Annotated in this window: 108 protein-coding genes, 2 tRNA genes and 2 pseudogenes (2 of these 112 running past the window's edge); 55 read left to right on the top strand and 57 right to left on the bottom strand. The window is 66.9% G+C overall.

Going from position 1 to position 111,215, the window contains the following annotated elements; translation table 11 throughout:
- From ACED67_RS07540 to ACED67_RS07530, 3 genes are all read right to left on the bottom strand, one after another.
- A protein-coding gene (locus ACED67_RS07540; protein ID WP_395540957.1) for a pirin family protein crosses the window boundary here: on the bottom strand, positions 1–159 show its 5' end (the start). The gene continues 753 nt to the left of window position 1, outside the view; 159 of the gene's 912 nt are visible here — the first part of the coding sequence; it begins with the start codon at positions 157–159; the stop codon falls past the left edge of the window.
- Between the two features lie 209 nt (positions 160–368).
- Entirely contained in the window at positions 369–1,025 is a 657-nt protein-coding gene (locus ACED67_RS07535) for a GntR family transcriptional regulator (protein ID WP_395540956.1), read from the bottom strand.
- 31 nt (positions 1,026–1,056) lie between these two features.
- On the bottom strand, positions 1,057–1,749 hold the full coding sequence (locus tag ACED67_RS07530) for a M48 family metallopeptidase (RefSeq protein ID WP_395540955.1): 693 nt from the start codon (positions 1,747–1,749) through the stop codon (positions 1,057–1,059).
- Positions 1,750–1,913: 164 nt separating this feature from the next.
- Here ACED67_RS07530 and ACED67_RS07525 point away from each other — a divergent pair, with 164 nt between their 5' ends.
- Both ACED67_RS07525 and ACED67_RS07520 read left to right on the top strand, forming a co-directional pair.
- A complete protein-coding gene (locus ACED67_RS07525) occupies positions 1,914–2,249 on the top strand; it encodes a TIGR02300 family protein (RefSeq protein WP_395540954.1) in 336 nt (111 codons plus the stop codon).
- A 103-nt stretch (positions 2,250–2,352) separates the two neighbouring features.
- Positions 2,353–2,428: transfer RNA gene (locus ACED67_RS07520), tRNA-Ala, on the top strand.
- Between the two features lie 204 nt (positions 2,429–2,632).
- On the opposite strand, the gene ACED67_RS07515 is transcribed toward ACED67_RS07520, so the two are convergent.
- The 8 genes and pseudogenes from ACED67_RS07515 to ACED67_RS07480 form a co-directional block, all read right to left on the bottom strand.
- On the bottom strand, positions 2,633–3,667 hold the full coding sequence (locus tag ACED67_RS07515; protein WP_395540953.1) for an aldose epimerase family protein: 1,035 nt from the start codon (positions 3,665–3,667) through the stop codon (positions 2,633–2,635).
- Positions 3,668–3,732: 65 nt separating this feature from the next.
- The gene (locus tag ACED67_RS07510; protein WP_395540952.1) at positions 3,733–4,779 is read right to left on the bottom strand and encodes an AbrB family transcriptional regulator; all 1,047 of its coding nucleotides are present in this window, start codon (positions 4,777–4,779) and stop codon (positions 3,733–3,735) included.
- On the bottom strand, positions 4,769–5,071 hold the full coding sequence (locus ACED67_RS07505) for a DUF4387 family protein (RefSeq protein ID WP_395540951.1): 303 nt from the start codon (positions 5,069–5,071) through the stop codon (positions 4,769–4,771). The genes ACED67_RS07510 and ACED67_RS07505 overlap by 11 nt, the downstream gene beginning before the upstream one ends.
- Positions 5,058–6,425: an acyclic terpene utilization AtuA family protein gene (locus tag ACED67_RS07500; RefSeq protein WP_395540950.1), complete on the bottom strand. Its 1,368-nt coding sequence runs from the start codon at positions 6,423–6,425 to the stop codon at positions 5,058–5,060. The genes ACED67_RS07505 and ACED67_RS07500 overlap by 14 nt, the downstream gene beginning before the upstream one ends.
- Positions 6,426–6,453: 28 nt before the next feature.
- Positions 6,454–7,979: pseudogene (locus tag ACED67_RS07495) on the bottom strand (tripartite tricarboxylate transporter permease).
- A gap of 16 nt (positions 7,980–7,995) precedes the next feature.
- On the bottom strand, positions 7,996–8,439 hold the full coding sequence (locus ACED67_RS07490; RefSeq protein ID WP_395540949.1) for a tripartite tricarboxylate transporter TctB family protein: 444 nt from the start codon (positions 8,437–8,439) through the stop codon (positions 7,996–7,998).
- A complete protein-coding gene (locus tag ACED67_RS07485) occupies positions 8,436–8,735 on the bottom strand; it encodes a hypothetical protein (RefSeq protein ID WP_395540948.1) in 300 nt (99 codons plus the stop codon). The genes ACED67_RS07490 and ACED67_RS07485 overlap by 4 nt, the downstream gene beginning before the upstream one ends.
- On the bottom strand, positions 8,704–9,093 hold the full coding sequence (locus tag ACED67_RS07480) for a hypothetical protein (protein ID WP_395540947.1): 390 nt from the start codon (positions 9,091–9,093) through the stop codon (positions 8,704–8,706). The genes ACED67_RS07485 and ACED67_RS07480 overlap by 32 nt, the downstream gene beginning before the upstream one ends.
- Here ACED67_RS07480 and ACED67_RS07475 point away from each other — a divergent pair.
- From ACED67_RS07475 to ACED67_RS07465, 3 genes are read left to right on the top strand one after another with little or no spacing between them, the layout of a single operon-like run.
- Positions 9,068–9,784, top strand: a complete 717-nt coding sequence (locus ACED67_RS07475; RefSeq protein ID WP_395541150.1) for a sensor histidine kinase — start codon at positions 9,068–9,070, stop codon at positions 9,782–9,784. The genes ACED67_RS07480 and ACED67_RS07475 overlap by 26 nt on opposite strands.
- Positions 9,754–10,380, top strand: coding sequence for an ABC transporter substrate-binding protein (locus ACED67_RS07470; RefSeq protein ID WP_395540946.1), 627 nt, complete (start codon positions 9,754–9,756; stop codon positions 10,378–10,380). The genes ACED67_RS07475 and ACED67_RS07470 overlap by 31 nt, the downstream gene beginning before the upstream one ends.
- Before the next feature lie 15 nt (positions 10,381–10,395).
- A complete protein-coding gene (locus tag ACED67_RS07465) occupies positions 10,396–10,779 on the top strand; it encodes a hypothetical protein (protein WP_395540945.1) in 384 nt (127 codons plus the stop codon).
- 44 nt (positions 10,780–10,823) lie between these two features.
- Here ACED67_RS07465 and ACED67_RS07460 read toward each other — a convergent pair whose 3' ends face one another.
- The 7 genes from ACED67_RS07460 to chvE form a co-directional block, all read right to left on the bottom strand.
- Positions 10,824–12,335, bottom strand: coding sequence for an aldehyde dehydrogenase (NADP(+)) (locus tag ACED67_RS07460; protein WP_395540944.1), 1,512 nt, complete (start codon positions 12,333–12,335; stop codon positions 10,824–10,826).
- A 74-nt stretch (positions 12,336–12,409) separates the two neighbouring features.
- Positions 12,410–13,342, bottom strand: a complete 933-nt coding sequence (locus tag ACED67_RS07455) for a Gfo/Idh/MocA family protein (RefSeq protein ID WP_395540943.1) — start codon at positions 13,340–13,342, stop codon at positions 12,410–12,412.
- On the bottom strand, positions 13,342–15,084 hold the full coding sequence (araD, locus tag ACED67_RS07450) for an L-arabinonate dehydratase (protein ID WP_395540942.1): 1,743 nt from the start codon (positions 15,082–15,084) through the stop codon (positions 13,342–13,344). The genes ACED67_RS07455 and araD overlap by 1 nt, the downstream gene beginning before the upstream one ends.
- A 7-nt stretch (positions 15,085–15,091) precedes the next feature.
- Positions 15,092–16,084, bottom strand: a complete 993-nt coding sequence (gene araD1, locus ACED67_RS07445; RefSeq protein WP_395540941.1) for an AraD1 family protein — start codon at positions 16,082–16,084, stop codon at positions 15,092–15,094.
- Positions 16,084–17,265: a multiple monosaccharide ABC transporter permease gene (mmsB, locus tag ACED67_RS07440; RefSeq protein WP_395540940.1), complete on the bottom strand. Its 1,182-nt coding sequence runs from the start codon at positions 17,263–17,265 to the stop codon at positions 16,084–16,086. Before mmsB ends, araD1 begins: the two co-directional genes overlap by 1 nt.
- Positions 17,265–18,794 (bottom strand): multiple monosaccharide ABC transporter ATP-binding protein, encoded by a 1,530-nt coding sequence (gene mmsA, locus ACED67_RS07435; RefSeq protein WP_395540939.1) that lies wholly within the window; start codon positions 18,792–18,794, stop codon positions 17,265–17,267. The genes mmsB and mmsA overlap by 1 nt, the downstream gene beginning before the upstream one ends.
- Before the next feature lie 121 nt (positions 18,795–18,915).
- Positions 18,916–19,992, bottom strand: a complete 1,077-nt coding sequence (gene chvE, locus ACED67_RS07430) for a multiple monosaccharide ABC transporter substrate-binding protein (protein ID WP_395540938.1) — start codon at positions 19,990–19,992, stop codon at positions 18,916–18,918.
- A gap of 127 nt (positions 19,993–20,119) precedes the next feature.
- Here chvE and ACED67_RS07425 point away from each other — a divergent pair, with 127 nt between their 5' ends.
- Positions 20,120–21,094, top strand: a complete 975-nt coding sequence (locus tag ACED67_RS07425) for a LysR family transcriptional regulator (protein ID WP_395540937.1) — start codon at positions 20,120–20,122, stop codon at positions 21,092–21,094.
- Here the strand turns inward: ACED67_RS07425 and hutC are convergent.
- From hutC to hutI, 4 genes are read right to left on the bottom strand one after another with little or no spacing between them, the layout of a single operon-like run.
- A complete protein-coding gene (gene hutC, locus ACED67_RS07420) occupies positions 21,064–21,777 on the bottom strand; it encodes a histidine utilization transcriptional repressor HutC (protein WP_395540936.1) in 714 nt (237 codons plus the stop codon). The two genes, ACED67_RS07425 and hutC, sit on opposite strands and share 31 nt — an antisense overlap.
- A gap of 2 nt (positions 21,778–21,779) precedes the next feature.
- Positions 21,780–23,468, bottom strand: a complete 1,689-nt coding sequence (gene hutU, locus ACED67_RS07415) for a urocanate hydratase (RefSeq protein WP_395540935.1) — start codon at positions 23,466–23,468, stop codon at positions 21,780–21,782.
- 20 nt (positions 23,469–23,488) lie between these two features.
- On the bottom strand, positions 23,489–25,018 hold the full coding sequence (gene hutH / locus ACED67_RS07410; RefSeq protein WP_395540934.1) for a histidine ammonia-lyase: 1,530 nt from the start codon (positions 25,016–25,018) through the stop codon (positions 23,489–23,491).
- The gene (gene hutI / locus ACED67_RS07405) at positions 25,018–26,193 is read right to left on the bottom strand and encodes an imidazolonepropionase (protein ID WP_395540933.1); all 1,176 of its coding nucleotides are present in this window, start codon (positions 26,191–26,193) and stop codon (positions 25,018–25,020) included. The genes hutH and hutI overlap by 1 nt, the downstream gene beginning before the upstream one ends.
- A 68-nt stretch (positions 26,194–26,261) precedes the next feature.
- Here hutI and ACED67_RS07400 point away from each other — a divergent pair, with 68 nt between their 5' ends.
- The 3 genes from ACED67_RS07400 (at position 26,262) to ACED67_RS07390 (ending at position 29,350) form a co-directional block, all read left to right on the top strand.
- Positions 26,262–27,602: a formimidoylglutamate deiminase gene (locus tag ACED67_RS07400; RefSeq protein WP_395540932.1), complete on the top strand. Its 1,341-nt coding sequence runs from the start codon at positions 26,262–26,264 to the stop codon at positions 27,600–27,602.
- Between the two features lie 224 nt (positions 27,603–27,826).
- On the top strand, positions 27,827–28,399 hold the full coding sequence (locus tag ACED67_RS07395) for a DUF2087 domain-containing protein (protein WP_395540931.1): 573 nt from the start codon (positions 27,827–27,829) through the stop codon (positions 28,397–28,399).
- 54 nt (positions 28,400–28,453) lie between these two features.
- On the top strand, positions 28,454–29,350 hold the full coding sequence (locus tag ACED67_RS07390; RefSeq protein ID WP_395540930.1) for a DMT family transporter: 897 nt from the start codon (positions 28,454–28,456) through the stop codon (positions 29,348–29,350).
- A gap of 55 nt (positions 29,351–29,405) precedes the next feature.
- Here ACED67_RS07390 and hisG read toward each other — a convergent pair whose 3' ends face one another.
- The 3 genes from hisG to hisS are packed head-to-tail and all read right to left on the bottom strand — an operon-like array spanning position 29,406 to position 32,682.
- Entirely contained in the window at positions 29,406–30,116 is a 711-nt protein-coding gene (gene hisG, locus ACED67_RS07385; protein WP_395540929.1) for an ATP phosphoribosyltransferase, read from the bottom strand.
- Complete coding sequence (locus tag ACED67_RS07380; RefSeq protein ID WP_395540928.1) at positions 30,113–31,216, bottom strand: ATP phosphoribosyltransferase regulatory subunit; 1,104 nt, start codon at positions 31,214–31,216, stop codon at positions 30,113–30,115. The genes hisG and ACED67_RS07380 overlap by 4 nt, the downstream gene beginning before the upstream one ends.
- Entirely contained in the window at positions 31,213–32,682 is a 1,470-nt protein-coding gene (gene hisS / locus ACED67_RS07375) for a histidine--tRNA ligase (RefSeq protein ID WP_395540927.1), read from the bottom strand. The genes ACED67_RS07380 and hisS overlap by 4 nt, the downstream gene beginning before the upstream one ends.
- An 85-nt stretch (positions 32,683–32,767) precedes the next feature.
- On the opposite strand from hisS, the gene ACED67_RS07370 reads away from it, so the two are divergent.
- Positions 32,768–32,968, top strand: coding sequence for a SlyX family protein (locus ACED67_RS07370; protein ID WP_395540926.1), 201 nt, complete (start codon positions 32,768–32,770; stop codon positions 32,966–32,968).
- 42 nt (positions 32,969–33,010) lie between these two features.
- On the opposite strand, the gene ACED67_RS07365 is transcribed toward ACED67_RS07370, so the two are convergent.
- Both ACED67_RS07365 and ACED67_RS07360 read right to left on the bottom strand, forming a co-directional pair.
- Entirely contained in the window at positions 33,011–34,159 is a 1,149-nt protein-coding gene (locus ACED67_RS07365; protein ID WP_395541149.1) for an ROK family transcriptional regulator, read from the bottom strand.
- A 170-nt stretch (positions 34,160–34,329) separates the two neighbouring features.
- Entirely contained in the window at positions 34,330–34,779 is a 450-nt protein-coding gene (locus ACED67_RS07360) for an RbsD/FucU family protein (RefSeq protein ID WP_395540925.1), read from the bottom strand.
- Between the two features lie 226 nt (positions 34,780–35,005).
- On the opposite strand from ACED67_RS07360, the gene ACED67_RS07355 reads away from it, so the two are divergent.
- The 12 genes from ACED67_RS07355 (at position 35,006) to ACED67_RS07300 (ending at position 48,333) form a co-directional block, all read left to right on the top strand.
- Positions 35,006–36,022, top strand: coding sequence for a sugar ABC transporter substrate-binding protein (locus ACED67_RS07355; RefSeq protein ID WP_395540924.1), 1,017 nt, complete (start codon positions 35,006–35,008; stop codon positions 36,020–36,022).
- Between the two features lie 187 nt (positions 36,023–36,209).
- Positions 36,210–37,418 carry an ABC transporter permease gene (locus tag ACED67_RS07350; protein WP_395540923.1) on the top strand — a complete coding sequence of 403 codons (1,209 nt, stop codon included), beginning with the start codon at positions 36,210–36,212 and terminating at the stop codon, positions 37,416–37,418.
- Positions 37,415–38,194: an ATP-binding cassette domain-containing protein gene (locus ACED67_RS07345; protein WP_395540922.1), complete on the top strand. Its 780-nt coding sequence runs from the start codon at positions 37,415–37,417 to the stop codon at positions 38,192–38,194. Before ACED67_RS07350 ends, ACED67_RS07345 begins: the two co-directional genes overlap by 4 nt.
- 25 nt (positions 38,195–38,219) lie before the next feature.
- Positions 38,220–38,831: a nucleoside triphosphate hydrolase gene (locus ACED67_RS07340; protein WP_395540921.1), complete on the top strand. Its 612-nt coding sequence runs from the start codon at positions 38,220–38,222 to the stop codon at positions 38,829–38,831.
- A gap of 124 nt (positions 38,832–38,955) precedes the next feature.
- Positions 38,956–41,766, top strand: coding sequence for a monovalent cation/H+ antiporter subunit A (locus tag ACED67_RS07335; RefSeq protein WP_395540920.1), 2,811 nt, complete (start codon positions 38,956–38,958; stop codon positions 41,764–41,766).
- A gap of 16 nt (positions 41,767–41,782) precedes the next feature.
- Positions 41,783–42,175: a Na+/H+ antiporter subunit C gene (locus ACED67_RS07330; protein WP_395540919.1), complete on the top strand. Its 393-nt coding sequence runs from the start codon at positions 41,783–41,785 to the stop codon at positions 42,173–42,175.
- Between the two features lie 11 nt (positions 42,176–42,186).
- Positions 42,187–43,686: a monovalent cation/H+ antiporter subunit D gene (locus tag ACED67_RS07325; RefSeq protein ID WP_395541148.1), complete on the top strand. Its 1,500-nt coding sequence runs from the start codon at positions 42,187–42,189 to the stop codon at positions 43,684–43,686.
- A 2-nt stretch (positions 43,687–43,688) separates the two neighbouring features.
- On the top strand, positions 43,689–44,180 hold the full coding sequence (locus ACED67_RS07320) for a Na+/H+ antiporter subunit E (RefSeq protein ID WP_395540918.1): 492 nt from the start codon (positions 43,689–43,691) through the stop codon (positions 44,178–44,180).
- Positions 44,177–44,449, top strand: a complete 273-nt coding sequence (locus ACED67_RS07315; protein ID WP_395540917.1) for a K+/H+ antiporter subunit F — start codon at positions 44,177–44,179, stop codon at positions 44,447–44,449. The genes ACED67_RS07320 and ACED67_RS07315 overlap by 4 nt, the downstream gene beginning before the upstream one ends.
- Positions 44,446–44,844 (top strand): Na+/H+ antiporter subunit G, encoded by a 399-nt coding sequence (locus ACED67_RS07310; protein WP_395540916.1) that lies wholly within the window; start codon positions 44,446–44,448, stop codon positions 44,842–44,844. Before ACED67_RS07315 ends, ACED67_RS07310 begins: the two co-directional genes overlap by 4 nt.
- A 106-nt stretch (positions 44,845–44,950) precedes the next feature.
- Positions 44,951–45,937 carry a deoxyribose-phosphate aldolase gene (deoC, locus tag ACED67_RS07305; RefSeq protein ID WP_395541147.1) on the top strand — a complete coding sequence of 329 codons (987 nt, stop codon included), beginning with the start codon at positions 44,951–44,953 and terminating at the stop codon, positions 45,935–45,937.
- A gap of 65 nt (positions 45,938–46,002) precedes the next feature.
- Positions 46,003–48,333, top strand: coding sequence for an aldehyde dehydrogenase family protein (locus ACED67_RS07300; protein WP_395540915.1), 2,331 nt, complete (start codon positions 46,003–46,005; stop codon positions 48,331–48,333).
- 80 nt (positions 48,334–48,413) lie between these two features.
- Here the strand turns inward: ACED67_RS07300 and ACED67_RS07295 are convergent, their stop codons facing one another.
- Positions 48,414–50,615 carry a selenide, water dikinase SelD gene (locus tag ACED67_RS07295; RefSeq protein WP_395540914.1) on the bottom strand — a complete coding sequence of 734 codons (2,202 nt, stop codon included), beginning with the start codon at positions 50,613–50,615 and terminating at the stop codon, positions 48,414–48,416.
- A gap of 84 nt (positions 50,616–50,699) precedes the next feature.
- On the opposite strand from ACED67_RS07295, the gene ACED67_RS07290 reads away from it, so the two are divergent.
- The 4 genes from ACED67_RS07290 (at position 50,700) to ACED67_RS07275 (ending at position 54,711) form a co-directional block, all read left to right on the top strand.
- Positions 50,700–51,977 carry an RNA polymerase factor sigma-54 gene (locus ACED67_RS07290; RefSeq protein WP_395540913.1) on the top strand — a complete coding sequence of 426 codons (1,278 nt, stop codon included), beginning with the start codon at positions 50,700–50,702 and terminating at the stop codon, positions 51,975–51,977.
- Positions 51,974–52,444 carry a GNAT family N-acetyltransferase gene (locus tag ACED67_RS07285; protein ID WP_395540912.1) on the top strand — a complete coding sequence of 157 codons (471 nt, stop codon included), beginning with the start codon at positions 51,974–51,976 and terminating at the stop codon, positions 52,442–52,444. The genes ACED67_RS07290 and ACED67_RS07285 overlap by 4 nt, the downstream gene beginning before the upstream one ends.
- A 115-nt stretch (positions 52,445–52,559) precedes the next feature.
- Positions 52,560–54,599, top strand: coding sequence for a hydantoinase/oxoprolinase N-terminal domain-containing protein (locus ACED67_RS07280; RefSeq protein ID WP_395540911.1), 2,040 nt, complete (start codon positions 52,560–52,562; stop codon positions 54,597–54,599).
- A 35-nt stretch (positions 54,600–54,634) separates the two neighbouring features.
- Positions 54,635–54,711, top strand: a tRNA-Met gene (locus tag ACED67_RS07275).
- Here ACED67_RS07275 and ACED67_RS07270 read toward each other — a convergent pair.
- Positions 54,668–55,342 (bottom strand): hypothetical protein, encoded by a 675-nt coding sequence (locus tag ACED67_RS07270; RefSeq protein WP_395541146.1) that lies wholly within the window; start codon positions 55,340–55,342, stop codon positions 54,668–54,670. The two genes, ACED67_RS07275 and ACED67_RS07270, sit on opposite strands and share 44 nt — an antisense overlap.
- A 17-nt stretch (positions 55,343–55,359) precedes the next feature.
- On the opposite strand from ACED67_RS07270, the pseudogene ACED67_RS07265 reads away from it, so the two are divergent.
- From ACED67_RS07265 to ACED67_RS07235, 7 genes and pseudogenes are all read left to right on the top strand, one after another.
- Positions 55,360–55,821: pseudogene (locus tag ACED67_RS07265) on the top strand (TRAP transporter large permease subunit); the annotation flags it as partial.
- Positions 55,822–55,898: 77 nt separating this feature from the next.
- Positions 55,899–56,270, top strand: a complete 372-nt coding sequence (locus ACED67_RS07260; RefSeq protein ID WP_395540910.1) for a DUF1850 domain-containing protein — start codon at positions 55,899–55,901, stop codon at positions 56,268–56,270.
- Positions 56,271–56,349: 79 nt separating this feature from the next.
- The gene (locus ACED67_RS07255; RefSeq protein ID WP_395540909.1) at positions 56,350–56,646 is read left to right on the top strand and encodes a hypothetical protein; all 297 of its coding nucleotides are present in this window, start codon (positions 56,350–56,352) and stop codon (positions 56,644–56,646) included.
- The gene (locus tag ACED67_RS07250; protein WP_395540908.1) at positions 56,610–57,359 is read left to right on the top strand and encodes a cache domain-containing protein; all 750 of its coding nucleotides are present in this window, start codon (positions 56,610–56,612) and stop codon (positions 57,357–57,359) included. Before ACED67_RS07255 ends, ACED67_RS07250 begins: the two co-directional genes overlap by 37 nt.
- A 51-nt stretch (positions 57,360–57,410) precedes the next feature.
- On the top strand, positions 57,411–57,716 hold the full coding sequence (locus ACED67_RS07245) for a sensor histidine kinase (protein ID WP_395540907.1): 306 nt from the start codon (positions 57,411–57,413) through the stop codon (positions 57,714–57,716).
- A complete protein-coding gene (locus tag ACED67_RS07240) occupies positions 57,713–58,021 on the top strand; it encodes a response regulator (RefSeq protein WP_395540906.1) in 309 nt (102 codons plus the stop codon). Before ACED67_RS07245 ends, ACED67_RS07240 begins: the two co-directional genes overlap by 4 nt.
- 18 nt (positions 58,022–58,039) lie before the next feature.
- Positions 58,040–59,023, top strand: a complete 984-nt coding sequence (locus ACED67_RS07235) for a sigma 54-interacting transcriptional regulator (RefSeq protein ID WP_395540905.1) — start codon at positions 58,040–58,042, stop codon at positions 59,021–59,023.
- A 532-nt stretch (positions 59,024–59,555) separates the two neighbouring features.
- Here the strand turns inward: ACED67_RS07235 and ACED67_RS07230 are convergent.
- Entirely contained in the window at positions 59,556–60,719 is a 1,164-nt protein-coding gene (locus ACED67_RS07230; RefSeq protein ID WP_395540904.1) for a 2-methylaconitate cis-trans isomerase PrpF family protein, read from the bottom strand.
- 83 nt (positions 60,720–60,802) lie between these two features.
- On the opposite strand from ACED67_RS07230, the gene ACED67_RS07225 reads away from it, so the two are divergent.
- The 6 genes from ACED67_RS07225 to ACED67_RS07200 all read left to right on the top strand — a co-directional run bounded on the left by ACED67_RS07225 (position 60,803) and on the right by ACED67_RS07200 (position 68,127).
- A complete protein-coding gene (locus ACED67_RS07225) occupies positions 60,803–61,486 on the top strand; it encodes a GntR family transcriptional regulator (protein ID WP_395540903.1) in 684 nt (227 codons plus the stop codon).
- Positions 61,483–62,352, top strand: coding sequence for an isocitrate lyase/PEP mutase family protein (locus ACED67_RS07220; RefSeq protein ID WP_395540902.1), 870 nt, complete (start codon positions 61,483–61,485; stop codon positions 62,350–62,352). Before ACED67_RS07225 ends, ACED67_RS07220 begins: the two co-directional genes overlap by 4 nt.
- Positions 62,345–65,065, top strand: coding sequence for an aconitate hydratase AcnA (gene acnA, locus ACED67_RS07215; protein WP_395541145.1), 2,721 nt, complete (start codon positions 62,345–62,347; stop codon positions 65,063–65,065). The genes ACED67_RS07220 and acnA overlap by 8 nt, the downstream gene beginning before the upstream one ends.
- 28 nt (positions 65,066–65,093) lie before the next feature.
- A complete protein-coding gene (locus ACED67_RS07210) occupies positions 65,094–66,059 on the top strand; it encodes a tripartite tricarboxylate transporter substrate binding protein (RefSeq protein ID WP_395540901.1) in 966 nt (321 codons plus the stop codon).
- A gap of 91 nt (positions 66,060–66,150) precedes the next feature.
- Entirely contained in the window at positions 66,151–66,618 is a 468-nt protein-coding gene (locus tag ACED67_RS07205) for a tripartite tricarboxylate transporter TctB family protein (RefSeq protein ID WP_395540900.1), read from the top strand.
- 15 nt (positions 66,619–66,633) lie between these two features.
- Complete coding sequence (locus ACED67_RS07200) at positions 66,634–68,127, top strand: tripartite tricarboxylate transporter permease (RefSeq protein WP_395540899.1); 1,494 nt, start codon at positions 66,634–66,636, stop codon at positions 68,125–68,127.
- A 173-nt stretch (positions 68,128–68,300) separates the two neighbouring features.
- Here ACED67_RS07200 and ACED67_RS07195 read toward each other — a convergent pair whose 3' ends face one another.
- The 7 genes from ACED67_RS07195 to ACED67_RS07165 are packed head-to-tail and all read right to left on the bottom strand — an operon-like array spanning position 68,301 to position 74,778.
- A complete protein-coding gene (locus ACED67_RS07195) occupies positions 68,301–69,206 on the bottom strand; it encodes a cupin domain-containing protein (RefSeq protein ID WP_395540898.1) in 906 nt (301 codons plus the stop codon).
- 15 nt (positions 69,207–69,221) lie between these two features.
- Positions 69,222–69,974 carry an HpcH/HpaI aldolase family protein gene (locus ACED67_RS07190; RefSeq protein WP_395540897.1) on the bottom strand — a complete coding sequence of 251 codons (753 nt, stop codon included), beginning with the start codon at positions 69,972–69,974 and terminating at the stop codon, positions 69,222–69,224.
- The gene (locus ACED67_RS07185; RefSeq protein ID WP_395540896.1) at positions 69,971–70,870 is read right to left on the bottom strand and encodes a DUF6282 family protein; all 900 of its coding nucleotides are present in this window, start codon (positions 70,868–70,870) and stop codon (positions 69,971–69,973) included. Before ACED67_RS07185 ends, ACED67_RS07190 begins: the two co-directional genes overlap by 4 nt.
- A 19-nt stretch (positions 70,871–70,889) precedes the next feature.
- Complete coding sequence (locus ACED67_RS07180; RefSeq protein ID WP_395540895.1) at positions 70,890–71,951, bottom strand: tRNA-dihydrouridine synthase; 1,062 nt, start codon at positions 71,949–71,951, stop codon at positions 70,890–70,892.
- Positions 71,951–73,231: a TRAP transporter large permease gene (locus tag ACED67_RS07175; protein ID WP_395540894.1), complete on the bottom strand. Its 1,281-nt coding sequence runs from the start codon at positions 73,229–73,231 to the stop codon at positions 71,951–71,953. The genes ACED67_RS07180 and ACED67_RS07175 overlap by 1 nt, the downstream gene beginning before the upstream one ends.
- Positions 73,228–73,728 carry a TRAP transporter small permease gene (locus tag ACED67_RS07170; RefSeq protein WP_395540893.1) on the bottom strand — a complete coding sequence of 167 codons (501 nt, stop codon included), beginning with the start codon at positions 73,726–73,728 and terminating at the stop codon, positions 73,228–73,230. Before ACED67_RS07170 ends, ACED67_RS07175 begins: the two co-directional genes overlap by 4 nt.
- Before the next feature lie 60 nt (positions 73,729–73,788).
- On the bottom strand, positions 73,789–74,778 hold the full coding sequence (locus tag ACED67_RS07165) for a TRAP transporter substrate-binding protein (RefSeq protein ID WP_395540892.1): 990 nt from the start codon (positions 74,776–74,778) through the stop codon (positions 73,789–73,791).
- A gap of 61 nt (positions 74,779–74,839) precedes the next feature.
- Here ACED67_RS07165 and ACED67_RS07160 point away from each other — a divergent pair, with 61 nt between their 5' ends.
- The 4 genes from ACED67_RS07160 (at position 74,840) to ACED67_RS07145 (ending at position 77,704) form a co-directional block, all read left to right on the top strand.
- A complete protein-coding gene (locus ACED67_RS07160; RefSeq protein WP_395540891.1) occupies positions 74,840–75,634 on the top strand; it encodes an IclR family transcriptional regulator in 795 nt (264 codons plus the stop codon).
- A 255-nt stretch (positions 75,635–75,889) separates the two neighbouring features.
- Positions 75,890–76,723: an amidohydrolase family protein gene (locus ACED67_RS07155; RefSeq protein WP_395540890.1), complete on the top strand. Its 834-nt coding sequence runs from the start codon at positions 75,890–75,892 to the stop codon at positions 76,721–76,723.
- 121 nt (positions 76,724–76,844) lie between these two features.
- Entirely contained in the window at positions 76,845–77,081 is a 237-nt protein-coding gene (locus ACED67_RS07150) for a hypothetical protein (RefSeq protein WP_395540889.1), read from the top strand.
- 65 nt (positions 77,082–77,146) lie between these two features.
- Positions 77,147–77,704: a DUF4202 domain-containing protein gene (locus tag ACED67_RS07145; RefSeq protein ID WP_395540888.1), complete on the top strand. Its 558-nt coding sequence runs from the start codon at positions 77,147–77,149 to the stop codon at positions 77,702–77,704.
- Positions 77,705–77,714: 10 nt separating this feature from the next.
- Here the strand turns inward: ACED67_RS07145 and ACED67_RS07140 are convergent, their stop codons facing one another.
- Positions 77,715–78,119 carry a hypothetical protein gene (locus tag ACED67_RS07140; protein WP_395540887.1) on the bottom strand — a complete coding sequence of 135 codons (405 nt, stop codon included), beginning with the start codon at positions 78,117–78,119 and terminating at the stop codon, positions 77,715–77,717.
- Positions 78,120–78,253: 134 nt separating this feature from the next.
- Positions 78,254–79,063: an HTH-type transcriptional regulator BhcR gene (gene bhcR / locus ACED67_RS07135; RefSeq protein ID WP_395540886.1), complete on the bottom strand. Its 810-nt coding sequence runs from the start codon at positions 79,061–79,063 to the stop codon at positions 78,254–78,256.
- 447 nt (positions 79,064–79,510) lie between these two features.
- On the opposite strand from bhcR, the gene ACED67_RS07130 reads away from it, so the two are divergent.
- A complete protein-coding gene (locus ACED67_RS07130; protein WP_395540885.1) occupies positions 79,511–80,488 on the top strand; it encodes a type I glyceraldehyde-3-phosphate dehydrogenase in 978 nt (325 codons plus the stop codon).
- On the opposite strand, the gene mnmH is transcribed toward ACED67_RS07130, so the two are convergent.
- Positions 80,485–81,546, bottom strand: a complete 1,062-nt coding sequence (mnmH, locus tag ACED67_RS07125; RefSeq protein ID WP_395540884.1) for a tRNA 2-selenouridine(34) synthase MnmH — start codon at positions 81,544–81,546, stop codon at positions 80,485–80,487. The genes ACED67_RS07130 and mnmH overlap by 4 nt on opposite strands.
- 107 nt (positions 81,547–81,653) lie before the next feature.
- The gene (gene argE / locus ACED67_RS07120; protein ID WP_395540883.1) at positions 81,654–82,814 is read right to left on the bottom strand and encodes an acetylornithine deacetylase; all 1,161 of its coding nucleotides are present in this window, start codon (positions 82,812–82,814) and stop codon (positions 81,654–81,656) included.
- A gap of 122 nt (positions 82,815–82,936) precedes the next feature.
- On the opposite strand from argE, the gene ACED67_RS07115 reads away from it, so the two are divergent.
- Positions 82,937–83,596: a hypothetical protein gene (locus tag ACED67_RS07115; protein WP_395540882.1), complete on the top strand. Its 660-nt coding sequence runs from the start codon at positions 82,937–82,939 to the stop codon at positions 83,594–83,596.
- A gap of 128 nt (positions 83,597–83,724) precedes the next feature.
- A complete protein-coding gene (locus ACED67_RS07110; protein ID WP_395540881.1) occupies positions 83,725–84,537 on the top strand; it encodes a hypothetical protein in 813 nt (270 codons plus the stop codon).
- Between the two features lie 123 nt (positions 84,538–84,660).
- Here ACED67_RS07110 and ACED67_RS07105 read toward each other — a convergent pair whose 3' ends face one another.
- A complete protein-coding gene (locus ACED67_RS07105) occupies positions 84,661–85,353 on the bottom strand; it encodes an aspartate/glutamate racemase family protein (protein WP_395540880.1) in 693 nt (230 codons plus the stop codon).
- 118 nt (positions 85,354–85,471) lie between these two features.
- Between ACED67_RS07105 and ACED67_RS07100 the strand changes: the two genes are divergently transcribed.
- Positions 85,472–86,110 carry a glutathione S-transferase family protein gene (locus ACED67_RS07100; RefSeq protein WP_395540879.1) on the top strand — a complete coding sequence of 213 codons (639 nt, stop codon included), beginning with the start codon at positions 85,472–85,474 and terminating at the stop codon, positions 86,108–86,110.
- A 67-nt stretch (positions 86,111–86,177) separates the two neighbouring features.
- Here the strand turns inward: ACED67_RS07100 and ACED67_RS07095 are convergent, their stop codons facing one another.
- The 5 genes from ACED67_RS07095 to ACED67_RS07075 form a co-directional block, all read right to left on the bottom strand.
- Entirely contained in the window at positions 86,178–87,233 is a 1,056-nt protein-coding gene (locus ACED67_RS07095) for a serine protease (protein ID WP_395540878.1), read from the bottom strand.
- Positions 87,234–87,252: 19 nt separating this feature from the next.
- Positions 87,253–89,280, bottom strand: a complete 2,028-nt coding sequence (locus ACED67_RS07090; RefSeq protein WP_395540877.1) for a caspase family protein — start codon at positions 89,278–89,280, stop codon at positions 87,253–87,255.
- A 134-nt stretch (positions 89,281–89,414) separates the two neighbouring features.
- Positions 89,415–90,779: a HAMP domain-containing sensor histidine kinase gene (locus tag ACED67_RS07085; RefSeq protein WP_395540876.1), complete on the bottom strand. Its 1,365-nt coding sequence runs from the start codon at positions 90,777–90,779 to the stop codon at positions 89,415–89,417.
- Positions 90,776–91,474, bottom strand: a complete 699-nt coding sequence (locus ACED67_RS07080; protein ID WP_395540875.1) for a response regulator transcription factor — start codon at positions 91,472–91,474, stop codon at positions 90,776–90,778. Before ACED67_RS07080 ends, ACED67_RS07085 begins: the two co-directional genes overlap by 4 nt.
- A gap of 26 nt (positions 91,475–91,500) precedes the next feature.
- Positions 91,501–92,880 carry a S1C family serine protease gene (locus tag ACED67_RS07075; RefSeq protein ID WP_395540874.1) on the bottom strand — a complete coding sequence of 460 codons (1,380 nt, stop codon included), beginning with the start codon at positions 92,878–92,880 and terminating at the stop codon, positions 91,501–91,503.
- Between the two features lie 183 nt (positions 92,881–93,063).
- Between ACED67_RS07075 and ACED67_RS07070 the strand changes: the two genes are divergently transcribed.
- Positions 93,064–93,654: a hypothetical protein gene (locus ACED67_RS07070; protein ID WP_395540873.1), complete on the top strand. Its 591-nt coding sequence runs from the start codon at positions 93,064–93,066 to the stop codon at positions 93,652–93,654.
- Positions 93,655–93,661: 7 nt separating this feature from the next.
- Positions 93,662–95,794, top strand: coding sequence for a caspase family protein (locus ACED67_RS07065; protein ID WP_395540872.1), 2,133 nt, complete (start codon positions 93,662–93,664; stop codon positions 95,792–95,794).
- Positions 95,795–95,992: 198 nt separating this feature from the next.
- Here ACED67_RS07065 and iolG read toward each other — a convergent pair whose 3' ends face one another.
- The 7 genes from iolG to ACED67_RS07030 all read right to left on the bottom strand — a co-directional run bounded on the left by iolG (position 95,993) and on the right by ACED67_RS07030 (position 102,683).
- Positions 95,993–96,997 carry an inositol 2-dehydrogenase gene (gene iolG, locus ACED67_RS07060; protein ID WP_395540871.1) on the bottom strand — a complete coding sequence of 335 codons (1,005 nt, stop codon included), beginning with the start codon at positions 96,995–96,997 and terminating at the stop codon, positions 95,993–95,995.
- A gap of 8 nt (positions 96,998–97,005) precedes the next feature.
- Entirely contained in the window at positions 97,006–97,800 is a 795-nt protein-coding gene (locus ACED67_RS07055) for an SDR family oxidoreductase (protein ID WP_395540870.1), read from the bottom strand.
- On the bottom strand, positions 97,784–98,551 hold the full coding sequence (locus ACED67_RS07050) for an ATP-binding cassette domain-containing protein (protein ID WP_395540869.1): 768 nt from the start codon (positions 98,549–98,551) through the stop codon (positions 97,784–97,786). Before ACED67_RS07050 ends, ACED67_RS07055 begins: the two co-directional genes overlap by 17 nt.
- A 6-nt stretch (positions 98,552–98,557) precedes the next feature.
- Complete coding sequence (locus ACED67_RS07045) at positions 98,558–99,667, bottom strand: ABC transporter permease (RefSeq protein ID WP_395540868.1); 1,110 nt, start codon at positions 99,665–99,667, stop codon at positions 98,558–98,560.
- Between the two features lie 74 nt (positions 99,668–99,741).
- On the bottom strand, positions 99,742–100,680 hold the full coding sequence (locus ACED67_RS07040) for a sugar ABC transporter substrate-binding protein (protein ID WP_395540867.1): 939 nt from the start codon (positions 100,678–100,680) through the stop codon (positions 99,742–99,744).
- 77 nt (positions 100,681–100,757) lie between these two features.
- Positions 100,758–101,540 (bottom strand): TIM barrel protein, encoded by a 783-nt coding sequence (locus tag ACED67_RS07035; RefSeq protein ID WP_395540866.1) that lies wholly within the window; start codon positions 101,538–101,540, stop codon positions 100,758–100,760.
- Between the two features lie 126 nt (positions 101,541–101,666).
- A complete protein-coding gene (locus ACED67_RS07030; RefSeq protein ID WP_395540865.1) occupies positions 101,667–102,683 on the bottom strand; it encodes a LacI family DNA-binding transcriptional regulator in 1,017 nt (338 codons plus the stop codon).
- A 150-nt stretch (positions 102,684–102,833) separates the two neighbouring features.
- Here ACED67_RS07030 and ACED67_RS07025 point away from each other — a divergent pair, with 150 nt between their 5' ends.
- The 3 genes from ACED67_RS07025 to ACED67_RS07015 are packed head-to-tail and all read left to right on the top strand — an operon-like array spanning position 102,834 to position 105,056.
- Positions 102,834–103,940: a fatty acid desaturase family protein gene (locus tag ACED67_RS07025; protein ID WP_395540864.1), complete on the top strand. Its 1,107-nt coding sequence runs from the start codon at positions 102,834–102,836 to the stop codon at positions 103,938–103,940.
- A 7-nt stretch (positions 103,941–103,947) separates the two neighbouring features.
- On the top strand, positions 103,948–104,259 hold the full coding sequence (locus ACED67_RS07020; protein ID WP_395540863.1) for a MocE family 2Fe-2S type ferredoxin: 312 nt from the start codon (positions 103,948–103,950) through the stop codon (positions 104,257–104,259).
- Positions 104,259–105,056 carry a 3-methyl-2-oxobutanoate hydroxymethyltransferase gene (locus ACED67_RS07015; protein WP_395540862.1) on the top strand — a complete coding sequence of 266 codons (798 nt, stop codon included), beginning with the start codon at positions 104,259–104,261 and terminating at the stop codon, positions 105,054–105,056. Before ACED67_RS07020 ends, ACED67_RS07015 begins: the two co-directional genes overlap by 1 nt.
- Before the next feature lie 11 nt (positions 105,057–105,067).
- Here the strand turns inward: ACED67_RS07015 and ACED67_RS07010 are convergent, their stop codons facing one another.
- Both ACED67_RS07010 and ACED67_RS07005 read right to left on the bottom strand, forming a co-directional pair.
- A complete protein-coding gene (locus tag ACED67_RS07010; protein WP_395540861.1) occupies positions 105,068–106,291 on the bottom strand; it encodes an MFS transporter in 1,224 nt (407 codons plus the stop codon).
- Positions 106,284–107,696 (bottom strand): FAD-binding oxidoreductase, encoded by a 1,413-nt coding sequence (locus ACED67_RS07005; RefSeq protein ID WP_395540860.1) that lies wholly within the window; start codon positions 107,694–107,696, stop codon positions 106,284–106,286. Before ACED67_RS07005 ends, ACED67_RS07010 begins: the two co-directional genes overlap by 8 nt.
- A 162-nt stretch (positions 107,697–107,858) precedes the next feature.
- On the opposite strand from ACED67_RS07005, the gene ACED67_RS07000 reads away from it, so the two are divergent.
- Complete coding sequence (locus ACED67_RS07000) at positions 107,859–108,509, top strand: YceI family protein (protein WP_395540859.1); 651 nt, start codon at positions 107,859–107,861, stop codon at positions 108,507–108,509.
- 3 nt (positions 108,510–108,512) lie between these two features.
- Here ACED67_RS07000 and ACED67_RS06995 read toward each other — a convergent pair whose 3' ends face one another.
- On the bottom strand, positions 108,513–109,226 hold the full coding sequence (locus ACED67_RS06995; protein WP_395540858.1) for an arylesterase: 714 nt from the start codon (positions 109,224–109,226) through the stop codon (positions 108,513–108,515).
- Between ACED67_RS06995 and ACED67_RS06990 the strand changes: the two genes are divergently transcribed.
- Together ACED67_RS06990 and ACED67_RS06985 are read left to right on the top strand one after the other, a co-directional pair.
- Positions 109,225–109,953, top strand: coding sequence for an ABC transporter ATP-binding protein (locus ACED67_RS06990; protein ID WP_395540857.1), 729 nt, complete (start codon positions 109,225–109,227; stop codon positions 109,951–109,953). The two genes, ACED67_RS06995 and ACED67_RS06990, sit on opposite strands and share 2 nt — an antisense overlap.
- Positions 109,950–111,215: the 5' portion of an ABC transporter permease gene (locus ACED67_RS06985; RefSeq protein WP_395540856.1), read on the top strand. It continues 1,248 nt past the right edge of the window; 1,266 of the gene's 2,514 nt are visible here — the first part of the coding sequence; it begins with the start codon at positions 109,950–109,952; the stop codon falls past the right edge of the window. The genes ACED67_RS06990 and ACED67_RS06985 overlap by 4 nt, the downstream gene beginning before the upstream one ends.

Genomic DNA, 111,215 nt, shown 5'->3' with positions numbered 1-111,215 from the left:
CTGATAATCCGAGGGCCGATCACCCCGGAAATCGTCGAACAGCAGGAAAGGGTCAGCCTCGGTCGGATCGGCAAAGCCGAAGGCGCGGTGCAGCCGGACGCCGGCGCCCTCCATCGTGGGCTGGGCGCGGCGGGTTTCAAGAACGGGACGGATCGACATGTCTTTCCTCCTCTGGCCTCGCCTTGCGCGAGGGTCTGGTTTCGCTTGGCCCCAAGATGGGGCGGCCGGCAGATTCGTCCAAGTCCCAGCCGCACAGGTCGATTGTGCGAATTTGCAATAGTTGCGAAAGGGTAAATTCGGAATCGTAACCCGTTGAATCACTTGCGGGCCACGATTGTCCCACCGTGGGACAATCGGCCTGACAGGCCTCAGCTCGCCAGATGCCGCAGCCCCTGCGTCACATCGGTCCGCACCGCCAGCCGCAGCCCCGGCTCGTCCCCGGCCCGCAGCGCCGCCAGGATATGGCGGTGGTGCTGGGGTGGCTCGTTCCGCCGCAACCGCGCGTAAAGCGCCCGCATCGTCGGCCCAAGTTGCAACCACACCGTCTCGCACATGGCCAGCATCGCCGGAGTCTGGGCGCGCAGGTAGAGGGTGCGGTGGAACTCCAGATTGGTGCGCAGATAGGCCACGGCGTCCTGCCGCGCCACGGCCTCGGCATTCAGCGCGTTGATCGCGGCTAGCCGCTCGATCAGCGCGAAATGGGCACGCGGCAGGGCACGGGCCGCCATTTCCGGCTCCAGCATGGCGCGGATCGCCGCCAGCTCCTCAATCCGCTCTGGCGACAGTTCCGGCGTCGAGATCCGGCCCGAGGATGACAGCGTCAGCGCCCCTTCAGCCACCAGCCGCCGCACCGCCTCGCGCGCAGGCGTCATCGACACGCCGAATTGCTTGCCCAGGCCGCGCAGCGTCAGCGCCTGTCCGGGCGCCAACTCGCCATGCATCACCTGCTGGCGCAGGCTGCGATACAGTCGCTCATGCGCGGCGGCATTGGGGTCTGACAGGCGGGGGCGGGGCGCGTCGCTCATGGCCGCAGGGAACACGGGGCGCGCGGCCCGGTCAATCGCCAAAGCGCCAGCGGTGCAGCGCCTGACCCTCGGACCGCAACCAGGCGCGCTCGCGCTTCCAGCCAGGACAGATCCGCGTCACGATGGCCCAATAGGCGGCGGAATGGTTCATCTCGACCAGATGGGCCACCTCATGCGCCGCGACATAGGACAGCACCGAGGGCGGCGCGAGAATCAGCCGCCAGGAATACATCAGCGCCCCGTCCGGCGCGCAGGAACCCCAGCGCGATCGCGTATCGCGCAGCGTCAGGCGGCTGTAGCTGCGGCCGACCAGCCCGGCGAAATGCGCCGAATCGCGCGCCAGCCGGTCACGCGCCAGAACCTTGAGCCAGGCCGCCACCCGCGCACCCGCCTGGGCGGGATCGCCCGGCACCAGCAGACGCTCGTCCTCGACCCGCACGCTGCGGCCCGTCGCGCTTTCCAGCCGCAACAGCCGCCCCTCGACCGGCAGAAGCGTGCCGATCCTCACCGCCTCGCCCGCGGTTTCGGGCATTTCGGACAGGGTTTGGCGCAGCCAACCCTCTTGCGCGTGAAGGAATCGCACCGCTTCGCTCTCGCGCGCCCGCGCCGGCAGGGTCAGCGTCACCCGCCCATCCAGCCGCGAAACGCGCAGCGAGAAACGCCGCGCGCGGGCGGATCGCTTCATCACGATGTCGATCGGGGGCGAACCCGGCAGAACCGCCATGATTGCTGCAAATTCCCCTTGAACAGCGCCCCGCGAAAGCGCATCTGAGCGCGGCTGCGAAAGCCTTTGACAGCCGCACCGCGCTATGGCAAGGGGCGGCTTTCCGAACAGACCGCCCCCGCCGCGCCGCCGCGCGGCCCGGGCCAGAACCGAAGGGACGACCCATGTCCAAGGAAGACTGGGGCACCAAGCGCCTCTGCCCGACCACCGGCAAGCGCTTTTACGACATGAACCGCACGCCGGTCGTCAGCCCCTATACCGGCGAAGTCGTCGATATCGAATCCGCCCGCCGCAAGCTGGCCGCCTCGGTCATCTCGCGCGTCACGCCCCAGAAGGACGAAGATGTGCTGGTCGAGGATATCGACGGCGAAGACGATCTGCTGGAAACCGCGGGCGCCGAGGATACCGAGCTGGACGATGATCTGCTGGAAGATGACAGCGACGACAATGTCTCGCTGGATGATCTGGCCGACGTTGCCGGGGACGAGGAAGACGTCTGACGAAAACGGGGCCGCGGGGCTGCATTTTTCCACTTGCGCCCCCCCGCGGCCTTCCGTAAACACCGCCCATCGCGCCGGTCCTGACCGGCACGAGACCTCCGGTGGGGCCATAGCTCAGATGGGAGAGCGCTTGAATGGCATTCAAGAGGTCGGGGGTTCGATCCCCCCTGGCTCCACCAACAAACTCCTAAATCGCTGAAAAGACGGCCGATCCCCGCAAGGGGCGGCCGTCTTTCGGTTTTCCGGGCCTCGCCCATGGTGGGGGCTTCGCCGCCCCTCCGCCCTTGTGGCTTATCGGCTGATGCTGACGGCCGACCCGATCAACGAAGGCTGCTCGGCGCGGGCGGCATTTCGGCTGCCGCGCGGGACTGGTGTGTGCGCGCTCAGCTCTCGGGCGCGAAGGAGAACAGCATCACGTGGCGATAGGTCTCGCCGGGGTCGAGCCGGGCCGAGGGGAAGCCCGGGTGATTCGGCGCGTCGGGCCAGCGCTGGGTTTCCAGCGCAAAACCCGCGAAGGGACCATAGATCGCGCCATCCTTGCCCGGCAGGCCGTCGGCCAGATGGCCCGCCGTATAGAACTGGATGCCGGGCATATTGGTCCAGAGCTTCATCCGCCGCCCGGACTCCGGGTCCACCGCCAACGCGCAGGGGCGAAGCGCCTCGCCCGCCGCGGGTTCGCTGGGGGCGGAAAGGCAGAAATTGTGGTCAAAGCCCGTCTCGTCGGGCAAAGCCGCTCCGATGGCGCGAAGGGCCAGGAAATCGAAGGCTGAGCCTGCGACCGGCGCGACCTTGCCACTGGGGATGCGCCCCGGCCCGACCGGCGTCACTGCATCGGCCCAAAGCCGCAGCTCCTGGCCCATCACTTGGCCGGACCCCTGCCCTGCCATGTTGAAATAGGCGTGGTTGACCAGGTTCACGAGGGTGGGCGCATCGGTCCGGGCTTCCATCTCGATCCAGAGCCGGTCCTTGTTGTCCAGCCGGTAACGGCAGGTCATCCGCAAGCTGCCGGGATAGCCCATCTCGCCCGCAGGCGAGCTTGCGGCCAGTGTGACATGATCGGCGCCCTGCGCGACGATGCTCCAATGCTTGCGGTCAAAGCCGGCACGGCCGCCATGCAGGTGATTGGCGCCCTCGTTGCAGTCAAGCTGCACCGCCTGCCCGTCCAGCAGGAAACGGCCTCCGGCGATGCGGTTGGCAAAACGCCCGCAGGTCGCGCCGAAATAGGCGGGTGTCGCCTGCCAGTCGGCGGCACTGTCATGACCCAGCACGATATCGGCATAAACCCCGTCGCGATCCGGCACCCACAGCTCAGCCAGCCGCGCGCCCCAGGTCAACACCTTGGCGGTGACACCGGTCTGCCCGGTCAGGGTGATCGCCGTGACGTCCTGGCCATCGATCTTGCCGATCACCTTGGTCATGTCGCGCCCCCTCGGCTCACTTCTGCGCCAAGGCATAGCATCCCGTCGCCCGGCCCCGCCAGAGCCTAGCCTCGCCGCATCACGACCCGCGCCACGATCGGCGCAAGCGTGATGACAAGGACCAGCCGCAAGAGGTGATGGCTGACCACAAAGGCCAGATCCGCCCCCGCCATGATCGAGATCACCACCATCTCGGCCTGTCCGCCCGGCAGGAAGGCCAGAAAGGCCTCTTGCCCCGGCGCCAGACCGGTCTGGGTCAGGAACTCGATGAAACACAGGCTGAGCACCGCCAGAAGCACCGCATACAGAAGCCCTGCGCCCACATCGATGCGAATCTCGCGCGCGGTGATGCCGGAATATTTGACACCGACGGACAGGCCGATGAAAAGCTGCGCCGCCCAGATCATTTCGGTCGGCGGTCGGGCGGTGACGATCCCCGACAGCGACAAGATCGCCGCAAGAATCATCGGTCCCAGGATCGAGGCCCCGAACAGGCGCAGCCGCTCGGCCAGTTTCCAGCCGACAAGCCCGGCCACCATCAGGATGGCGATTTGGTCAAGGCCCACCTCGCTTGCCGGGCGGCCCGGGGCGCGGGTGAGATCTACCTCCCAGAACCAGTGCATCAGGATCGGTGCAAGGGTCACGATGGCCAGAACGCGCGTCGCATGGATCAGCGACAGCGCCCGCACATCGCCGCCCGCCTCCTGGCCGAAGACCAGCATGTCCTGCAACCCGCCCGGCATTGCGGCATACCAGGCGGTCGGGTGGTCAAAGCCGAAGACGCGGCGGAACAGCGGATAGCCCAGACACGCAATCGCAGTGATGAACAGCGGCACGAAAGCCAGAGACCCGGCCATGGCTGGCAGGCGATGGACCAGATCAGGGGTGATCGACGCGCCGACGGCCAGACCCAGGAAAGTGCGCAAATAGGTGCCGAAAGGCCCCATATCCGCCATGCGCGCCCCGCAAAGCGCGGCGATCAGACAGGCAGTCATCGGCCCCAGAAGCAGCGGCAAGGGCAGCTTGAGGGTCACGAACAGCCCGGCCCCGGCGACCGCGAAAACCAGCGTCAGCGCGCGGCGGCGCCACAGCCTCACGCTCTCAGACGTCAATCTCCAGCTCCGCCAGAAGATGCGCCCATTGCGCGCCATGCATGTCGCGGTCGTCGCGGCTGCCTTGCACGACGGGGCGCGGGAAAGAGACCTTGATCACGTTCAGACCGGGAATGTCGAAGCGCTTCAGAAGCTGCTCGGGCTGGCCATAGACCCGTGCCAAAAGGCCATTGGGCAGGCCCTTGACCAGCCGCCCATAGGCCTCGGAAGAGCCGCAGAAGATATCGACCGTCACCCAGAAGGGACCGGCATTTTTCGAACGAACCTTCTTGGCAATCTCAGCGACGCGCATTTGACACCTCCGTCACCTCAAGGCGGAAGGCCGCCATCGGATCGTCGATCCGCATCACATGGTTCAGCACGAATTCATACAGCGCGCCGCGATTGGTCGTGGCCGGCGAATAGAGAAAGGCGAAGGTCGGCAATTCCTCGCTCGGGGTCAGCGGATGGTGCAGCACGAAGGGGTTGATCAGCTTGCCGATCTCGGCCGCCTGGGCCTGCGTCGGGGCGGTGATGATGCCCAGAACCCCCACCTCGACCGGCTGGCCCATGCGATTTTCCATGGCCCCCAGCGCGGAGTTGACGCCGATCAGGCGGAATTCCAGGCTATAGGCCTCGGGGCCCATGCCGGTGCGGCCCGCGATCGCCTCGATGCAATGCGCGGTCAGGCCGTCGACCCAGTCTTGCGCATGGGCGACATAGCGTGGGTCGCGCAGCACGGCCAGGATGGTCGTCTGGTAGCCCGCCGCCCGCGCGCCTTCCAGCTTGACCGTATAAGGCCCGGGCACCCATTTCGACCCCTCGACCCGCACGCGGCGGTCGTCCAGCGCGGTGTATCGCGCGCTGCGCACGTCCAGATGGCCGCCTGGTTCATAAAGCTGGAAAGGATCGGAGTTCTCGTAAAGCATATGGGCCGAAACCGAATGCGGCGTGCAGGCGGCTTCCAGCGCCATCGGCTCGACCGTGAAGCCGGTCTCGTCGAAATCGACAAGGATCGTGCCCGTCATCGGATGGGTCGAGCACAGGGCGCCGCATTCGGCGATCTTGGCGCCATGCCAGGCCCCGCCCGCCAGATCGCCACGCGCCAGCGGCAAGGCCGCGATGATCGCCGTGTCGGTGGTGCGGCCGCAGATCACCACATCCGCCCCGGTCGCCAGCGCGGCCTGAACCTGTTCGGCCCCGGCCAAAGCCACGATATTCGTGGTCGAGGCGAGAAGCGCGGCGTCAATCTCGGGGGCCGCGGAAAGCGGCGCGACCCGCCCCGCCTCAAGCGCTGCGATCACCCGCTCGGCCGGTTGGCCGCAATAGACCCGGGCGATCTTCAGCGTCTGGCCCAGCTCTTCGGCCAGTTCCAGCGTGATCTGGAACATCCAGTCCACGGTGGCATCGGCCCCGCAGGTGCCGGCGGTGCCGATGACTAGCGGAACCCCGGCTTCCGCGCGGGCCAGCATCAATTCGCGCCATTCGGCCTTGGTGGCGGCACGGGAGTATTTCGATTCCCCCGCGCCCAGAGAATAAGGCCCACTGTCGGTAGAGCCGCCGTCGATGGCGATGATGTCAGGCTTCATCGCCACGCCCCGGGCCAAGGCCTTGCGGTCAAAGCCAAGGCACAGAACCCCTGACGGCACCAATACGCGGGTCGGCATCTTTTTCTCCTTCACACCCCTTGCGAGGTCAGTCCTTGTCCATCGGCAGGTCAGTTTCAGGAACCGGCGGCCGCTGCAACACCCTGCGCAGGAACAGCGGGGCAAGGAAACCGCCGACCGCCAGGATCCACAGCACGACCGCAATCGGCGACGAGAACAGGAACATCCAGTCGCCATCCGAGATGGTCAGCCCTCGGCGCAGCCAGTCTTCCATCTGGTTGCCCAGAAGGATGCCCAGTATCACCGGCATCGTCGGCACATCCAGCTTGCGCAGGATATAGCCCAGCACGCCGAAGATGATCATCAGCAGAAGATCGAAATAGCTGCCCGAAAGCGAGAAAATCCCAACGAAACTGACCATGGTGACCATGGGCATCAGGAACCACGGCGGCACCGAGAGGATCTTCACGAACAGCCGCTCCATCAGGACGTTCAAGATCAGAAGCACGACATTCGCGATGAAGAGGCTGGCGATCAGGCCCCAAACCACTTGCGGCTGGTCGGTGAACAGTCGCGGACCGGGGGTGATGTTCAGCGTCAGTAGCAGCGCCAGCATAACCGCCGTGGTGCCCGAACCGGGCACGCCCAGCGTCAGCATCGGGATCATCGCGCCGCCCGCGGCGGCATTGTTCCCGGCTTCCGGTGCGGCCACGCCGCGCGGGTCGCCCTTGCCAAATGTGCCCTTGCGGTTCGAAAAGCTCTTCTCGGCCATATAGGCCATGAACGAGCCCAGCGAAGCACCCGCCCCCGGCAGGATACCGGCGATGAAGCCAAGCCCCGTGCCGCGCATCATCGCGCCGAAGGTGCGTTTCAGATCGCCCCATGGCACCGACAGTTTTCCAACCTTGATCCCCAGGGCCGAGCTGCGTCCATGGCTTTCGATGAAGATGAAGATCTCCGAAATGGCGAACAGGCCGACGATGGCGACCAGAAAGTCGATCCCGTCATAGAGATGCAGGGTGCCGCCGGTGAAGCGGGTGGCGCTGGTCGAATTGTCCAGACCCACCATAGACAGCTCAAGGCCAAGACAGGCCGCAAAGGCGGATTTGGCCTGGTTGTTCGAGGTCAGGCCGCCCAGCGTTGCACAGGCAAGCATGTAGAGCGCGAAATATTCGGCCGGACCAAAGCGATAGGCGACCGAGGCCAGGGCCGGCGCCATGACGACCAAACCGACCGTCGACAGGAAAGAGCCCATGAAAGAGACGACACCCGAGATCACCAGCGCATCCCCGCCCGGCCCTGCTTGGCCATGGGGAACCCGTCCAGCGTGGTCATCATCGCGGGCTCGTCGCCGGGAATGTTCAAGAGGATCGACGATATCCGCCCGCCATACATGCAGCCGTAATAGACCCAGGTCAGCAGAACCAGCGCCTCGATCGCATCCAGCTTGAGCGCGAAGGCCAGCGGGATCAGGATGGCGACGCCGTTCGATGGGCCAAGGCCCGGCAGCGCGCCGATGATCGTGCCCAGGAAACAGCCGCAGATGGCAAGGAACAGGGTATAGGGCGTCACGGCGACGCCGAACCCCATCCAGAGGTTGGCCAAGGTATCCATAGCGATGCGGCCCCCCTCAGCCCATCAGCGCCCGGGGAAAGGGCTGCAAGCCCAGGCCCAGGCCATATTTGAAGATGACATAGAGCACCACAGACAGGCCGATGCCCATCATGACGCTTTGCATGGCCTTGGGTTCGATCAGATAGCCGATGGCCGCCGAGGCGATGGCCGTCGGGATCAGGAAGCCCAGGGGCACGATGGAATAGGCATAGGCCACCAGCGCCAACAGAGCGATGCCCATGGCGAACCAGGCCCGCGCGCCCGGCCATTCCGGCTCGGCGTCGGGGCGCAGCAGGATGCCGATACCGCAGATCAGGCCATCCGCCGCGATCAGCATCGGGAAGGCGCGCTGACCCAGCGGGTCCATCATCATTCCGGCCTGGATCTGCCAGGCGCCCGCGAAATACGCGAGCGCCGACAGGACCACGACCAGACCAAAGATCCGGTCGCTTTTCATCATTGGATGATCCCGATGTCTTTGGAGAGCTGGTTGGTGTCGGCAACGACCTGATCGATCCAGCCCTGGAAGTCTGTCCCGACCTTGGTGAAAGGCGCCAGACCGTTGTCAGCCATGATCTGCTTCCATTCGGCGCTGTCGGCGATGGTTTGCAGCTTTTCGGCCCAGGCGTTGAACTGGTCGTCCGAGATGCCCTTGGGCACATAGAGGCCGCGCCAGTTCACCACTTCGACGTCGAAGCCCTGCGACTTGGCGGTCGGGATTTCCTCAAAGCCCGGCACCGGCTCGGCCGACAGCACGGCCAGCGCGCCGCAATTCTACACCGCGCCCTATCGTGACTATGACCTGCGGCTCGCCGCCGTGACGCGCCGGATGCTGATCGACGGCAAGACGGTTACCGCGCTTGTGGTTCTGGGCCAGACCCGGTTCGGGCAGAAAAACATCGCAGACAGCATCGGGGCGCGCGCCGCCCTTCTGGGCGTCTGCTTTTTCATCCTTGCGGTGCCTCTTTCGCTTCTGGCCGCCCGCGCGATCCTGGGCCCGGTGGGCCGGGTGACCGAAGCGGTGTCTCGTCGAGGCCCGCATGATCTGCGCGCGGTGAACCAGTCGGTCCCACGCGAGCTGGGGGCCGCTGATCGGCGCGCTGAACGGCTTCATCCTGCGGCTCCGCGGGGCGCTGTCGCGCACCGAGACCTTCATCGCCGAAGCCGCCCACCACATCCGTACCCCGCTGTCGACCGTGCGGACCGAGGCAGAAATCGCCCTGCGCCAGAGCCAGGAAGAAGGCACCCGCGCCCGGTTGCTCAGCGTGATCCGCTCGGTCGAGGAAAGCTCGCGCTCAGCGGGGCAGCTTCTGGAACAAGCGCTGGTCCTGTACCGCACCGACCGCCTGGACCGGGCCGAGTTCGACCTGGGTGCAATCCTTGCCGCGCAGGTGCAGTCCTTTCGTCCCACCGCCGATCTGCGCGAGATCACCCTGGCCTTCGCCGCGCCTGAAGCCGCGATACCGGTGCTGGGCGACCGGCTGATGGTCGAGGCGGCCCTGCGCAACATCCTGGACAACGCGATCAAATACTCGCCAGACGAAGCGCAGGTCGAAGTCATCCTTGCCCTGCGCGACGGGCGCGCCGAAACGCAGGTCTGCGACCGGGGACGCGGGCTTGGCGGGGCGGATCTTGTGGAACTGTCGCAACGGTTCCGCCGGGGTGGCAATGTCTCCGACATCGTCGGCTCTGGCCTTGGCCTGACCATCGTGCTTGAGGTGGCCGAGGCCTCGGGCGGCAGTTTCACCCTATCCCCCCGGGACGGAGGCGGCACATGCGCGCTTTTCTCGCTGCCCTTGCGGTAAGCCTTGCCAGCCCCGCCCTGGGGTTCGATATCGAAGAGCATCTGCGCATGGACGGTGCGGCGCCGGTCGCGACCGTGTCGATCCTGTCCACCACCGACAGCGTGACCGCGCGCCCGCTGCTTGAGGCATTCCTGGTCGAACACCCGGACCTGACCGTCGACTATGTGGTGGCCTCGGCCCTGTCGGTACAGGAGGCCATCGTCGAGGAAGGCGCGGCCTTCGATCTGGTCATCTCTTCCGCCATGGACCTTCAGGTCCAGCTTGCGAATGACGGCTATGCCCTGCCGCAGATGCCTGAAACCGCCGAAACCCTGCCGCATTGGGCGCATTGGCGCGATCTGGTCTATGGTTTCGCGCTGGAACCGGTTGTGATCGTCGTCTCGGCCCGCGCCTTCGCCGGACGCGCGCCGCCCCGCACGCGCCGCGAATTGATCGATCTGCTGCGCGACAACCCGGAACGCTTCCGCCAGCGCATCGGCACCCATGACCCGGCGATTTCCGGCGCGGGCTATCTTTTCGCCACCCAGGATGCCGGCTTGGGCAACACGTTCTGGCGGCTGGCCGAAGTTATGGGGCGACTGGACGCGAAGCTTTAGTGCTGTTCGGGCGAGATGATCCGCGATCTGGCCGAAGGGCGGCTCGACATCGCCTATAATGTGGTCGCCAGCTACGCGCTGGCCCAGGCCAACCGCGATCGCGGTCTTGTGGTGCTTGAACCCGAGGATTTCACCCTGCTTCTGATCCGCACCGCGCTGGTGCCGACCACGGCACGGCGGCCCGATCTGGGGGCCAAGGTGCTGTCCTTCCTGTTGTCGGTCGATGGCCAGACCCGCATGGCTCAGGCCTCGGGCATGTATTCGGTGACGGCGCCCCTGGCCAGCCTGCCGCCTTCGGCCCGGCCGATCCGGCTTGACCCCGGGCTGCTTGCCAATCTCGACAAGGTGCGCCGCGCGGCCTTTCTGGGCGAATGGCAGGCGGCGATGACCCAGCCCTGAAAGGCAAGGCCCGCTCGGCACGTGTTTGGCGGTGCGCCGCGCCGTCAGCTCGCGCGCAACGCGGCTGGCAACAGCGCCTCGGGCAGGTTCTGATAACAGACCGGGCGCAACCAGCGCCGGATCGACAAAGTGCCCACGCTGGTCGCCCCGAAATTGGTGCTGGCCGGATAGGGGCCGCCATGGACCATGGCATCCGCCACCTCGACCCCGGTCGGAAAACCATTGGCAAGAATGCGACCCGCCTTGCGCTCCAGCACCGGCATAAGGGTCTGCGCCAGATCCGTGTCGCCTTCGTCCAGATGCAGAGTGCAGGTCAACTGGCCCTGCAAGCCCTGCGCGACGGCCAGCATCTCGGCGGCATGGCGGACACGGACCACGATGCCCAGCGGACCGAAGACCTCTTCCGCCAGCGCGTGATCGGCCAGCCAGTCGCTGCCCGAAACCTCATACAATAGCGGAGTGGCCAGGCGATGTTCCGGCGTGCTGATCAGAACCTCGCGCACCCCCTGTCCCGAAGCGATCCTGTCGCGGCCCTTGCGATAGGCGGCAGCGATGCCATCGGTCAGCATGGTCTGCGGCCCGACCGTCGCCAGTGCGGTGCGGGCCGCAGCCACAAAGGCATCGGCATCCGGCCCATCGATCACCACCGCGATCCCGGGATTCGTGCAGAACTGCCCCGCACCCATGGTCAGGCTGGCCGCCCAGCCCTTGGCAATCGCCTCGCCCCGCGCAGCCACGGCTGCGGGCAAGAGAAACATCGGGTTGACCGAGCCCAGCTCGCCAAAGAACGGGATCGGCTCGGGCCTTGCCGCGCAAAGGTCAAACAGCGCGCGACCGCCGAAGAGCGAGCCGGTAAAACCCACCGCCTTGATGCGCGGATCGCGCACCAGCGCCTCGCCCACGTCGCGATTGCCCCCTTGAACCAGGCTGAACGTGCCCGCAGGCATGGCGCAGGCGCGGATCGCGGCATCCACCGCCTGGGCCACAAGCTCTCCGGTGCCGGGATGGGCGGAATGGCCCTTGACCACCACCGGGCAGCCGGCGGCCAGCGCCGAGGCCGTGTCGCCGCCCGCGACCGAGAAGGCCAGCGGGAAGTTCGAGGCGCCGAAGACCGCGACCGGGCCGATCGGGCGCTGCATCATCCGCAGGTCGGGGCGCGGCAGCGGCTGGCGGTCGGGCAGCGCCGGATCGTGGCGCAGGTCGAGCCAGCCCTCCTTGCGGATATGGCTGGCGAACAGCTTCAGCTGCCCCGTGGTGCGGCCGCGTTCGCCCACCAGCCGCGCTTCGGGCAGGCCGGTTTCCTGGCTGCCGATCTCGGTGATCGCATCGCCGCGGGCGTCGATCTCGGCGGCGATGGTTTCCAGAAACCGCGCGCGGGCCTCGGGGCCGGCGGCGTCGAAATCCAGCGCCGCGGCTTCGGCAGCGGCGCAGGCCTGGGCGACATGGGCGGGGGTGCCGACCGCGAAATCATGCGAGGGGCCATGGGCGGGGGTCGAGGCGAAGCGGCTTTCGCCTTCAACCCATTGGCCCGCGATCAGGTGCTTGCCGGTCAGCATGTCGGTCTCCTTTGCGTTGGAAGACCGGGGGCCCTGCCCCCGGACCCCCGGGATATTTGAACAGAGAGGAAGGTTCAGAAGTGGAAAGGATCGGTGATCTGGCGCCGGCCCAGTGTCAGCGCGTCGGAGACATGGACCATGGGCGCCAGGTCGACTTCGCTTTGCCCCTGGCGGACCAGATCGGCCATGCGGGCGTAAAGGGCCGGGTATTCGCCCATGATCGAGTTTTCCCCGCCCGAGGGCTGGCCGCCGATTTCCAGCAGGTTGCCGCCCAGGCGCAGGGCCATCGGGCCCGCATCGGTGTCAATCTCGATATCCCAGGTCTGCGGGCCTTCCTGGCGCCAGTCGAAATCGGCGCTGACGCCGCCCGTGAAGGTCAGCTGCGCCGCGATGGGCGTCTGGCGGTTTTCGGGGAAGGTCAGGGTCGCCGCGGTCAGGTGGACGGGGCGCGGCAGGATATGGGTCAGGATCGACAGGGCGTTGATGCCGGGATCGAAGACGCCCATGCCGCCGGGTTCGAACACCCAATCCTGGCCCGGGTGCCATTTCCGCACATCCTCGCGCCAGGTGATATGGGCGCGGGTGACCGTCTTGTCGGCCAGCCAGGCGCGGGCGGGCGCGACGGCATGGGCCATGCGGCTGTGCCAGGTGGTGTAGAGCGTCAGGCCCCGGGCGGCGGCCATGTCCTGCAGGGCGTGCACCTCGGCCAGCGTGGCGCCGGGCGGCTTTTCCAGCATCACATGGCGGCCGGCTCGCAAGGCCGCCTCGGCCGCGGCAAAGCGCGGCACGGGCGGCAGGCACAGCGAGACGACCTGCACCTCGGGATGCGCGTCCAGCATCTGCGCGATGTCGGTATGGGGGGCCACGCCCGGCACCGTACCATGGCGCGAGACGGTGGCGACCAGATGCCAGTCGGGGCTGGCGGCAATGGCCGGAACATGCTGGTCGACAGCGATCTTGCCGATGCCGACCAGCGCCACCGGAATTGGGGCGACCGGAGCCGGCATCAATGCGAATCCTTGCCCACCGGTGCGCCGCGGCACCCCTTGAGGAAATCAAGGTCGGCGCCGGTATCGGCGCCCTGGACATGCGCCTGATGCAGGAAGGCATAGCCGCTGTCCGGCTGGGTATGGCTCGGCGTCCAGGCGGCAAGCCGCGCTTCCAGTTCTGCTTCCGGGATATCCAGATGCAGGCGACGGTTTGGCACATCAAGATCAATCATGTCGCCGTCGCGCACCACGGCCAGAGGACCGCCCGCCGCCGCCTCGGGCGAGGTATGCAGCACGACCGTGCCATAGGCGGTGCCCGACATGCGCGCGTCCGAGATGCGGACCATGTCGGTGATGCCCTTGCGCAGCACCTTGGGCGGCAGGCCCATATTGCCGACCTCGGCCATGCCCGGGTAACCCTTGGGGCCGCAGTTCTTGAGGACCATCACGCAGGTCTCGTCAATATCCAGCGCCTCGTCGTTGATCTTGGCCTTGTAGTCGTCGATATCCTCGAACACGACCGCGCGGCCGCGATGGCTCAGCAGATGCGGCGAGGCGGCCGAAGGCTTCAGCACCGCGCCCTTCGGCGCGAGATTGCCCTTCAGGACCACCACACCGCCCGATCTGGTCAGCGCCTTCTCGGCGGGCAGGATCACGTCTTCATTGTGATTTGTGACATCCTTCACCTGCTCCCAGGCGGTCTGGCCCGAAACCGTCAGCGCCTCCTTGTGCAGCAGGCCCGCCTCGCCCAGCCGTTTGATGACGACCGGCAGGCCACCCGCATAGAAGAATTCTTCCATCAGGTACTTGCCCGAGGGCATCAGGTTCACGATGGTCGGCACGTTGCGGCCGCAGCGGTCCCAGTCGTCCAGCGTCAGGTCCACGCCGACACGGCCCGCGATCGCAAGAAGATGGATGACGGCATTGGTGCTGCCGCCAATGGCTGCATTGGTGCGGATGGCATTCTCGAAGGCCTGCTTCGTCAGGATGTCGGAAGGTTTCAGATCGTCCTTCACCATCTGCACGATGCGCCGCCCGGTCAGCTGCGCCATGACGCGGCGGCGGCTGTCCACCGCCGGGATCGCCGCATTGCCCGACAAGGCCATGCCCAGCGCCTCGGCCATGCTGGCCATGGTCGAAGCCGTGCCCATTGTGTTGCACGAGCCCGGAGAACGGCTCATCGAAGCTTCGGCCTCGGCGAATTCCGCCGCCGTCATCTCGCCCGCCTTCACCGCTTCCGAGAATTTCCACAGATGCGTGCCCGATCCCACGCGTTCATTGCGGAAATAGCCGTTCAGCATCGGCCCGCCGGTGACGATGATCGACGGCAGATCGGTCGAGGCCGCCGCCATCAGCAAGGACGGCGTGGTCTTGTCGCAGCCGACCAACAGCACGCAGCCATCCATCGGCTGGCCGCGCATCTGTTCTTCCACCGCCATGGCGGCCAGGTTGCGGAACATCATCGCAGTCGGGCGGAAGGCCGACTCTGAGGTGGAAAACACCGGCACTTCGACCGGAAAGCCGCCCGCCTCGTAGATGCCATGCTTCACCCGCTGCGCAAGGTCGTTCAGATGCGCGTTGCAGGGCGTCAGTTCCGACCAGGTGTTCAGGATGCCGATCACGGGGCGACCATCGAACAGGTCATGCGGGAAACCCTGGTTCTTCATCCAGCCGCGATGATAGATCTGGTCGCGGCCGGTGCCGCCGAACCATTCCTGCGAGCGCAGTTTGCGGGGCCATTTGGCGGGTTTGAAGGTCATTTTGGCCTCAGAGCTGGGTGACTTTGGCAAGACCCGTCTCGGCCGCGAAGGCCAGCGGGTTTTGCAGCGGCAGACCGAAATCGGGCGCCTCGATTTCGAAGACATCGCCCGCCTCGGTCTTCACCCCGTCGGCGAAGGACAGGGTGGCCGTGCCGAACATATGCACGTGCACATCGCCGGGTTGGCGGAAGAGCGGATATTTGAAATGATGGTGCTCCAGATTGGCCAGCGTATGCGACATGTTGGCCTCGCCGGACAGGAAGGGCTTTTCCCAGATCACCGTACTACCGCGCCGGATGCGGCTGGTGCCGCGCACATCGCCCGGGCAGGGGCCAAGGCGGATTTCCGGCCCGTATGAAGCGCAGCGCAGCTTGGAGTGGGCAAGCCACAGGTAATTCACCCGTTCCGTCACGTGGTCCGAGAATTCATTGCCCAGGGCAAAGCCCAGCCGGCAGGGTGTGCCGTCGCTGGCGATGACATAGATCCCCGCCAATTCCGGCTCTTCGCCGCCATCCTCGGCAAAACCGGGCGCCGTCAGGGCCGCGCCGGGCGCCACGGCGACATGGCCGTTGCCCTTGTAGAACCATTCCGGCTGCGCACCGACCTTGCCCTCATCGGGCCGCCCGCCCTCCAGCCCCATGCGGAACATCTTCATGCTGTCGGTCAGGGTCTCGACGCCACCCGTCAGCTTGGCGTGCATCGCGTCGCGGGCCGAAGCGGAGCCGAGATGGGTCAGCCCTGTGCCGGTGATGTGCAGATGCGCCGGATCCGGGTGGGTGATCGGTGGCAAAAGGCGCCCCGCGGCGGCCAGGGCGGGCAGGTCGACGCCCTCGCCTGCCTCGCGCGCGGCGATCAGACCGGCCAGAGGACGGCGCGTGTCTGCCGCCTCCAGCGCCAGCGCATGAACCGAGGCCACACCGGGCACGATGCGCGCGCCCGCACCGTCGCGGAAGATCACCTGAAGCCCGCCATCGGGGCCTTTCGCCTGGGAAAGATACATCACTTGCTCTTGTTGTAGACGTCGAAGATGACAGCGACCAGAAGCACAAGCCCCTTGATCATCTGCTGATAGTCGATGCCGATCCCCTGGATCGACATGCCCATGTTCATGATCCCCATGATCAGCGCGCCGATGACGACGCCGACGATCTTGCCCGATCCGCCCGCCATCGAAGCGCCGCCAATGAAGACCGAGGCAATGGCATCCAACTCGAAGCCGACGCCCGCCTTGGGCGTGGCACTGTTCAGCCGCGCGGTGACGATCATCCCAGCAAGCGCGGCCAGAACCCCCATGTTGACGAAGCACAGAAAGACCAGCCTGTCAGTGCGGATGCCCGAGAGCCGCGCCGCCTTTTCATTGCCGCCCACCGCATAGACCCGGCGGCCGGTCACGGTGTTTTCCGTGAAGAAGGCGTAGACCACCGTCAGCAGCACCAGCACCACCAGCACATTCGGCAGACCCCGGAAGGTAGCAAGCTGATAGCCCACAAAGGCGATCCCGGCGGCAAGAATGACGTTGCGGGCCAGGAAGATCGCCATCGGTTCGGGCGCCACGCCAAAGGCCGCATCGCTGCGCCGCGCCTTGAGCCCGATCCAGACGATCGCCAGCACCGCCGCCGCCACCAGGATCAGCGTCAGCCCATGCGGGCGACCGATGCCGGTCAGATCGGGGATGAAACCCGAGGACAGGCTCTGGAACGCCTTCGGGAAGGGGCCGATATTCTGCCCGCCCAGAAGCCACAGCGTCGCGCCGCGAAACACCATCATGCCCGCAAGCGTGACGATGAAGGACGGGATGCGCCAATAGGCGATCCAATAGCCCTGCAAAGCGCCGATCAGCCCGCCCACCACCAGCGTCAGCGGAATGACCAGCCAGAACGGCAGGCCCACTCCCACCGTCAGCCAGGCCGCCACCGCACCGGTAAAGGCCGCGACCGAGCCGACCGACAGGTCGATATGGCCCGAAACGATCACCAGCAGCATCCCCAGCGCGAGAATGATGACATGCCCGTTCTGCAGGAAGACGTTGGTGATGTTCTGCGGGTTGAGGAAGTTGATCGGCTGCGGCTGGAACCTCAGCAAGACCGTGAAGAACACCACGATGGCGATCAGCGCCACCAGCATCCCGTTTTCCCGCAGATGCCCGCCCAGATGGGCGGAAAGACCCTTGCTCTCTGACATTACGCCGCCTTCCCCGTCGCTTTCAGGATCATGGCCATGATCTTTTCCTGGCTCGCCTCGTCGCGCGCCAGTTCACCCACGATCCGCCCCTCGTTCATCACATAGATCCGGTCGCACATGCCCAGCAGCTCGGGCATCTCGGAACTGATCATCACGATGCCGCGGCCCTGATCGGCCAACTGGTTCATGATCGTGTAGATCTCGTATTTTGCGCCCACGTCGATGCCGCGCGTCGGCTCGTCCAGGATCAGCACCTGCGGATCGGTGAAAAGCCATTTCGACAGCACGACCTTCTGCTGGTTGCCGCCCGACAGGTTCACCACCTTCTGCTGCACGCCCGGCGTGCGGATCGCCAGCTGCTTGCGATACTCCTCGGCCACCCGCGCCTCGCGCCGCTTGTCGAGAATGCCCTTGACCGCGATGCCCGCCAGGTTCGCCAGGCTGATGTTGCGCAGGATCGGCTCTTCCAGGATCAGGCCCAGCGCCTTGCGGTCCTCGGTCACATAGGACAGGCCCGCCGCCACTGCCTTTTCCACCGTCGAGACATCGACCGGGCGGCCGTTCATCCGCACCACGCCCTGATGGCCCTGGCCGTAGCTGCGGCCAAACAGGCTCATCGCCAGTTCGGTGCGCCCGGTGCCCATCAGCCCGGCAATGCCGACGATCTCGCCCTTGCGGACGGTAAAGCCGCAATTGCGGATGATCTGGCGATCCTTCTGCTCGGGGTGCCAGACATTCCAGCCCTGCACCTCCAGCAGCACCTCCCCGGGGTTCGCCACGCGCTCCGGGTAGCGATGCGCCATGTCGCGGCCCACCATGTCGCGGATGATGCGGTCCTCGGAAATCTCGTCCCTATTCATCGTCGAGACGGTCGCCCCGTCGCGGATCACGGTGATGCGGTCAGCGATGCGGCCGATCTCGTTCAGCTTGTGGCTGATGATGATCTGGGTCACGCCCTGCGCCTTCAATTCCAGCATCAGGTCCAGCAGCTTCTGGCTGTCGTTTTCCTGAAGCGCGGCGGTCGGCTCGTCCAGGATCAGCAGCCGCACATCCTTGGCCAGGGCCTTGGCAATCTCGATCAATTGCTGCTTGCCGACGCCCAGCTTGCCCACCTGCGTCGCCGGGTTCTCGTTCAGCCCCACCTTTGCCAGCAGGTCGCGGGTGCGACGGAAGGCCATCCGCCAGTCGATCACGCCCTTGGTCGCAACCTCATTGCCCAGGAACAGATTCTCGGCGATCGACAGAAGCGGCACCAGGGCCAGCTCCTGATGGATGATGATGATGCCCTTTTCCTCGCTGTCGCGGATCGAGCGGTTTTGCAGGGGCGCCCCGTCATACAGGATCTCTCCCTCATAGCTGCCATGCGGATAGACGCCTGACAGCACCTTCATCAGCGTCGATTTTCCGGCGCCGTTCTCGCCGCAGATCGCGTGGATCTCGCCCGCTTCGACCGTCAGGTCCACATGGTCCAGCGCCCGGACGCCGGGAAAGACCTTCGAGATGCCCCGCATCTCCAGAAGCGCCGCCATGACCCCCTCCGTCCTCTGTCCGACCCGCCCCTTCATCTTGGATCAAATACTCCGGGAGGTCCGGGGGGCTGCCCCCCCGGTTGTCGGGCAGGAGCGGACCCGCCCCCCGGAGAAGGCCAGCTTACTTGAGCTGATCCGCAGTGTAGTAGCCGGACTCGACCAGTACTTTCTCGATATCCGCCACGCCCAGCGCCATCGGCTCCAAGAGGTAGGACGGCACGACCTTGACACCATTGTCATAGGTGGTGGTGTCATTGATCTCGGGCTCTTCGCCTTTCAGGATCGAATCCACCATCTTGACGGTAACGCCAGCCAGCGCGCGGGTGTCCTTGAACACGGTCGAATACTGCTCGCCCGCCATCATCGACTTGACGCTGGGGATCTCGGCATCCTGACCGGTGACGCAGGGCATCTTCAGATCGCCCGAGCCATAGCCCACGCCCTTGACCGAGGACAGGATGCCGATCGACAGCCCGTCATAGGGCGACAGCGCGCCGTTCAGCTGCTTGTCGCCGTAATTCGCCGACAGAAGGTTGTCCATCCGCGACTGGGCGACCGCACCATCCCAGCGCAGGGTGCCGACGACTTCCATCCCCATCTGGCCCGAGGGCACGGCGATCTCGCCCGAGTCAATCATCGGCTGCAGCACCGACATCGCACCGTTGTAGAAGAAGAAGGCGTTGTTGTCGTCGGGCGAGCCGCCGAAGAGTTCCACATTCCATGGCTTGGCGTCGGGGAAGCGTTCCTTCAGGCATTGCACCAGGCTGTTGGCCTGAAGCACACCGACCTTGAAGTTGTCGAAGGTTGCATAATAGTCGACCGCCCCGCTGTCGCGGATCAGGCGGTCATAGGCGATGACCTTGATCCCCGCGGCCTGGGCATTTTCCAGCGCGTTCGACAGGGTGGTTCCGTCGATGGCGGCAATAACCAGCACATTCACGCCCTTGGAGATCATGTTCTCGATCTGGGCCAGCTGGTTCGGGATGTCATCTTCGGCATATTGCAGGTCGGTCGCATAGCCCGCTTCCTGGAACTGCTTGACCATCGACTCGCCGTCCGAAATCCAGCGCGAGGAGGATTTGGTCGGCATGGCGATGCCCACGGTGCCCTTGTCCTGCGCCAGCGCGGCGGGGGCGAGGCTGAGCATCGGGACAAGGCAGGTGGCAAGGGCCAGCGTGGCCCGGCGTGTGAAGGTCATCTCTGTTCCTCCCAAGATCGAGATGTATGGCTCGGGTCTCAGATCGCTGTCTGGACGCGGCGAACCTTGACCCGTCACCACATGCCTGTCAAATGATCATATACATGGATTACATGGCCATAATGATATGAATAGACCGCCTCCGCCGCACGAGGCCGATTTTCGCGGCCTCAAACTCTCGCATCTCCGCCTGATGGCCGAGTTACAGGCAACGGGCCAATTGGGTCTTGCCGCAGAAAGACTGGGGCTCGCCCAGCCCGCCGCCTCGCGTCTGCTGGCCGAGGTCGAGCGCATCGCGGGCCACCCCGTCCATAGCCGCGACGGGCGTGGCTTGCGGCTGACAGCGGCGGGCGAGGCGCTGGCGCGGCGGGCGGCGCGGATCGCGCTCGAACTGGCCGATGCGAAACGCGAGGTGACCGAGGCGGCTACGGGAACCGAGGGCCATGTCCGCATCGGCGCCGTGACCGGCCCGGCGCTTGATCATGTCCTGCCCGCCGTGCAGCGCATCCGCGCCGACCATCCGCGTCTGACACTGGAAATCACCGTCTCGACTTCGCCGCCGCTGTGTGACCTCCTGCTGGCCGGACGGCTTGATTTCGCCATCGGCCGGCTGCTCGATCCCGGTCACAGCCGCCTTCTGCACATGCAGCCGATCCGCGACGAACCGCTGTCGCTGATCGTGCGGCGCGGCCATCCGCTTTTGTTGCGGCCAAGGATCACCGCCGCCGACGTGCTGGATTACGAATGGGTCATGCCCGAGGATGAGGCGCTGATCACCCGCTCGGTGCTGGACCGGCTGGCGGCGCTTGGCCTGCCCGGACCAAGACGTCAGGTCTCAACCGCGTCCTTCCTCTTCACCCTCGCCATGCTGAAGGCGTCGGACGCCGTCGCGCCCCTGGCCCAGCCTGTCGCGGAGAGCTTTGCGTCCGGCCCCTCGACGCCCTTCGTCGATCTGCCGCTTGACCTTGATATCCGTGTGCCGCCCTTCGGCCTGATCCGTCGCCGCGAGGCGGAATTGACCCCGGCCGCGGGAAGGGTGGCACGCGCCATCCTGGAAAGCGGCCTGCCTGGTCAGCCCGGCGCGAAACCCGCGACAAGCTGATGCCGCTCGCCCGGATAGGTCAGCCGGGCGAAGGTGACGGGTCGCCCCTCGAATTCGGTGCGGCGGGCGATTTCCAGACAGGGCGTCCCAGGCCGCAGGTGCAGCGCCTGGGCGATGTCTGGGCTGGCCCCGGTGGAGCGGATCACATGTTCCGCGGCACTCCACGGCACCTGCTGCAACAGCCAGGCCCCCGAAGGCTGCGCGGCGAAATCCGCCGCCTCGGCCTGTGGCACCGCGCCCAGATGGATGACCCGCGACTCGTGGCAGAAGGGCAGACCATCCGCCAGATGCAGCGCTTCAAGCGTCAGAACCCGGAAGGGCGCCTCATCCGCAGGTCGCAGGAACTGGCGGTCCTCGGGTCCGGCTGGGCGCAGGTTGCGGGACAAAAGGCGATAGCCATAATCCTGCCCCAGCGCGCGGATCTCCTCACCGATATTGGCGATCTCCATCACCGCCGATTGCATGCGGGGCGCCGTGACCACAGTGCCCAGCTTGCGACGGCGTTCCAGAAAGCCCTCGCGCGTCAACTGCGCAAGGGCCTTGTTCATCGTCATGCGCGACACACCGAAATCCGCCGCCATCTCGGTCTCGAAGGGGATGCGATGTCCCGAGGGCCAGACGCCGCTGGTGATCCGCTCGCGCAGTTCCGTCACGATCCTTTCGTGCAGCGTCCCCTCGGCCAATCTCAATTCCCCAGAATGGAAGGCAAGCGCAGCCCGTGCTCCCTGGCGCAAGCGACAGCGGTTTCATAGCCCGCATCGGCATGGCGCCAGACGCCCGAGGCCGGATCGTTCCACAGCACCCGCTCCAGCCGCTTGGCTGCTTCGGGCGTGCCATCGGCCACGATCACCACACCGGAATGCTGCGAAAAGCCCATACCCACGCCGCCGCCATGATGCAACGACACCCAGGTTGCGCCCGAGGCGGTGTTGACCAGCGCATTCAGCAAGGGCCAGTCCGACACCGCATCCGAGCCATCCTTCATCGCCTCCGTCTCGCGGTTCGGGCTGGCGACCGAGCCGGAATCCAGATGGTCGCGGCCAATCACCACCGGGGCCTTGAGTTCCCCCGAAGCCACCATCTCGTTGAACATCAGCCCGGCCCGGTGCCGGTCGCCCAGCCCGATCCAGCAGATCCGCGCCGGCAGGCCCTGAAAGGCGATGCGCTCGCGCGCCATGTCCAGCCAGCGATGCAGATGGGCATTTTCCGGGAACAGCTTCTTCATCGCCGCATCGGTCTTGTAGATGTCTTCCGGGTCGCCCGACAGCGCGCACCAGCGGAAGGGGCCGATCCCCTTGCAGAACAGCGGCCGGATATACGCCGGCACGAAGCCAGGGAAGGCGAAGGCATTCTCCAGCCCCTCGTCCTGCGCGACCTGGCGGATGTTGTTGCCATAGTCCAGCGTCGGCACGCCCGCATTCCAGAAGCCGACCATCGCGGCGACATGGTCGCGCATCGAGGCGCGGGCGGCGCGTTCCACCGCCTGCGGGTCGGTCTCCTGCCTGGCCTTCCAGTCGCCCAGCGACCAGCCCGCCGGGCAATAGCCATGCAGCGGGTCATGGGCAGACGTCTGGTCGGTGACGATATCCGGCCGCGGCCCGCCCGCCTGCATGCGGCGCAGCAGTTCCGGGAAAACCTCGGCCGCATTGCCCAGAAGCCCAACCGACTTCGCCTCGCCCTTCGCGGTCCAGTCGGCGATCATCGCCAGCGCCTCGTCCAGCGTATGCGCCTTGGCGTCCAGGTAGCGGGTGCGCAGGCGGAAATCGATGCGGGTCTCGTCGACCTCGACCGCCAGACAGCAGGCGCCGGCCATGACGGCGGCCAGCGGCTGCGCCCCGCCCATGCCGCCCAGCCCCCCGGTCAGGATCCAGCGGCCCTTCAGACTGCCGTCATAGTGTTGGCGCCCGGCCTCGGCGAAGGTCTCATAGGTGCCCTGTACGATGCCCTGCGTGCCGATATAGATCCAGGACCCGGCGGTCATTTGGCCGTACATCATCAGACCCTTGCGGTCCAACTCGTTGAAATGCTGCCAGTTCGCCCAATGCGGCACCAGGTTGGAATTGGCGATCAGCACACGCGGCGCATCCGTATGGGTGCGCACCACGGCGACGGGGCGGCCCGATTGCACGACCAGCGTCTCATCCGCCTCCAGCGTCTTCAGCGCCGCGACGATGCGGTCGAAATCCTCCCAGGTGCGCGCCGCCCGGCCGATGCCGCCATAGACCACCAGCTCATGCGGGTTCTCGGCCACATCGGGGTGCAGGTTGTTCATCAGCATCCGCATCGGTGCCTCGGTCAGCCAGCTTTTGGCGGTGATCTCGGCGCCGGTGGGTGGGTAGACGTCACGCAGGTTGTGGCGGGGGTTCGTGTTCATCAAGAAATCCTCCGAATGGCTCAGGCCGAAAGGCCCGGCAGAATGTCCATGCCAACCGCGTCAGCCAGCGCACCTTCGGCGATCAGCGCGCCGGCCGCCTCCATATCGCCCGCCATGAACCGGTCCTCGACCAGAGGCGCGATCTTCGACCGGATGGCGGCCTTGGCGGCTTTCAGGCGCGCCGAAGTTTCCAGCGGACCTCGCATCTCGATGCCTTGGGCACCCATCATCGCCTCGACACCCAGGATCCAGAACAGGTTCTGCGTCATCGGCAGCAGGCGTCGCGCGCCGTGACAGGCCATCGAGACATGGTCTTCCTGATTGGCGCTGGTGGGGGTGCTGTCGACGCTGGCCGGATGGGCCAGCTGGCGGTTCTCGCTCATCAAGGCGGCGGTGGTGACTTCGGCGATCATCAGGCCGGAATTCAGCCCCGGCTTGGGCGTCAGAAAGCCTGGCAGTCCGTAGGACAGCGCCGGATCAACCAGCAGGGCCACCCGCCGCTGCGCGATGGACCCGATCTCAGCCACCGCCAGCGCGATCATGTCGGCGGCCAGCGCCACAGGTTCGGCATGGAAATTCCCGCCCGAGACAACCTCGCCATCCGACAGGACCAGCGGATTGTCGGTGGCGGCATTGGCCTCGATCTCCAGCGTCCGCGCGGCCTGGCGCAGCACGTCGAGACAGGCGCCGTCGACCTGCGGCTGACAGCGCAGGCAATAGGGATCCTGCACCCGCTCGTCGCCTTCCTGATGCGAGGCGCGGATGCCCGACCCGTCCAGCAGCGCGCGCAGGCTGGCCGCCACGTCGATCTGGCCCTGATGGCCGCGCAGCGTATGGATCTCCTCGGTGAAGGGCGCGGTCGATCCCATGGCGGCATCGGTCGACAGGGCCCCCGTCACCACCGCCGCCTGCAAGGCCCGCTGCGCCCGGAACAGGCCCGCCAGCGCCAGCGCCGTCGACACCTGCGTGCCGTTGATCAGCGCCAGCCCCTCTTTGGCCTCAAGCGCCACAGGCATCAGCCCGGCACGCCGCAGGGCCTCCGCCCCCGGCAGGCGCGCGCCATCGAGGAAGGCCTCGCCCTCGCCCAGCATCGCCGCCGTCATATGGGCCAGCGGCGCCAGATCGCCCGAAGCCCCGACCGAGCCCTTTTCCGGGATCACCGGCATCACGCCCTTGTCCAGCATCCCCTCGATCAGCGCCACGACTTCGGGCCGCACGCCCGATGCGCCACGCCCCAGTGACAGCAACTTCAGCGTCATCACCAGCCGCACCACATCCAGGGGCAGCGGATCGCCCACACCGCAGCAATGCGACAGGATCAGGTTCCTTTGCAGGGTGGCCACATCTTCCCGCGCGATGCGGATCGAGGCCAGCTTGCCGAAGCCGGTGTTCACGCCATAGACCGGCGCATCGCCCGCCGCGACCTCAGCAATCCTCGCCCGCGCCCGGTCGATCCCGTCACGGGCCGCGGCATCCAACGTGACCGCCAGCCCCTGCCGATAGACCGCTTCAAGATCGGCAAGCGTCGCCTTGCCCGGAACCAGTTGCATCAGACCTTTTCCCCCTTGAACCAGCGCGTGTTCAGCGGGTTGAACCCGATCGGGTTCACCAGCTCGGCCGGCGTTTCCACATTCCACAGCGCAAGATCGGCGCTATGGCCCACCTTCAGCGCCCCGGTTTCTCCCTGCAGGCCCAGGGCCTTGGCCGCCGCGCCCGTGGTGCCCTCAAGGCATTCCGCCACGGTCAGCCCGAACAGCACCGCCGCCATGTTCATCGCCATCAGAAGCGAGGTCATCGGCGACGTACCCGGGTTGGCATCGGTCGAAACCGCCATGGTGCAACCGGCGGCACGGAAGGCGGCGATGGGCGGCAGTTGCGTCTCGCGCAGCATGTAGAAGGCGCCGGGCAGGATCACGGCCACCGTCCCCGCCGCTGCCATCAGACGGGCATCGTCCTCGGTCGCGTATTCCAGGTGATCGGCTGAAAGGCCGCCGCGCGCCGCCACCAAGGCCGCGCCGCCCTGATGCGACAATTGCTCGGCATGCAGCTTGACCGGCAGGCCCAGCGCCTGTGCGCGGTCGAAAACCCGGGCGATTTCGGCGGGGGTGAAGGCCAGATGTTCACAGAACCCGTCCACTGCATCGACCAGACCCTCGGCATGGGCGGCTTCCAGCCCCGGCAGGACCACCCGGTCGATATAGCCCGCCCGGTCCTCGCGATATTCCGGTGACAGGGCATGGGCGGCCAGCCAGGTGGTCTTGATCCGCACCCTGCGCAAGCGTTCCAGCTTGCGCGCCGCGCGCAGTATGTTCAGCTCGGCCTCGACCGACAGGCCATAGCCCGATTTGATCTCGACCGTGCCCACCCCCTCGGCCAGAAGCGCATCCAGGCGCGGCAGGCTGGCCGCGATAAGGTCATCCACCGAAGCCCGGCGCACCGCCTGCATGGTCGAGACGATGCCACCGCCCGCCGCCGCGATCTCGGCATAGCTCGCGCCGTCGAGCCGCATCTCGAATTCGCGGGCGCGGTTGCCAGCATAGACAAGATGGGTGTGGCAATCGATCAGGGACGGTGTCAGCAGGCGGCCACCGCAGTCATGCACCCGCGCCTCCTGATGTGCCACGGAGGCCCCGACCGCAGCGATCCGCCCGGCCTCGATCCGCAGCTCCCCGAAGCTGCCATCGGCAAAGCGCGCATTCGTCAGAACCCAGGTCTCGCTCTGCATCTTCGCCCTTCCCCGACTCGCCCTATTATGTATATACATGAAAATCAGCATCGGGGAAGGAAGAATTCATGAGAGAAATTTTCGCGAACTGGGCGCTTCTTCCCGAAGGCTGGGCGCGCGACGTGGTTCTGACTTTGGACGGGGCCGCCATCGCCAGTGTCGCCGCAGGCCCCGCACCCGCAGACGCCACCCGCGTGCAGGCCTTGATCCCGGGCATGGCCAACCTGCATTCCCACGCCTTCCAGCGCGGCATGGCAGGGCTGGCCGAGACCCGCGGCGCCAGCGCCGACAGTTTCTGGACCTGGCGCGAGGTGATGTATCGCTTTGCCCTGGCCCTGAACCCCGAACAGATGCAGGCCATCGCCGAACTGGCCTATATCGAGATGCTCGAGGCGGGCTTCACGCGCGTCGGTGAGTTCCACTACCTGCACCACGCACCCGATGGCAGCAGCTATGCCGATCCTGCCGAGATGAGCCTGCGCATCCTTGCCGCAGCCCAGGCCACGGGCCTGCACCTGACCCATCTCCCCGTGTTCTACGCCCATTCCGACTTCGGCGGCGCAGCCCCTGCCCCCGGTCAGCGCCGCTTCCTGCATTCCCCTGATGCCTTCCTGCGCCTGCTGGACACGCTCGATGCCCGGATGACCCGCCCGCTCGACCGGTTGGGCTTTGCACCCCATTCCCTGCGCGCCGCCACCGAAGACGAGATTTCCACGCTTCTGACTGCCCGTCCGAACGGCCCGGTGCATGTCCATGTCGCCGAACAGATGCGCGAGGTCGAAGACTGCCTGAAAGCCCATGGTCAGCGCCCGGTGGAGCGCCTGCTGGCGACCCTGCCCGTCGACGCCAGATGGTGCCTGATCCACGCCACCCATCTGACCGAGGCAGAGCGGCGCGATGTGGCCGCAAGCGGTGCGGTCGCGGGGCTTTGCCCGGTCACCGAGGCAAATCTGGGAGACGGCCTTTTCCCCGCGCCCGAATTCCTTTCCGAAGGCGGCGCGTTTGGCATCGGCACGGACAGCAATGTCCGTATCGCCTTGGCCGAGGAACTGCAGGTTCTGGAATATGGCCAGCGCCTGACCAGGCGCCAGCGCAACCTGCTTGCCGGTGGCCCCGGCTCGACCGGCGGCGCGCTTTTCCGCGGCGCGTTGGCGGGCGGGGCGCAGGCCCTGGCCGCGCCGCCTGCCCGGATCGCCGCTGGCGCACCGGCCGATCTGGTCGCCCTGCATGACGAAACCGGCCCGGCACCGGACGGAGATCTCTGGCTGGACCGCTGGCTGTTTGGCCGCGGCGTCGCGGTCGAGACGGTCTGGTGCGGCGGGGTGGAATGCGTCAGCGGCGGGCGGCACCGCGATCGCGACCGGGTGGTGGCGGGCTTCCGCCGCGCGGTCGAGGCGATTCAGGCCTGACACCCGCCTTCCGTCGCGCCTTGTCCCGGTTCACCACCGGCTTTGCGCGGCGGCGCGGGCTGTGCTATGGCTTGGCCCGGTCGGCAGTTCACCAAGGCGCCGCTGTGTCCGCAAGGGCAAGCTGAACCTGCCAGAAGTCGCGATGACCCGGTTCCTTTCCCCAGGCCCGTCTCGCCAAGCCAGCGGCCCGCGATGCCTTCTGGGCCGCAAGGGATGACCGAAGAATGACACGCGACACGATCCCGCTGCCGGTGGCAGACCTTTCCGCCTTCACCCGCGCCCTGGCGCGACAATTGACCGAAGCCGCAGCGCCCCCCGCGCATCAAAGCCTGATGAACATGCTGGCCCGTGCCGGCGGGTTCCGCAATCTCCAGCATCTGCGCGCCAGTGCCCAGGCGGCGGCACGGCTTGAGGCGCGGCCGGTTGACGAGCCGGCGGACCATGCGCTGGTCGCCCGCGCTCTGGTTCTGTTCGACGAGGCGGGGCGGCTGACCCGTTGGCCCGCGCGGCGCTCGGTGCAGATCCTCTGTCTTTGGGCGCTCTGGGCACAGCTGGCGCCGGGCGGCGGACGAACCGAGCGCGAGATCAGCGCCGCGCTGAACGCGTTGCACGATTTCGGCGATGCCGCCCTGCTGCGCCGTGACATGGTCATGCTGGGGCTTCTGCGCCGCACGCCGGATTGCACCGATTACGCCCGGATCGAGCGCCGTCCCCCGCCCGAGGCGCGGGCGTTGATCCGCCATCTGGCGCGCGGATGGCCGGGGGCTCCGATCCGTCCAGACGCGGGCCGAAGATAGCACCAGCGCGCAGGCGGCCTTTCGCTGGCCCCGGGCTTGGCGCAGGGTCGCGCCATGTCCTCGCACGCCCCACGCGCCTGGTGGATCCTTGCCGCCCCTTTGGTCTTCCTGATCCTCTGGTCAGCCGGTTTTTCGGTGGCCAAGATCGCGCTCGCCCAAGCCCAGCCGCTGACAGTGCTGGCGCTGCGCTACGGGGTGACGACGGCGATCCTCTTGCCGGTCGCCCTGATCCTGCGCCCCGCCTTCCCGCGGGGGCGGGCGTCTTGGAATGTGGTCGTGGTCGGTGTGCTGATCCAGGTGGCCTATTTCGGCTTCTGCTACGTGGCCTTCAAGATGGGCACTTCGGCCGGGGCGGTGGCGGTCGTGGTCTGCCTGCAACCGATCCTCACCGCCCTTGCCGCCCCGCACCTGACCGGCGAGACCATCGGACGACGCGGCTGGATCGGGCTGGCCCTAGGGCTGACGGGGGCTTTGCTGGCAATCCTGGGCCGTTCGACCGTAGCGGCGGAAAGCGGGCTGGGGCTGCTGGCCTGCGTGGTCGCCCTGTTCGGGATCACCGGCGGGACGCTCTATGAAAAGCGCTTCGGCGCCGGGCATCATCCCGTGGCGGCGAACCTGATCCAATATGCCGCCGCCCTCGCGCTGTGCCTGCCCGCCGCTTGGCTGACCGAGGATATGGGCATCCATTGGACGCCCGACTTTCTGGCGGCCATGGCCTATCTGGTGCTTGGAAACTCGCTGCTCGCCATGACGCTGCTTCTGGCGATGATCCGGGCGGGCGAGGTGGCGCGGGTGTCCTCGCTGTTCTATCTGGTCCCGCCCTTGTCGGCCCTTTTCGCCTGGCCGCTGCTGGGCGAGACGATGCCGCCTTTGGCCTGGGCGGGCATGGGGCTGGCGGCTGCGGGGGTGGCGATGGTCACAAGGCGCAGGAAAGCGCCTGTCCCACGGTGAGACAAATCTGCCGCCCTTTCAGATCAAGGGCTTGGCATTCAGGATTCACCAATTCTTAACCTTTGAGGTCAGGTGTCGCCAGCCCCAGCCGGGCTGCAAGGCCCGCAAGCGCCGCTTGTTCGGACTTGCCCCATTCCGCCGCCCGCGCCGCGAACAGCGTGGCCTGCGACTGGTGGATCAGCCCGTCCGACAGGATCTTGAGGTGGTTCGCCCGCAGGGTCTCGCCCGAGGAGGTGATGTCGGCGATGGCCTCGGCGGTCAGGTTCTTGACCGTGCCCTCGGTCGCGCCCTGGCTGTCGACCAGGGCGTAATCCGCGACACCCTGCGCGGTCAGGAAGTCGCGGACCAGGCGGTGGTATTTGGTCGCGATGCGCAAGCGGTGGCCATGGGTGGCGCGGAAGGCGGCCGCTGCCGCATCCAGATCATCGAGCGTATCCACGTCGATCCATCCTGCCGGAACGGCGATGACCAGATCGGCATGGCCGAAGCCAAGCGCTGCCCAATCCACCACCTGCCGGTCCCAGTCGGCCAGTTTGTCGCGCACCAGATCGCTGCCGGTGACGCCCAGATGGATGCGCCCCGCCGCCAGTTCGCGCGGGATTTCCCCCGCCGAAAGCAGGACCAGTTCCACCCCGTCGACCCCGTCGACCGCGCCGGAATATTCGCGCTCGGCCCCCGACAGGCGCAGGGTCACGCCGCGCGCGCCGAACCAGTCGAAGGTCTTTTCCATCAGCCGCCCCTTGGACGGCACGCCCAGCTTGATCATGCTTGCGCCCCCCGCAATTCGGCGACGAGGCCGGGCCGGATGATGCCGCCCACCGCCGGGATCGACTTGCCCTGTCCCAGAACGGCGGTCAGCGCGTCATAGCGGCCGCCCGAGGCGACGGCGGGCAGGCTTGTGCCGGTCGCCTCCAGCGTGAAGACGAAGCCGTCGTAATATTCCAGCGTGGTGCGGCCATGGCTGGCCTCGAAGGGCAGGCAGGTCACGTCGATACCGCGCGCCCGAAGCGCATCCAGCCGGGCGGCGAAGGTTTCGACCGCCAGTTCGATGGCGGGCAGCAGGGGCAGGATGCCGCGCAGATGGTCAAGCGCCGCGCGGGCGGGCGCTTCGAGCGACAGAAGATCGTAGAGCATGGCCGCTTCGGGGGCCGCGATCGGCGGCGCCTTGGCATCTTCCAGCAAAGCCTCGGCGCGGGCGGCGATGTCTTCGGCGCTGCGCAGGCCGACCAAGGGGCCAGCCGCAGCGACCAGCGCCTGCGGCGCGTCGCCCGCCAGGCGTTGCAGAAGCTGGGCGCGGGCGGGCGGCAGCGGCGCGCGGCCCGAGAAACGGTCGAGAAGCGCCTTGAACCGCTGCGGCCGCCAGATATGGCGCAGAAGCGCGGCCTTGCGGCGCGGCGTGGTGGAGAGGCCCTTCACCGCCGCCATCAGGATGCCGATATCGCCCGTGGCGGGCCGCAGGTTCAGATCGGCCAGAAGCGTGGTAAACAACGCGAAGACCTCGGCATCCGCCCTGGGTGCGTCGCGGTCGAACGCCTCATACCCCACTTGCAAATATTCGCGGGCGCGACCGTCCAGATGTTCCTGCCGCCGGAACACCTCGCCCAGATAGGCGTAACGCGCCGGGTCGGCCCCGCCCGCCATATGGGCCTGCACCACCGGAACGGTGAAATCCGGGCGCAGCATCATTTCGCCATTCAGCGGGTCAGCAGTGACATAGGCGCGGGCGCGGATGTCCTCGCCATAGAGATCCAGCAGCGTCTCGGCGGGTTGCAGGATATCGGCCTCGACCGGGGCCGCGCCTTCGGCCAGGAAGGCGGCATAGAGGCGCTCAGCCTCGGCGCGGATCGCGGCCCTGGTCGCGGTCATTGCGCCAGCATCTTTCGCACCGCGGCCACCAGATCCGTACGGGGAACCTCAAGCTGGGCCGGGCGATCCTTCCATTCCTCAAGCGTCGCGCTTTCGGCGATCTTGGCGCCCAGGATGAGGTCTTTCAGGATCACGGTTCCCGACGCGGCCTCGTTGCCGCCCTGGATCACCGCAACGGGCGATTGCCGTTTGTCGGCATATTTCAACTGATTGCCGAAGTTCTTCGGATTGCCGAGATAGACTTCGGCGCGGATGCCGGCTTGGCGCAATTCGCCCACCATGGCGAAATAATCCGCCATGCGGTCCCGGTCCATCACCGTCACCACGACCGGCCCGGCCCCGTCGCCACCCATCCGCCCTTTGGCGCGGAGCGCGGCCAGCAGACGATCGACTCCGATGGAAATCCCGGTGGCGGGCACGTCCTGGCCGGTGAAGCGCTTGACAAGCCCGTCATAGCGCCCGCCCCCCGCGACCGAGCCGAAATTGCGCGGACGGCCCTTTTCATCGGTGATCTGGAAGGTCAGTTCGGCCTCGAAGACCGGGCCGGTGTAATAGCCCAGGCCGCGGACGACGCCGGGGTCAAGCTGGATGCGGTCGGGGCCATAGCCCTGGGCCAGCAGAAGCGCCTCGATGGTCTCCAGTTCGGTTACGCCCTCGGCGCCGATGGAGGAGGCGCCCACCAATTCGCGCAGGCGGGCGACCGTGGCGGCGCCAGTGTCGCGCTTGGCGCTGGTGAAGCCCATGATGACCTCGGCCTGTTCCGCCGCAAGCCCCGCGCCCTTGGTGAAATCGCCCGACTCGTCCTTGCGGCCCGCCCCCAGCAGCGCGCGGACGCCGTCTTCGCCCAGCCGGTCGATCTTGTCGATGGCGCGCAGGACGATGCCACGTTCGGCTTCCTTGTCGTCACCGGCAAGGCCCGCGACTTCCATGACGCCGTTCAGCACCTTGCGGTTGTTGACCTTGATCACATAGTCGCCCGCCAGGCCCAGGCTTTCGAAAATGTCGGACAGCATGGCGCAGATTTCGGCATCGGCGGCGACGGAGCCAGAGCCGACCGTATCGGCATCGCATTGATAGAACTGGCGGAACCGGCCCGGCCCCGGCTTTTCATTGCGCCAGACCGGCCCCATGGCGAAGCGGCGATAGGGGCTGGGCAGGTCGTTGCGATACTGCGCGGCGACACGGGCCAGCGGCGCGGTCAGGTCATAGCGCAGCGCGAGCCAGTCCTTGTCCTCATCCTGCCAGGCGAAGACGCCTTCGTTCGGGCGGTCGACATCGGGCAGGAACTTGCCCAGCGCCTCGACGGTTTCGACCGCGGAGGTTTCCAGCGCGTCAAAGCCGTAACGGTGGTAGACGGCAGTGATGGCGTCGAGCATCGCCTTGCGTTCGGTGACCTCGGCCCCGAAATAGTCGCGGAAACCCTTGGGCGTTTCTGCGCGCGGGCGGCGGATTTTGGCATCGGACATCGGGCGGACCCCTTGCATCGCTCGGGCGTTCCTGTAGCCCGTGGGGGCGGGCGCGGCAAGAAGGCAACGGGGCGCGGAGGGCAGGATGGATCGGGTTCAGGCACTTGAGGAAAAGACCGCCCATCTGATGCGGGCGGTCGAGGATCTGTCGGATGTGGTGGCGCGGCAGGCGCGCGAGATCGAAATCCTGCAACGGCGGGTGCAGATGCTGATGGAGCGCGAGGCCGAACGCGAGGCGATGGCAGGCGCCGCGCCCGAGGCGAATGTGCGGCCGCCGCATTGGTGATCAGCCTACCCTAAGGTAAGAATTTTTCAGAGAAAAATCGGCTCACCCCTCCCTTGCCGGGGCGTTCTGGTCGATCAGGTAGCGTTGCGAGAGCGGGATGGCGGCGGCGCCCAGGGCGCGGGCATCGGGGCCGACCGTGCCCTCGCGGATCGCGGGGGGGGCGATGCCCGCCAGGTCGAGCCGGTGGAAGGCAGCCTCCACCCGGCGGGTCATTTCGGCGCGGATCGCGGCGGGCATCCAGCCATCGATCACCACGGCCTCGATTTCCACAAGCGAGGCGGCGGCAAGGGTGGCCTGCGCCAGCGCGCGCGCGGCCCCGTCCATCCAGGCGGAGAGAACGGGTTCCGACACCTCCCAGCGCGCGCATTGTTCCCAGAGATGATCGGCGGGTTCGCCGGCGCGCTCCATCGCTTCGGCAAGGACGGACATGGAGGCGAGATCGAGCAGGCGCTGCGGCCGCCCGTCGGGCCCCGCGACCTGCATCGGCCCGATTCCGGCGGCGTTCCCGGTGCGGCCCAGAAAGAGCTGCCCGTTCACCACCAGCCCGCCACCGATGAAAGTGCCAAAGTAGAAATACATGAAATCTTTTGATTTTTCGCCTGTTCCAAAAACAAGTTCGGCGCCGCAGGCGGAGGTGGCGTCGTTCTGGACATAGACGGGAAGGCCGGTGAGGGCGGTAAGTTCGGGACCGATGTCGCGGCTGCGCCAGGCGTCCATTTCGGCCTGGGGCGCGCCAAGGATCGCGACCCAGTTCCAGAGCTGGAACGGGATCGCCACGCCCATGCCCGTCACCCGGTCGCGGGCGCCTTCGGGCAGGTCGGCGGCCAGACGTGGCCAGGCCTCGGCCACGAATCCGACCACGGCATCTGGCGTGGGATAGCGGTAGACCCGGCGCTGCGCCCCCCGGATCCGGCCCAGGAAATCGGTCACGATCAGATCGGCCGAGCGGCGCCCGACCTTCAGCCCCAGAAAGAAAGCCCCTTCTGGATTCAAGGACATAGGCACGGAAGGCTGGCCGATCTTGCCGCGGATCGGTTCGCCGCGCAGCAAAAGCCCGTCCTGTTCCAGCTGGCGCATGATGACGGAGACGGTCTGGGCCGAAAGCCCGGTCAGGCGGGCGATATCGGTCTTGGCCAGCGCGCCGTGGCTGCGCACCAGCGTGAGCACCAGACGTTCGTTATGCGCCCGCATCCCGGACTGATTGGTGCCGCGCGGCAGCGCCGTCAGCGCCGGTTCGGCAATCCGTTCCGCCCTTGGATCGTCGTGCAGAGCCACGCCCTTTTCCACCCTTTTTCCTGTCGTTCCGACGTCTTCCAAACGTCTTCCATACGTCTTCCGAACGTCTTCCACAAAACCGCGCGTCAAAACCGCGCGTCTTGGGCCCCCGGCCGCACCACCCCTTTGCGCAGGATCACGTTGCCGTAGAGCTGCGCCTCGCCTGTCGCCACGATCGTATGCGCGGCACGAATGCGCGGATAGAGCGCCTCGCCCGAAAGCGCCGCGACCGCAACCCCCGGCGCAAGCCGCGCAGCCAGGGCCTCGATTCCCTCGTGAATGGCGCCGCGTTGCGCCGGATCGTTGAGCAGCGAGGCCCGGAGGATCGGCGCGGGCACATCGGCATCCAGCGGCAGGACCGGCAGGATCGCCTCCAAGAGCGCCAGGACGCCATGACCATCGGCGCGGACCAGTCTCTGGGCATGGGATTGCGCCGGATAATTGCCATCGACCAGCGCGATCTCGTCGCCATGGCCCATGGCGCGCAGCGCATAAAGCAGGTCAGGCCCCAGAAGGGGCGAAAGTCCGATCAGCATCGCGCCGCTACCCTGTGCAAAGAATGCCGACCCCCTCCTCCGGGGCCGCATCTGCCGCGCAGAATGAGGGCATCGGTCGGTTGCGTCAATATTAAATCACTGTGATTTATTTATATTGACGCAAGGCCGGGAATCGGCTTTTTATGGCGCCGTCGCAGCGGAGGAACGGGCTGCGCACGGAACTCGGGCCAAGGGGCACGCAGCCCCGCCCTTCGGGAGGATGACCATGAAGAACTCGACCAAAGCCCTGCTGGGCGCGGCCACCGTTGCGCTTTGCTCGGCCATGCCGGCGCTGGCCGATGGCGTATCGGCCTGCCTGATCACCAAGACCGACACCAACCCCTTCTTCGTGAAGATGAAGGAAGGCGCCGAGGCCAAGGCGGCCGAGCTGGGCGTGACGCTGAAAGCCTATGCCGGCAAGATCGACGGCGACCATGAAAGCCAGGTCGCGGCGATCGAAGCCTGCGTGGCCGATGGCGCCAAGGGCATTCTGATCACCGCCTCGGACACCAAGGCCATCGTCGATTCGGTCAAGGCGGCGCGGGATGCGGGCCTGCTGGTCATCGCGCTGGACACGCCGCTGGAGCCGATCGACGCCGCCGACGCGACCTTTGCCACCGACAACTTCCAAGCCGGGCTGCTGATCGGGCAATGGGCCAAGGCCAAGATGGGCGATGCCGCCGCCAATGCGAAGATCGCGATGCTGGACCTGGCGATCAGCCAGCCTTCGGTCGACGTGCTGCGCGACCAGGGCTTCCTGCAGGGCTATGGTATCGATCTGGGCGACCCGGCCAAATGGGGCGACGAGACCGATCCGCGCATCGTTGGCCATGAAGTCACTTCGGGCAACGAGGAAGGCGGCCTGAAGGCGATGGAAGCCCTGCTGGCGAAAGACCCCGACATCAACGTGGTCTACACGATCAACGAGCCTTCGGCCGCCGGTGCCTATGAGGCGCTGAAGGCTGCGGGCAAGACCGCGCTGATCGTCTCGGTCGATGGCGGCTGCCCGGGCGTCGAGGATGTGAAGGCCGGCGTGATCGGCGCCACCTCGCAGCAATACCCGCTGCAAATGGCGGCGCTGGGGGTCGAGGCGATTGCGAAATACGCCGCCGATGGCACCAAGCCCGCACCGACCGAGGGCAAGGACTTTTTCGACACCGGCGTGAAGCTGATCACCGACCAGCCGGTCGACGGCGTCGAGTCGATCGACTCGGCCAAGGGTCTGGAGCTGTGCTGGGGCTGAGCCGCCCCGCATCCGACAGCGCTTTCCGCGCCGGCCGCCACGTCAATGAGAAGAATAGACAGGTGGCGGTCCGGGGTTCACACTGAGGCGACAAGGGCGGCTTCGCGCCGCCCTTGTTGCAAGGCCCCCTTGGGAGGGGCGGGACTTGCCCCGGCGCCGTCACAGCCCGGGCTATGAGGGGGAAGACATGGCAGCGGACCAGAAGGCCGCGACCGGGTTTGAAGAGGGGCTGAAAGGCGCCTCGGAAAAGGTCGCCGAGTTCCACCAGGAGAATGACCCGTTGAAGCGGCTGCAGCATTGGCTGCACCAGACGCCCTCGGCCGTGCCGATGATAGTGCTGATCGCCTCGCTGCTGGTCTTCGGCCTGGCAGCCGACAATTTCTTCAAGGCGGGCACGCTGTCGACGATCCTTCAGCAGATCGCCATCGTCGGCATCCTGGGCTGCGCGCAGACGCTGGTGGTGCTGACGGCAGGGATCGACCTGTCCGTGGGGGCGATCGCGGTGTTCTGCTCGGTCATCATGGGGTTTGTCGGCATCACCGGCGTGACCATCGGCACGCCCGACTGGTTCGGCCCGCTGGCCTTTTCCTTCGTCTTTCAGCTGCCGCCCGCGCTGGCGGTGGTGTTCGGCCTGGCCTGCGGCCTGGCCATGGGCGCGCTGAACGGCTGGCTGGTGGCGCGGATGAAGCTGCCCCCGTTCATCGTGACGCTGGGCACCTGGCAGATCATCCTGGCGTCGAACTTCATCTTCTCGGCCAATGAGACGATCCGTTCTTCCGATGTGGAATCGAAGGCCCCTGCCCTGCGGTTCTGGGGCGAGGACGTGACCTTCTTCGGCATTCCCAAGGCGCCCGAGGGCGTGGATCCGGCGACGATGCAATCGGTCTTCCTGACCACCGACGCCATGCCGGGCACCGGGGTGAAGGTGCTTTACGCCGTGTTCCTGCTGATCGTCCTGGTCGCCGTGATGGCCTATGTGCTGCGCTCGACCGCATGGGGGCGGCATGTTTATGCCACGGGCGACGACCCCGAGGCGGCGGCGCTGGCCGGTGTGCCGACGAAGCGCATCCTCATTCAGGTCTATGCCCTGGCGGGCCTTTTCTGCGCCATTGCGGGCTGGGTGATGATCGGGCGGTTCGGATCGGTCTCGCCCACCGCCTCGACCGGGCAATTGGGCAATATCCAGTCGATCACCGCCGTGGTGATCGGAGGGATCAGCCTCTTCGGCGGGCGCGGCAGCATCGCGGGCATGTTCTTCGGCGCGTTGATCGTGGGCGTGTTCGAGATGGGGCTGCGGCTGGTCGGGACCGACCCGCAATGGACCTTCTTCCTGATCGGCGTTCTCATCATCTTCGCGGTCGCCGTGGACCAGTGGATCAGAAAGGTGTCGGCATGAGCGAGCCCATTCTCAAAGGTCGCGGCCTGGTCAAACGCTATGGCAAGGTGACCGCGCTGGACCATTGCGACTTTGATCTGATGCCGGGCGAGATCCTCGCCGTGATCGGCGACAACGGCGCGGGGAAATCCAGCCTGATCAAGGCGGTGTCGGGGGCGGTGATCCCCGACGAGGGCGAGATCACGCTGGAGGGCCGCCCGGTTTCCTTCAAGACGCCGATCGAGGCGCGGGCGGCGGGGATCGAGACGGTCTACCAGACGCTTGCCATGTCGCCCGCCCTGTCGATCGCGGACAACATGTTCATGGGCCGCGAATTGCGGAAGCCCGGGCTGATGGGGCAGGTCTTCCGCCAGCTTGACCGGCCGCGGATGGAGAAATTCGCCCGCGAGAAGCTGAACGAGCTGGGGCTGATGACGATCCAGAACATCAACCAGGCGGTCGAGACCCTGTCGGGAGGCCAGCGGCAGGGCGTGGCGGTGGCGCGGGCGGCGGCGTTCGGCTCGAAGGTGGTGATCCTGGACGAACCGACCGCCGCGCTGGGGGTCAAGGAAAGCCGCAAGGTGCTTGAGCTGATCCGCGACGTGCGCGACCGGGGGATTCCGATCATCCTGATCAGCCACAACATGCCGCATGTCTTCGAGATCGCCGACCGCATCCATATTCACCGGCTCGGCAAGCGGCTGTGCGTGATCAAGCCGCAGGAATACACCATGTCCGACGCGGTCGCGTTCATGACCGGGGCGAAACTGCCCGAGGGTGTCAGCGAGGCGGCATGAGCGGACGGGTTTCCGGGAGGCGCGATTGACGCCGGACGATCTGGCGCGGCGGATCCGCGAAAGGCAGGTCAAGGCCAATCCCGACCGGCGCTTTCTGGTCGCGCTGGCCGGGCCGCCTGCCAGCGGAAAATCCACCCTGGCCGAGCATCTGGCCGGGCAGTTGCAGCCCGGCGCCCGCGTCGTGCCGATGGATGGCTTCCATTATGACGATGCCGTCCTGGTGCCGCGCGGCCTTCGCCCGCGCAAGGGCGCGCCCGAGACCTTTGACGCCCATGGCTTCCTGCATCTGATCCGCCGCCTGCGCAGCGAGCCGGAAGTGGCGATCCCGATCTTTGATCGTGACATGGAACTGTCGCGCGCCGCCGCCGCGATCATCGGGCCGCAGGACCGTATCCTGATCGTCGAGGGCAATTACCTGCTGCTGGAGGCCGAGCCCTGGCGACAGCTGGCGCCGCTGTTCGACCTGACGGTCTTTCTTGAGGTGGAGGAGCCGGAATTGGTCCGCCGCCTGACCGCGCGCTGGCACCATCACGGCAAGACCGAGGCCGAGGCCCGGGCCTGGATCGAGGGCAACGATCTGCCCAATGCGCTGACGGTGCTGCGCCAGTCGCGCCCCGCCGAGATCGTGGTGAAATGACGCAAGGCCGGTTTTTCCGGCCCGAAAAGGCTTGACGCGGCGGGCAGAAAGACCAACTAGGCTGAAACCCGCCGCGACGCGCGCATTACGCCCGCTTGCCACGCCACGACGAGGAACTGCCCGCATGTCACCAGCCCTGATCGCAGCGCTTCCCTTTCTTGGCGCGCTGTTTCCGGGTCTTGCCGCCCGTTTCGGGCGCGGTCCGGCGTCCCTGGTGGCGGGGATGGCGACGGCGCTGGCGCTGGCGGGGCTTCTGTCCCACGCCCCTGCCGTGCTGGCGGGCGAGGCGGTGGCGGCGCGGTTCACCTGGATTCCGGCGCTGGGGCTGGATGCCAGTTTCCGCATCGACGGGCTGGGGATGATGTTCGCGGGGCTGATCCTGGGGATCGGCCTGCTGATCATCCTTTACGCCCGGTTCTATCTGGACGAGGCCGAGCCCATCGGCCGGTTCATGACCTATCTTCTGCTGTTTCAGGGCGCGATGGTGGGCATCGTGCTGTCGGACAACATCCTGTTGCTGCTTGTCTTCTGGGAACTGACCTCGCTGTCCTCCTTCCTGCTGATCGGCTGGTGGCAGAACCGGCCCGAGGGGCGGCTGGGCGCGCGGATGGCGCTGGCGGTGACGGCGGGCGGTGGCTTTGCGATGATCGCGGGGATGCTGATCCTGGGCAATATCGCGGGCAGCCACGATATTTCCGAGATCGTGACCAAGGGGGCCGAGATTCAGGCCAGCCCCTATTACCTGCCCGCACTGATCCTGATCCTCTTCGGTGCCTTCACCAAATCGGCGCAATTCCCGTTCCATTTCTGGCTGCCGCATGCCATGGCGGCGCCGACCCCGGTTTCGGCCTATCTGCATTCGGCGACGATGGTGAAGGCGGGGCTGTTCCTGATGGCGCGGCTTTGGCCGGCGCTGGCGGGCACGCCCGAATGGACGGCCATCGTCGCCACGGCGGGGCTGGTCACCCTGCTGCTTGGCGCAAAGATCGCCTTTTTCAAGGATGACCTGAAGGCGATCCTTGCCTTTTCCACCGTCAGCCATCTGGGGCTGATCACCTTTCTTCTGGGCATCGGCACCAAGGCGGCGGCTACGGCGGCCATGCTGCATATCCTGTGCCATGCCAGCTTCAAGGCGGCGCTGTTCATGGTGGCGGGGATCGTCGATCACGCCGCCCATACCCGCGACATCCGCGCCTTGGGCGGATTGCGCAAGGCCATGCCGCTGACGTTCGTGATCGCGGCGATTGCCAGCCTGTCGATGGCGGGTTTCCCGCCGCTGAACGGCTTTCTGTCGAAAGAGATGATGCTTGAGGAAGCCTCGCATCTTTACTGGCTGACCGCCTGGCTGGTGCCCGCGCTGGCCACGGCGGGGGCGCTGCTGTCGGTTGGCTACTCGCTGCGCTTCCTGTCCCACACCTTCCTGGGCGAACCGCGCGAAAGCCTGGAACACGCGCCGCATGATCCCGGCCCCGGCTTGTGGGCGGCCCCGGCCCTGCTGGCGGTTCTGGTGGTGGTGTCGGGCCTGTTGCCGATGGCGACCTTTGCCCCCTTCGTCGACGCGGCGGCCAGTGCCGTGACCGGCGAGACGGTTCATGCCCATATCGCGCTGTGGCACGGGCTGGAACCCGCGGCGCTGTGGATGTCGCTGATGGCGATTGGCGGCGGGCTGGTGATCCTGGGTCTGTATCCGCAATTGCGCGCGCTGTGGGATGCCTTCCCGCGGCCCGATGCCAAGGACATTTTCGATGCGGTCATCGGGGCGCTGGCGGTGCTGGCGCAGGGCTTTACCGCCACCGTGCACAATGGCGCGCTGCATCGGGCGCTGTGGACGGCAACGGTGGCGATGGTGGCGGCGGGCCTTTGGGCCTGGTGGGGCGCGCCGCAGGCCGCCGGGACGCGCCCGCCTGTACCGCTGAGTTTCGTGGGCGTCATGGGCTTTGCCGTCATGGCCCTGGCCGCGCTGGGGGTGGCCTGGCACCATCATGAACGTGTTCTGGCCCTGATCCTGACCGGGATCGTGGGGCTTCTTCTTTCGGGCGCCTTCGCCTGGTTCTCGGCCCCGGACCTGGCCCTGACCCAGATCTCGGTCGAGGTGGTGACGATCCTTCTGATGCTGCTGGCGATGAACTTCCTGCCCGCGAAGACGCCAATGGAAAGCGCACCCTGGCGGCGGCTGCGCGATCTGGCCGTGGCGGCGGTGACGGGGCTGGGGACGGCGGCGCTGGCCTATGCGCTGATGAGCCGGGAGGCGCTGTTCCCGGTGATTTCCGAGTTTCACTGGGCGCAGTCGAAGCCCGGCGCGGGCGGCACCAATGCGGTCAACACGATCATCGTCGATTTCCGCGGCTATGACACCTTTGGCGAGATCATCGTTCTGGGCATCGCCGCGCTGGTGATCTTTGCGCTGGCCGAGGCGGTGCTGGGCAGCGCCCGCGCCTGTGCGCGGCTGGCGGCGCTGGATACCGGCCGCGATGCTGGCGATTCCCATCCGGTGATGCTGGTGGCGGGGACGCGGTTCCTGCTGCCGGTCGCCCTGACGGTCGGGGTCTATATCTTCCTGCGCGGCCACAACCTGCCGGGCGGCGGTTTCGTCGCCGGGCTGATCTTCTCGATCGCGGTGCTGTGGCAATACATGGCCTCGGGCTATGACTGGTCGGACCGGCGGCAGAAATTCAACCACCATGCCTTCATCGGCGCGGGGGTGCTGACGGCCAGCGTGACGGGTCTGGGGGCCTGGGCGATGGGCCTGCCCTTCCTGACCTCGGGCTATACGCATGTGTATCTCTGGCCGCTGGACGATATCGAGCTGGCCACGGCGGCGCTGTTCGATCTGGGCGTGTTCTTCTGCGTGCTGGGCGCAGTGATGCTGTCGCTGGCCACGCTGTCGCGGCTGTCGCAGCACACGCGCCATGGCCGTGCCGAGCGGGAGGCCTGAAATGCAGGGGATTGGCATGGAAGCCCTGGTCGCCGGTGCCATCGGCATCTTCACCTTCGTCGGCACCTATCTGATGCTGCGGCTGCGCAGCTTTCCGGTGATCCTGGGTCTGACCTTTCTGAGCTATGCGGTGAACCTGTTCATCTTCGCCGTGGGGCGGCTGAAGCCCGGCTCGGACCCGATCGTCGGCCAGACCGAGATCCCGACCGATCCCCTGCCGCAGGCGCTGGTGCTGACGGCCATCGTGATTTCCTTCGGGATGACGGCGGTGATCGTGATGATGGGCCTGGGCGCCTATTTCGAGACCGGCAATGACAGGGTCGACGCGCCGCCCGGCAAGGATGGCATGCCCGAAGATGCCTCGGACGATCCGGCCGGGCTTGAGACGGCACCGGAGGCACGGGCATGAGCGGGACGGGTATGGGGCATCTGATCATCGCGCCCGTGGTGCTGCCGGCGCTTCTGGCGGGGATCACGCTTCTGGTGGCGCGCGACCGGCCCTGGCTGGCCCGCGCGCTGGCGGGGGCGGGCAATGCCGCGCTGCTGGTGATCGCGCTGGTCCTGTTCAACGCAGCCTCGGGCGCGGGGCCAGAGCTTTACCGGCTGGGCGACTGGCCCGCGCCTTTCGGCATCGTGCTGGTGCTGGATCGGCTGTCGGCGCTGATGCTTTTGCTGACGGCGGGCCTGTCGATGGCGGTGCTGCTGCAGGCCATGGCGACCGGCTGGGACCGGCGCGGCGCGCATTTCCATGCGCTGTGGCTGTTCCAGCTCATGGGGCTGAACGGCGCTTTCCTGACCGGCGACGCCTTCAACCTGTTCGTCTTCTTCGAGGTTCTGCTCATCGCCTCATACGGGCTGATGGTCCATGGCGGCGGCGGGCCGCGCATCCGGGCGGGGCTGCATTACATCGCGGTCAACCTTGTCGGCTCGACCCTGTTCCTGTTCGCGCTGGCGACGATCTATTCGGTCATGGGCACGCTGAACATGGCCGATCTGGCGGTGAAGCTGCGCGCGCTGCCCGCCGATGACGTGGCGCTGATGCGGGTGGCGGCGGTCCTGCTGATGCTGGTCTTTGCCGTGAAGGGCGCGCTGGTGCCGCTGCATTTCTGGCTGCCGGGCACCTATGCCAAGGCACCGGGCGTGGTGGCGGCGCTGTTCGCGGTGATGACCAAGGTCGGCGCCTATGCCGCGATCCGCACCGGCACGATGATCTTTCCGCCCGACCTGCCCGCAACCGGCCCGCTTCTGAGCCAGATGCTGCTGCCCGCCGCGCTGCTGACGCTGGCCGTCGGCTCGGTGGGCGTTCTGGGCGCGCGCAGCCTGCCGCGTCTGGCCGCCTATGCCGCCATCGCCTCGATGGGCACGGCCTTCACCGCCATTGCAGGCTTTGGCCCGCAGGCGGTCGGGGCCGCGCTTTATTACATGGTCCATTCAACCTTGGCCGCCGCCTTCCTGTTCCTGCTGGCCGATGTGCTGGCCAGCCGGGGCGCGGTCTGGCTGGACGGCGATATCGCGGCCAAGGGGCCGCGCCTGCCCGGCCCGGCCGCCGCGCTGTTCCTGGCCGCTGCCGTGGCCTGCGCCGGTCTGCCGCCGCTGTCGGGTTTCATCGGCAAACTTTTCGTGTTGCAGGCCACTGCCCCGCAGGCGGCCTGGGTCTGGCCGGTGGTGCTGGGCGGGTCTTTCCTGATGATCCTGGGCTTTGCCCGCGCGGGGTCCAACCTGTTCTGGAAGGCCAGCGGCCCCGCCCCCGCGCGCCCGCTGGGCCTGCAGGAACTGGCCATGCCCGGCCTGTTCCTTGTGGCGCTGGCCGCGCTGTCGGTGCTGGCCGGGCCGGTCAGCGACTGGATGGCGGTGACGGCCGACCATCTTGTCAAGCCTGATGCCTATATTGCCGCCAACCGCCTGGGTGAAGGAGCCTGACCATGCTGCGCCGCCTGATCCCTCACCCCGCCGAAAGCGCCTTTCTGGTGCTGTTCTGGCTGATCCTTGCCAATCGCTGGACCTTCGGCAGCCTGGTCTTGGCGGTGTTCCTGGCCGTGGCGATCCCGCTTCTGACCAACGCCTGGTGGCCGGAGCGGCCGCGCCTGCGGCGGCCGCTGGAGCTGGTCACCTATCTGGCCATCGTGGTCTGGGACGTGATCGTGTCGTCCTTTCAGGTCGCCAAGATCATTCTCTTCATGCCCAAGGACCAGATCCGCACCACCTTTGTCACCGTGCCGGTCGAGCTGAAATCGCCCGAGGCGATCAGCCTTCTGGCGGGCACGATCACCATGACCCCCGGCACGCTGACCGCCGATTTCTCGGCCGACGGGCGCAGCCTGCTGATCCATTCCCTGCATGCCCCGAACCCCGACGAGGTGCGCGACGGGATCAAGACCCGCTATGAGGCACGGCTGATGAGGATTTTCGAATGATCCTGGACATCGCAATCCTGTTTGCCATGGGCTGTTTCGCCTTGGCGCTGGTTCTGAACCTGATCCGCATCGCCACCGGCCCGACCATGGCCGACAAGATCCTGGCGCTGGACACGATGACGGTGAACGTGATCGCGCTGCTGATGCTCTACGGCGCGGGGATCGGCGGCATCACCGTGTTTGAACCGGCGATGCTGTTTGCCATGACCGGCTTCGTCTCGACCGTGGCACTGTGCAAATACCTTCTGCGCGGGAGCATCATCGAATGATCGGCACCCTGGTGGAAATCGTGCTGGCCGTGGTGGTCGTGGGCGGCGGGCTGTTCGGGCTGATCGGAAGCTGGGGCCTGTTGCGCCTGCCGCAGTCGATGCAGCGCCTGCACGCGCCGACCAAGGCGACGACGCTGGGTGTGGGCGCGGCGCTGATCGCGTCGAATGCCGAAATGTGGACGCTGACCGGGCGCGTCGCCTGGCAGGAGATCCTGATCACTGTCTTCCTCTTCATCACCGCCCCCCTGTCGGCGCTGATGCTGTCGAAAGTGCATCTGGCGCGGCATATCGACCGCAGCACCCTGCCCCGGCCGGAAGGCGGCGGGCCCTGGGCGACCGAAGCCCCGGACGCGCTGATCCGCGACCCGAACGCTCCGGTCCGCAGCGAGGCCTAGGCGATTTCCTGACCAAAAGGTCAAATTTTTAGGCGAGGCGCTTGCCGCCTGCGCCGCCGCGTGCCATCGTCAAGTGCAAGCTTGGGGAGGCCCCGCCGTGAACACGATCGCACCCGCCCGCGCCGGAACGGGACTGGTTCCGCAATCGGGCCATGCGCGGAACCCCGGCATGGCACTGGACCTTGACTGGGTGGCGGGCGTGCAGGCCAATACCTCGGCCATCGAGCGGCGCTGTGCCACGCTGGGCGGGCGGCGCAGCGTCAAGAAGGATTATCAGGCGGCCTGGCTTCTGAAGGCGATCTCGCTGATCGACCTGACCACCCTGTCGGGCGATGACACGCCGGGCCGGGTGCAGCGGCTCTGTGCCAAGGCGCGGCAGCCGGTTTCGCCCGCGATGCTTGAGGCGCTGGGGATGCCGGGCCTGACCGTGGGCGCGGTCTGTGTCTATCACGACATGGTGGAAACGGCGGTGAAGGCGCTGGATGGCTCGGGGATCCCGGTCGCGGCGGTTTCGACCGGCTTTCCGGCGGGCCTGTCGCCCTGGCATCTGCGCATCGCCGAGATTGGCGAGTCCGTTCAGGCAGGCGCGCAGGAGATCGACATCGTGATCTCGCGCCGCCATGTGCTGACCGGCAATTGGCAGGCGCTGTATGACGAAATGGCCGAGATGCGGGCGGCCTGCGGGACGGCCCATGTCAAGGCGATCCTGGCGACGGGCGAGTTGCAGACGCTGCGCAATGTGGCGCGGGCAAGCCTGGTCTGCATGATGGCAGGGGCGGATTTCATCAAGACCTCGACCGGGAAAGAGGCGGTGAACGCGACCCTGCCGGTGAGCCTGACCATGATCCGCGCCATCCGGGACTATGAAGCGCGCACGGGCTTCAAGGTCGGCTACAAGCCGGCGGGCGGGATTTCCAAGGCCAAGGATGCGCTTCTGTATCTGGCGCTGATGAAGGACGAGCTGGGCCATGACTGGCTGCAACCCGACCTGTTCCGCTTTGGCGCCTCGTCGCTTCTGGGCGATATCGAGCGGCAATTGGAGCATCACCTGACCGGGTCCTATTCGGCCGGGTATCGCCATGCCCTGGCGTGAAGTAGGGGCTCCGCCCCTCGCGTCATCTTGGCCGGTTCAGGGCCGCGAGCTTTGAGGACAAGACCATGACGATCAAGGAAATCTTCGACAGCATGTCCTATGGCCCCGCCCCGGAAAGCAGCGTCGAGGCCATGGCCTGGCTGAAGAGGCACGGGGTCTTCGGCGCGTTCATCGACGGGGCTTTCGCGGCACCCGAGGCGCCGTTCGACACCAAGAACCCCGCGACGGGGGCGGTGCTGGCGCAAGTGTCGCAGGGCTCGGCACAAACGGTGGATGCGGCGGTGAAGGCCGCGGCCAGGGCTTTCCCGAAATGGGCCAGGACCAGCGGGGCGCAGCGGGCGCGCATCCTCTATGCCCTGGCGCGGCTGGTGCAGAAACACGCGCGGCTCTTCGCGGTCCTGGAAAGCCTCGACAATGGCAAGCCGATCCGGGAAAGCCGCGACATCGACATTCCGCTGGTGGCGCGGCATTTCTACTATCACGCCGGCCTGGCGCAGCTGCTGGAGACAGAAAAGCCGGGCCTGGCGCCGCTGGGCGTCTGCGGTGCGGTGATCCCGTGGAACTTCCCCCTGCTGATGCTGGCCTGGAAGGTGGCGCCCGCGCTGGCGGCGGGCAATACGGTGGTGCTGAAGCCCGCCGAATACACGCCGCTGACCGCGCTGCTGTTCGCCGAGATCAGCCGCGAGGCCGGTCTGCCCAAGGGGGTGCTGAACATCGTGACCGGCGATGGCGCGACCGGGGCGGCTTTGGTCGACCATTCGCAGGTCGCGAAGATCGCCTTCACCGGCTCGACCGAAGTGGGCCGCAGGATACGCGCGGCAACGGCGGGCAGCGGCAAGGCGCTTACTTTGGAACTGGGCGGCAAATCGCCCTATATCGTCTTTGACGATGCCGATCTGGATTCCGCGGTCGAGGGGCTGGTCGATGCGATCTGGTTCAATCAGGGCCAGGTCTGCTGCGCCGGTTCGCGCCTTCTGGTGCAGGAGGGCGTGGCCGACCGTTTCCATGAAAAGCTGAAGCGCCGGATGGACGGGCTGCGGCTGGGCGACCCGCTGGACAAGTGCATCGACGTGGGCGCGGTGGTCGATCCGGTGCAGCTGGAGACGATCACACGGCTGGTCGACAGCAGCGAGGGCGAGATTTACCGCGCTGCGACGCCGGTGCCGGCGGGCTGTTTCTACCCGCCGACGCTGATCACCGGCCTTTCCACCTCGTCGCGGCTGATGCAGGAGGAGATCTTCGGCCCGGTGCTGGTCAGTATGACCTTCCGCACCCCGGCCGAGGCGGTGGAACTGGCGAACAACACCCGGTACGGCCTGGCGGCCAGCCTGTGGAGCGAGAATATCAACCTCACGCTCGACATCGCGCCCAAGCTGCGGACGGGTGTGGTCTGGGTGAATGCCACCAACCTGTTCGACGCGGCGGCGGGTTTCGGCGGGGTGCGGGAATCGGGCTTTGGCCGCGAGGGCGGCTGGGAAGGGCTGATGGCCTATCTGAAACCCGCCGCTTCCGCCAAGGCGCTGAAAGCGGTGAAGCCGATGCCGGAACCCGCCAGCCCCGAGATCGACGGCATCGACCGCACGGCAAAGCAGTTCGTCGACGGCAAGCAGGCACGGCCCGATGGCGGCTATTCGCGTGCGGTCTGGTCGGCCAGGGGGCGGCTTCTGGGCCATGTCGGCCTGGGCAACCGCAAGGACATCCGCAATGCGGTCGAGGCCGCCCATGCCGCCAAGGGCTGGGCCAGGGCCAGCGCGCATGGCCGGGCGCAGGTGCTGTATTACATCGCCGAGAACCTGTCGGCCCGGGCCGGGGAATTCGCCGCCCGCCTGCGCGACATGACCGGCGCGCGCGGCGAGGCCGAGGTCGAGGCCGCGATCGACCGGCTGTTCACCTATGCCGCCTTTGCCGACAAATACGAAGGCGCCGCGAAACCCGTGCCGCTGCGAGGGCTTGCGCTGGCCCTGCCCGAACCCGTGGGCGTGATCGGCGCGCTCTGCCCCGACGAGGCACCGCTTCTAGGGCTGGTCTCGGTTTTGGCCCCGGCCATCGCCATGGGCAATGCCTGCGTGCTGGTGCCGTCGGAAGCCTTCCCGCTGGCGGCGACGGACTTCTACCAGGTGCTGGAAACCTCGGACGTTCCGGCGGGCGTGGTCAACATCGTCACGGGCGGCCATGGCGAATTGGCCAAGGCCCTGGCCGGGCATATGGATGTGGATGCGCTCTGGTCCTTCTCCTCGGCGCCCGTGTCGGGTCTGATCGAGCAGGACAGCGTGTCGAACCTGAAACGCACCTGGGTCAATCACGGCCAGGCGCGCGACTGGATGCAGGCCGATGCCCGCGCCTTCCTGGCCCGCGCGACCGAGATCAAGACGGTCTGGGTGCCCTACGGCGAATAGCGCGCCCGGCCCTTTCTTCCCTTCGGGAAATTTCCCCGCCGGAGGCGCACCCTTCCGCCGGGCGATCGCGCTGGCCGGCCCTAGCGCCGGACCGTCAGGAAGGGCTGACCTTCGGTGATCGCGCCGATCCGCGCGGCGGAGATATCGCCTGCGGCCTGAAGGGCCGAAAGCAGCGCCCCCGCCCTGTCGCCCGGCACACAGGCGAGCAGCCCGCCGCAGGTCTGCGGATCGAAAAGAAGGTCGGTGCGCGGGCTGGCGGGGGCGTCCACCGCCCAGCCCAGCGCGGCGCGGTTGGCCGGGGCAAGGCTGGACGACTGGCCATGGGCGGCAAGTATCTCGGCCCCGGGCAGGAGGGGAATGGCGCCAAGGTCCAGCTCGGCGGCAACGCCCGAGGCGCGCAGGATTTCCATCAGATGCCCGGCAAGGCCGAAGCCGGTCACATCGGTCATGGCATGGGCCTCGGGGGCAAGGATGGTGGCGGCGGGGGTCAGCGGGCGGTCCATTGCGGCAAGGCAGGCGGCGACCGCCTCGCCTAGCACCAGCCCCGGCAGGCGCGCCAGCGCCATTTCGGCGGCCAGGACCGTGCCTGTGCCAAGGGGCTTGGTCAGCAGGATCGCGTCGCCCGGCCGGGCGCCGGATTTTTCGACCACGCGCGCGGCAAGGCCGGTGAGCGAGAAGCCGATCACCATTTCATCGCCCTGCGTGGTATGACCGCCGACAAGATCGGCGCCCGCTTCGCACAGGATCGAGGCAGCCCCTTCCATGATTTCGGCCAGCATCCGTGCCTGAAGCGGCTCGGAAAGGCGCGGCAGGGTGACCTGCGCCAGCGCGGTCTGCGGGGTGGCGCCCATGGCCCAGATATCTCCAAGGGCATGGATCACGGTCAGGCGGGCCATCAGGCGGGCATCCTGCGTGAAGGCGCGCAGATGGTCGGTCGTGAGGACTTGCAGCCCGCCGCCCGGCAGGGCGATCACGGCGGCATCGTCGCCACGTCCGCGCAGGATCTCGGGGCGCTGCGGGGCGGGCAGGGTCTTCAGCGCCTCAGACAAGGCCTGGGCGCCGATCTTGGCACCGCAGCCGGCGCAAAGCGGCTTGTCGCCCAGGGCCTGCGCCAGCCCCTTTGCCGCCCGGGCGGGCACGCGCGGCAGGGCCATGGCGGGGTAATCGGCGAACATCGCCATGAAGCGGCGGTCGATGCGGTCTTTCAGACGCCAGAGCCAGGGTCCGCCTGCGCGCAGGCCGAACTTGTCGGCCACCGCCGATTTGGCCCCGGTGGAAACGAGCTTCAGGTAGTCGCGCTGCGGCTGGTAGCGTTTCAGCTGCCCGCCCGAGGCCAGCGCGCGCAGGTTATGGGTCAGCACCGGCGCCTCGCGCACCGCGAAGACACCGGCCTTGGGGCGCGGGGCATGGGCCAGATGGGCGCAGTCTCCGGCGGCAAGGATGGCGGGATCCGATGTTTGCAGGGTCGGGCCGACGGTGACAAAGCCGTCTTGCATGGCAAGGCCGGATTGCGCCAGCCAAGGCTGCGGCTGGCCGCCCGCGACGAGAAGGGTGAAGTCGGAGCGCAGCACCTCGCCCGTGGCCAGGGTGACCGAGGCGGCCGCGACCCGCGCCAGTTCGCAGCCGGGGCGGAAGGCGATGCCAGCGCGATCAAGTTCGGCCATCAGCCGCGCCCGCGCGGCGGGGCCGATCTGCGGCAGCGCGGTCTCGGCCCGGTCGATCAGGGTGATCTGCGGCCTAGCGCCCTGCCCTTGCAGGCGATGGGCCGAAGCGAGCGCCAGTTCCACGCCACCGACCCCTGCCCCCACGATCACCAGATGCGGCATGGCGGGGCGGCGCCCCAGAAAGGCCTCCCAGGCCTCGACATAGGCGCCAAGGGGTTTGGCGGCGACGGCATGGTCTTCGGCGCCGGGGATGCCGAGCAGGCCCGAGCCGATGCCGATATCGATCGAACAAAGGTCATAGGCCAGAGGCGGGCGATGGGCGAGGTGGATGCGCTTCGCCGCAGGGTCGATGCCGGTGACCCGGTCCAGCACCAGCGCCGCCCCGGCGAAACGGGCCAGACGGACGAGGTCGATGAAGATCTCATCGCGGCGGTAATGGCCGGCGATCAGGCCGGGCAACATGCCGGTATAGGGTGCGGCGGGGCCGGGATTGATCAGGGTCAGGCGCAGGCCCGGCAAGGGGCGCATGGCGAAAAGGCGGAGCACCAGCGCATGGGCATGGCCGCCGCCGATCAGAACCGCATCCTGCACAAGAGGGAAAGGCGCGCCTTGTTTCATGCCCAAGACCTAACCGCGTGGGCGGCGCTTGGCGAGGGCCCCGCGCGATTGCGTGCCCGCGCGCGCGCGCTTAGGCTCCGGGACATGAAGTCCCGCCCGCGCATCACCATCGCCCAGACGCAGCGCCTGTCGCTGAACACGGCGCTTGCAACCTCGATCCGCGTGTTGCGGGCCGATGCGGCGGGGCTGACGCAATTCCTTGAGGAACAGGCCGCCGAGAACCCAACCCTGGTTCTGGGCGCCGCCCCGCCGCCCGACTGGCTGCCGCGCTGGGGCCAGGCCTTGCGGGCGTTGCGTGGCGGCGGCGCGCAGGATCTGGACCCCGACGAGATCGTGATCGCGGGCGCGGCGCCCAGCCTTGCCGCCCATGTCGGCCATGCCATCGCCGCCCTGCGCCTGCCGCCGCGTGCCCAACGCATCGCCGACCAACTGGCGCTGGCGCTGGAGCCTTCGGGCTGGCTGGGCCTGCCGCTGGCGCGGATCGCCGCCGAGACGGGGGCCAGCGACGAAGAGATCGAGGCGGTGCTGCTGCGGTTGCAGGAGCTGGAGCCGACCGGGATTTTCGCCCGCGATCTGGCGGAATGCCTGCGCCTTCAGGCGGCAGAGGCGGGACATCTGGATACGATCATGGCGGGCGTGCTGGAACGCCTGCCGCTTGTGGCCCAGGGCGCGCTGGGGCGGCTGTCCCGCGATCTGGGCTGCACCGCGGACGAGGTGGCGCAGTGCATCCGCCGCCTGCGCGGCTATGACCCCAAGCCGGGCGCCCGCTTTCAGGGCGGCGCTGCCCCGATCGCCGTGCCCGATCTGGTGGCGACACGCGGCGGCGAGGGCTGGCAGGTGGCGCTGAACCGCTCAGCCCTGCCCACGGTCACGCTGGCCGGGCCGAAAGGCCCCGAACGCGCCGCGGCGGCGGCGCTGATCCGCATGATCGAGGGCCGCAATGCCACGCTTCTGGCCGTCGCGCGCGAGGTCTTGCGGCGGCAGGAGGCAGTGCTGGAGGCCGGGATCGGGGCGGTGGTGCCGATGACCATGGCCGATGTGGCCGAGGCTTTGGGCCTGCACCAGAGCACGGTCAGCCGGGTGGTGGCCGGGGCGGCGGTGGATACGCCGGGCGGGACCTTCTGGTTGCGCGCCCTGTTCTCGCCCGCCGTGCGGCAGGATGGCCCGGCGGGGGCGGCGCTGCGCGATGCGCTAGCGCGCATGGTGGCGGCGGAAGACCCGACCCAGCCTCTGAGCGATGCCGATCTGGCGCAGGCGCTGGCCGGGGCGGGCGCCCCCCTGGCGCGGCGCACGGTGGCCAAGTATCGCGGGATATTGGGCATCGCCCCGGCCCATGCCCGCCGCCGCAGGGCCCGGCGATGACACCCCGCGCGCGCCCCTATGCCGCGCCGGACCGGGAGGACTGCCTGGCACTTTTCGACGGCAATGTGCCGCAGTTCTTCGCACCGGAGGAGCGGCAGGAATTTGCGGAGTTTCTCGATGCCCTGCCGGAATGCGGCACAGAAGGAACCTATCTGGTTCTGGAAGAAGCCGGGCGGATTCTGGCCTGTGGCGGACTTGCGCTGGACGGATCCGGCCAGCAGGCAAGCCTGTGCTGGGGCATGGTCGCGCGGGCGCATCAGGGCAAGGGTCTGGGCCGGGCGCTGACCAAGGCGCGGCTGGCCCGGGCGCGGGTGCTGCCGGGGATCGAGCGGGTTCATCTGGCCACCAGCCAGCACACGGCGGGGTTCTACGCGGGCTTCGGCTTTGCGGTCACCACGGTCGTGCCAGACGGCTTTGGCCCTGGACTGGACCGCTGCGAGATGGTCCTGGCCCTGTCGCGGCCCTGACAGGGGGCCGATCTGCCGCAACAGGCCCTGTGCCATGTCGTTTCCGGGGATGACCTGCGCCGCGCGCCGCGCTACGCCCCGTGTCAGGCCCAGAAGCGGCAAGGGAACGGGACGGATGGCATATTTCCTGGGCGTCGATACCGGCGGCACCTATACCGATGCGGTGCTGCTGGACGAGGCCGCCAATGTGATCCTGGGCAAGGCCAAGGCGCTGACCAGCCGCCATGACCTTGCGGTCGGGATCGGACAGGCGGTCGATGCGGCGCTGACGGCATCGGGCCTGGCCGCTGATCAGGTGGCGCTGGTCTCGCTCTCCACCACGCTGGCCACCAATGCTCTGGTCGAGGGCCAGGGCGGGCGGGTCGCGCTGGTCTCGGTCGGGTTTGATGCGGGCGATCTGGAGCGCGCCGGGCTGTCCGAAGCGCTGAAGGGCGATCCGGTGATCGCGATTGCGGGCGGGCATAGCCATGCCGGGATCGAAGCCACGAAGCTGGACCTTGCCGCGCTGGAGGCCTCGCTGGCCGAACTCGCGGATGGCGTTGTCGGCTTTGCCGTGGCGGCGCGCTTCGCCACGCGCAACCCAGCCCATGAAATCGCGGTGCGCGAGGCGATCCGGCGGCTGACCGGGCGGCCCGTGACCTGTTCGCATGAATTGTCGGCGCAGTTGAACGGGCCGAAGCGGGCGCTTACTGCGGTGCTGAACGCGCGGCTGATCGGGATGATCGACCGGCTGGTCGCCGCCTGCGAGCGGCACCTTGACGCGATCGGGATCAAGGCGCCCCTGATGGTTGTGCGCGGCGATGGCGCGCTGATCAGCGCCGCCATGGTGCGCGAGCGACCGATCGAGACCATCCTTTCCGGCCCCGCCGCCAGCATTGTCGGCGCGCGCTGGCTGACCGGGGCCAAGGATGCGCTGGTCAGCGATATCGGCGGCACCACGACGGATGTGGCGCTTCTGAAGGACGGCCTGCCCGAGATCGACCCGCAAGGCGCGCGGGTCGGCGGATTGCGCACCATGGTCGAGGCGGTGGCGATGCGCACGACCGGGCTTGGTGGCGACAGCGAGGTGCATCTGGTGACCGAGGGTCTGGCGGGCCGGTTGCGCCTGGGGCCAAGGCGCTTGCTTCCGGTCTCGCTTCTGGCGGTGGACCATGCCGCGATGGTGCATGACGCGCTGGACCGCTGGCTGTCGACCGAGACGGCGGGCGAGATGGACGGGCGCTTCGTCCTTCCCATGGCGGGGGCGGCGGCGGGCGGCCTGTCGGCGCGCGAGGCCACGGTTCTGGCCCGGATCACCGCGCCGATGCCCGCAGGCAAGGCGCTGACCTCGCGGCTTGAGGCGGCAGCGCTGGAGCGGCTGGTGGCGCGGGGGCTGGTGATGCTGTCGGGGGTCACGCCTTCGGACGCAAGCCACGTTCTGGGGCGGCTGGCAGACTGGGATGGTACGGCGGCCGAAAAGGCGCTGCGGCTGATGGCGCGGCGGCGCACCGGCACGGGTGACCGCTTTGCCGAGGGGCCGGAGGTTCTGGCGCAGCGGATCGTCGATCAACTGGTGGCGCAGACGGTGGATTGCCTGCTGGAAGCGGCCTTTGCCGAAGATCCAGCCTTTGCCGGCGAGGATGCGGCGGCCCTCGCGGCGCATCGCCTGACCCTGGCCGGGCTCGACCGGCACCAGGGCGTTGTGCAGATGACCGCGCGGCTGGGTGTGCCGGTGATCGGGCTGGGCGCGTCGGCCCCGTCCTATTACGGCGCGGTGGGCGCGCGGCTGAGCTGCGAGATGATCCTGCCGGAACACGCTGGCGTGGCAAACGCGATTGGTGCCGTGGCAGGGCAGGTCAGCCAGCGCGTGTCGGGTCTGATTACCTCGCCCGCGCAGGGCCGTTTTGTCGCCCATCTGCCGACCGGCCCCAAGGCCTATGGCGCCAAGGAAGACGCGATCGCCGCGATGGAGGCGGCGTTGCGCGCCGAGGCCACGGCGCGGGCGCTGGCGGCGGGTGCCTTGGATCTGCGGGTGACGGCGGAGCAGGCGCTGCGCGAGGCCGAGATCGAGGGCACGCTGCTGTTCATCGAGGGCACGATCACGGTGACAGCCAGCGGGCGGCCCCGTGTTGCGCATCCGCTGGCGGCGGAAGAAGCCGGGCCGATTTCCCCTTGACGCCCCCGGATGGCCCGCGTAAGTCGCGCGCCAGTGGCTAGGTAGCTCAGTTGGTTAGAGCATGCGACTCATAATCGCAGGGTCGGGGGTTCGAGTCCCCCCCTCGCCACCATCGTACCCCCCACTTTTCCTTCGTCTAGACCCAACATGGTCTCGATGTAGGCGTGGACCTCGATCAGCGCATCGCGGCTGTCGGGCTGGGGTGTGACCATCACGGTGCTGATCACGCGCCGCAGGGCTTCGATGGCGTCGGGGTCGAATTCCTTTCCCGGTGACGCGAGCCCCTTGGAAATATCGGCAATGGCCTTGGCATTGGTGTCTGCGGCCCTCGGGTGCAATTCGACCACCTGGGCATCCGCCTGGGCGAGATCGAGCTCCCGGGCGGCATCGGCGCGGGCTTGCTTGGCCGCGAATATCTGGGCCTCGGCCTCGACCCCCTCAATCAGGCCCCGAGCGAACATATCCACGAGACGGGCATAGCGCGCGGCCGAGTCCGCAGCGCGGCGGGCGATCTGCGCCGAATCTCGGCGGGCCGCATCACTGAGACGGCGTCTCTCGGCCGCATAAGTTTTCACGAACTCGCCAAGGTATTCGGGGCGATCCAGCTGGGCGCGGAGCTGATCGAAGATCGCCGCCTCGATTCGATCCAGACGGAAACGGCCTGTGTTCGTGCAGCTCCGGCTTTCGGTGGCCGCGCTGCATCTGATGCGGATCGCAGTGCCGACGCGGTCATGGATGCTCATCCCTGCCCCGCAGCAGCCGCACCGCGCTGCCGGTGGGCATCGCCTGCGCATTGGTTGGCGTGATCATCGGCACCATGACGCTGACCGGGGCGGCAAACACCTTTGGCCAGTTCATCGTCGGCGTGGGCGAGAAGAGCCTGTTCCTCTCGCTCGTGCTGACCATGATCACCTGGATCGTCCTGGGCATGGGCATCCCCACCATCCCCAAATACATCATCACCTCCTCGATCGCCGGACCGGCGTTTCTCACTCTGGGCGTGCCACTGATCGTCAGCCACATGTTCGTCTTCTACTTCGGCATCCTTGCCGATCTGACGCCGCCTGTGGCGCTGGCCTGCTTTGCCGCCGCACCCATCGCGCGCGAACGCGGGCTGATCATCAGCCTCAGCGCCGTCAAGATCGCGGCGGCGGGTTTCGTGATCCCCTTCATGGCGGTTTACACCCCTGCCCTGATGCTGCAGGAGGGCGGACCGCTTGCCGCCGATGGCATCGGCCTGCTGCTGACGGCGGCATTCGCCGCGTTGGTCTGGCGCCAGTCGCGCGCCAGGCCCGCCGGATGACCGCCTGCCTCCTGGCGGGCGGGGTCATGCCGGCGCTGTCCGGCCCCGCCTTTCAGCTGCGCTGGACTCATTCGGTCAAAAAGGTCGAATGGGTCGAGGATTGGTGGGTCGAACCCCAAGCCCTCCGCCTGACCGGCGCACGGGTGAAGGGCTCGGGCGCGGGGATGGAACCGGGCGAGGGCGCCATCCTGCAAGACGGCTGGTGGGTCTGGCCCGAAGACCGCCGCCTGCCCAGCCTGAGCCTTGCCACCTCGCGCGCGACCGGAGCGGGCTGGCAGCTTTGCGATGCCGGTATCTGCCGCGCCCCAGGCGAGGCGCCCGGAGCCCCCGTCACCCTTGCGCCCTGCCCGCCGCGACATCTGCCATGACCGTCATCCCGCCATCGGGCCCAGCTTCCGCCGCGACAGCAGCCTTTCCTTGCGACGCCAAGACGCGCAGTCTTGCGCCATGATCCGCCTGCGCCCCGCCCTTCTGCCGCTTCTGGCCGCCCTGCTCGCCACCGGCCTGGCCTGGCTGCTGGCCGAACGCCTGATCACCTCGCGGCTCAGGGCCGAACTGGACCAGACCCTTCTCCTCACCGCCCGCGCCGTCGAGGCGGAGATCGACCGCTTCCGTGCCCTGCCCGATGTCGCGGAAGAGGATGCCCGCATCCGCGCCGCCCTGTCGGACCCTGCCGCCCTTGATGGGGCCAACCTTTATCTTGCACCGTGGCCGCCCATGCCGGGGCGGCCGAGCTGTTCCTGATCAACGATCGCGGTCTGACCATCGCCGCCTCGAACTGGGCGCGGTATGACAGCTTCGTCGGCCAGGATTACGGCTTGCGCCCCTATTTCCGCCAGGCCCTGCAACGGGGCAGAGGCCAGTTCTACGCCATTGGCGTCACCACCGGCGTCCCCGGCTTCTTCCTGTCGACCCGCGTCACCTCTGGCGGCCAGACCGGGGTTGTCGTGGGAAAGCTGGATCTGCGGCCGCTGCAGCAGACCTGGCGCACCGCCGGGGCCGATGTGGCGCTGTTCGATGCGGCGGGCGTCGTCTTCCTGTCGGGGCGCGAGGACTGGCTCTACCGCCCGCTTGGCCCCCTGCCGCCGGAAGGGCTGGCCGAACTGACCCAGACCCGCGCCTGTGACGGAATCGACCTGGCCGGGGCGCGGCCACTGCTTGGCAACCCACCCCTTGGCGCCGATACGGTGGGCGAGGGCTGGATCGCCCGCCTTTCCACCCTGACCGGAACCGGCTGGCGCCTGATCGCCGCCCGCCCTTCCGCCGCCATCACCGGTGCGGCTGCGGGTTGGGCCATGGCCACCGCCCTTCTGACGCTGCTCGTCGCCGGGCTCTACCTTGCCTGGGACCAGCGGCGCCAGCTCGTCTCCCTGCGCCTGTCGCAATCGGAATGGCTCGAGGCGATGGTCGGCGCCCGCACCGCCGACCTTGCGCGCGAAATCGAGGCGCCGGCCTAGGCCGAGGCCGATCTGCGCGCCACGCAGGAGCATCTCATCCATGCCGAAAAAATGGCCGCGTTGGGCCGCATGTCCACCGCCATCGTGCATGAGATCAGCCAGCCCCTTGCCGCAATGGAGGCGACGCTGACCTCGGCCGAACTGTCGCTGCCACCCGGCGAAAGCAGCATCGCGTCACGGCTCGCCACCGCGCGCGGCCTGATCCGCAGGATGCAGCGCACCACCACGCACCTGAAATCCTTCGGTCGGAAAGAGGGCGGCGAGCGCAGCCTGATCGACCTGCGCCCCGTTCTTGCCTCGGCGCTGGAACTGGTCACCCCGCGCGCGCATTCTGCCGCGGGCGAGGCCGCCGAATGACCGCCCGGCTTTTCGTGGTCGAGGATGACGCCGACCATCTGGCCGCGCTTTGCGATCTGATGCAGGCCGCCGGTCACCGCGCCGAAGGCTTCGCCGATCCTACAGCCGCCCTTGCCGCGCTGCCGGAGGCTGCGCCCGACCTCATGCTGACCGATCTGCGCATGCCCGGCATGGACGGGCTGGCGCTTCTTCAGGCGGTCAAGGCGCTGCCCCTTGATCTGCCGGTGATCCTGCTGACCGGCCATGGCGATCTGGGCCATGCGGTGCAGGCGATCCGCGCCGGAGCCGAGGATTTTCTGGAATAGCCTTATGACGCCCGCCACGTGGTCGCCGTCGTCACCCGCGCGCTGGCCGCCCGTGCCACGAGGACCGAGGTCGGGCGCCTTCAACAGGTGCTTGCTGAAACTGCGGCCACCACGATCCTTGGCCAAAGCCGCGCGCTGCGCAGCCTGCGCGACCGGATCGCCGCCCTTGCGCCGCTTGAGGTCGATGTGCTAATCACCGACGAAACCGGCACCGGCAAGGAGCTTGTCGCCCGCGCGCTTCACGCCGCCAGCCCCCGCGCGACCGGCCCTTTCGTTGCGGTCAATTGCGCCGCACTTCCCGAACAGATGTTCGAAACGCTTATGTTCGGCCATGCCGCCGGGGCCTTTCCTGGCGCGGGTGCCGCCCGGCAAGGCAAGATGGAGGCGGCCCAGGGTGGCACGCTGCTTCTGGACGAGGTCGAAACCATGCCCCCCGCGCTTCAGGCCAAGCTCTTGCGCGCGCTGCAGGAACGCGCGGTGGAGAGGTTGGGCGAGAACGACCTCCGTCCCCTCGATCTCTGCATCATTGCCACGTCCAAAGCGCCGCTGCGCGAAGCCGATGGCTTTCGCCCCGACCTGTTCTTCCGTCTTGCCGGGGCCGAGCTGGCGACGCCCCCCCTGCGCGACGCCGCCGAAGACATTCCACTCATCTTCACCCATTACGCCCAGCTTGCCGCTCGTCGCTATGGCCGCCCCGATCCGCAGGCCGGATACCCGCTGCATCAGGCGCTCAAGCGCCGCGCCTGGCCCGGCAACATGCGCGAACTCAGGGCCGCGGCCGAGGCCCATACGCTTGGGCTGCTTGAGCTGCGTGCCGACAACGCCCCGGTCCTGCCGGACAACAGTCTCGCCGATCGGGTCGCGGCCTTCGAAGCGCGCGAGATCGCCGCCGCCCTCGAGCGGCATCGCGGCAATACCTTGCGCGTGGCGGAGAGCCTTGGCCTGGCCCGGCGCACCCTGAACGACAAGATGCGCCGCTACGGTCTGACATCGCGGGTTTGAACTTCGGGGACACAAAGCACTGTGCTCTGAGCCCGAATTTGGATCGCCCCGTGACCATGGCCCCGATCGCCAGGCCGGTAGTCCTTGCGTGCTTGGCCATGCGCGTTCAGAAGCGGGCCGGAGTTCATCGCCCAGGCATGGCGGCCCTGCTCCAACACCGGGCGCGCCCACCCGTCGCTCGGCGAAAAACCACCGGCACGAGAGGCCCTTATACGGCCTGCACCACCCCGGAGGATCGGCGCCGACCGTTGCAAGGGCAATGGCCGGAACGCCCCTGACGCATCAAGGGGGAGCCCGCTGCCCTGGCCGACCCGGATCGTCTTCGGAGAGCCGTCCGGGATTAGGTCAGATTACGCCCGGACGCTGCCCCTTTGCCCCATTCGTGGCGCTGGCGGCATGACAGACAAAGATCACAGACTGTTTCTGATCATCCTGGAGGGTTGAGACAAAACCCGGATCGAGACCTGCCTAAGATCGGCGCCGGGTTTCGAAAGCCGTGCTGGATTTCGTACTGCACCCTTCGGGCAGGTCTCTACCCAAGATTTTCGAAGAAGCGCGCGGGCACACAGACCGCGCCTTCCATCATGCGCCGCGCCGTGCGCAGCACAGTGGCGTGGCGCACCGCAACCTCGCCTTCTTCCATGCCCATCTCGGCATCGACGCTCATCGTGCCCGAGGGATGCGCGATCCGTATCGCGCCGGGCGTGGCGGACGCGACCAGCCGCGCGGCCACCGTCCCGGGCACCCGCGCCGCCGCCGCAAGGCACAGGGCAGCAGTCAGCGGAATGGCCTTGTGCGGCTGGCCCACGGAAATCGTCCGGGCGGCGATATCGGCCTCCGCCGCCCTCAGGCCCTTGCCCGAGAGGGTCGGCGCATCGCAGGATGGTGCCAGCATCGCGATTTTCGGCACGCTCAGAACTTTGGCCGCCGCATCGATATCCGCCGCCATACCCATCATGACCGCGCCGCGCAGGCGGATGTCGTCCAGCCGTTTCAGCAAGACCGCATCCTTGTCGATCTCGGCGGGCATCATATGGCCCGGCACGCCCAGGGATTCGGCAGCCACGAAAACCATTGGATTGGCGGCATCGACCAGGCTGACCTCGACCGGACCCAGCCCCGGCACCTCGATCACATCGACCGGATTGCCGGTGGGCAGCAGCTTGCCGGTCTTAGACCCACCAGGGTCAAGGAATTCCAGACGGATCTCGGCCGCCGTCCCGGCCACACCGTCCAGCCCGGTCTCGCCTTCGACGACCGGCTCGCCGCCCCGCACCTGAAATCGCGACGCGATGACCTTGCCGGTATTGGTATTGTGAATCCGCACGACCGTCGCGCCATCGGCCGGTCGCGGCACCATTCCCTCCTCCACCGCGAAGGGGCCGATGGCGGAAGACATGTTGCCGCAATTGCCGCCGTAATCCACCACAGGCACGTCCACACCTACCTGGCCGAAGGTGTAATCCACATCAGCGCCGGGGTGGCTGGACGGGCCGACGATGCAGATTTTCGACAGCGAGGAAATGCCGCCGCCCATGCCGTCGAGCTGACGCATGTTCGGATCGGGCGATCCCATCGCGGCCAGGATGACCGCATCGCGCCCAGCACCAGCCAGAGGCAGATCCTCGGCCCGAAAGATCAGCCCGTTCGAGGTGCCGCCCCGCATGAAGACCGCCCTGATCCGCCGCTGTTCCATTGCCCTCTCCCGCACCTTCCAGATGACGGGTTGACAGATCGCACCCAACACTGCCAACTGTCAACAGTTCACAGATGGCGCCCATGAGCATCGAGCAAAGCCTCCAACCCCATCCCTCCCTCAGCGATCAGGCTTTCGAGGCCATCGCCACGGCCATTTCGCGCGGCGAGATCGAGCCCGGATCGCGGGTGAAAGAGGCCGTGATCGCCCGCAATCTCGGCATCAGCCGGGGCACGTTGCGCGAAGCGATCCGCCGCCTCGAATCGCAACACATGGTCGAGCGGCGGCAGAATCTTGGCGTCTATGTCGCCCGATTGACCGAAGAAGACCTGGACGACCTCTTCCAGATGCGCGAGGTGCTGGAAGGCAGGGCCGCTGGTCTTGCCGCCGGCAAGATCACCGTTGCGCAGCTGGAAGAGCTGTCCGGCATGATGGACCGGCACCGCGACAAGACCATCGCCACCGGCAGCTACCATCAGCTGACCTCGGATGATGATTTCCACTTCTTCATCATCCGCGCCAGCGGAAGCCGCCGCCTGTTTCGCGCCTTGGGGACCGAGCTTTACATGCAGATCCGCATGTATCGCTTCCGCTCCGCCTCGCAGCCGGGCCGGTCGGAAATGGCGCTGCGCGAGCATCGCGAGATCCTTGAGGCCCTGTCGCTGCGCGATCCGAAAAAGGCCGAAGAGGCGATGCGCAACCACATCTCCAACGCCCGCAAGAACCTGTTGTGGGGCGGAAACCAGACCCCGGAAAAAAGCAAATGACCCAGACCCACGGCGCGAAGCTGCGCCGCCTTGTCGAGGCCCGCAAGGGCACCCTCCTGCCCGGCGCTGCCAATGCTCTGGCCGCGCGCGTCATCGAGGAACTGGGGTTCGAGGCGGTCTATATCTCGGGCGCGGGGGTGACCAACACCTGGTTCGGCATGCCCGATCACGGCTTCATGGGCCTGTCCGACATCGCCAACCACACTGCCGCCATCCGCGACGCGGTGGACCTTCCCTTAATCTGCGACATCGACACCGGCTTCGGAAATGCGGTGAACGTCTATCACACGATCCGGGTGATGGAGCGCGCGGGCGCCAGCGCCGTGCAGATCGAGGACCAGGTCAACCCCAAGCGCTGTGGGCATTTCTCGGGCAAGGCGATCATCGGCACCGACGAGATGTGCGGCAAGATCAAGGCTGCCGCCGATGCCCGCCGAAGCGAGGACTTCCTCATTATGGCGCGCACCGATGCACGCGCGGTCGACGGGTTCGACGCGGCGGTCGAACGCTGTCTTGCCTTCGAGGCGGCCGGGGCTGACATCATCTTTCTGGAAGCCCCTGAAAGCGTCGAGGAACTGCGCAGGCTCCCCAACCTGATCAAGGCGCCGCAGCTCGTGAACATCGTGGTGGGCGGCAAGACCCCTGCCCTGTCCAATGCGGAATTCGCCGAGATGGGCTTTTCGCTGGTGCTTTACGCGAATGTTGCCCTTCAGGCGGCCATCCACGGCATGCAGACGGCGCTGTCCGCGCTGAAGAGCGGGCAGGACGTGTCCGAGGCCTCGGGCCTTGTTGCCAGCTTCAAGGAGCGTCAGCGGGTTGTCCGCAAGCCATACTTCGACGAGCTGGAGAAGACATATGCTGACTAAGACCACCTGGCGCGACGATTTCGGCGTCTTGCGTGGCTTCGATGCCGGGCTGGGCCGCAGCGGCACGCTCTACTCCCTGCCCGCTTTGGCCGAGAAGCACCCGAACGTCGCCCGCCTGCCGCGCTCGATCAAGGTGCTGCTGGAATCCGTGCTGCGCAACATCGATGGCGTGACCGTCACCAGTGACCACGCGAAGGCTCTGATCGGCTGGCAGCCGCAGCAGGAGCGCGACGAGGTTCCGCTGACCGTGGCCCGCGTCGTTTTGCAGGATTTCACCGGCACGCCGCTGGTCTGCGATCTTGCCGCCATGCGCTCGACTGCCAAACGGCTGGGCAAGGATCCCGCGCTGGTGGAACCGATGGTGCCGGTGCAGCTGGTGATCGACCATTCGGTCCAGCTGAACGTGACCCGCGACCCACAGGCGCTGGCCCGCAACATGGAGCTGGAATACCAGCGCAACCGCGAGCGCTACGAGTTCTTCAAATGGGGCACCGCGGCGTTTGATACCCTGTCGGCGGTTCCGCCCGGCTTCGGCATCATCCATCAGGTGAACCTTGAGTCGCTGGCCAAGGGCGTCTTCCAGAAGGATGGCCTCTGGTATCCCGACACCCTGGTCGGCACCGACAGCCACACGACCATGATCAACGGCATCGGCGTCATGGGGTGGGGCGTAGGCGGGATCGAGGCGGAATCGGCCATGCTGGGCGAACCCGTCTGGCTGCTGGCCCCGGATGTGATCGGGGTGCATTTGACCGGGCGTCTGCCCGAAGGCTCCACCATCACCGATGCCGTTCTGGCGGTGACCGAAAAGCTGCGCGCCGCCAAGGTCGTTGGCAAGTTCCTGGAATTTTTCGGCGAAGGTGTCGCGGCGCTCTCTGCCGCCGACCGGGCGACGATCGCGAACATGGCCCCGGAATACGGCGCGACCATGGGCTTCTTCCCGGTCGATGCCCGCACCATCGACTATTTCCGCAGCACCGGCCGGACCGAGGCCGAAGTGGCGGTGCTCGAGAACTACTACCGGGCGCAGGACATGTTCGGCTGCCCGATGCCGGGCGAGATCGACTATACCCGGGTGATCGAGATGGACCTTGGGGCCATCCGCCCCGCCGTGGCCGGACCCAAACGCCCGCAGGACCGGATCGACCTGACCGAGGTCGCAGCCGCATTCGACCGCGCCTATGCCGCTCCGGTCGCCGCCGGCGGCTATGAGCGCCGCAGCGACGTCGCCCTGCGCGCGCCTCTGGCAGAAGCAGGCGAGGGCCTGCCCGCCGATCTGGGCCATGGCGAGGTGCTGATCGCGGCGATCACCTCCTGCACCAATACTTCTAATCCCGATGTGCTGCTGGCCGCTGGCCTCTTGGCGCAGAAGGCAGTGGCGCGGGGGCTGCGGGTTGCGCCCTGGATCAAGACCTCCTTCGCGCCCGGCTCGAAGGTCGTGACCGATTACCTCGCCGCCGCTGGCCTGCTGGCTGCGCTGGAAACGCTTGGCTTCGGCGTTGCCGCCTATGGCTGCGGCGTCTGCGCCGGGAATTCGGGTCCGCTCGCGCCGGAAATTGACGCGGTTGTCACCGGCCAGGATCTGGTCTGCGCCGCCGTCCTGTCTGGCAACCGCAATTTCGAGGCGCGCATCAACCCCTCGATCCGCGCCAATTACCTGATGAGCCCGCCACTGGTCGTCGCCTATGCGCTGGCCGGAAGCATGCGGATCGACTTGACCCGGGATGCCCTTGGGCATGACGCGGAGGGCAGGCCGGTGACTCTGGCGGATATCTGGCCCGCGCCGGACGAAGTGGCGGCGTTCCGCAAATACGCCGAAAGCCCCTCCTTCTTCCGTGCCGCCTATGCCGACAAGGAAGACGGTGGCGCCCTGTGGGATGCGGTCGATGCGCCCGAAGGCCAGACCTACAATTGGCCGCCCTCGACCTATATCGCCGAACCGCCGATCTTCGAAGGCTTCGGCGAGCATCCGGTGGCCCCGGTCCCGCCGCAGAACGCCCGCGTGCTGGCGATCCTGGGCGACAGCATCACCACGGACCACATCAGCCCTGCCGGTTCCATCAAGGGCAGCTCGCCCGCCGGGATCTGGCTGCGCGAACGGCAGGTGGCACCCGAGGAGTTCAACACCTACGGCACCCGTCGCGGGCAGCATGAGGTGATGATCCGCGGCACCTTCGCCAATGTGCGCCTGCGCAACCAGATGGTGCCGGGCGTCGAGGGCGGCTTCACCCGCATCGCGCCGGGCGACGAGGTGCTGTCGATCTTCGACGCGGCGCAACACTACGCCAAGACCCAGACCCCGCTGATCATCCTGGCGGGCGAGGAATATGGCAGCGGCTCCAGCCGCGACTGGGCCGCCAAGGGGACCAAGCTCCTGGGCGTGCGCGCCGTCATCGCCCGCAGCTTTGAACGCATCCACCGCTCGAACTTGATCGGGATGGGCGTGCTGCCCTGCCAGTTCCTTGGCACCGACAGCGCCGCTTCGCTGGGTCTGGACGGGTTCGAGACGATCAGCCTGACCGGCGCGGAGATCGCTGTCGACGGGACGATCACGCCCAAGTCCTGTCTGCTCATGACCGCCGTGCGGCTGGATGGTTCCAAGGTCGAGACAGAGCTTCTCATTCGCCTCGATAGCGCGATCGAGGCCGAATATTTCCGGCACGGAGGCGTGCCGAATTACGTGCTGCGCAAACTGCTGTTCGGCCAGGGCTGACGGCTTTTCACACTGAGGGAGGAAGAAAATGTTCAATCGTATCACCTTGCGGGGACTTCTCGGCGCCGCGGCGCTGACTGTCGCGGCCGCTTCGGCCCAAGCTGAGATCAAGGGGCTGGAAATCCTCGCGCCGTCGAACCCCGGCTCGGGCTGGGACCAAACCGCGCGCGGCTTCCAGCAGGTTGCCGAGGCCATCGGCGCCGCCAGCGGCATCCAGGTCATCAATGTCGGTGGCGGTGGCGGCACCGTGGGCCTGGCGCAATTCGTCACCTCGATGGGTGGTCGTGACGACGCCATCATGCTGTCTGGCCTAGCAATGGTCTCGGGCGTTCTGATCAACCAATCCGCCGTCACGCTTGACGATGTCCGCCCGCTGGCCCGTCTCATCGGCGAATACGAAGTCATCGTCGTTCCCGCGGCGTCCGAATACCAGAATCTTGGCCAGCTGATCGAGGCCTTCAAAGCCGATCCGATGTCGGTCTCCTGGGGCGCGGGTTCCGCCGGCAGCGCCGATCACCTGCTGATGGGCATCCTGGCCGAAGCCACCGGCGTTCCGGCAACCTCGGTCAACTACATCGGCCATTCGGGCGGCGGCGAGGCGCTTGCGGCCATCCTGGGCGGCCATGTGACTGCCGGTGTCTCGGGCTATCAGGAATTCGCCGCCCAGATCGAAAGCGGCGAGCTGCGCGCCTTGGCCATTTCGGCCCCGGCGCCTGTTGAAGGTATCGCGATCCCGACCTTTATCGAACAGGGCGTGAATGTCGATTTCGTCAACTGGCGCGGCATCATGGTGGCCAAGGATATCAGCGACGAAGGCTTTGCCGCCGCCGCGAAGATGGTGGATGACGTCGTCAAGTCCGAACAATGGCAGACGCTTGCCGCCGAGCGGGGCTGGCTGTCGCTTTATCTGCCCGCTGCCGAGTTCGAGCCCTTCCTTGCTGACAATCGCGCGCAAACCGAAGCCACTCTCAAGGCCATCGGCCTGATCGAGTGATCGCTTGGGGGTGGCGCACACCAGGCGCCACCCCGCACCTTTCCACTGAATGTCCTAGCCCGTCACATGACGGGTCAAACGGAGCGTCGCCATGTCTTCGCAAAGCGCCATCCGCCTGATTGGAATCGGCCTGTCCCTCGTCTTCACTGCGGTCGGGATCGCGCTGATTGCCTATGGGGCGACGATGCGGGTCTCGCCAATCTATGCCCGGTCTGGACCGCAGCTTTTTCCCTGGCTGGTGGGTGGGCTGACCGCGGCAATAGGAATCGCCGCGCTGGTTTCGGCGCTGCGAAACGAGCTTCTGGCGCCGTCGATGCCCAAAGGTCACCTGGCGTCGGGAATGATCATGGCCCTGGGCCTGCCGGTCCAGATTCTGACGATCCAATGGCTTGGCTGGATTCCGACCGCCGCCATCGTCTTCGTCTGCGGCGCACAGGCGTTGCGGCGCGGGCGCCTGATGACGGACATTCTTATCGGCCTGGCCATTGGCCTCATCACCTACTTTTTCTTCTCGCATATCCTGGGCCTGCGTCTTCCGCTCGGCTCGCTGTTCGGCTGACCGAAGGACCGCGTCATGGACACTTTCTACTCTCTCATGGACGGCTTCCTGATCGCGTTGACGCCCTATAACCTGATGTGGGCCGCTATCGGCGTCATCATGGGCACCGCGATCGGCGTTCTTCCCGGCATCGGCCCCGCGCTGACCATCGCGCTTCTGCTGCCCGTGACCTTCAACCTTGACCCCACGGCCGCCTTCATCATGTTCGCGGGCATCTATTACGGCGCAGTCTATGGCGGGTCGACGACCGCGATCCTTCTAAATACACCCGGAGAAAGCGCCTCAATCGTCACCGCGCTGGACGGCCACGCCATGGCTCGGCAGGGGCGCGCGGGCGCGGCGCTTGCAACGGCCGCCATCGGCTCTTTCGTCGCAGGCACGATCGGCACACTGGCCCTGACCTTCGTGGCACCGCTGCTGGTGAAACTGGCGCTCCTCTTCGGCCCGGCCGAATATTTCTCGCTGATGCTCGTGGCACTGATCACCGTGACTGCCGTTCTCGGCAGTTCGCTGATCCGCGGCATGATGAGCCTTTGCTTCGGACTCTGCCTGGGCCTTATCGGCATCGACGTGCAAAGCGGCGCGACACGCCTGACCTTCGGCGTGCCTGAGCTTCTTGACGGGATCGACATCGTGGTGGTGGCCGTGGCGCTGTTCGCCGTGGGCGAGACGCTTTACGTCGCCATGCGCTCGCGCTTCGAGACCGAGGAAATGTACAAACTGCGCGGTTCGATCTGGATGACCAGGGAAGAATGGCGCAGGTCGTGGAAACCCTGGCTGCGTGGCGCTGCCATCGGCTTTCCGATGGGCGCGCTTCCGGCGGGCGGCTCGGAAATCCCGACCTTCCTGTCCTACACCGCTGAACGCCGCCTGTCGAAGAACCCCGAGGAATTCGGCAAGGGCGCCATCGAAGGCGTCGCCGGCCCCGAAGCCGCGAACAATGCCTCGGCCGCCGGCGTGCTGGCGCCGATGCTGGCCTTGGGCCTGCCCACTTCGGCAACCGCAGCGATCATGCTCGCGGCGCTGCAGCAATACGGCTTGCAACCCGGCCCCAAGCTTTTCGAATCCAATCCGCAGCTTGTCTGGGGCATGATCGCCAGCCTCTACATCGGCAATGTCATGCTGCTTCTGTTGAACCTGCCGCTGGTTGGTCTGTGGGTGAAGCTTCTGTCGATCCCGCGTCCTTGGCTATACGGCGGCATCCTGGTCTTCGCCTCGCTGGGCACCTACACGCTGAACAACAACGTGATGGACCTGGTGCTGCTTTGGGTGATCGGCGTGATCGGCTGCGGCATGCGCTTTCTCGACATCCCCGTTGCCCCCTGCGTCGTCGCGCTGATCCTGGGGCCTCTGGCCGAGCAGCATTTCCGCCGCGCGATGGCGATCAGCCAGGGCGATCCGTCAGTGTTCTTCACCCATCCGCTGTCGCTGGCCCTGCTTGTCATAGCCGCTTTGCTTCTGGTCATGCCGCTCCTTCTGCGCGCCCGCGAACGGCGGGCAAGAGCCTGACGGAAAGGATCACCGCGCATTTCGCGTGCTGGCTGCTCGCGGCCCGGCCCCTGAACCAGCCCGCGCCGCGATCAAGCAGGATTAGATTTCGCTCGATCGCGGCGCGCAGGGCCGCGCCCATCGGGGCCAGGCCAGCTGCTACACCTCAACAAGCACGGCCAGCGGCACGCCGGTCAACCCGCGGGCATCGGATAATCGTCAGCGTTCAACACCCAGCCGGGTTTCAACGAAAAATCCAGCCGGGGCGGGCAGAAGATATCGACCAGATCATTGTCCCCTGCCTCGGTCGAACGGGTGGTGTGTATCACCGGCGGCGGGATCACGAGTGACGAGGGCGAGCCGACCGCAATCGCCTTATCCTCGCGCCAATCGGCCATATCGACGGTCCAGGGCCAGCGCAGGTGATGGACGAAGCCGCCTTTCAGGGCGAGCGAGCATTGCTCGAAATCGTCATGGTGATGCGGCGACAGCTTGGCAGTGTCGCGCGGTCCGACCTGCGGCCGGAACACGTTCACCATGAAGGTCGTGCAGCGGAAGATGCGGCCGAACCGGCCGGGCTCGTCGGGCACGTCCAGGCTGTAGTGGCGGATGTGCCAGCCGTCCTTGGGCATGGGCCAGGCGGCGAAGGGCGGAATATGGCTGCGCGGCTGATCATAGGCCGAGGCATTCACCGCCATCTTGGCCAGATCGGCCGAAAGCGTGGTGAAGAGCCGCGCCACCTTGCCGCCTTGCGGCAGGATCACCGCGCTGTCGCCCGGCGGCAGGAAGGCGATCGAACCGCCGGGGATCGTCACCGTCTCGGCCCCGGCGGAAACGACAGCACCCTGATCCGCATCGGGCAGGTAGAGCACATATTCATCCGGCTGGCCCGTGCGGGTCAGAACCGCGCCCGGCGCGGCCTCAGTATAGGCCAGAACGAAATTGCAACCGCGCTGCAGCCAGGTGCTCCAGCCCTCGCCCTGCTCCTGCGGCGCGGTGCCGTAGAACAGCGCCAGCTGCTCCTCGGCGATCAGCCCGGTCGCGGGCGGCTTTGACGCGGCGGCGAACAGTTCAGCCCGCGGGTCTTTGTCCTTGTACATCTCTTGTTCCTTTCCTCAGCCGCGCGCCGCGGTCATCACCCGAACGGCCGCCTTCTTCAGCAATCCCTGATCCGAGCCGACCACGAAAACTGTCACCCCCCGCGCCACCCAGGGCGCGATCTGCGACTCGTCGGCAACGAACAGACCCGCCGCCACCCCGGCCCTCCGCGCCGCTGCGACAACCTGATCAATGGCGGCGCCAAGCGCCTCGGACCCCATGGGAACCTGCATCGAGAATGACAAATCCGCCGGGCCGACGAAGAGCACATCCGCTTGCGGCACGGCCGCGATCTCATCCAGCAGCGGCAGGGCCGAAGCATCCTCGATCTGCAACATCGCCACAGTCGTCTCGTCCGAGGCGCTGCGAAACCCCTCGAGCGTGAGCCCGCCATAGTCGCCTGCGCGCGGCGAATTCGACAGGCCGCGCTGGCCGCGGCCGAATTTCATCGCCGCCATCACCGCCTCGGCCCGCCGCGCATCGGCGACATGCGGCACCATCACGCCGGTCAGGCCCAGGTCCAGCAAGGGGGCGATCCAGTCCTCGCCGGCGCCCCAGCGGCGCGACAGCAGGGGCAGCCCCGCCGCGCGCGCCGCAAGCGACAGCAGATCCATCGCCTCGATCCCGATCGGCGCATGTTCCTGATCGACAACGGCAAAATCCAGCCCGGCCCGACCCAGGATTTCCACGACCTGGACCGCGGGCGTCTTGATGAAGGTGCCGACAACAACCTCGCCCGCGGCAATGCGCGCCCTGAGGGCGGCGGTCATGCCGCCAGCCCCACCAAATCGGCGCCGATGGTCGTGGTCATCAGCCGCACCTCGGCATCGGAATAGCCAAGCTCGAGCAGCTTCTCGATCATCTGGCGCATCCCTTCCACCGGGTCGGGGTTCTTCATCTGGCCCAGATCGGTGCCGAAGAACGTGTGTTCGACGCCGGCGGCGCCGATCACCGCCTTCAGATGGTCGTCATCGAACATCTTGAAAGTCGATTCCACGAACATGCAGATCGAATGCTCCATCTTCACGCCCATGCCGACCAGCGCAGTCACGTCCTGCAAGGTGCAGTCGTTGACATAGGTCGGATGGTTCAGGAACAGCCGCTTCACACCGCGCACCTTGGCCTCTTCGTAGAACGGGAACAGCTCGCTCACATGATGATGCCCGCCCGAGACCACGGCATCCGCCTCGGCGATCAGGTCGAGGATCTGCTTCACCTCATCCACGACCACGCCCTTGTCATCGGTCAGCGCCAGCGGAATCGGCGCCACGGTCTTCTTGGTGTTCTGCGGGAACTGGAAGCCGGGTTTCGAGGCTTCATGCTCCATGTGGTTTCGGGCATGGGCCGTGGCCATCCAGACCACCCGCGCGCCCTGCTTCAGCGCGTAATCCACCGCCGATGGGTTGAAGCCGCCAAGCGGGTTGTTCAGCACGATCGAGCCAATGGCCCGGCATTTCAGCCCAAGATTGTCGTTGATCAGCCGGGCGATCGGCATGGTCGGGTAATAATGGTCCTTCAACAGCACGGCCGCCATGCCCTGATCCTCGGCCGCGCGCAGAGCGGCGAAATGGTCCAGCTTGCGGGGGTGCAACGAGGGACCGGAATGGACATGCAGATCCACAGCCCCTGCCATCAGCGCGTCGATACGATCCTTGGCGATTGCCATCTTGCGGTTCCTTTCTAGGTCAGCCCGCCCTTGCGGCGGGAGGAATGAAATTGCGCCAGACCTCGTCGAGGACCGGCATTTCGGCAAAGCTGCGCCGCGCATCGGCCGCGCGGCCAATGGCTTGCGCCGCGGTCAGACCCTTCTCGGCGCACCAGGATTCCAGCGTGTCGACAGCTTCGGCGAGCACGCCGAAGCCGCGCATCATCACGGCCGAGGTCATGCCAACCGCGCTGGCCCCGGCCAGGATCATCCGCGCCACATCGGCCCCCGAAGTGGCGCCGTTGATGCCGATCAGCGGCTGGTCGCGGCCCAGGGCGGCTCGGGTTTCCGCCAGCCAGTGGCAGGTCATCGGCAGGTTCCAGCCGCCGCCAATACCGCAGCTGGTGCCCAGAACCGGCGCCAGCGTGTCGAGATCGGGCAGCATCCCAAGCGCTCGGCCCGCGATCACCACCGTCGCGGCCCCCGCCGTCACGGCTGCCTGCGCCAAGGCGGGAACGCGCTCGCTTTGCCCCGACAGCTTGACCCAGACGGGAATCGTCACCGCCTCGGTGACGGCGCGGACGATCTCGGCCACCCGCGCCGGGTCCAGTTCGGTCGAGACGGCGCCTTTCTGTGCCAGCGACGCATAGGGCGTGCCGATGTTCAGCTCCAGAACCGGAAATCCCGCTTCGGCCACGGCGCGCGCCTGCGCCACGGCCTGCGGCAGCCCCGCCAGGATCAGCGAGGGCACCAGCAGGCAGTCCGCCGCCCGCGCCTCGGGCAGAAGTCGCAGCCCCTGATCAAGCCAGGTTTCGAAAGCCAGCGGATGCAGGCCCGAACGGGTCAGCACCGTGGCACTGGCAGGCGTGTCTTCACCCCAGGGCAGGCGCTGCCATTCTGGCCCCAGCGCCGCATATTCCGCCTGCAGAAGCTGGCGCTTGGCGGCGGCGGATTCGTTGGTCGACTTCATCACCACCGCCCCGGCCCCGGCGGCAATCGCCGCACGCAGGCCGGAATCCGGGATCAGATGCTCGCCCGGAGCCGCGATCACCGGGTTCTTCAACGCGGTGTCGCCGATCCAGACGGCAAGCCGGTCGCCCATCAGCGCGCCCCCAGCAGCTCGGGCAGGATGAGCGAGACTTGCGGGAAGATGGTGATCAGCGCGAGGACGATCAGCGCGATGCCGATCATCGGCAGCGCCTTGAGCGCAATCTTCTCCATCGGCCTGCCCGTGACGCCCGCAATGACGAAAAGGCAAAGTCCCACCGGCGGTGTCACAAAGCCCACCAGCACGTTGAAGACCACCATCACGCCAAGATGCACCGGGTCCATGCCCAAGGTCTGGCCAATGGCGGTCAGCGCCGGCACGGTCAGGATCAAAACCCCCACCGTGTCCAGGAACATGCCCATCACCAGCAGGATCAGGTTGACCATAAGCAGGATGATGTAAGGGTTGTCGGAAATCCCGGTCAGCAACGCCACCGTCTTCTGCGGCAATTGCTCGATAGCGAAGATGAAGCCAGCGACATTGGCAATGCCGATCAGGAAGTAGATCGCCGCAGTGATGATCGCGGTCGAGACCATCGCCTCTTTCAGAAAACGCCAGCTCATCGCACGATAGACAAAGGTTGCCACCAGCAGCGCGTAGATCGCGGCGACCGAAGCGGCCTCGGTCGCGGTGACCACGCCGCCGCGGATGCCGCCGACGATCAGCACCGGCAGGAACAAGACGGGCAGAGCCTTGAAGAGGCCTTGCGCGAAATCGCGCAGGGATTGCTTGGGGGCCACCGGGTAATTCTCGCGCCGGGCGACGTAGACCGCATAGGCCGACAGGAATACGGCCAGAAGAATGCCCGGGGCGACGCCTGCGATCAGGAGCTGCGAGATCGAGGTGCCCGACAGCGCGCCATAGATGATCATGGCGATCGAGGGCGGGACCAGCGGCGCCATCAGCGAGGAGACGGCAATCAGCGCGGCGGAATAGTCAACGTCATAGCCCTGCCGCTTCATGTCGGGCACCATGACCGTGCCAATCGCGGCGGCATCGGCGGCGGCCGAGCCCGAGACGCCGCCGAACAGGAAGCAGCCCCAGATCGCGGTCAGCGACATGCCGCCTCGGAACCGCCCGACGACCGAATTCGCCACGCCGATCAGGCGACGGGTCAACCCGCCCACGTCCATGATATTGCCCGCGAGCACGAAAAGCGGAATGGCAAGCAGGACGAACATGTCCATCCCCGCCAGCATGCGCTGCGGCACGACCAAGAGGAACTGCGTCTGCCCGGTGAACAGGAAATAGGCCAGGCAGCTGATGCCCAGGACGAAGGCAATCGGCAGGCCGATCAGCAGGGTGACAAGGAAAGTGAAGCCAAGCCAGATCATGCTTCGCGCTCCATCCCATGGGCTTCGGCACCGCGGTCATCCGCCACACCGAAGACGTCCCTCAGCACCACATGCAGCGCGACCAGCGCGGCAGCGACGACGACCGAGACATGGATCCAGAACATCGACACCCCAAGCGCGACCGCGGTTTGCATCCGGGTGCCCCAGGACAGCTTGAAACCGTAGAAGATCACGAAGCCGAGAAAGATCAGGATGAGGATTGCGCCCGCGAAATCGCAGATGCGACGAATGCCGGGCGACAGCGCCTCGATCAGCATGCGCATGCCCAGGAACTGGCGTCGGCCATAACTGACCCCGGCGCCCAGGGCGACGATCCAGAGCATGGTGTAGCGCATCAGCTCTTCCGACCAGAAGAGCGAACTTTCAAGGACATACCGCGCGAAGACCTGCAGTCCGCTGACGATCAGGATCAGGGTGATCCCGGCCACGCAGAAGGTCTCGACCGCGGCCAGATAGGCGGGCCAGAGTTTGGACATGAAGGGGAAACCTTGCCAGAGGAAGGGCCGCGGACACAGATGCCGCGACCCGAGGGCAGTTTATTGCGCCGGCGCCAGTGCGCGCGCCTTGGCCGCGAAGGCCGCAATCAGCGGGTCGGCGGCTTCGTACTGCGCGACGACCGGGGCGAAAGCCTCGTTCAGCGCCGCCTTGAATTCGGGCGACGGCGTGATGACCGGGATCTTCAGCTCCTCAAGGTGCGCCAGCACCTTGGCATCCAGATCCTTCACCGCCATGATCTGCGGTTCCACGATCTCGGCCGCGGCTTCGCGCATCCAGGCCTGCTGTTCGGGCGTCATGCCGTCGAACCGGGCCTTGTTGACCAGAAGGAAGCTCGGCCAGAAATAGTGCCCGGTCAGGGTCACCGATTTGCCGATCTCGTAGTACTTCTCGCTTTCGATCGAGGTCAGGTTGATCTCGACCGCGTCCAGCGTGCCCGTTTCCAATGCCGAATAGACCTCGCCATAGGCCATGGGGGTGGGGTTCACCCCGGTCGCGGCCCAGGCGTCCAGGAACATCCGGTTCGGCGCGATGCGGGTCTTCAGGCCTTTCAGCCCTTCCATGTTTTCGACCGGCGCGCCCACGGTCATGAAATGCCGCTGGCCGCCATCGGTCACCGCCAGGGCGACCATACCGTGCTGGTCGAACTGAGCCATGATCGCATGCGCCTCGTCCGTCACCACGGCCTTGGCGAAGGTTTCATAGTCGGGGATCAGGCCGGGCAACTGGAAGGCATCGACGGCCGGCACCAGCGTGGCATAGGCCGAAGTCGAGTTGACCGTCATGTCGATCGTGCCGAACTGCACGCCTTCGGCCAATTCCTTCACATCGCCCAGCTGACGCGCGGGATAGATGTCGACCTTGATGTCGCCATTCGACAACCGCTCGACCGCTTCCTTGAAGCGTATGGCAGTGTCGTGGATCGGATGGGCCTCGAACACCGGATGGCCCAGGCGCAGCGTCACGGGTTCGGCGAAGGCGGCTGTTGCCAAGAACAGTCCGGCGATGGCACCGGATGCGAAGTATTTCATTGCTTCCTCCCAATCGTTCTCGTATAGAGAACAGTGTTCTCATAATGACGCGGAGGCGGAGATGAGTCAACAGCGTGGCGACGCCCTCGGGCACAGGATCGAGGTGGCGGAAGGCGGCAATGTGGTGCGGGCCGCAGATGTCAGCCTGCGCATCCTGCAGATGATCGCCTTTGCCGAGACGCCGCTGGGCGTCACGCAGATCGCGCAGGGCGTGGGCATTGCCAAGGGCGCGGTGCACAAGCATCTGCGCACGCTGATGGACCATGGCATGGTCCTGCAGGACCCGCTGACCTCGCTGTACCATCTGGGGCCGAAGATCTGGCTGATGGGCCAGAAGGCACCCCAAGGCCAGGTCCTGTCCGAAATCGCCGCCCCGCTGATGCGCAGTATTCGCGATGAATTGAGTCTGGCCGTCGTCCTCTCGGTGCCCACGCCGAAATCGGCCTTCGTTCTGGCCACCCTGCCCAGCAACCAGCCGATCAACATCGGCGTCAGACCGGGCAGCGAGCTGCTTCTGCATTCCTCGGCCCAGGGCAAGATATTCTTGGCTTTCGGCGGGCCGGAACTGCGTGACTCGCTGCGCGAGCCCCTGCCGCGGGCGACGCCGAAAACCCAGACCCAGCTGCCAGTACTGCTGGCGGAGCTGGACGAGATTCGTCGCCTCGGCTATGCGACCGCGCCGGAAGAGGCCATGCTGGGCATCAACGCGCTGGCCGCTCCAATCCTGGATCGCCACGGCAAGCTCGTCGGGTCAATCGGCCTGATCGGCTCGATCCAGCATCTGGCCGCCGAGCCTCCGCCCGAGCTGCTCAACCGGCTATTCGCCTTGACCGCGACGATCGGCAAGCGGCTTTGACACCTGGTGCTTCGCTGTGGCGGCTCTCGACCCGATTGTAAGTGTGGGCCGGTCGCCTTTGTCACCGGCCAGACGCTGGCGAAGCACGCGGATTTTCCTAGAGATCCGCCATTCTTCTTTGGTGAATGCGAGCCCTGACCGGGTCGCACGGTGACCCAACCGTCCGGCCGCCACTTGCGCCCCATCTTCTCTGTGACAGGACCAGAGAGCTTCGGCTAGGCTTCCCGGCAAAGGCTGCGCTTTGGGAGGGGCGGAATGATCTTTGACACGCATCTGCATCTCGTGGACCGCGGGCGATTGACCTATCCTTGGCTGGCCGATGTGCCCGCGCTCGACCGCGACTGGGGCTATGACGCCTATGAAGCCGTCGCTCGGCGTGTGGGGATCACCGATGTGTTGCATATGGAGGTCGATGTCGCCGAGGCCGATATCGACGCGGAAACCGCCTTTGTCGCCGAGATGATGGCGCGGCCCGGCAGCCTGATGCGCGGCGCGATCAGCGCGGCCCGACCCGAGGCGCCGGGCTTTGCCTCGTGGCTGGAGCGGCTGGACCGGCGGGTGGTCAAGGGGCTGCGGCGGGTGCTGCATGTCGTGCCCGACGGTGTTTCCCAAAGCACGACCTTCCGCGAAAACATCCGCCGCCTTGGCCCCGCGGGTCTGCCCTTTGACCTCGTCCTGCTTGCACGGCAATTGCCGCTTGGTCTTGACCTGGCACGCACGGCGCCCGAGACGATCTTCGTACTGGACCATTGCGGCGTGCCCGATATTGTCGGCGGCGGTTTTGACGTCTGGGCCAAGGCGCTGGCCCCGCTGGCCGCCTGCCCCAATGTGATGATCAAGCTTTCGGGCATCACCGCCTATACCGGCGGCGACTGGCAGCTTGAAACGCAGCAACCCTATGTCTCGCGCGTGCTTGAGCTTTTCGGGCCTGACCGCATGGTCTGGGGGTCTGACAGCCCGGTCTGCACCCTGCATTCCGATCTCGCCGAATGGGTGGCCGCCAGCCAGGCGCTTTTGGCGCCCTGCGCCGCCGAGGAAAAGGCGGCGATTCTGTCGGGCAATGCCCGGCGGATCTGGCAGATTCCCTGATTGCGACGCAAATCCACATGTGTGCGACTGATTTGATTCAAATCATGTCGCGCTCTTTGCGGGTGCCTTACGTCGCGGCATCCTGCCGGGGCATCCCCGGCTTTGTCAGACGGGGAAGGCGATGGCGCGCAAGCACGAGTTCCTTACGGCCCTGATCCTGCTTTTCGAGAAAGCGGAAGCCGAGGGATCGCGTGAATTGCAGCGGTTGCTTTTGCCGGTGATCGCCGCGATCTCGCCCGAGGCGGCCGAGGCGCGGCGGCTGGACAAACCCGCGCAATCGCCCCGCCAGCACCACATCGCCAAGGTGATCCGGCTCGAGGATCATCGCCAGCGCCCAGACGACCCCTCCAAGGACTAGGCCCACTCGTCTTCCGTGCCGGGCCGGGATAGGCTGCGGGCAAGAGAACGGATAGGGGCGCGCAGATGCGGAACGGCAATCTGGATCAGGCCATCGCGGCAATAGATACGGCCAATGCGGCAGACCCGGCGGGCGAGGCGCGGCTCTATGGCCAGCGCATGTCGGAAGAACTGGATCGGCAAGTGCCCGAGGCCTCGGACATCCTCCGCATCGCCGCGCGCGGTCAGCATGTCGAGCGTTGGCTCTTGCCGCGCAGTGCTTATCCCGAAGGCAAGCAGGGCTATCTCGAATGGCGACGGGAACAGGGGCGCCGCCATGCCGCGCGAGTAGCGGGGATTATGGCCGAAGCAGGCTATGGCGCAGCCGATTGCGACCGGGTGGGCGTTCTTCTGCGCAAGGAGGGGATCAAGCGCGATGCCGAGGTGCAGGCGCTGGAAGATGTGATCTGCTTCACCTTCCTGCGCTGGTATTTCGCCGATTTCGCCGCCAGCCGCAGCGGCGCAGAGCTGGTAGAGATCGTCGCCAAGACGGCACGCAAGATGTCGGCCCCGGCGCGTGCGCGGGTTCTGGCAGAATTCGCCCTGCCGGACGATCTGGCCGCATGTTTTCGCGACGAGGCGTGACCCCGGCCTCTCAGGCGGCTTTTACAAGCTGCTCGATTTCGGCAAGGACCTGGCTTTGCAGAGAAAACATCTCGGTCCGATGCTCGGCATGGCTCCCGACGTTATAGCAGATTGTCTTGAACAGAAGATCCGCGCGCCCAGCATCGAACCCAAACCAGTCGACCCACATGCGGAAGCGGTCGCGTTGTGGCAGTTCCACCGAAACCACCCGTCCTGCCAGCGTCTTAAAGCCCCGGGCGCGGATCATGCCATGCAGGGCTTGCAAGAAACTCCAGGTCTCGGCCCGGCTGATCGCGGCGGCGGCAGAGCGGTTGATGTAGATCGGCAGCGGATAATCGAAATTTTCGAGCAGAATGTCATAGCGACCGTTGCTGAAAGCCTCGGAGATGCGGGCAATATAATCCTCTGCGATCATTACAGTCACCCCGGCAAAGCGGCTTCGATTGCACCCATAGGTTGATCATCGCGAGCGGCACAATAAAGCCTGCGGCATTTTGCCGCAAGATGATCCGAGAACCTGTATTAAATGGCGGCGTTAACAGCCCGCGGCTAGGGCAGGCTTCCGCCGATCGCCTCGGTCACGCGGTCGGCCGCCACGCGCACCAGCGCCCCCATTCGACCAGCGTCGGCAAGGCCCATGCGAAAGGCGGGTCCCGAGACCGACAGGCCGGCCACCGGTTCGGCATAGGCGTTGAAGATCGGGGCGGCGACGCAGCGCATGCCCTCGGCGCGTTCCTGATCGTCGATGGCGAAGCCGCGTTCGCGCGTGCGAGCCAGGTCGCGCATCAGAGCCGAGTCGGAGGTCAGCGTCAGCGAAGTGAATTTCTCCATCCCCTGGCGGGCCAGGATGCCGCGGGTCTTCTCCTCGGGGAACCAGGCGAGCAGCGCCTTGCCGATGCCCGAGGAATGCATCGCCGATTTGGTGCCGGGCGGAAAGAAGGCGCGGATCGTCTCATAGGTTTCGACCTGCGACAGAAAGAGAACCTCGTCGCGCACCTCAATGCCCAGGTTCGCCGTTTCGCCGGTTTCGCGCATCAAAGCGTCCATCGGCTGGCGGGCGCGCTCGGCCACCTTGGTTCGTTTGAGAAAGGCCGAACCGGCGCGGAACGCGCCGGGACCGATATGCCAAAACTGGCCCGGCTCTTCGCTTTCCACCATGGCATGCGTTTGCAGCGTGACCAGAGCGCGAAATGTGGTAGCGATGGCCTGCCCCGTTTCTTCGGCCAGCTCCGACAGGGTGCGCCCGGGATTGGCGGCGATATGCTCCATGAGCGACAGCGCGCGGGTCAGGGCCTGCACGGTGTTCTGGTCGGTCTTGTCGTGAAAGGCCCTTGGGCGGCCCCGGGGTTTTTGCGCCATGAAATCCTCATATTCCAAAGGGCTTGAAGGACGGCCAATTGCCGCAGGGAAAGCGTGGCATCGCGGTCAGCGACCGTCAATGAAAAATCTTTTCTGAATCTTTTGCGACACGGCGCCACCAGAACGCCGCAGGCAAGCTCTGCAGGCACGGTCGTCGCAACAGCTGTGCGCGCTGCGGCGCCGGACAGGCAACGCACGCCGGGTTAACCATCAGAATCTACTTCCTTTTTCGACCAAGAACATGTCTTCCCAACGTCTTCCAAATGTCTTGCGAAGGTCTTCCGCGCGGGACATGCTCCGTGCCCGGACGACCGATTAACCATATCCTGCGCAGCCGCCGCGCCCTGTCGCGAGGCGCATTGTGACGGGCACAAGTTTTGATCAAACGCCCATTGATGCGGCGGTCCGGTCATGCTGAGACTGCACAGGACAGGCGAGGGTCAAGCGATGCGAGTCTTCATCAACGGTTTTGGACGGATCGGACGCTCGGTGCTGCGGGCCTGGGCCGAAGCGCCGGAGCGCTGGCCGGGGCTTGAGATCGTGGGCATCAACGATATCGCCGCCCCCGAGATGTGCGCCTGGCTGTTCGAATATGACTCGGTCTTCGGGCCGTGGAAGGGAACGGTCGCGCTGGAGGACGGCGCCTTGGTTGTGGATGGTCGCGCCATCGCGCTGCATCGCGCGCCGGACCTGTCGGTGCTGGACCTGTCAGGCATCGATCTGGTGATGGAATGCACCGGCCGGGCGGATACGCCCGAGATTGCCGGGCGGGGCCTGCGGGCCGGGGCGGGCCGGGTTCTGGTTTCCGGCCCCTCGGGGGCTGCGGAATTCACCGTGGTCATGGGGGCGAATGATGCCGATCTCGGGGCCGAAAAAATCGTCTCCAACGCCTCTTGCACCACCAATGCGCTGGCCCCGCTGGTCAAGCTTCTGGATACGGAATGGGGCGTGGTGACCGGGTCGATGGTCACGGTGCATTGCTATACCGGCAGCCAGCCCACGATTGACGCGCCCGCGGCGGATTTCGCCCGGTCGCGGGCGGCGGCACTGTCGATGGTGCCGACGACGACCAGCGCCCAGCGCCTTTTGGACCGGGTTCTGCCGCAGGTGGCGGGCCGGATCGGCGGTTCGGCGGTGCGGGTCCCGGTGGCCAGCGTCTCTTGCGTCGATCTGAGCGTGATGACCGACAGGCTCGCGACCGTCGAGGCGGTGAATGCCGCCTTCCGCGCGGCAGGCGGCGTGATCGGATCGACAGACCGGCCGCTTGTGTCAACCGATCTGCGCCATCGGCGCGAGAGCATTGTCATGGCCTGCCCGGAAACCCGCGTGACGCCGCAGGGCATGCTGCGGGTCTTTGGCTGGTATGACAATGAATGGGGCTTTTCCAACCGGATGCTGGACATGGCCCTGCGGATGGGGGCCTAGGTCAGCCGCCCCAGCACCTGCGAAACCTGTGCGGCGAGGCTGTCGATGCCGGCCTCGTCCAGACTTTCGGCGCTGACGGTTGCAAGGGCGGCGGGCATCCGCGCCCGGTGGCTGGCATAGCGCGGGTCGTAATGGCGCTGCATCAGCCCCTCGGCCAGGGCCGGGAAATCGCCGGACCCGGCAAGGGCCAGCCAGTCGTCGATCACCGCGCGGGCGTGCAGTGGGCGAAGCTGTTCTATCACCGCGCTAAGCCGGGCCGGATCGGCGGTCAGATCGGCATAGGCGCGGGAGAGATAGGCGGCACGGGCGGCAAGCGGGGCCTCGATCACCACACGCGGGGCCGCGACCATGGCCTTCCACAGCGCGGCGGGCAGGCGGCAATTGCCGACCTTGCTGCTTTCGGCCTCGATCACCACAGGGCGGCTGGGGTCAAGGGCCGCAAGCGCCATGGCAAGCCGCCCCTCGAAGGCGCGCTGCGAGGGCTGGCCGCCCATCGACCCGAACAGCGAGCCACGATGGTTGGCCAGTGCCTCAAGGTCGATGGTCTGGAGGCCGTCGGCCGCGAGGCGGGCCAGAACGGCGGTCTTGGCCGAGCCGGTATTGCCATCAAGCACCACGACGGGCGCGGCAAGGGGGCGGTCAAGTTGCGCGACGACCTGTGCGCGCCAGGCCTTGTAGCCGCCCGCGACGATCTCGACCCGCCAGCCGATGGCGGCGAGGATGGTGGCGAAAGAGCCGGAGCGCTGCCCGCCGCGCCAGCAATAGACCAGCGGTCGCCAGCCGCCGGGCTTGTCGATCAGTGCCTCTTCCAGATGGCGGGCCGAATTGCGGGCGACCAGGGCCGCGCCGATCTTGCGGGCGGTGAAGGAGGAGGTCTGGACATAGATCGTGCCGACCTGGGCGCGTTCGGCATCGCTGAGCACCGGCAGGTTGATCGCGCCGGGCAGGTGATCCTGCGCATATTCCGCGGGGCTGCGCACGTCGATGACGGTGTCGAAACCCAGGGCGGGGATCTGGGTCAGCGACGAGACGGTCAGGGGTTTGGGATAGGGGGACATGACCCGGCTTCTAGTCCGGCGTGAAAAGCCTGTAAACAAAGGCCTGACACGGGACCGCGCGGGGCTTGCGCGCGCCCTTGGCGGGATTGTCGGGGGCAGAAACCGCCCTAGCCCGGCAGGCCGGTTTCCAGCCGGTCGATCAGGGTGGTCAGCATCGCCTGGCAGCGCGCCATCTGTTCGCGGGTGACGAATTCATCGGGCTTGTGGCCCTGCGCCATGCTGCCGGGACCGCAGATCACGCTGGGCACGTTCAGCCTTGCGTCAAACAGGCCGCCCTCGGTGCCGAAGGCGACCTTGATCGTGCCATTGGCCCCGGTGAGCGATTGGACGAAGCGGACGACAGAGGCATCGGACGGCGTGCCCAGGCCCGGATAATCCCAAAGCCGGTCAATGGTGATGGCGGCTTCCGGGAAGGTCGCGCGCAGGGGGGCCAAGAGCGCCTCGGCCCCGGCCTGCAATTCGGCGATCAGCCCGCCCGCGTCATGCCCGGCCAGCGAGCGGATCTCGAAATCCATCGTGGCGTTGTTGGGCACGATATTGACCTGGACACCGCCCTGCATCTTGCCGACATGAAGCGTGGTATAGGGCACGTCATAATCGCCGTCGAAGGGGCCATCCTTGGCGACACGGGCCTGCACCGCGCGGATCACGCCGATGAAATCGGCGGCGAGGTGCAGGGCGTTGAGGGCAAGGGGCGCCAGGGCCGAATGCCCCTCGCGCCCGGTACAGGTGGCGCGCAGGGCGACCTTGCCCTTGTGGCCGGTGGCGACCTGCATGCCGGTGGGTTCGCCCACGATGCACATGGCCGGGCGGACGGGGGCGCCTTCCAGCATGTCGACCAGCGAGCGCACGCCCAGGCAGCCGACCTCTTCGTCATAGGACAGCGCGAGGTGGAGCGGCACCTTGAGCGGGCGCCTGGCGGCCTGAAGCGTGGCGGCGACGGCGCAGGCGACAAAGCCCTTCATATCGGCGGTGCCGCGGCCATAGAGGCGGCCCTCGGCCTCGGTCAGCTGGAAAGGGGGGCGGGTCCAGGCCTGGCCCTCGACCGGGACGACATCGGTATGGCCCGACAGCATGACGCCGCCGCGGTCGGAGGGGCCGACCGTGGCCCAGAGATTGGCCTTGCCGCCCGTGGCGTCGGGGATAAGCCGGGCCGTGACCCCGGCCCCGGCCAGAAGGTCGCGGACATAGTCCATCAGCGCCATGTTGGGCCGCGAACTGACCGTGTCAAAGCCGATCAGCCTGTCGAGAATTGCGATCGCGTCCATGGCTTTGCCCCTTTGCCTCTGGCCGCCGAGTCTAGGCGGCGCGCCGGGCGGCCACAAGTCTAGCCCCTTTCGCCCGGCGTGGCGGCGTGCCAGTTTGCCCGCCACAGCCAGAGACCTGTCCGATGCGCCGCCTTCTGCCCCTTCTTGCCTGCCTTGCCGCCAGCCCCGCCGGTGCCGAGGCCAATCGCAGCCCCGATCCGGGCGGGTCGCCCGGGCCGGTCGCGGCCTATGTCGCGGCGGCGCGCTTGCTGGAGCAGGGCTTCGCCGCCGAGGATACGGTGGCGGTGCTGGCGGCGGTGCGGCTGGCGCGGGCGGTCCATCTGCGCCCCGCAAGCGGCTGGAGCGCCGATCCCGCCGCCCTGCCCCCGGCCGCGACCGAGGCCGGGCTGCCGCGCGATCCCGGATCGGAGGAGGCGGGCAAGATGCTGGACCTGATGGTCGAGGGCGATGAGGATCTGTACCTTGCCAGCGAGGAGCTTCTGGCCGATGGGCTGCCGCCGCGCGGGGCCTCGGGCCAGCGGGCGGGACTGGCGCCCGGCGGGTCGGTGGTCTGGACCCTGCCGTTTTATGGCCAATCCCCCGCCGAGATCGGGCTTCTGGGCCTGTCGGGCGGCGCGCTGGAGCTGCGGGTGCGCGATGCCGAAGGGGCCGAGATCTGCGCCCCCGCCCCGGCCGACCCGGCCACGCTTTGCGCCTTTACCCCGGCCCGGAACGGCTGGTTCAAGGTGGAGATCACCAATCCCGGCGAAGTGGCGGCGGGCTATCTTCTGCTGACCAACTAGGCCCGGCGGATGACGATATTTGTCATGCCCAGCCGTCTTTTCAAACGCCGCGCCGCCTGTCACAGTCGCGCCATTGCCATTGTCATTCCAGCCCCGGCCCAGGGCCGCTGAACCAACAGGACAAGATGATGAAACTGAAAGCCCTTTCCCTGACCCTTGCCACGACTGCACTGGTGGCCCTGACCCTTCCGGTGATCGCCCAGGACCAGAAGGGTCCGAACGAAAGCCTGACCACCGACGCCAAGCCGACCGGCGCGCCCTCCACGCTGGCGCTGGCCCATGAGCTTTATGCCCTTGGCGTCGCCGATGGCGATGCGCTGACCGTTCTGACGGCGGCGAAGCTGGCGGCATCGGTCGATGTGACGACCGGCACCGCTGCCGCGCTGGACCCGGCCACGGTGGACTCGGGCGCGGCCCAGACCACCCGCAAGAAGGCCGCCGCTGCCGCGCCCGCCGCGCCTGCCCCGGTGATGAAGGAAGGCGAGCCGCGCCCCGTGGCCGTGACGACCTTTGGCACCGCCGGCAATGACGATGCCAGCGACAACGCCCCGCCGGATGCCGCCGCAATGTTCGCCAAGGCGACCGAACTGGCCGGCGATGACGAGGCGCTGAAAGGCCTGATCGCCGATGCCGAGGCCGAATCCTCGCGCGGGCGGATCGGCGGCTCGATCAGCTATGAATCGCGCCTGCCAACCGGCATGTATGACGTGTGGGAAATCCCTTATTTCGGCAATTCCTATGCGGAACTGGCCGTGGTGGGCGATGGCGATGCCAATCTGGACCTGACGATCACCGACGAGAATGGCAACGTGATCTGCTATGATGTCAGCCCCTCGGACCAGGTCTATTGCGACTGGGTTCCCGCCTGGGACGGCTATTTCTACGTGACCGTCGAAAACAAGGGCGGCAAGCGCAACACCTATTACCTTCTGACCAACTGATCCGGTCCACCCGGACGCGGAAGGCCCGGCCCGACAGGTCCGGGCCTTTTCATCTGCCCTGCCCGGCAAGGGCGATACGCCAATCGCCCATCACGTCGAGATGCGGCGCTACCAGCCGCTGGATCACGCCTGACAGGCAAGGTCATGGGCGACGCGGCAATGGATCAGCACGGTGTCGAAGACCGGCACGGTCACATTCCCGGCGCCCAGCAGCAGGCCCACCTCGGTGCAGCCCAGGATCAGACTGTCGGCGCCCTGCGCGACCAGCCTTGCGGCAATGCCCTCATAGGCGGCGCGGCTGTCTCTGGTCACCACATCGCGGCACAATTCGTCATAGATGATGCGGTGGGTGGTGGCGCGGTCGGCGGCATCGGGGATCACCGGGTCAAGCCCTGCCGCGCGCAGGCGCGCGGTGTAGAACTCTTGCTCCATGGTGAAGGCCGTGGCCATGAGGCCGGGGCGGCGCAGGCCCTGCGCGGTGATCGCGGCGGCGGTGGCATCGGCGATGTGGAGAAGCGGGATGGTGACGCCGGCCATCATCTCATCCGCCAGCTTGTGCATGGTGTTGGTGGCAAGGATCAGGATCTCGGCCCCACCGCGTTCCAGCGCCCGCGCCTCGGCATTCAGCATCGTGCCCATGGCGGCCCAATCGCCCGCCGCCTGAAGCGCGGCGATGGGGGCGAAGTCGAGCGAGCGGATCAGAAGCTGCGGCGAATGCAGCCCGCCCTGCGCGCCACGGGTCAGCGCGCAAAGCTCGCGGTAATAAAGCTGGGTCGAGGCGGCGGACATGCCGCCCAGAATGCCGATGGTCTTCATGCCGTCCCTCCTGCCGGGAGGGCAGGCTAGGGGCACGGTGCGGGCCTGTCGAGAGCGGCTTGAAATGGTGCAGGGCGCGGGCCAGTCTGGCGCCGCAGGGTGCTGCGCGGAGGGGGCGATGATCCGGCTTTACTATTATCCCGACAATGCCAGCTTCGCGCCGCATATCCTGCTGCGCGAGACGGGGCTGGCGCATGAGCTGATGCTGGTGGACCGCGAGGCGAGGGCGCAGAAATCGGCCGAATATCTGCGGCTGAACCCGGCGGGGCGCATTCCGACGCTGGTCGAGGGCGATACCGTCGTCTTCGAGACGCCCGCCGTCTGCATCCATATCGCCGAGGCCGATCCGGCGGGGCGCTTCCTCCCGGCGCCGGGCGATCCGCTGCGGCCGCGCTTTTTCCAGTGGATGGCCTATCTGAACAACACGTTGCAGGCCGAGTTCATGATCTGGGCCTATCCGCAGGACCATACCACCGATCCGCAGGGCGTGGCCGCGATCCAGGCGGCGCAGGAGGCGCGGCTGACCGATATTCTGGCGCTGCTGGACCGGGCATTGGGCGCGGGCCCCTATCTTCTGGGCGAGAGGCTGACCGCCTGCGACCCCTTTCTTTTCATGCTGGCCACCTGGTGCGCCGGGCTGCCGCGCCCTCCGATGGCCTTCCCGAACCTTGCGCGTTTCCTGCGCCTGATGGCGCAGCGCCCGGCGGTGCGGGATGCCAGCGCCATCGAAGGGATCGACCTGTCGGCCTATCTCTAGGCGCGCAAAGGGAAACCCCCGCAGGATCGCACCTACGGGGGGTCGGGGTCTTGCGGGCTTGCAGCGGTCAGGGATTGGCCGCCAGAGTCTCGTTCAGCCAGGGCAGGAATTTCGAGATATTAGTATAGGCCGAGAACATGGCCTGTTCCTCGCAGCCCTTGCCCGAGGTCGCGGTCAGGCCCCAGCTGACGATGCCGGCCTGGATATAGCTGCCGTCATCCAGGGGCACGACCAGCGGGCCGCCCGAATCGCCGTTGCACGAGGTCTTGCCGCCCTCGAACGTGCCCGAGCAGATCATGTTCTCGCTCATCGGCTTGGGCGCCTGGGCGAGAAGCTGTTCCCAGAGCGGATAGGCGGTGTCTTCCTTGACCGACAGAACTTCTGCCGCATAGGCGAAGCCGTTCACCGCCTCTTCGGCGCGGGCTTCCATCATCGAGGCATTGCACTGTTCGCGGTCCATCATCTGGATCGTGGTCTGGCGCAATTCGGCCGAGGGGCGGGCGCCGTTCTGCAGGCCCCAGCCGGTGACGATTGTGGTGACGCCGGGTTGCTGGAGGATGTCGCCGAAGGCCGCATCGGGCACTTCGATGGTCTTGTAGGGCACGTTCGGCTTGCGGGCCAGTTTGATCAGCGCGATGTCGAAATCGAACTGGCTGGCACTGTATTGCGGGTTGACGAAGATCTTCTCGACCGGCACGCGGTCGCCCGAACCGTCCAGCTTGTTGGTGCCGACGACGATGGAAATCTCATCGGGCTGCACGTCAAACTCGCCGCCCTGGTCATCCATCATATGCACGCAATGCGCCGCGGTCAGGACCCAGGTGTCCAGCACCAGCGAACCGCCGCAGAACTGGCTGTCGGTCGAGACCGGCATATTCGCCACGGTCAGCGCGACCTGCCAGGGCCAGGCGCCATCGGCGGCCAGCTCGCCCCCGATCACCTTGGCGCCCGCCTCTTCGGGCAGGGCCGCGTCATGCGCCGCCTTGTCCCCGGACGAGGCGTAGAGAAAGGGCGACTCGGTGCCCTTCGGGGCTTCGGGCGCCGCATCCTCGGACAGGGCGGGGGCGGCCGCAAAGCCGGCCAATGCCAGGGCAAAGAGTGGTTTCAGAAATCGCGGCGACATGGTTCAAAGTCCTTCTTGCTCAAAGGGCCGCATCCGGGCCGGGGTTCAGGCGCACGCGCTGGCGGATCATCACCAGGGCGGCAGGTTTGGTCGAGAAGCCACGCGTCTGCTCCTCGGGATCGGCGAGGCGGGTTTCCAGCCAGGCCGTCATCTCATCGGCCGGGCCGCCCCGCATGGTGTCGGTCATCGCCAGCCGCGTCAGATCGGTACGCAGACCGCTGTCTTCGCCCATCGGCACGGCCAGGACCCAGATTTCCTCGATGCCTGCGGTGCTGCCGGGCGCGATCTGCAGCCCGATGCGGGCGCTTTCACCGGGGGCCAGTCGGTTGACGCTGTTCTGCTGCGGCCAGATCGGCGCGACGGCGAAATCGGCGGCCATGTAGAGGACCGAGACATCCTGCATCTTGCCCGAGCGGTTGGTGACGGTCAGCCAGATCTGGTCGCAGGCTTGCGCGCCCTGGGCCGGGTCCCAGACGGCGGCTGCGCCCGCCTTGCCACAGCCCTCGGCCCCGGTGGTGCCCGGGCGGATCTCATAGGCGACGCTGACCGCATCCTTGCCGGTGATGCTGCGCCCGGTCGCGCCCAGAAGCGCCTCGCGCAGCCGCAGGCCATGGGCGGCCTTGTCCAGCGCATGGGCCAGCGCCTCGGCCTGCATCTCGCCCTCGTCCAGCGCCACGCGCGGGGTGGAGCCGGGGCCTTCCGGGTCCAGAACGCCATCCGGCCCGGCCAGCGCCACGGTGCCTTCGGTCAGGATCGGCACCAGATCGGGATCAGCCCCCGGCGCGGGCAGGGCCGCGGTCCAGGCGGCATAGTCATGGCCATCGGCCGGGTCGGCGCGCAGCGGGGCGGCCAGGGTCAGAGGCGCGGGCGGCGGGGCGGCGGAGATCTCGGCCCAAGCGGCGCCCTGCGGTGCCGGCGCATCCAGCGTGGCTTCGCGCGCGGTGACCTTCTTCACGAGTGCGGTGCCCAGAGGGTCGCCGCCAGAGCCTTCGGCGTAGAAAGTGACTTCCGTTCCCTCGGCCAGACCCTGCAACAGCCCGGCCCCGAGCGTGCGGTCCGCCACCTGCATCCGCGCTGCCGCCTGCCCCAGACCAAAGACCTGCGCATCAAGCATCGGGCCTTCGCCTTCGGGCACCTGCCGCGCCTCGCCCTGCACCATCGTATCGGCGACATGCGCCAGGACCTGGGCCCAGCTTGCCTCGGGCGCGGCGGAGAGGACCTGGGTCAGCCGTAGGGTAAACTCACCCTGCCAGAGACCGGTATCGCCCAGGGGATATTCGAACGACCGTTCATCCGATTGGGACGAATAGAGAAAGACGTAATTGCCGGTGAGTTCGACGGGCGCCGTGGCGGGCGCGGAAGCGGTGCCTTCCGGCACGCCAAGCTGATCGGGCGTCAGGCCGCGCGCCACGCCCTTGCCGGCAGTGCCGCGAAAGCCGGTGGCGGAATGGCAAGCGTCGATCAGCCCGACCAGCGTCACATCGCGGTCCAACAGCCCCTGGGCCCAGAGCTGCAATTCGTCATCGACGATGGCATTCTCGACCGCGCCGATGCTGCCCTTCCAGTCCTTTGCATCAGAAGGCAGGAAGATCTCGTCATAGCCGCCGCCCTCGTCGCCCGACATGTCCGGCGCCTGGCCGCCATGGCCCGAGAAATAGAAGACCACCGTATCGCCCGGCGCGGCATTTTGCGCCACATCCTCGAGCGCGGCCAGGATGCCCGCCCGCGTCGGCTCGCCCGTGGCTGCGCCCTGCGGCAGTTCGGTCGGGTCGGAGGTGAGGATCGTCATGTCGGCAGGCGCGATGCCGCGTGCCGCCAGCGTCTCGGCCATGAGGCGCACGTCGTTGCCGGGGCCTTTGAGATCGGCATCGAGATAGAGATAGTCCGACACGCCCACCAGCACGGCATGCACCTCGGCCTTGGCCGGGCTGGCCAGAGCAGCGGTGCCGCAAAGCGCATATGCAAGACGGTTCAACATCATGGCCGACAGATTACGCGGCGATGCCCGTGAGACAAGGGCGGCAAGCGCCATGACGGTATTTGTCATCGGTCTTGCCCGGTCCGGCGCAACCGCTGCGCGAAACCCGCCACTTCCCCCTTCATCTTTGCCCAAATACTCTCGCGGGGGGCCCGGGGGGCGGACAGCCCCCTGAGGCGGCACAGCACGCCGCGCGCAGCTTACTATCCCAGCGCCCGGGGCCAGGCGATTTCGACGGTCAGGCCTTTTTCGACTTTGGGCAGGGTCAGCCGCGCGCCGTGGCGCAGCGCGATGGCACGCACCAGCGCAAGGCCCAGGCCATGGCCCTTGATCCCCCTGGCGCGGTCGCGTTCGGCACGGGTGAAACGCTCGAAAGCCTCGGCCTTCATGTCCTCCGGCAAGCCCGGCCCGGTATCGGCCACGCGCAGCACAGCGCGGTCGCGGCCCATCAGCGCGACCGTCAACCGGTCACCCGGGGCGCAATATTTGATCGCATTGTCCAGAAGGTTCGCCACCATCTGCGCGATGAGGTGACGGTCGCCCAGCACGGTCAGGCCGGGGGCGATCTCGGCGCCGGTTTTCAGGCCTTTGTCCTCGGCGGAGGCCTCGTAAAGCTCCCAGACCTCGGCCACCACGGCAGAGAGATCCACCGGCACCAGGCCGCCGCCGCCCTGGTCGGCCTCGGCCCGCGAGATATCCAGCAGGGAATCGAAGACGCGGATCGCCTGGCGCATCTCGGCCCGGACTTCCGCCGTCACCTCTTCCTGCCCCTCGATCCGGTCCAGCTTGCGCAGCATCCGGTTCAGGGGGGTGCGCATCTCATGCGCGATGGTGTCGGAGAGGCGGTGGGTGGCTCGGTTCAAGGCCTCGATCCGGTCGAGCATGGAATGGACATGGGTTTCGAGAAGGCCGAATTCATCGGCCGATCGCGGCCCCGGCAGGCGGGCATCCAGCTTGCCCGACGCGACGCGGTCGGCAAGCAGGTTGACCCGCCCGATCCGCCCCATCACCCAGCGCGCCGCCAGCCAGCCGACGCCCGCCCCGGCCAGAAGGATCGCCACCATCAGCCCGGCCATGCTGTGGCGCAGGGCGGTCAGCGTGGCATCGACAGGAGCAAGCGAGCGGCCCACCAGCAGGGGGAAGCCGCCCGGCAGTTCCCGCGCGGCGACCAGATAGCGCGTGTCGCCCAAAGTGATTTCCTGCGCGGGATCGACGGTGAAGCCCTTGCCCTCGGCGGCAAGGCCGTCGGGCCAGGCGTCCAGCGTGCCCGCCAGAACGCCCCCGTTCCGGTCCATCAGCAGCAGCATTTCCTCGCCCCCGGCCGCGGCGCGAAATTCGATCGCCTCGCGCAGCGCGATGATGCGGCGCTGTTCATAGAGGGCGGCAAGCCCATCCATGTCCGAGGCCAGAAGGGTGCGCTGCGCAGCGTCCAGCCGGTCGAAGACCAGCCGGTATTGCAGGGCCATGGCAAGGATCGCCAGCGCGGCCACGGCCAGCGCCATTCCTGCGGCAAGCCGCAGGGTGGCGCGGGCGCGCAGGGGGCGATGCTCGGCGGGAAAAGCGGTCACGTTGGCTCGGCCGGCGGGGAAAGGGGTGCGAAGATATACCCTTCGCCGCGCGCGGTCTGGATCGCGGTGCTGCCCGCATCCTCAAGCTTGCGGCGCAACCGGCCGACATGGACATCGACCACATTGGTGCCGGGATCGAAATGCAGGTTCCAGACCCGCTCCAGAAGCTGCATCCGCGTGACGACCTGACCCGCGTTCTGGGCGAAGAACGTGATCAGCTCAAACTCCTTTGGGCTGACCGCGACATGTTCGCGCTTCACATGCACGGTGCGGGCCTTCATGCGGATCTCAAGATCGCCGAAGACCAGCAGGTCATTGTCCAAGACCTGCATCGTGTTGCGGCGCAGGAGGGCACGGAGACGGGCGCGCAACTCGTCTTCCTCGAAGGGTTTGGGAAGATAGTCGTCGGCCCCCTTCTCCAGCCCCTCGACCCGCTGCGCGGCGCGGCCCAGGGCGGAGAGGACAAGGATCAGCGCGCGCGAGCCGCCCGCCCGGATGCGGGCCATGGCATCGACGCCGTCGCCGCCCGGCAGGGTGCGGTCAAGGACGATGACCTTGTAGTCGCCCGCCCCCGCCTCGGCCACGCCGGCATCAAGCGTATCGCGATGCGTGGCCTCGCAGCCCAGCGACCGGACCACCGCCGCAACGGCGGCGGCGGTCTCGGCATCGTCTTCCACGATCAGGATTCTGTCCATCTGCACCCCTTTTCCGGGCAAAAGGTTCAGAACACCACGACCGCCGGGTCAAGCACATTCGCGCCGCCCAGCGCGCGCGCGCCGTCATGCTTGCCCCAGGGGTCAAGGTAGATATGGCGGGTGGCGCCCCCGGGGGACTGCACCAGAATGAGCACGGGTTCCGACAGTTCCAGCGCATCCAGGGCAGCGGCATCCATCTCGGCGCCGTTCACCGCGATGATACGGTCGCCCTTGGCCAGGCCAGCGAAAAGACCCGGCGAATTGTCGGTCACATCCTTGACCACGCCTTCGTCGCCCAGAACGATGCCCAGCGCGCTCAGGCGGTAGCTCTTGATCACCTCGGGCGCGGTGCCGCCTTTCGGCAGGTCGCGGACCTTCAGCCCGATGCCGGGGGTATCGTCGGTTTCGGGCAGGGCCAGCGACAGGGTCAGAGTGATGTCCTCCTGCCCCCGGCGCAGGGTCAGGTCGGCGGCGCCCTTTGCCACCGCAGCCTCGATCAGGAAGGCGAAGTCGCCGGGTTGCGCCAGGGCCGTGCCATCGACGGCAAGGATGATGTCGCCGCCCTTGAGGCCCGAAGCCGCCGCCAGACCGCGCGGGGCCGCGCCATCGACCAGAAGCCCGGTCGCGGCCACGCCCAGCGCCTCGGCGGCCTTGCGGTCGACCGGGCGGGCGGTCAGGCCCAGTTTCGGAAAGGGGGCAAGGGTTTCGTCGATCAGCCCGGCGACGATGCGGTCAAGATCGGGCGTGGCGATGGCATAGGCGATGCCCACGAACATCCGGCTGCCATCGGCGATCTGGCTGTTCATGCCCAGAAGCCGCCCCTGCGCATCGACCAGCGGCCCGCCGGACGAGCCGGGATTCACCGCAGCATCATGTTGCAGCATCTTGAGCGGCACAGCGATTTCCACCTGCCGGGCGGTCGCCGAGATCAGCCCCTCGGTGAGCGTGAACTCGATCCCAAGGGGTGCCCCCAGAGCAAAGACCTCAAGGCCCAGCCCGGCAGGTTCGGCCGCGGCCACCAGCCCGCGGCGTCCAGGTTTCACGGAAATCACTGCCACGTCCCGGGTGGGATCGGTGGCGATGACGGTGGCGGTCTCCTCATTGCCATGGCGGTCGATCAGGCGGACCTCCTCGGCGTCGCCGACGACATGGGCATTGGTCACGGCAACAAGCGCCTCCTCGCCATAGAGAAAGGCCGAACCGAGAAAGCGGTCTTCGGCATCGGCGCTGCGCACGACAAGAACGGTGTCCATGGCGGAATCCAATGCGCTGGCCTCGGCCCGCACCGGTGTGGCCGACAGGGGCGACAGCCCCGCAATCCCGCCTGCGGCCATGCCAAGACCCAGCGCCAGAAGCGCCGGTTTCATCTTCCGCGTCAGGCCGGAAAGCGCCGAACGCAGGGTCATTTCAACTCTTTGCATAACGTATCTACCTGTAGGTCTGCCCCTTGCGCAGCCTAGGTAATGCCGCCCGGCAGAAGGGTCACATGACAAATCCCGTCATGGAAAGATTGTGAGTTTACAGGTCCCTGCCCGCCGTCCATCTTCGCCCTGTCCTTAACCGGGGAACGGGCCCGCCAGGCCCGGCAGATGATGAAACGCCGACTGATCCTTGCCCTGATCCTGTCCGCCGCCCCGGCCCTGGCCGATGAGGCAACAAGCCCGTTGCAGCGGGCGCAGCTTTCGGCCGAGCTTTTCGAGTTGGGCCTGGCGGCGTCGGACCCGGTGATGCTGCTGACCGCAGCCCGCATCCGCAAGACGGTGGGTCTGGACCTAGCACCGCGCGACGCGATGAGCTGGCAACAGATGCTGGGCGCGGCAAGCCCGCTGCTGGAAGGCGACAAGGTTCTGGAACAGATCGCCGCCGATCTGGCCGCCGAGAGCGCAAAGGGCGTGGCGGCGGGGCCGGTCACCAGGCTTGCGGAACTTGCCCCGGGCGAGACCACCCTGCCCGCCATGGGTTTCAAGGGCGGCGCGTTGGCCGAGGTTTATGTCGAGGCAGTGCCGGGCGTGGATGTGAACCTGACCGTGCGCGACGGCGAGGGCAATCTGGTCTGCCGCGACGCCGACGCCTCTTACGTCGCCTATTGCAGCTGGACGCCCGCGACCGACGGCGATTTTCTTCTGGTGGTCGAGAACCGCAGCCAGAACCCGACCGATTATGCGCTGATGACGAATTGAGGGTAGGATGATGTTTCGCAAATTCCTGTTGACCACCGCGCTTGGCCTTTTCTCGCTGCCCATGCTGGGCAGCGGGGCCATGGCGCGCGAGAATTACGCGCTGCTGATCGGCGCCTCGGAATATCAGAACCTGGCCGAGAAATGGTGGCTCAAGGGTCCGAAGAACGATGTGGCCTTGGCCTATACCTACCTGACCACCGAAGCGCCGGTGCCCTTTGCCAGCGACAATGTGATCGTGCTGGCCGATGGACTTGAGGGGGTCAAGACCGATGGCCATGCCACGCTGGGCGAGATCCGCGCAGCTTTCGCCAAGCTTGAGGCCGAGTTGCAGCCGGGCGATTTCGTCTATCTGCATTTCTCGGGCCATGGCACCCAGGCCCCGGCGGCCGATCCCGACAGCGAGCTGGACGGGCTGGACGAGCTGTTCCTGCCTACCGACATCGGCAATTGGAGCGACTCGGTCGGCCATGTGGAAAACAGCCTTGTGGATGACGAGATCGGCACGCTGATCGACAGCCTGCGCGCCAAGGGCGCCGATGTTTGGGTGGTGTTCGACAGTTGCCATTCCGGCACTGCCACCCGCGATATCGCGCCCGAAGACGAGGATGTGGCTGTGCGGCAGCTGGACCCGTCGGTGCTGGGCATTCCCGAGGCGATGGAGGATGTGCAAAGCCGCGGCGTCGGCGGCGACGATCCGCGCGCCGCACCCGAAGCGCCGGTCGATGCGACGGACGAGAAACCCGTCGCCACGGCGGAGGGGGTCGAGCCGGGCGCGCTGGTCGCCTTTTTCGCCGCCCAGACCAATGAGGTGACGCCCGAGAAGCGCCTGCCGAAAGGCAAGCCCGACCGCAAGCCGCAGGGCGTGTTCACCTACACGCTGTTCGAGACGCTGGCCGAATATCCGAACGCCACCTATGGCCAGATCGCGCAGGAAGTGCTGCGCAAATATGCCGTCGGCAATCTGGCGAAATCGACGCCCTTGTTCGAGGGCGATCTGGATCAGGTCGTGTTCGATGCCGAACCGGGCGGGCGCGTGGCGCAATGGCCGGCCGAAGTGACGGACACGGGGATCACCATTCCGGCGGGCGAATTGCACGGTCTGGCGCAGGGCACGGTCCTGGCGGTGATGGATTCGGCGGCGGCGGCCACGGACAAGGCGATCGGCTATGTGCAGGTGGCATCGCTGGACACATTCACCGCCACGGCAGTGCCGGTCGAGAAGGAGGGCAAGACGCTGCCCGCCGAATTGCCGAAGGGGCTGTATATGCGCAAGCTGGACGAGGCGGTGGATTTCTCGCTGACCGTGGCGCTGCCGCCGGAAGGCACGGCCCCCGCCGATGCGCTGCTGGCAGCCCTGGAAGCACTGAAGGAGGAGTCCGGTCCGCGGCTGAACTTCGTCGCCAGCGGGGCCGAGGCCGATCTGCGGCTGGCCGTGCTGCCCGACAGCGCGCGGCCCGATGCGATCTGGGTCCTGCCCGCGACCGGGCTGGCCGAGGATCTGGCGACGACTCCCTCGGTCTCGACCGCCGACAAGACGGGAGACGAGCTGGCGGTGACGCTGGCCGACACGCTGAACCACATGGCCAAGGCGCTGAACCTGATGAAGCTGGGCGCGGCGGTGGGCATGGGCGAGATGGATGTCGAGGTGCAGATGCAGACCCGCACCCCGGAGGACCGCACGCTGCGCGACCTGCCCTTCACCCCGGTGCCGACACTGATCCCCGATGACGAGGTTCACGTCCTGGCCAAGAACAACAATGATTTCCCGGTGGATGTGAACGTCCTCTATATCGGTGCGGACAATTCGATCTCGCATTGGTTCTCGGGCCGGTTGCAGCCGGGGGACGAGTTGAAGAAGGGCCTGTTCGCCATCGGCGACGGCGCCCTGGGGCAAGAGCGGATGATCGTGGTGGTGACGCCCGCCAAGGCGCATTCCCCGGTCGAGGATCTGTCCTATCTGGCGCAGGATGCGCTGGAGACGAACCGGGGCCTGGGCGAAAGCTCTCTGGGGGCGGCCTTCACCGAGGCCGGGTTCGGCGAGACGACGCGCTCGGCTGTGGCCCTGTCGGACGATACCGAAGAGGCAGGCCCGGCACCGATGATCCTGCAAATGGAATTGCGCACCAAGCCCGCGAATTGAGGGCTTGGGGTCTAGGGAAAGGCTGGCCCTGCCGAGAGCGGCGGGGCCGCTTCCCTTGTGCTGCGGCCGGCTGGCAGGGCGATCAGAGCCTCGGGCTGGAAACCGTCGCGATCTGGGCCTTTGCTATAGCTGGCGGCGCAAGTCGCGACCGGACCCGGGGGGAGGCTGCCGGGTCCGGTGCGGAAAGAGGGGCGGGGCCTAGCCCAGCACCTCTTTCATGTTCACGACGCGCTTTTCCGCAAGCGATTTGAGCGCCGCATCGGCCAGGGCCAGCGCGATCAGCCCGTCTTCGCCCGAGGGGCTGGCCTTGCCCTTGCCGCCCATGGTGGCGATGAAGGCGGCGATTTCGGCGGCATAGGCCTCGGTATAGCGGGTCATGAAGAAATCATGCAGCGGCGGGCGGGTGTAGCCGCTGCCATTCGCCACTTCGATGCTGACCGGGCGCTGGTTTTCCGCCGATGCCATGCCCTTGGATCCATGCACTTCGATGCGCTGGTCATAGCCATAGGTGGCGCGGCGCGAGTTCGAGATCATCGCCTGCTTGCCCGAGGCCGTGCGCAGCATGACCTGCACCGAGTCGTAGTCACCGGCCTTGCCGATATCCGGGTCGACCAGCACGGCGGCGGTCGCGACGACTTCGTCGATCTCTTCGCCCAAGAGGAAGCGGGCCATGTCGAAGTCATGGATGGTCATGTCGCGGAAGATGCCGCCCGAGCGCTTGATGTAATCGACCGGCGGGGCGCCGGGGTCGCGCGAGGTGATGACGACCATCTCGACCGTGCCGATGGATCCCTTGTCGATCTCGGCGCGGACGGCGCGGAAATGCGGATCGAAGCGGCGATTGAAGCCGACCATGAGCGTGCCTTTCTGGGCGCGCACGACATCGAGGCATTGCTTCACGCGGGCCAGAGACAGGTCAATGGGCTTTTCGCAGAAGACCGCCTTGCCCGCCTTCACGAAGCGCTCGATCAGATCGGCATGGGTGTCGGTCGGGGTGCAGATCACCACCGCGTCAATGTCCTTCGCCGCCTCGATCTGCTCGATGCTGCGGACCTCGGCGCCATATTGGTCGGCGATGGCTTGGGCGGCGGCGGGCATGGCATCGGCCACGGCCACCAGCTTCGCGGCCGGATCGCCGGTCACCGCCTTGGCGTGAACCTTGCCGATGCGCCCGGCACCCAGAAGGCCAAATCTGATCGTCATTTCTCTCCTTACTCCGGGTAGGCCCCGGCGACGTTCTGATCGAAATCCACCAAGGCCCCGGTCATCACGCCCGAGGCGGGGGAAAGCATATAGGCGGCCAGCCGCGCGACATGACCGGGCTTGACCAGCATGCCCATCGGTTGCCGGGCCTCGGCCTGTTCCAGCCAGCCATCCTGCGCGCCATGGAACTTGCGCTGCACCAGATCCTCGCCCGGCGTGTCCATCCAACCGCAATTGATGCCATTGACGCGGATGCGATGCGACCGCAGCGCCTGGGCGGCGTTCTTGGTGATGTTCGCCAGGGCCGCTTTCGACGCCGAATAGGGCGCAAGATAGGACTGGCCGCAATGCGTGACCATCGACAGGATATTCACCGCACTTGCGGCATGGCCCTTTTCCACCGCCAGCTGCGCGAAGCGTTGCAGGGCGAAGAAGGGGCCACGGGTGTTGATGGCGAAATGCTTCTCGAAATCCTCGGGCGTGGTGTCGAGGATCGAGCCGCGTTCCGTGGTGGCGGCGGCATTGACCAGCGCCGTGACGCGGCCGAAGCGGTTGGCGGTGCGGTCGATCAGGAGAATGGCATCCTCGACCCGGCCCATGTCGGTGGCAAGGAAGCGGATGTCTGCGCCGGTTTCGCCCCGCAGCTTTTCGGCCGCCGCCTCGCCCTCGGCCACGCGGCGGCCGGCGATGACAAGACGGGGGCAGCCCTCGGCGATCAGCCGTTCGGCAATGGCAAGGCCAAGGCCTTGCGTGCCGCCCGCGATGACGGCGACGGTATCGGCGTGATCAGGCGTAAGCGGCATCGGACGCGCCCTTCACCCCAGTGATGTAGCTGACGATGTCATTACCGTCGGTTTCCTCTTTCCGCAGGCTGGCGACGATGCGGCCCCGGCGGAAGACGACGATGCGGTCGACCAGATCGAAGACCTGGCGCAGATTGTGGCTGATCAGGATCATCGGGATGCCGCGCTCTTTCAGGCCGCGGATGATGTTTTCCACCTGCGCGGTTTCCTGCACGCCCAGGGCCGCCGTGGGTTCGTCCATGATCACCAGTTTCGACGCGAAGGCGGCGGTACGCGCGATCGAGACGCATTGCCGCTGCCCGCCCGACATGTTGCGGATCGGGTTGTCCACGTTCGGGATCTTCACCGCCGTGGTCTTCAGCGCCTCGAGCGTGCGGTCACGCATCGCCTTGCGGTCAAGCCAGGAGAAGGGGCCGAACTTCCATTTGAACAGTTCGCGCCCGAGGAACAGGTTCGAGGGCACGTCCAGATCGTCGGCCAGCGCCAGCGTCTGGAACACGGTCTCGATCCCCGCCTCGCGCGCCTCGAGCGGGCCGGTGAAATGAACCGGCTGGCCGTCGAAGAACACATCGCCCGATGTGCGTTGTTCCACCGCCGTCACCTGGCGCACGAAGGTGGATTTGCCCGCGCCATTGTCGCCCACCACGGCGACATGTTCGCCGTCATGCAGGATGAAATTCGCGTCTTCCAGCGCATGGACGCCGCCATAGCGCTTCGTCAGACCCCGGGTTTCCAGAATGACCTTGCTCATCTCCGATTACCCCCGCGTCCGCTGGCGTTGCCGCCATTGATCCAGAACCACCGCGCCGACGATGATCGCGCCCTTCACCATCTCCTGGTAATAGGCGTCCAGCCGGATCGAGGTGAATCCCGAGATGATGGTGGAAAAGATCATCGCGCCCAGTACGGTGCCGATGATCGAGCCGCGCCCGCCCGAAAGCGACACGCCGCCGATGACCGCCATGGCAATTGCGTCGAGTTCATACATCACGCCCATGCCGGCCTGCGCGGTCAGGTTCTTCGAGGTCAGCAGGATCGCGGCCACTGCGGCCAGCATGCCGGCGATGGCATAGACCAGCACCTTGTGGCGATCGACATTGATGCCCGACATGCGCGCGGCGGCCTCGTTCGAACCGATGGCATAGCTGCGCTTGCCGTAAAGCGTGTAGATCATGATGACCTGGAACAGCACGGCCAGGACCACGAAGATCACCGCCGGGTTCTGGCCCTGCCAATGCAGCAGGCCAAAGGTCAGCGTGCCGAGAAGATCGCCGTTGGACAGCTGGCCATAGCTTTCGGTCGGAAAGCTGACCGGCTGGCCGTTGGACCACCAGCGCGCCACGCCGCGGGCCGAGACCATCATGCCCAGCGTGGCGATGAAGGGCGGGATGCGGGTATAGGCGATGAGAAGCCCGTTCACGAGGCCGGCAAGCAGGCCGCAGGCCAGGCCCACCACAATCGGCACGATCACCGGCAGATCCATCGCCCAATCGCCGAAGATGGCCTTGGGATTGGGGTTGCCATTGACCAAGGCGGTCTGGGCAAAGCTCATCACGATCATGGCAGTGGCACCGACGACCGAACCCGAGGACAGGTCGATCCCGCCCAGGATGATCACCTGGGTCACGCCGATGGCGATGATCCCGGTGATCGCGACCTGCAGGATCATGATGTCGATGCGCTGCTGGTTCAACAAACCGCCCGTGTCGCGCATGTTGAACAGGAACGAGGTGCCGTTCAGCCGGTTCAGGATTTCAAAGACCAGAACGATCAGCACAAGCGCGCCCAGCACGTTCCATTCCGGCGCGCGCGTGCGCTTGGCCGGATCATATTTCAGCCCCCCAAGGCCGTGTGTCGCCTGCGCCACGGTTCTTCCCCCTTCATCCCTTGCTTAGATGCGGGACGGCGCGGTCGGCGCCGTCCCCCGTTGCGGCAGAGCCGTCAGTTCTTGGTCATGTAATCCGCAAGATTCGCGGGCGTCACGAGTTCGAAGGGCACCCAGACGGTCTGGTCGACCGCTTCGCCCTTGGCCAGCTTCTGCGCCGCATCCAGCGCGCCCGAACCTTGCGCGGCGGCATTCTGGAACACGGTCACGTCCAGATCGCCCGCCTGCATCGCGGCCAGAGCGTCCTGGGTGGCGTCGACGCCGCCGACCTGCACGGTCTTCATGTCGATGCCCGCAGCCTTCATCGCCTGGATCGCGCCGATGGCCATTTCGTCATTGTTGGCGATGACACCGTCAAAGGCGGTGCCGGTCGACAGCCAGTTGGTCATCAGGTTCTGCGCCTGATCGCGCGACCAGTTGGCGGTCTGCTGGTCGATGACATTGATCTTGACCTTGCACTTGCCCGCATTGATCACGTCATAGATGTCCTGGGTGCGCTGGACGGCGGCCTGGTTCGACAACTCGCCCTGCAGGACATAGACATTGACCTCGGTCTTGCCCTCGCCCGCCCAGTTGTCGCAAAGCGCGATGGTTTCCAGCGTGCCGCTGTCCACTTCGTTCGAGGCGACGAAGGCCTGATTGTCGGGCAGCGTGTCCAGGTTGATCGGCTGGCGGTTCACATAGACCAGCGGCACGCCCGCAGCGGCGGCGGCATCCGACATGGCCTGGGTGGCCGAGGTGTCCACCGGGTTGACGATGATCGCGTCGACGCCCGAGGCGATGAAGTTGTTGATCTGGTCAAGCTGCTTGGCCACATCGTTCTGCGCATCTTCGATCTGCACCTTGATCCCGCCTTCATCGGCGGTCTTCTGGATGCCATTGCGCAGCACGGTCAGGAAGTTGTCGTCGAACAGCGCCATCGAGACGCCGATCCCATCGGCCATGGCGGTCGAACCCATCAGCGAGACAACGCCCGCGAGAACGAGTTTCTTCATGTCTTACTCCTCCACTGTTGCGGTGTCCGGCGCACCGTCCTCCCTGCCGGACCGCCCTTGGGGCGGTATTCTGCCGCTCAGGCCTCCACGCCCTTGCGGATGAATTCCATGCTGGCCCGCAGCGCGGGGGCCGGATCGGCCAGCCCGTGCACAAGCGGGGAAAACGGTTCATAGCTGATCGGCCCGCGATAGCCGCCCGCGCGCAGCGCACGGATCTGGGCCACATTGCCCAGCAGGTCATCGCCATCGACCAACACGCGATGCGGATCGCGCATGTCATCAAGGTAGATCGCGTCCGTGACGCCCGAGACATGCACGATTCCGGTGAGATCCGGGTAGATCGGGCCAAAGCCCGCCAGCGCGTGATGGAAAGTGTCGTGCACCATGTAATAGACGCCCTCGCCGCCCACGGCCGCGATGCAATCGGCCAGCACATCCTTGTAGCGCAGCGAGCAGACCGCAAAGCCCAGCGGCTCGACCATGGCCTTCAGCCCATGGTCGCGCAGCATCGGCAGCAAGGCCTTGAGCGCAGCCGTGGTGACGCGGGCGCTTTCGGCCCGGTCGGTCGCGACACCGTCATTGCGCGGGATCAGGCTGACCGCCTCGGCCCCGGCGGCTTTGGCGATCTTCATCAGCGCCAGCGCCTCGTCCGCCTTGGCCTCGGACCAGTCGTTGAACATCTTCACTTCGGCCAGCGCCAGGAACCGCAAGCCGCGCTTTGCAATTGCGGCTTTGACGGTCGCGGGATCGGTGCCGCCGAACAGGGGCGCCTTCAGATCATTGCGGAATTCGACGCCCAGGCAGCCCAGACCGGCCGAAAGGTCGAGAAACGCCTCCCAGCCCAGGTTCGGTGCGGTCATGTGGTTCAGGGCAAACGGCACAGGCAAAGCATCCCCCAAAGATCAGATTCGCGCCGTCTCCCCCAGCGCACTTATGGAATTGATATTCCATTTTTGAAGCGTAGCAAATGAAAATTCCAAAATCCATCACAGCGCCTCGCGCACATGGATGTCGGGTGGCAGGAAATGCTGGCTTTCAGCCGGCGCCTCGGCCCCCTCGCAGGCGATCTGCGACATCCGCGCAAAAAGCGCCCGGCACAGCTTCTCGAGCGGCGTATCGGTGACCAGGGTCACCACGCCTTCGGCCAGGGCCTTGCGAGAAAGCGGCGTCAGCGCCGAGACGACCAGCGAGACCTGGCCCGCCCGGCCCGATTCGGCCAAGGCGGCGATGGCGCCCTCCATCCCGCCGCCCGCGACATAGATGCCGCGCAGGTCTGCGTGACGGGCCAGAAGCGCCAGCGCTGCCTCATAGGTCAGTTGCCTTGTTTCCAGGTTCACCATGGTTTCCAGGACTTCCAGCTGCGGAGCCGCCTCGCGCAGATAGGTGCGGAAGCCGGTCTCGCGCAGGTCATGGCCGTGCCAGCGATGCCCGCCCACAAAGACCGCGACCTTTCCCGGCACGCGGGCGGAAAGGGCCGTGATCCAGCCGGCGGTCCGGCCGATTTTCAGATTGTTCAGGCCCAGATAGCCAATCCGCGCCCCCTGCGCGAAATCGGACAGAAGCGAGATCACGGGCAGGCCCTGCGCCCGCAGCGCCTCGACCGCCGCCGTCACTTCGGGATGGTTCACCGAGGTTGCGGCCAGCACGTCGCAGCGCCCCGCCATGCGCCGCATCTGGCCCGCCATGTCGGCCGGAGACTGGCTGGACGAAAACTCCAGCACAAGCCGCGCCCGCACGCCCGGGGCCTGTGCAACGGCCCGCTGAAGCTCTTCAGCAAAGGCCTGGTAGAATTCCTGCCCCTGCTTGTGCAGCACCACGCCAAAGGTCGCAATCGGCAGGTCGTCCGCTGATGGCGCGCCCAGCCGCCCTGCCGCCGGATGGCCGATCCTTGCCGCCGCCTCGGCCAGAATCGCGCGCGTTTCGGCGCGCACCGCCTCGCGCCCGTTCAGCGCGCGGTCGACGGTCGCCACCGAGACGCCCGCCGCTTCGGCCAGGGCCCGCATTCCTGGTCTGCGCATCGCTCCCCGCAGGAGGCTGACGATTCTTCGTCAAATCTGCACTCAAGTTTGACGAGTTCTGATGGAATACTCCACCCCCCTTATTGTTCGAAATGGAATTTGCATTCTATTTTCGCCGCGTGGGGAGGACCGACCATGACGAAACGCGACTATGACCTCTTGGGCCCGGATGGGCGGCGCGCAGTGGAAACCGGGCTGGCGGCGGCGGCCTGGTATCATACCGAGGTTCCGCGCAAGGTTATGAAAGACCTGATGCAGCGCAGCGACGCGCCTGCGATCCGCGACACCATCATCCTCTACGGCGTGATGATCCTGACAGCGGGGATCGGCATCTGGCTCTGGCCCTCCTGGGGATCGGCGCCGTTCTTGGCGGTCTATGGCGTGCTGTATGGCTCGGCCTCGGACAGCCGCTGGCATGAATGTGGCCATGGCACCGCCTTCAAGACGCCCTGGATGAACAAGGCGGTCTATGAGATCGCCAGTTTCATGATCATGCGCAATTCGGCCACGTGGCGCTGGAGCCATGCCCGCCACCATACCGACACCTATATCGTCGGCCGCGACCCCGAGATTGCCGTCATGCGCCCGCCGGAGCTGGCCAAGCTGGTGCTTAACTTCTTCGGCATCCTGGATGTGCTGCGCTTCTTCCCCAATCTGATCCAGAATGCGCTGTTCGGCCCCAATGCGGTGGAACGGACCTTCGTGCCGGAAAGCGAATGGGGCAAGGTGCAGCGCGTCGCCATCGTCCATGCCGCGATCTATGCCGCGATCCTGGCGCTGGCCATCTCGATGGGCTCGATCCTGCCCCTGATGGTGATCGGCCTGCCGCGCCTCTATGGCGCCTGGCACCATGTGATGACCGGCCTTTTGCAACATGGCGGCCTTGCCGACAACGTGACCGACCACCGGTTGAACAGCCGCACCGTCTATATGAACCCGGTCTCGCGCTTCATCTACTGGAACATGAATTACCATGTCGAACATCACATGTTCCCGATGGTGCCCTATCATGCCCTGCCGCGCCTGCATGAAGTGATCAAGCACGACCTGCCCGCGCCCAACCGCTCGATCGCCGAGGGCTTTGCCGAGATGTGGCCCGCCTTCAAACGGCAGATCCTTTATGAGGATTACTTCCTGAAGCGCGCGCTGCCGCCTGGTGCCAAACCCTATCGCGAAGAGTTTCACGCGATCTCGCCCGGCGCGGCCGACGCCCCGCCGCCTTCCGCAATCCCTGCCGAGTGAGGATGCCATGCCCTGGGTAAAAGCCTGCTCCACCGATGATGTCGAGGAAGAGGACCTGATCCGCTGGGACCATGCGGGGGCGACCTATGCCATCTACCAGTCGCCGGAAGGGGAATTCTTCGCCACGGCGGGCCTGTGCACCCATGAGCAGGTGCATCTTTGCGACGGGCTGGTGATGGGCCATCTGATCGAATGCCCCAAGCACAATGGCCAGTTCGACTATCGCACCGGCGCGGCCAAGCGCACGCCGGTCTGCGTGGCCTTGCAGACCTTTGCCGTGAAGGTCGAGGGTGATGCCGTCTATGTCGAGGTGCCGTGATGGCGCCCCCTACCGTCCATGACCTGCGGGCGGCGCGCGGCCGGCACCATTATGCCATGCTGCGCGTCGAGACGCTGGACGAGGCTGCCGCCGCCGCGCAGGCGGGGGTGGAACTGTTTTCGATCCCACCCGCCATGCTGCTGGATCGCCGCTTCCGCGACGTTGCGCCCGATGCCTTCGCCTTCCCCGGCGAAAATTTCTTCGAGATCGGCGGGACCGACGATTTCCTCCGCTGGGCCATGCCCCTGGCCAAGGCCGGGGCGGATGGATTCTACTGCTCGGGCTCTTTGCAGACCGTCAGGGCGCTGGCCGATCACGGCCTAGCGGTCTGCGGCCATGTCGGGCTGATCCCGTCGAAGCGCACCTGGACCGGCGGCTTCAAGGCAGTGGGCAAGACGCTGGAGACGGCGCAGCTGGTCTGGCGGCAGGTGCGCGCGCTGGAAGAGGCTGGTGCCTTTGCCGCCGAGATCGAGGTGGTGCCGCATGCGATCACCGCCGCGATCGCCGAAAAGACCAGCCTCTTCCTGATCTCGATGGGGGCCGGGCGCGCGGGGGCCCATGCGCAATACCTGTTCTCGGACGATGTGCTGGGCCAGAACCGCGGCCGCGTGCCGCGCCATGCCAAGGTCTATGCCGATCTTGCAGCGGAACAGGACCGCCTCCAGTCGCTGCGCGTGCAGGCGATGGCCCGCTACGCGCGCGATGTGCATGAGGGCGATTATCCCGCGCCGCAGCATCTGGTCGACAGCGACCCGGAAGTGGTCGCGGCCTTCCGGGACTGGCTGGCGCAGGAGTGACGCCGGTGGGCTCAGGCCCTATGGCGATCCGCGATCAGCAGCGCCAGCGCGCCCGCCAGCGAAACGACCACCCCGAAGGCGGCAGCAAGGGCATAGCCCGACAAGAGTGTTCCCGCCGCGAAGCACAGCGCCGCGATCACATCGCCCGACAGGCGCTGCACCGCCATCAGACTGGCCCCGGCGCCGGGCCGGTCATGCAGCAGGTCCTGCAGATAGGCGATGGGCAGCGTCAGGGTCAGCGCGCCGCCCATCGCAGCGGGCAAGACCAGAAGCCAAAGCCAGGGACCATGCGCCAGCCAGGGCATCAGCCCCAGATGCAGCGCATAAAGCCCGGCCCCAATCAGGATGCCCTGCTGGCGCGGCACGGCCCGCATCAGCGCGGGAAAGAGCAGCATGAAGGGCACTTCCAGCCCGGCGACCAGCCCGACATAAAGCGCCACATCGCCCGCGCCCCGCCCCGGCACCTGGCCCAGAACCAGCGCGGTCAGCGCCATGTACAGCGTCGGCCCGGCATTCACCGCCCCCAGCGCGATCACCCGCAGCAGCGTGCGCGGACGCCCGATCTCGGCCAGCGCGGCGCGGGACGACAGGCCCGAGGGCGCCTCGGCCCAGGGCGCGCGCCCGTCGCGCGGCCAAAGGCGCAGGATCACGGCCAGCATCACCAGCGCCACCACCAGGCTGACCGGAAAGACCGCCATCACCCCGGCCCCGGCGGCGAAGGCCAGCGACCAGAGCGGCAGCACGACAACGAAGGGCGCGGCCAGAAGCGCGCGGATCACCGACATCACCCCGTCGCGCGCGGCGGGCGGATGGGCAAAGGCGGCCAGCCGCGCCATGGCAAAGACCTGGCCGAAGATCGTGCCGGCAAAGGGCATCAACACCACCGCCACCAGCACGAAAGACCAGGCGGCGGGCAGAAGACTCATCAGAGCCATGGCCAGGACCAGCGCCGCCGCCGCCCGCGCCGCCATGCCCCGCCGCCGCGCGGTCTGGTCGGTGCGGATGCCCACGGCCACGGCCGAGACCACCGAGACCGCCGACGCGAGCGCCAGGATCACCGCATAGCCCGCATCGCCGAAGCCGAAGCGATGCACCGCCAGATCCGACACATAGGGCATGTAGGAACAGATCACCGCGCCTTGCAGCGCCAGGACGATCGCCGCCAGCCGCAGCGAGGGATCGCGCAGCACCAGCCGCGCCGGGCCGGGCGCCGGACCAAGCGAGAGGTCAGCCAAGCGGCACCACCTTGCCGGGGTTCATCACGCCCTGCGGGTCCAACGCAGCTTTCAGCGCCCGCATGACCTCCAGCGCCACCGGATTCTTGCGCCGCCGCATCGACGGCAGTTTCGACAGGCCGATGCCATGCTCGGCGCTGAACGACCCGCCCAGCTCCTGCACCACATCCTCGACGCAATCCATCACCGCATCCGCAAGCGCCGCGTCCTTGCGCGTCGGGAACAGCGTGTAATGCAGGTTGCCATCGCCTAGATGCGCCACGGTCAGGCTGCGGATGCCGGGGTCGAGCACGGCCAGCCGCGCCTCGGTCAGGGTCAGGAAGGCGTCAACCTTGTCCAAGGGCAGGCAGACATCGGTGTCGACCGCCGGGTCCAGCCCGACGCAGATCTCGGCGGCAGCCTCGCGCCGCGCCCACATCGCCCGGCGCTGCGCCTCGGACTGTGCCACCACGGCATCGCTGATCAGCCCCTCCTCGAACATCGCGCCCAGAACCTCTTCCAGCCGCGCCACCAGCGGCACCGCGCCATCGGGGCCGGGGGCGGCCTCCTCGGCCACGGTGGTGCCGGCCTCGATCAGGATCGTCACTTCGGGGATCTCGGCGAAGGGCAGGCCCAGATCGGGCCGCGCCTCGACCAGCCGCTGGCTGTAGCTGCGCGGCATGAATTCGAAGGCCTCGACCCGCCCGCCCGTCGCCGCCTGCATCCGGTTCAACAGGCCCAGCGCCTTGGGCAGGCTGTCGGCCGCCACGCAGGCCGTGGCATGGGCCAGGGGTGCCGGCACCAGCTTCATCACCGCCGCCGTCACGATGCCCAGCGTGCCCTCGGCCCCGATGAACAGGTCCTTCAGATCATAGCCGGAATTGTCCTTGTGCAGCTCGCTCATCAAATCCAGCACCCGGCCATCGGCCAGCACCACCTCGATCCCGAGGCAGAGGCCGCGGGTCGAGCCATAGCGCAGCACGTTCGACCCGCCGGCATTGGTCGACAGCGCCCCGCCCAGCTGGGCCGAGCCGCGCGCCCCGAACCACAGCGGGAAATACAGGCCCAGCGCCTCGGCCGCCTCGTGGATCGCCTGAAGGATGACGCCCGCCTCGGCCACGACCAGCCGCGCCTCGGGGCGCAGGGCGCGGATGCGGTTCATCCGCTCAAGGCTGATCATCAGCCCGCCCTCGGTCATGGTGCCGCCGACCAGCCCGGTATTGCCCGAGACCGGCACCACCGCCACCCCCGCCGCCGCCGCCAGCCTGACGCAGGCTGCGACCTGTGCCGTATCGGCAGGCCGCACCACCGCCAGGGGCGCGCCGTGATACTTGCCCATCCAATCGTCGGCATAGCGGCGCGTGGCCTCGCCCACCAGCACCTGCGGCGGTCCCACAACCGCCGCCAGATCATCAATCAGTCCCATGGTCATCCCGGATCGAAGCCCCCCGCCCTTCATCTTGACACATATACCTTGCGGGGGTCCGGGGGCGCAAAACCCCCGGGGGCGCGGCCACCCTAGAAAGCCTTGACAGGACAGTCCATAGTACTATCAGTTAGCACATCATCTAACAATCAGAGGCCCTCGATGCTGCGCGCTCTTCTCTTGTCCTGCCTGCTCGCAGTGCCCGTCGCTGCACAGGATCTGCCCGCCCCGGTCGCGGGCGACTACATTCTGGACCTTGGCCATTCGCGGCTTCTGGCCAAGGTCAACCATCTGGGCTTTTCGACCTATATCGCCCCGTTTTTCGATTTCGGCGGAACGCTGCATTTCGACCCGGAAAACCCCGTGTCGATGAAGGTCGACATCACGGTCAAGGTCGCCTCCCTGACCACGCATTACCCCGACCCGGCGCTGGATTTCGACGCGGTTCTGACCGGGCCCGATTTCCTGGATGCCGCGCAATTCCCCGAGGCGCGCTTCACCTCGACCGCGATTGCACTGACCGGAGAGCATAGTGCGGATGTGACGGGCGATCTGACCATCCATGGCGTGACCAAGCCGGTGACGCTGCAAGTGACCTATAATGGCGGCTGGGGGTCCATGCCACTCGACACGGCAGGGGCGCGGATCGGCTTTTCGGTCAAGGGCAGCTTCAATCGGTCCGATTTCGGCGTGGGTTTCGGCGTGCCCGCGCCGGGCACGACCATGGGCGTCAGCGATGCCGTGACGCTGGAGATCGAGACCGAATTCACCTCGACCAGCGCCGCCGTGCCGGTGCCGACCCCTGCGCCCTAGGCGTCAGGGCGCGGTGGCGATCTTGGCGACCAGTTCCTGCACGCTGGGCCCGAGCGCCGCGACGATGGCCTTCACACCGTCGGGATTGGGGTGGATGCCATCGGCCTGCATGAGGCGCGCATAACTGGCAGGGTCGGCCGGGTCGGCGCCTTCGGCCACGAAACCGGCAAAGAAATCGGGGAAAAGCAGGTCCGCATGGGCGGCGGCAAGTTCGGGATAGATAGCGTCGAATTCGGCCTTGTAATCGGGGCCGAAATTGCCGGGCGCCTTCATACCGACCAGAAGGACCGGCAGGCCGCGCGCCTCGGCCCCGGTCAGGATCGCCTCAAGATTCGCGCGCACCTCGTCGGGCGGCAGGCCGCGCAGCATGTCATTGCCGCCCAAAGTCACGATCATCGCCTGCGCGCCGGGGGACAGCGCCCAGTCCAACCGCGCAAGCCCGCCCGCCGTGGTATCGCCGGACACGCCCGCATTCTCGATCACCACATCCGTCCCATGCGCCTTGAGCCAGTCCTGCAATTGCGGCACCAGACCGTCGCCCGGATCGGCCAGCCCATAGCCCGCCGTCAGACTGTCGCCCAGCGCCACGATGGTCACCGGCTGCGCAGTGGCGGCCAGAACCGACGCCGCAACGCAGAAAACCCACGCGATCGTGAGGTTGCACAGACGCGCAATCAGGCCATATCCCTGTGTGACCCGTATCAGGATGCCGCGCATGACCGACCTTTCCCCCGTCCTCTCGCTGACCGACGCGCAGCTGACGCTGCCCGGCAATGCCGGCCCGGTCGAGATCCTGCGGGGCATCTCGCTTGTGGTCAACCGGGGCGAGACGGTGGGGCTGATCGGGCCTTCGGGGTCGGGCAAGTCGTCGCTCCTCATGCTTCTGGGCGGGCTGGAACGCGCCACCGGGGGTCAGGTCGTGGCGCTGGGTCAGGACCTGACCCAGCTGGGCGAAGATGCGCTGGCGCGGTTCCGCAGGGACAATATGGGGGTGGTGTTCCAGAGCTTCCACCTGATCCCGACGATGACGGCGCTTGAAAATGTCGCGATCCCGCTGGAACTGGCGGGCCGGACCGATGCCTTTGCCCGCGCGGCCGAGGAATTGCAGGCAATGGGCCTTGGCCACCGGCTGGACCATTATCCCAGCCAGTTGTCGGGGGGCGAGCAGCAGCGCGTGGCGCTGGCCCGCGCCGCGGCGCCGCGCCCGGCGATCTTTCTGGCCGACGAGCCGACGGGCAATCTCGATGCCGCCAATGGCGCGGCGATCATGGACCTGCTTTTCGCCCTGCGTGACCGCCATGGCGCGACGCTGGTTCTGGTCACCCATGCGCCGGAACTGGCGGACCGCTGCGACCGGGTGATCCGGCTGGTCGATGGCCGGCTGGCCGGGACGGATCCGGGAACAGATCTCGGGGCCGACGCCGCCGCGAAGGCCGCCGAATGAGCCTGGCCTTTCGCATCGCGCTGCGGGAATTGCGCGGCGGCCTGCGCGGATTGCGGGTCTTTCTGGCCTGCATCGCGCTGGGGGTGGCGGCGATTGCTGGCGTTGGCACCCTGCGCAGCGCCATTCAAAGCGGGCTGACCGATCAGGGTTCTGTCCTTCTGGGCGGCGATGCCGAAATCCGGCTGACCTATCGCGCCGCGACCGCGCCCGAGCGGGACTGGATCGCGCGCACCGCCAGCCGGTCGTCGGAAGTTTACGATTTCCGGTCCATGGCGGTGACCGGCAACGATCAGGCGCTGACCCAGATCAAGGCGGTGGACGCGGCCTATCCGCTTTATGGCGCTGTGCCGCTGGAGCCGGAACAGACCTTGGCACAGGCGCTGGCCCCGGTAGACGGCCTGCCGGGCGCGGTGATGGACCCGCTTCTGGTCGACAGGCTGGGACTGAAGATCGGCCAGAGCTTCCGCCTTGGCACGCAGGAGTTTCGCCTTGCCGCCCGCCTGCTGCGCGAACCCGACAGCGCCAGCGCAGGCTTTGCCCTTGGCCCGCGCACCATCGTTTCAACCACGGCCCTCGCCAATTCGGGCCTGCTGACGCCCGGCTCGCTGTATGAAACCCGCTATCGCATGGCCCTGCCTGCGGGCAGCGATCTGGACGGGCTTGAGGCGGCGGCCGAGGCGGCCTTTCCCGATGGCGGGTTGCGTTGGACCGATAGCCGCAATGCCGCGCCGGGGATCGAGCGGTTTGTCGAGCGGATCGGCAGTTTCCTGGTGCTGGTCGGCCTAGCCGGTCTGGCGACCGGAGGCGTCGGCATCTCGGCCGCGATCCGCGCCTGGCTTGACCGCAAGACCGCGACCATCGCCACCCTGAAAACCCTTGGCGCGGGCGGCGGTCTGATCTTCCGGATCTATCTGATCCAGGTTGCGATCCTGGCCGGGGTCGGCCTTGTGATCGGCCTTGTGCTGGGCGCGGGCCTGCCCGTTCTGGCCGCGCCGCTGATCGAGGCCGCCCTGCCCTTCCCCGCCGAAATCGGCTTTTCCCTGCGCGCGCTGCTGGAAGCCGCCTTCTATGGTGCGGTTTCGGCGCTTTTGTTCACCTTGCTGCCGCTGGCGCGGACCGAGACGATCCGACCTGCCGCCCTTTATCGCGGCGGCGAGGGCACGCGCGGCTGGCCGCGCGCCCGCTGGATGATCCTGATGCTGGTTCTGGCGCTGGTGCTGATCGGCACGGCCACCGCCCTGTCGGGGATGCCGGAACTGGCC

Origin of the sequence: Neotabrizicola paludis, from assembly GCF_044142105.1 — a bacterium.
Classification (GTDB): Bacteria; Pseudomonadota; Alphaproteobacteria; order Rhodobacterales; family Rhodobacteraceae; genus Pseudogemmobacter.
This window is presented reverse-complemented; position numbering and strand designations above follow the sequence as displayed.

Excerpts from the sequence above, each read along its gene's own strand:
- ACED67_RS07180 (WP_395540895.1), bottom strand. The coding sequence starts at position 71,951 with ATGGGCGACCGGCTTGCCGTCTGGATCGGCGACACCGCGTTGAAGAAC.
- ACED67_RS07515 (WP_395540953.1), bottom strand. The coding sequence starts at position 3,667 with ATGACCAAGGTGATCGGCAAGATCGATGGCCAGGACGTCACGGCGATC.
- ACED67_RS07345 (WP_395540922.1), top strand. The coding sequence starts at position 37,415 with ATGAGCGAGCCCATTCTCAAAGGTCGCGGCCTGGTCAAACGCTATGGC.
- ACED67_RS07460 (WP_395540944.1), bottom strand. The coding sequence starts at position 12,335 with ATGCTGACCGGCAAGCACCTGATCGCGGGCCAATGGGTTGAAGGCGAA.
- ACED67_RS07245 (WP_395540907.1), top strand. The coding sequence starts at position 57,411 with ATGGCCGCGTTGGGCCGCATGTCCACCGCCATCGTGCATGAGATCAGC.
- ACED67_RS07425 (WP_395540937.1), top strand. The coding sequence starts at position 20,120 with ATGAATAGACCGCCTCCGCCGCACGAGGCCGATTTTCGCGGCCTCAAA.
- ACED67_RS07230 (WP_395540904.1), bottom strand. The coding sequence starts at position 60,719 with ATGGAACAGCGGCGGATCAGGGCGGTCTTCATGCGGGGCGGCACCTCG.
- ACED67_RS07225 (WP_395540903.1), top strand. The coding sequence starts at position 60,803 with ATGAGCATCGAGCAAAGCCTCCAACCCCATCCCTCCCTCAGCGATCAG.
- iolG (WP_395540871.1), bottom strand. The coding sequence starts at position 96,997 with ATGACGATCAGATTTGGCCTTCTGGGTGCCGGGCGCATCGGCAAGGTT.
- ACED67_RS07280 (WP_395540911.1), top strand. The coding sequence starts at position 52,560 with ATGGCATATTTCCTGGGCGTCGATACCGGCGGCACCTATACCGATGCG.
- ACED67_RS07105 (WP_395540880.1), bottom strand. The coding sequence starts at position 85,353 with ATGAAGACCATCGGCATTCTGGGCGGCATGTCCGCCGCCTCGACCCAG.
- araD (WP_395540942.1), bottom strand. The coding sequence starts at position 15,084 with ATGACCTTCAAACCCGCCAAATGGCCCCGCAAACTGCGCTCGCAGGAA.
- ACED67_RS07295 (WP_395540914.1), bottom strand. The coding sequence starts at position 50,615 with ATGAAACAAGGCGCGCCTTTCCCTCTTGTGCAGGATGCGGTTCTGATC.
- ACED67_RS07065 (WP_395540872.1), top strand. The coding sequence starts at position 93,662 with ATGATGTTTCGCAAATTCCTGTTGACCACCGCGCTTGGCCTTTTCTCG.
- ACED67_RS07165 (WP_395540892.1), bottom strand. The coding sequence starts at position 74,778 with ATGAAATACTTCGCATCCGGTGCCATCGCCGGACTGTTCTTGGCAACA.
- ACED67_RS07190 (WP_395540897.1), bottom strand. The coding sequence starts at position 69,974 with ATGACCGCCGCCCTCAGGGCGCGCATTGCCGCGGGCGAGGTTGTTGTC.
- ACED67_RS07130 (WP_395540885.1), top strand. The coding sequence starts at position 79,511 with ATGCGAGTCTTCATCAACGGTTTTGGACGGATCGGACGCTCGGTGCTG.
- ACED67_RS07015 (WP_395540862.1), top strand. The coding sequence starts at position 104,259 with ATGGCGCCCCCTACCGTCCATGACCTGCGGGCGGCGCGCGGCCGGCAC.
- ACED67_RS07020 (WP_395540863.1), top strand. The coding sequence starts at position 103,948 with ATGCCCTGGGTAAAAGCCTGCTCCACCGATGATGTCGAGGAAGAGGAC.
- ACED67_RS07240 (WP_395540906.1), top strand. The coding sequence starts at position 57,713 with ATGACCGCCCGGCTTTTCGTGGTCGAGGATGACGCCGACCATCTGGCC.
- mnmH (WP_395540884.1), bottom strand. The coding sequence starts at position 81,546 with ATGTCCCCCTATCCCAAACCCCTGACCGTCTCGTCGCTGACCCAGATC.
- ACED67_RS07335 (WP_395540920.1), top strand. The coding sequence starts at position 38,956 with ATGTCACCAGCCCTGATCGCAGCGCTTCCCTTTCTTGGCGCGCTGTTT.
- hutU (WP_395540935.1), bottom strand. The coding sequence starts at position 23,468 with ATGAACACGAACCCCCGCCACAACCTGCGTGACGTCTACCCACCCACC.
- ACED67_RS07350 (WP_395540923.1), top strand. The coding sequence starts at position 36,210 with ATGGCAGCGGACCAGAAGGCCGCGACCGGGTTTGAAGAGGGGCTGAAA.
- ACED67_RS07100 (WP_395540879.1), top strand. The coding sequence starts at position 85,472 with ATGATCCGGCTTTACTATTATCCCGACAATGCCAGCTTCGCGCCGCAT.
- ACED67_RS07195 (WP_395540898.1), bottom strand. The coding sequence starts at position 69,206 with ATGTACAAGGACAAAGACCCGCGGGCTGAACTGTTCGCCGCCGCGTCA.
- ACED67_RS07320 (WP_395540918.1), top strand. The coding sequence starts at position 43,689 with ATGCTGCGCCGCCTGATCCCTCACCCCGCCGAAAGCGCCTTTCTGGTG.
- ACED67_RS07325 (WP_395541148.1), top strand. The coding sequence starts at position 42,187 with ATGGGGCATCTGATCATCGCGCCCGTGGTGCTGCCGGCGCTTCTGGCG.
- ACED67_RS07070 (WP_395540873.1), top strand. The coding sequence starts at position 93,064 with ATGATGAAACGCCGACTGATCCTTGCCCTGATCCTGTCCGCCGCCCCG.
- ACED67_RS07040 (WP_395540867.1), bottom strand. The coding sequence starts at position 100,680 with ATGAAGAAACTCGTTCTCGCGGGCGTTGTCTCGCTGATGGGTTCGACC.
- ACED67_RS07160 (WP_395540891.1), top strand. The coding sequence starts at position 74,840 with ATGAGTCAACAGCGTGGCGACGCCCTCGGGCACAGGATCGAGGTGGCG.
- ACED67_RS07300 (WP_395540915.1), top strand. The coding sequence starts at position 46,003 with ATGACGATCAAGGAAATCTTCGACAGCATGTCCTATGGCCCCGCCCCG.
- ACED67_RS07175 (WP_395540894.1), bottom strand. The coding sequence starts at position 73,231 with ATGATCTGGCTTGGCTTCACTTTCCTTGTCACCCTGCTGATCGGCCTG.
- ACED67_RS07315 (WP_395540917.1), top strand. The coding sequence starts at position 44,177 with ATGATCCTGGACATCGCAATCCTGTTTGCCATGGGCTGTTTCGCCTTG.
- ACED67_RS07185 (WP_395540896.1), bottom strand. The coding sequence starts at position 70,870 with ATGGCAATCGCCAAGGATCGTATCGACGCGCTGATGGCAGGGGCTGTG.
- ACED67_RS07500 (WP_395540950.1), bottom strand. The coding sequence starts at position 6,425 with ATGCCGACCCGCGTATTGGTGCCGTCAGGGGTTCTGTGCCTTGGCTTT.
- ACED67_RS07525 (WP_395540954.1), top strand. The coding sequence starts at position 1,914 with ATGTCCAAGGAAGACTGGGGCACCAAGCGCCTCTGCCCGACCACCGGC.
- ACED67_RS07205 (WP_395540900.1), top strand. The coding sequence starts at position 66,151 with ATGTCTTCGCAAAGCGCCATCCGCCTGATTGGAATCGGCCTGTCCCTC.
- bhcR (WP_395540886.1), bottom strand. The coding sequence starts at position 79,063 with ATGGCGCAAAAACCCCGGGGCCGCCCAAGGGCCTTTCACGACAAGACC.
- ACED67_RS07530 (WP_395540955.1), bottom strand. The coding sequence starts at position 1,749 with ATGGCGGTTCTGCCGGGTTCGCCCCCGATCGACATCGTGATGAAGCGA.
- ACED67_RS07055 (WP_395540870.1), bottom strand. The coding sequence starts at position 97,800 with ATGCCGCTTACGCCTGATCACGCCGATACCGTCGCCGTCATCGCGGGC.
- ACED67_RS07000 (WP_395540859.1), top strand. The coding sequence starts at position 107,859 with ATGCTGCGCGCTCTTCTCTTGTCCTGCCTGCTCGCAGTGCCCGTCGCT.
- ACED67_RS07470 (WP_395540946.1), top strand. The coding sequence starts at position 9,754 with ATGCGCGCTTTTCTCGCTGCCCTTGCGGTAAGCCTTGCCAGCCCCGCC.
- ACED67_RS07395 (WP_395540931.1), top strand. The coding sequence starts at position 27,827 with ATGACACGCGACACGATCCCGCTGCCGGTGGCAGACCTTTCCGCCTTC.
- ACED67_RS07035 (WP_395540866.1), bottom strand. The coding sequence starts at position 101,540 with ATGACCGCACCGAACCTGGGCTGGGAGGCGTTTCTCGACCTTTCGGCC.
- ACED67_RS06995 (WP_395540858.1), bottom strand. The coding sequence starts at position 109,226 with ATGCGCGGCATCCTGATACGGGTCACACAGGGATATGGCCTGATTGCG.
- ACED67_RS06990 (WP_395540857.1), top strand. The coding sequence starts at position 109,225 with ATGACCGACCTTTCCCCCGTCCTCTCGCTGACCGACGCGCAGCTGACG.
- hisG (WP_395540929.1), bottom strand. The coding sequence starts at position 30,116 with ATGATCAAGCTGGGCGTGCCGTCCAAGGGGCGGCTGATGGAAAAGACC.
- ACED67_RS07270 (WP_395541146.1), bottom strand. The coding sequence starts at position 55,342 with ATGAGCATCCATGACCGCGTCGGCACTGCGATCCGCATCAGATGCAGC.
- araD1 (WP_395540941.1), bottom strand. The coding sequence starts at position 16,084 with ATGTATCTTTCCCAGGCGAAAGGCCCCGATGGCGGGCTTCAGGTGATC.
- ACED67_RS07330 (WP_395540919.1), top strand. The coding sequence starts at position 41,783 with ATGGAAGCCCTGGTCGCCGGTGCCATCGGCATCTTCACCTTCGTCGGC.
- ACED67_RS07255 (WP_395540909.1), top strand. The coding sequence starts at position 56,350 with ATGATCCGCCTGCGCCCCGCCCTTCTGCCGCTTCTGGCCGCCCTGCTC.
- hutH (WP_395540934.1), bottom strand. The coding sequence starts at position 25,018 with ATGCAACTGGTTCCGGGCAAGGCGACGCTTGCCGATCTTGAAGCGGTC.
- hisS (WP_395540927.1), bottom strand. The coding sequence starts at position 32,682 with ATGTCCGATGCCAAAATCCGCCGCCCGCGCGCAGAAACGCCCAAGGGT.
- ACED67_RS07310 (WP_395540916.1), top strand. The coding sequence starts at position 44,446 with ATGATCGGCACCCTGGTGGAAATCGTGCTGGCCGTGGTGGTCGTGGGC.
- ACED67_RS07380 (WP_395540928.1), bottom strand. The coding sequence starts at position 31,216 with ATGACCGCGACCAGGGCCGCGATCCGCGCCGAGGCTGAGCGCCTCTAT.
- ACED67_RS07480 (WP_395540947.1), bottom strand. The coding sequence starts at position 9,093 with ATGAAGCCGTTCAGCGCGCCGATCAGCGGCCCCCAGCTCGCGTGGGAC.
- ACED67_RS07360 (WP_395540925.1), bottom strand. The coding sequence starts at position 34,779 with ATGCTGATCGGACTTTCGCCCCTTCTGGGGCCTGACCTGCTTTATGCG.
- hutI (WP_395540933.1), bottom strand. The coding sequence starts at position 26,193 with ATGCAGAGCGAGACCTGGGTTCTGACGAATGCGCGCTTTGCCGATGGC.
- chvE (WP_395540938.1), bottom strand. The coding sequence starts at position 19,992 with ATGACCTTCACACGCCGGGCCACGCTGGCCCTTGCCACCTGCCTTGTC.
- ACED67_RS07170 (WP_395540893.1), bottom strand. The coding sequence starts at position 73,728 with ATGTCCAAACTCTGGCCCGCCTATCTGGCCGCGGTCGAGACCTTCTGC.
- ACED67_RS07285 (WP_395540912.1), top strand. The coding sequence starts at position 51,974 with ATGACACCCCGCGCGCGCCCCTATGCCGCGCCGGACCGGGAGGACTGC.
- ACED67_RS07080 (WP_395540875.1), bottom strand. The coding sequence starts at position 91,474 with ATGGACAGAATCCTGATCGTGGAAGACGATGCCGAGACCGCCGCCGCC.
- ACED67_RS07210 (WP_395540901.1), top strand. The coding sequence starts at position 65,094 with ATGTTCAATCGTATCACCTTGCGGGGACTTCTCGGCGCCGCGGCGCTG.
- ACED67_RS07030 (WP_395540865.1), bottom strand. The coding sequence starts at position 102,683 with ATGCGGGCCCTGGCCGAAGCGGCGGGCGTCTCGGTGGCGACCGTCGAC.
- ACED67_RS07365 (WP_395541149.1), bottom strand. The coding sequence starts at position 34,159 with ATGCGGGCGCATAACGAACGTCTGGTGCTCACGCTGGTGCGCAGCCAC.
- ACED67_RS07200 (WP_395540899.1), top strand. The coding sequence starts at position 66,634 with ATGGACACTTTCTACTCTCTCATGGACGGCTTCCTGATCGCGTTGACG.
- ACED67_RS07490 (WP_395540949.1), bottom strand. The coding sequence starts at position 8,439 with ATGATGAAAAGCGACCGGATCTTTGGTCTGGTCGTGGTCCTGTCGGCG.
- ACED67_RS07095 (WP_395540878.1), bottom strand. The coding sequence starts at position 87,233 with ATGTCGCCGCGATTTCTGAAACCACTCTTTGCCCTGGCATTGGCCGGC.
- ACED67_RS07115 (WP_395540882.1), top strand. The coding sequence starts at position 82,937 with ATGCGCCGCCTTCTGCCCCTTCTTGCCTGCCTTGCCGCCAGCCCCGCC.
- ACED67_RS07290 (WP_395540913.1), top strand. The coding sequence starts at position 50,700 with ATGAAGTCCCGCCCGCGCATCACCATCGCCCAGACGCAGCGCCTGTCG.
- ACED67_RS07505 (WP_395540951.1), bottom strand. The coding sequence starts at position 5,071 with ATGCGCGTCGCTGAGATTGCCAAGAAGGTTCGTTCGAAAAATGCCGGT.
- ACED67_RS07150 (WP_395540889.1), top strand. The coding sequence starts at position 76,845 with ATGGCGCGCAAGCACGAGTTCCTTACGGCCCTGATCCTGCTTTTCGAG.
- ACED67_RS07400 (WP_395540932.1), top strand. The coding sequence starts at position 26,262 with ATGAGAGAAATTTTCGCGAACTGGGCGCTTCTTCCCGAAGGCTGGGCG.
- ACED67_RS07155 (WP_395540890.1), top strand. The coding sequence starts at position 75,890 with ATGATCTTTGACACGCATCTGCATCTCGTGGACCGCGGGCGATTGACC.
- ACED67_RS07455 (WP_395540943.1), bottom strand. The coding sequence starts at position 13,342 with ATGCCGGCTCCGGTCGCCCCAATTCCGGTGGCGCTGGTCGGCATCGGC.
- ACED67_RS07370 (WP_395540926.1), top strand. The coding sequence starts at position 32,768 with ATGGATCGGGTTCAGGCACTTGAGGAAAAGACCGCCCATCTGATGCGG.
- ACED67_RS07260 (WP_395540910.1), top strand. The coding sequence starts at position 55,899 with ATGACCGCCTGCCTCCTGGCGGGCGGGGTCATGCCGGCGCTGTCCGGC.
- ACED67_RS07390 (WP_395540930.1), top strand. The coding sequence starts at position 28,454 with ATGTCCTCGCACGCCCCACGCGCCTGGTGGATCCTTGCCGCCCCTTTG.
- ACED67_RS07090 (WP_395540877.1), bottom strand. The coding sequence starts at position 89,280 with ATGACAAATACCGTCATGGCGCTTGCCGCCCTTGTCTCACGGGCATCG.
- ACED67_RS07355 (WP_395540924.1), top strand. The coding sequence starts at position 35,006 with ATGAAGAACTCGACCAAAGCCCTGCTGGGCGCGGCCACCGTTGCGCTT.
- ACED67_RS07110 (WP_395540881.1), top strand. The coding sequence starts at position 83,725 with ATGAAACTGAAAGCCCTTTCCCTGACCCTTGCCACGACTGCACTGGTG.
- ACED67_RS07535 (WP_395540956.1), bottom strand. The coding sequence starts at position 1,025 with ATGAGCGACGCGCCCCGCCCCCGCCTGTCAGACCCCAATGCCGCCGCG.
- ACED67_RS07140 (WP_395540887.1), bottom strand. The coding sequence starts at position 78,119 with ATGATCGCAGAGGATTATATTGCCCGCATCTCCGAGGCTTTCAGCAAC.
- ACED67_RS07005 (WP_395540860.1), bottom strand. The coding sequence starts at position 107,696 with ATGGGACTGATTGATGATCTGGCGGCGGTTGTGGGACCGCCGCAGGTG.
- mmsB (WP_395540940.1), bottom strand. The coding sequence starts at position 17,265 with ATGTCAGAGAGCAAGGGTCTTTCCGCCCATCTGGGCGGGCATCTGCGG.
- ACED67_RS07050 (WP_395540869.1), bottom strand. The coding sequence starts at position 98,551 with ATGAGCAAGGTCATTCTGGAAACCCGGGGTCTGACGAAGCGCTATGGC.
- ACED67_RS07025 (WP_395540864.1), top strand. The coding sequence starts at position 102,834 with ATGACGAAACGCGACTATGACCTCTTGGGCCCGGATGGGCGGCGCGCA.
- mmsA (WP_395540939.1), bottom strand. The coding sequence starts at position 18,794 with ATGGCGGCGCTTCTGGAGATGCGGGGCATCTCGAAGGTCTTTCCCGGC.
- ACED67_RS07220 (WP_395540902.1), top strand. The coding sequence starts at position 61,483 with ATGACCCAGACCCACGGCGCGAAGCTGCGCCGCCTTGTCGAGGCCCGC.
- ACED67_RS07145 (WP_395540888.1), top strand. The coding sequence starts at position 77,147 with ATGCGGAACGGCAATCTGGATCAGGCCATCGCGGCAATAGATACGGCC.
- argE (WP_395540883.1), bottom strand. The coding sequence starts at position 82,814 with ATGGACGCGATCGCAATTCTCGACAGGCTGATCGGCTTTGACACGGTC.
- ACED67_RS07075 (WP_395540874.1), bottom strand. The coding sequence starts at position 92,880 with ATGACCCTGCGTTCGGCGCTTTCCGGCCTGACGCGGAAGATGAAACCG.
- ACED67_RS07465 (WP_395540945.1), top strand. The coding sequence starts at position 10,396 with ATGATCCGCGATCTGGCCGAAGGGCGGCTCGACATCGCCTATAATGTG.